Genomic DNA, 114,521 nt, shown 5'->3' on the forward strand with positions numbered 1-114,521 from the left:
TAATATTATTGCTTAATATAGCGAGATAAATACATATACGAAAAGAGGAATAACGTATGCGATATATTACAGCTGGTGAATCTCATGGTCCACAACTTACAACGATTATAGAAGGTGTTCCGGCCGGACTACCATTAGTAGCGGATGATATAAATGAAGAGTTAGCTAGAAGGCAAAAGGGATATGGGCGCGGTAGACGCATGCAAATTGAAACAGATCAAGTGCAAATTGTAAGTGGTGTTAGACATGGAGAGACATTAGGTTCTCCAATTGCGCTTGTTGTCGAAAACCGTGATTTTGCACATTGGACAAAAATTATGGGTGCAGAGCCGTTAACGGAACAAGAAGAAAAAGAAATGAAAAGGAAAGTAACAAAACCAAGACCTGGACATGCTGATTTAAATGGTGCGATTAAATATGGTCATAGAGATATGAGAAATGTACTGGAACGTTCTTCGGCTCGCGAAACGACAGTACGTGTTGCTGCTGGTGCGGTTGCTAAAAAAGTGTTGGCGGAACTTGGTATTGCAGTAGCAGGCCATGTAATTGAAATTGGTGGTGTACAGGCTAAAGAGACTACGTATCGTTCAATTGAAGAATTAAAAAGTATTACAGAAGCATCACCTGTACGCTGTTTAGATGAAGAAGCTGGTAATCAAATGATAAAAGCAATTGATGATGCGAAATCAAATGGTGATTCAATCGGTGGCATCGTGGAAGTAATTGTGGAAGGAATGCCAATTGGAGTAGGCAGCTATGTGCATTATGATCGAAAACTAGATGCAAAATTAGCAGCCGCAATAATGAGCATTAATGCCTTTAAAGGGGTCGAGATTGGAATTGGTTTTGAAGCAGCACATAGACCGGGTAGCGAAGTTCATGATGAAATTTTGTGGGATGAAGAGCATGGATATACAAGAAGAACAAATAACGCGGGTGGCTTAGAAGGCGGTATGACGACTGGAATGCCAATTGTTGTGCGCGGAGTGATGAAACCGATACCTACACTATATAAACCTCTTCAAAGTGTCGATATTGATACGAAAGAGCCTTTTACAGCAAGTATTGAACGTTCAGATAGTTGTGCTGTTCCAGCAGCTAGTGTCGTTGCGGAAGCGGTTGTAGCTTGGGAATTAGCGACAGCTTTAATAGAACAATTCGGATTAGATCGTATGGACCTTATTCGTGAAAATATTGAGAAACATAATGAATATGCGAGGGGATTTTAATGGAAAACATACATATTCAAACGAAATCAAAAGAATATGATGTACATGTAGGAAAAGAATCGTTGTCACATTTGACAACAATCGTTCAAAACATGCAGCCATCTGTATCAAACATTATGATTATTTCAGATGAAGCTGTTGCACCTTTACATTTACAGACAGTTGTAGATGCGTTGCAAATAGATCAAAAAGTATTTTCATTCGTTGTACCGAGTGGTGAAAAAGAGAAGTCCTTTGAAAATTTCTATGCGGCTCATACGTCAGCTCTTGAAAATAAATTAGATAGAAATTCTTTAATTGTTGCACTTGGAGGCGGGATGATTGGAGATTTAGCTGGTTTTGTTGCTGCGTCATTTATGCGTGGAATTCGCTTTGTTCAAGTTCCGACGACTTTATTAGCTCACGATAGCGCAGTAGGTGGGAAAGTAGCAATCAATCATCCGTTAGGTAAAAATATGATAGGTGCATTCCATCAACCAGAAGCAGTTGTATATCATACGCCGTTTTTACAGTCTCTTCCTGAAAAAGAGTGGCGCTCAGGTTATGCAGAAGTAATAAAACATGCTCTAATTGGTGATGTAAAGCTATATCATTGGCTAAAAGAAGAAGTGCAAACATTAGCAGATCTTCGTGATGAGAAATTAATCCACATATTAACGAAGGCAATTCCTGTAAAGGCAAACATTGTAGCACAAGATGAAACAGAAAAAGGTGTACGTGCTCATTTGAACTTTGGACATACGTTAGGCCATGCTCTAGAAAAAGAACTAGGATATGGAAATATTACTCACGGTGACGGAGTAGCGGTTGGAATGTTATTTGCTATATTCTTAAGTGAACAAGTGTATAAGGTGAATCTTGCTTATGAAGAGATGAAGCAGTGGTTTTTAAAGTACGGCTATCCCAAAATGCCAAGTGATTTAAGTGTAGAACGCCTCGTCGGGTTGATGAAACAAGATAAGAAAGCGAATGCAGGAACAATTCATATGGTACTTATGCAGGAATATGGGGTAGTGAATGTCGTATCTATTCCAGATGAGACTGTTCATATTGCGTTAGAGGCATTTCAAAAGGATATGGGTATAAGAAGTAGATAACAGCTATGGAGAGCCTATTTAGAAGCATTTTCGTAATAGTGACAGTTATGATAAACGATTATAGTAAGGGAGTATAACCGTATTGTAATCGAATTGAATAAAATGACTGGGGGAAGAAAAATGAGAGTGAAAGAGCAATTGTTAACTTTGAGAGCATATGTACCTGGGAAAAATATTGAAGAAGTAAAAAGGGAATATGGATTATCAAAAATTGTGAAATTAGCATCGAACGAAAATCCATTCGGTTGCTCAGCGCGTGTAACAGAAGCATTAACTTCTTTAGCGAGCCAATATGCCCTTTATCCAGATGGATATGCCTTTGAACTTCGGAAAAAAGTAGCGGAACATTTAGGTGTAAAAGCAGAACAACTACTATTTGGTAGTGGATTAGATGAAGTCATTCAAATGATTAGCCGTGCATTACTACACGAAGGAACAAATGTTGTAATGGCGAATCCGACATTCTCGCAATACCATCACCATGCTGTTATTGAAGGAGCAGAAGTTCGTGAAGTACCACTTAAAGATGGCATTCATGATTTAGATGCGATGCTAGAGCAAGTAGATGATAAAACGAAGATCGTATGGATTTGTAATCCGAATAATCCGACAGGTACATATGTAGAGAAACAAAAATTACTTTCATTTTTAGAATCAGTTCCTAAGTCAGCGCTCGTTATTATGGACGAGGCATATTATGAATATGCGGGGGCAGAAGACTATCCGCAAACGTTGCCACTTCTTGAAAAGTATGGAAATCTTATGATTTTACGCACGTTTTCAAAAGCATACGGTTTAGCCGCTTTCCGTATTGGGTATGGGGTTGGTAATGAGCAGTTAATTGGGCAATTAGAAGTAGCAAGGTTACCATTTAATACATCGACTGTAGCGCAATCTGTAGCACTCGCTGCTTTAGAAGATCAAGCATTTTTACAAGAATGTGTGAAAAAGAATGAAGAAGGTTTACATCAGTATTATGCATTTTGTAAGGAATATAACGTATTCTATTATCCATCTCAAACAAATTTCATTTTCTTAAAGCTCGGTATTCCTGGTAATGAGGCTTTCGAACGATTAATGAAGAAAGGCTATATCGTTCGTTCTGGTGCTGCATTTGGTATACATGATGGCATTCGTATTACTGTCGGTTTGAAAGAAGAAAATGATGAAATTATAGAACTGTTGAAAGAGCTTGTAAACGAGCAAGTAAAGAAAGAAGAAACATACTCTTAAGAGTTTGTAAAGGCTCCTAATATAGGAGTCTTTTTTATTTAAATAAAGAAGAACTGTAAAGAGTTCGTGCGGGCTAATAATTCATAAGGGGAGTTATTTGCACGGTCATAAAAGAAAACGGTACAATAGAAAGTAGTAATGCGGTATCGGTGTCATATTTGAATCGTTATCAGTGAAAGTACAAGAAGAAGTATGCTCATTCTAAAGGTTGCGTTCTTACACCTAGTTGCTTATGATAAAGTGAAACTTTAATTAGTAGGGGGATGTTTATCCCCCGCTGATTATTAGTTGAACCAATCGGGCTTTTACGGGCAGTTGACCCAAAAACTAACTTCTTTGCCTTAGCTGAATTTTGAGGTGGGGTCTTACTGCCCGTTAATAGCGGGGTAAATGAACAGAAAAGAATATTTTTTAGAATTAAAGGAGACGTTTATGCAAAAGTTTGAACAAGCTGTTTCATATATTGAAAATGGTGAAGCGGAAAAAGGATTACAATTATTAAAAGAACAATTAAAAATTGCGAATGATGAAGAGAAGTATGATATCGCTCGCTATTATCATACACTTGGATTTACGGATGAAGCGTTAGCTATTACAGAAGACTTACGTTTATTGTATCCAGAGGAAAGTGAATTCACTGTATTTTTAGCAGAATTATATATTGATCTAGACAAAGAAGATGAAGCGATTGAGGTGCTTCATGATATTCCAGAAAATGATGATTTATATGTTCAATCGTTATTACTTGTTGCGGATTTATTCCAAATGCAAGGTTTCGATGATGTAGCAGAACAAAAACTATTAAAGGCGAAAGAAATGATGCCTGACGAGCCTGTCATTACGTTTGGATTAGCAGAGTTATATAGTAGTAAAGGTGAAGAACAAAAGGCAATCACTTATTATGAGTCGCTATTAGCGGAACATAAAGTAATGGGTGGTGTTGTCATTGCGCTACGCCTTGGAGAAACGTTAAGCGCGATTGGAAATTGGGAAGAGGCGATTTCTTACTACGAAGCAGGTTTAGAGGAACAAAAAGATATTCACTCATTATTTGGATATGCCTTCACGTTATACCAAGGTGAAGAATACCAACGAGCAATTGGTGCTTGGCAAGAACTGAAAGAATTAGATCCTGAGTATGCATCGCTTTACATGTATTTAGCGAAAAGCTATGAAAAAGAAGGGATGCTTCAAGAAAGCTATGAAACACTTCATGAAGGAATTAAAGTAGATGAGCTTTCTGTACCATTTTATGTAGAATTAGCAAACATTGCAGCGAAATTAGGGAAAATTGCGGAAGCAGAGGAAGTACTTCAAAAAGCGCTTGAGTTAGATCCAGGACATTTAGGTGCAACATTAAAATATGCGTACATCTTAAAGGAACAAGAAAAATATGAAGAGTTAATCGCTGTTGTAGAGCGTGCAATTGATAGCGGAGAACCAGATACACAACTACTTTGGGATCTTGCATTTGCAAAAAAACAATTAGAAATGTATTCGGATGCATTAAAACACTATGAAAGTGCATATACTTCTTTTAAGAATCATCCAGACTTCTTGGAAGAGTACGGTTATTTCTTATTGGAAGAAGGTATGCGAAAAGAGGCGAAAGAAGTATTTACTCAGTTAATACAACTAGACCCGACACAAATTCATATTGAAGAATTGTTATATAATTTAGAGGATTTTTCATAAGTTGGAAGGAAACTGAATGCCGCTTCTTGAATCTAAAAAGAAAAGAGAAAGACAGAGGAGGGACTTAATTGCTATGAATACCCCTGTTTCTGTAAACGAGAAGAAGGATTTTGTAAAATGGTTTTTGAATAATTACCAACTGAAACAGCGTGAATGTGTATGGATTTTGAATTATTTAATGAGTCACGACCAATTGATGCATAAAGTCCACTTCGTAGAGCATGCAAAATATTGTCCGCGTGGCTTAGTAATGTCCGCGAATTGTGTAAAAGATACACCGTTTCACTTTTTTAAACAAAATGTTATGACAACAGATGCTGAAAAATCGTTTCATGATATTCGTTTAAATCGAGATGAGGATATTTATATTCAACTCAATTTTAAATCATCGTTTCAAAATGCCAATTACGTAGCTGTATTAGAAGAAAACCCGTATTTACCAAAGCACATTGAAGTAAATGAAAAAGATCGTTTACTTGCAGAAAGATTTTTAGAAGAAAGTGTATTTTCTTTTAGAAGAGAACGTCTTTTGAAACAAATTGATGAAGCGCTGGATAAGCAAGATAAGGAAGCGTTTCATAGGTTAACAGCGGAGTTAAAGATGTTATAGAATTCATTTGGATTCATAAAATTTTACAAATTTCAGACTTTTTCAAGAAAAACTACCTTAATATAGGTAGTTTTTCTTTTTTTACCTCTTTTAGTATGGTTTAATATATATAAAGTGAAAGTTCTGTCATTTATAGGTGGGGGAGGGAAGACATTTGAAATGGATTGTAAAAGATGTGGAACAGTTTGAGCAAGCAAGAGAATATGTAGATACAGGTATTATACCACTTTTATCAATTTCGGCAGCGAAAGAAATGAAAACGGTAGTAGAACAAGGTGAATTTATTGAACTGTTGAGTATGGAGCTAGAAAGAGAATATAAAGGAAGAGTGCTTTTATTACCTGCATTTACGTATCTTGTAGAAAGTCAAAAAAATGAAAAAGGTCGTTTGCAAGAATGGACAAATCATTTACAAAAGCAAGGTTTTAAGCATATTGCTTATGTTACAAGTGATTTTTCATGGAAAGAAGATATGCAAGAATTGCAGGGAGATTTATTTTGGTTTCCTTCATTAGCGTTAGAACAATTTAGTGATCAAGCGAAAAGAGAAGTGATTCATGCACATATAAAAAATATAATGGTAATGTTAGAAGAAAAATGGGGAAAACAATAATAAACAGAAAGTTCTTATTATTATGAGTAGTATGATATTGACCTGTGCATGAGCGTATTATATCATGATAGTGTCCTAGTTTTTATTTTTTATATAATTTATCACGAGGGGACAATTTCTGATAGAGGGGGGAAATTTTCGTGAGCGAGAAAGAACATCGTGTGTCAAGAAGACAGTTTTTAAATTACACTCTTACAGGGGTAGGAGGCTTTATGGCAGCGGGTATTTTAATGCCGATGACGCGATTTGCGCTTGATCCGGTGTTAAGAAAAGAAGCGGGAACGGATATGGTTGCTGTTGCACAAGTAAAGGATATTACAACAGAGCCGAAACGTTTCGACTTTAAGGTGAAGCAGGTTGATGGTTGGTACAAGTCCGAAGAGCCAAAATCAGCTTGGGTTCATAAAGATGAAAGCGGAGACATTGTTGCGTTCTCTCCAGTATGTAAACATTTAGGATGTACGGTTAACTGGAATTCGGACAAAGCACATCCGAATCAATTCTTTTGTCCATGTCACGGGGGCCGTTACACAAAAGACGGAATTAACATTAAAGGCACGCCGCCCCTTGCTCCACTTGATGTATACGAATCTAAAGTGAAAGATGGAACGTTGTATCTAGGAAAAGCGAAGCCAAGAGGGGGTGCAAAGTAGATGCTAAATAAAATTTATGATTGGGTAGATGAAAGGTTAGATATTACACCAATATGGCGTGATATCGCTGATCATGAAGTACCTGAACATGTAAACCCGGCACATCACTTTTCTGCATTCGTTTATTGCTTTGGCGGACTTACCTTTTTCGTTACTGTAATTCAAATTTTATCTGGAATGTTTTTGACGATGTATTATGTGCCTGATATTAAAAATGCTTGGGAATCGGTTTATTATTTGCAAAATGAAGTTGCATATGGGCAAATTGTTCGTGGTATGCACCACTGGGGTGCTAGTCTCGTAATTGTAATGATGTTTTTACATACACTTAGAGTTTTCTTCCAGGGTGCGTATAAAAAGCCTCGTGAGCTAAACTGGATTGTTGGTGTTCTTATTTTCTTTGTTATGCTAGGTCTTGGTTTTACCGGATATTTATTACCGTGGGATATGAAAGCGTTATTTGCTACGAAAGTAGGGATTCAAATTGCAGAGCAAACGCCGCTCATTGGTCCTTACATTAAAACATTACTCGCTGGTCATTCCGAAATTGTTGGCGCTCAAACATTAACTCGCTTCTTTGCTATTCACGTCTTCTTCTTACCAGCAGCACTTCTAGGTTTAATGGCCTTCCACTTCATCATGATTCGCAAACAAGGTATTTCCGGTCCACTATAAGAGATTGCTAAATTAAAGGGGAAAGAACTAAAGGAGGGAGATTATGCATCGCGGCAAAGGGATGAAGTTTGTAGGAGATTCTCGGGTACCAGTAGCTCGGAAACCAAACATTCCAAAAGACTATTCGGAATACCCAGGGAAAACAGAAGCATTTTGGCCGAACTTCTTGTTAAAAGAATGGATGGTTGGTGCAGTTTTTTTAATCGGTTATTTATGTTTAACAGTGGCGCATCCGTCACCGCTTGAAAGAATGGCGGATCCAACTGATGCTGGGTATATACCACTTCCAGATTGGTATTTCTTATTCTTGTATCAGTTATTAAAGTATTCTTATGCTTCTGGATCATTTACTGTAATTGGAGCGTTCATTATGCCAGGGATTGCGTTTGGCGCATTACTGTTAGCTCCATTTCTTGATCGAGGCCCAGAAAGACGCCCATTGAAGCGTCCTGTAGCAACGGGATTTATGCTTTTAGCAATTGCATCGATTATCTTTTTAACTTGGGAATCTGTAGCACACCACGACTGGGAAGCTGCAAAAAAACAAGGAGCAATTGTAAAAACAGCACCAGTTGATAAAAATGATGACGGTTATAAATTAATGCAAAAAAATACTTGTTTAACATGTCACGGTGACAATTTACAGGGCGGAGCAGCAGCACCGGCACTGCAAAATTTAACTTTGAAGCCAGAAGAAATTGCTAAAATTGCGAAAGAGGGAAAAGGTTCCATGCCTAAAGGTGTATTTAAAGGTACAGATGAGGAGCTGAAGAAGCTTTCGGAATTCGTTGCAAAGTATAATAAAAAATAATAAAAAGCTGACTACAAAATTTGTAGTCAGCTTTTTATTTTGATGATAGAAAGTTTACTATATAATAGAGTAGAGTTTGATGAAAGAATGAAAGGTGTTGGACATACAACTTGGTTTATTTGTATGCAATGTTAAGACAACGCTCCGTATTATTATTTTTATTAGTTGTTAACATATTAGGTACAATATACGGATTTATATGGTATGGAAATCAATTAAAAGAAACTTCACCTATATTTTGGCCGTTTGTACCCGATAGTCCTATGGCAAGTCTCTTTTTTGTCTTTGTTTTAATTGCTTTTTTAATAAAAAGAAATTGGGGATTAATAGAGGCGCTAGCGATTGTTACTTTAATAAAATATGGAATATGGGCTGTTGTTGTAAATGGGATTATGATCTATGTAAAAGGTCCTATTGGCTTTATCGGGTATATGTTAATGCTTTCACATTTTGCGATGGCAGTACAAGCAGTGCTATATGCACCGTTTTACCGTATAAAAAAATGGCATTTTGCAGTAGCAGCTATATGGACATTACATAACGATGCAATTGATTATTTGTTTTGGCAAATGCCGAGATACGGAATTATGCATTTGTTTGTAGGGGAAATTGGTTATTTTACGTTCTGGTTAAGCATTGCTGTGCTTTGTATGACATATTATTATTGCTTACGTGAGAATCGAAAACAGTTTTCTTTATAATCGTTAGAACATTAGGGGGAGAAAATGAAGAAAAATACGAGTGGTACAAAAATATTGGATCGATTGATTACGATAATTGTTTCATATAGCATAGCATTTTCTATATTTGCACTCGCAACAACGGCGGTTGTATACGGAAAATGGCTATATTATTTTGAAATTGATTTTTTAAACATTCCAGATTTAGCAGATATGACGAAGGATGATATTAAAAGAAATTATGATGTGCTTATCACATATTTATCTCCGTTTTATGACGGTGCATTACAGTTGCCCACATTAGATATGTCTACAAATGGTCGTATTCATTTTGTAGATGTTAAAAATATTTTAGTAAAGATACAATATGTAATGTATGCGACAATTATGATTGCAATAGTAGGCGGCATGTATTTATTAAAAAAGAAAAATGAAAAGTTTTTACTGCATGGATCGATTGTAACAATTATCTTTCCGATTGCGCTTGTGTTACCAATCGCTATTAATTTTGAAAAGAGTTTTGTATTATTCCATAAGCTTTTATTCAGTAATGATTATTGGATGTTTGATATTGAAACGGATCCGATTATATTAATGTTACCAGAAGAGTTCTTTATGCATGCAGCGTGTGCTATTTTATTATTTATTTTATGTGGTAGCATAATTTGTTATAGCTTGTATAAATATTTTGTAAAAAAGAAAAGGATTTCAAAAGAAAAATTCTCTGTTTAAAGAGAATTTTTTTGTTTGTAAAACGATAATATATTTTTCCGTCCAGTTCTGTTCTATTCTTGTCCAAATTAACATATTTTGTACTAGTAGTTATAGGGGGGACCGTGATGAAGAGAACATTAGTTGGATTGATAGCATTTCTAATTATAATGTTTCCGTTACGTATATATGCTGAAGAGTGGAGTGAACTAACAGGCTTGTTGGATGACTCATTACAATTAGTGAAGCGTAATGAAGATGAAAAAGCAGTACAAGTATTACAACATTTCTCGGAGCAGTTTGTCATAAAGGGGAATGAAAAGAAGCAAGAAGTAACGCCAGATCAAGTTAGAGTTATTTCTTTAGCTTACGACAAAGCGAAACAATCTCTCGCGGAAGAAGAGGTAAGTAAACAAGTTAAAATTGATAATGTACTAGCACTGCAGCTCGCTGTTGATGCACAAGTATCAAAGTACCAACCACTTTGGATGGAAAGAGAAGGAAAAGTAATGGATGCCTTTTCTCAAATGGAAAAAGCGATGACAAAAGAAGATACGGGACAGTTTCAACAAACGTTAAACACATTTTTACATGAATTTAATATTATTTATCCAAGCTTAATGATAGCTCTGCCAGAAAACGAAGTGCAGCGTGTAAATGCCCATTTATCTTATTTGGATGAATTCCGTAACGTTATGTTAAAAACGAAAGGTGGGCAAATGCAAGTAGGAATCATTAAAGGGGATTTACAAAAGATATTTCATACAGTAAAAAAAGACGAAATTGCACCCTCTCTCATTTGGTTTATGACAATTACTGGAGGTCTTATTTTATTCACATTAACTTATGTTGGATGGAGAAAGTATAAAGGGGAGAGAGAAAAAAGAAAAAGTAATGTACATTCTAAGAATAGATAATGTAATAAATAAAGATACGGATTGTAAGGTTTATTCATTGACAATGGTGGCAGAAGAAAATAGAATGAGAAGTACTATAATTAAAACTTCAATGGAGGTTCATGATGTTTTATTTAATTTACTTCGCGATCATTTTGATCATACCGTTGTACGCACAGTCAAAAGTACGTAGTGCCTATAGCAAGTATTCACAAGTTTACTCAACATCAGGTATGACAGGAGCAGAAGTGGCTCGGAAAATTTTAGATGAGAATGGATTATACAACGTAGCCGTTGAAGAAACACCAGGTCATTTATCAGACCATTATGATCCAACTGCAAAAACAGTTCGATTATCAACAGATAACTATTACGGTCATTCAGTTGCTGGTACAGCAGTTGCAGCACACGAAGTAGGACACGCAATTCAAGATGCAAAAGATTATAACTTTATGCGCGTTCGTCATTCGTTAGTGCCAGTTGCAAACTTTGGTTCGAATATGTCTTGGATTTTCGTCCTAATCGGTATATTTGCACAAATGTCTGGTTTGTTGTTATTAGGTATCATTTTAATGGCAGCAGGTGTTGTGTTCCAACTTGTTACATTACCAGTTGAATTTGATGCATCCAAGCGTGCAATGCAACAAATTGAAGCGTTAGGTATCGTATCAACTGATGAATATGGGCAAGCTCGTAAAGTATTAAATGCGGCAGCATTAACATATGTAGCAGCTGCAGCTGTAGCGGTATTTGAATTATTACGTCTTGTATTGATTTATACTGGTATGCAGCGTAGCGACGACTAAAGACTATCAATTTTGATAGTCTTTTTTGTTTTATGAATTGAATTATATAATATATGGCAAGTAGCAATAATAGAAGTAATGCGGAAAGGTGGTGGGGCAAATGAAATATCCAAGTCATTTAGTAAAACAAGTGAAAGAACGTAGTGCTCCTTATCAGCTAGAAGGCTTTTTAAGTGGACAAGGTCCTGAAAATCCTAAATTTATGTTGTTAGGAGAAGCGCCTGGTGAAACAGAAATTCATAATGGGATTCCGTTTAGCGGGAGGGCAGGAAAACAATTAATGGGTTTTTTAGAACGTGTTCACGTTACAAGGGATGAAGTATATATTACGAGCGCTGTTCGGAGTAGACCTTATAAATGGCGAGAGAAAAAAGAACGAAATGGTGAAATCATACAAAAAAAGTATAATAGAACGCCAAATCAAGGAGAAATAGTTGCCCATGCGCCTTTGTTAGATTATGAATTAGAGAAAATAAATCCGAAACTTATCGTCACGCTTGGCAATATCGGTCTTCAACGTTTAACAGGAAAAGATAAAAAAATCACAGACGTACACGGACAATTATTCAAACAGCCCATTCAAAAATTAAAGGATATGCAAAGTGCAGAGTTTACATGGTCAGAGAAAGAATATTATATTTTTCCGACATTTCACCCTGCTTCCATTTTTTATAATCGGAGTTTATTGGAGCTTATTTATGAGGATTTAGAGAAACTTAAGCGATATGTAATAAAAAACTAGAAAAGCTAAAAAGCTTTTCTAGTTGTGTTTACGTATGTAATGGATTTTTATTTTCATCCAATGTAAAACCTTCACCAACTACATCATGTACGTCAGTTACAGCAACAAAGGCGTGAGGATCTACAGAAGTAATAATGTTTTTTAGTTTCACGATTTCATTTTTAGCAACAACGCAATACAATACGTTCCGTTCCACTTTTGTATACGACCCAACAGCTTTTAAAAAGGTTGCTCCGCGCTCCATCTCAGATAAAATTTTGGCAGCAATTTCATCGTTTTTATCTGAGATAATCGTTGCTCCTTTTGCTGCATAGGCTCCTTCTTGCATAAAATCAATCACTTTCGCTCCGATAAAAACAGCAACTAACGTATACATACCCTCGCGATATGATAAATAGGTAAGGATAGAGACGATAATGACGATAGCATCAAACATAAACATCGTTTTCCCCATACTCCAGCCAACATATTTATGAGCGAGTCTTGCGATAATATCTACACCGCCAGTAGTTCCGCCGTATTTAAATATAATCCCAAGACCGATACCAATAAATGCTCCGGCGAATAAAGCAGCAAGTGTCATATCGTTTTGTAAGTTTACATGTAAGTTGAGAACTTCGTAACGCTGAAAAATCCATAGAAATAAAGATACGCTAAAGGTGCCGATTAGTGTATATATAAATGTCGTTCTTCCAAGTAATTTCCAACCAATAAAAAATATAGGGATATTTAAAAGTAAGTTTGAATAAGAAGGGTCAAACTTAAATAGAAAATACAATAATAGTGTAATACCGGTAAATCCACCTTCTGCAAGGTGATTTTCAATATTGATATTCACAATACCGAAAGAAAAAATAGCGGAACCGATTAAAATGAAAATGATATTTCGAATCTTCAAATTTGATGTCATATAGAAATCCCCCTAATTATGTAAATGGCATTGCTCCGCTGAAACGGTAAAACATAATGATAAGTAATTTCTAGTTGCTAGTGAAAATAGTGAAGGCTGTAAAAACGCAAAAGAAGTTTCACTTTACCCCGTTCCAACGGCTGGTAGGGAATAAAGCAAGGAAGCAGGGAAAACCAGTCGTTGGAACCCGATTGGTTTAGGTTGATCTTTTGCCAAAAATGCAAAAGAAAGTTTCACTTTATTATAATCTTTCCCAAAAAGGGTCGCAAATAGGTGTTTGGCGGGGAATAATATTTGTCAAATCGCGATGAATTGGCTAACATGAAAGAGGAAGGATTAGAGGTGAATTGTATGGAAGCGAAAACGATGAAGGATATGCAGAAAGAAGTAGATGCATATATTGGTCAGTTTAAAGAAGGTTATTTCAGTCCACTTGCAATGATGGCTCGTTTAACGGAAGAAATGGGGGAGCTTGCAAGAGAGGTTAATCATTATTATGGTGAGAAACCGAAGAAAACAACTGAAACAGAACGTAGTATTGAAGAAGAGCTTGGAGATGTATTATTTGTTATGATTTGTATGGCAAATAGTTTAAATATTGATTTAGAAACAGCACATAACATTGTAATGAATAAATTTAATACTCGCGATAAAGATCGCTGGACACGTATTGATGAGGGAGAGAAAGAATAATGAAAGAAATTAAAGTAATTATCGCTGGACCAAGAGGACGTATGGGACATGAAGCAGTTCTTCTTATGGAAAGAACGGAACATTTTAATTTAGTAGCAGCAGTGGATTATAAGCATGGTGGAGAGAAAATCTCTGATTTACCTGGAATGCCAGCGTTAGATACACCTATTTACGCGGATTTACATACTTGTTTAGAGGAAGTAGAAGCAGATGTGTTGTTAGATTTAACAACGCCAGAAGTTGGAAAACAACACGTTACACTAGCAGTTGAGCGTGGACTTCGTTCTGTTATTGGTACAACTGGATTTACAGAAGAAGAGCTAAAACAATTAACCGAGACTGCAAAAGAAAAAGCAGTAGGAACAATTATCGCTCCAAACTTTGCAATTGGTGCAGTTCTTATGATGAAATTCTCACAAATGGCAGCGAAGTACTTCCAAGATGTTGAAGTAATTGAATTGCATCATGATCAAAAGTTAGATGCACCATCTGGTACTGCGGTAAAAACAGTAGAATTGATTCGTCAAAATCGTGAATCTAAGCAGCAAGGTCATCCAAATGAAGTAGAGCAACTAAAAGGAGCTCGTGGTGCAAACGTAGACGGCATTCACATTCATAGTGTACGTTTACCAGGACTTATTGCACACCAAGAAGTAATGTTTGGTGGAGACGGACAAATGTTAACAGTTCGCCATGATTCATTCAATCGTGCATCATTTATGTCTGGTGTAAAACTATCAATTGAGACAGTAATGAATCTAGATCATCTTGTGTACGGTTTAGAAAATATTATCGACTAAAGGGGAGACAACGGATGAAAATTGCCTTAATCGCACATGACAAAAAGAAAAATGACATGGTTTCGTTTGCATACGCATATAAACCAATTTTTGAACAACATGAATTATTTGCAACAGGAACGACAGGGCTTCGTATTATGGAAGCGACCGGTTTAGTTGTAACAAGATATCAATCTGGTCCTCTTGGTGGCGATCAAGAAATTGGTGCAATGATTGCGAAAAATGATTTAGACATGGTAATTTTCTTCCGCGATCCATTAACAGCACAGCCGCATGAACCGGATGTGAATGCATTGCTTCGTTTATGTGATGTATATGCAATTCCACTTGCAACGAATATGGCGAGTGCTGAAATGTTAATGCACGCATTAGAACGAGGAGATTTAGATTACCGCAAGTTAAGAAAATGAGGGGAACAATTATGAGTGGATTACATATATTAGCGTTTGGTGCTCATGCCGATGATGTTGAAATCGGCATGGCTGGTACCATTGCTAAATATACGAAGCAAGGGTATGAAGTAGGTATTTGTGATTTAACAGAAGCTGATCTTTCTTCTAATGGAACGATAGAGTTAAGAAAAGAAGAAGCAAAGGCGGCAGCTCGTATAATGGGAGTAAAAACGAGACTAAATTTAGCGATACCAGACCGTGGTTTGTATATGAAAGAAGAGTATATACGTGAAATTGTAAAGGTAATTCGTACATATAAACCAAAACTAGTTTTTGCACCGTATTATGAAGATCGTCATCCAGATCATGCAAATTGTGCAAAACTTGTGGAAGAAGCTATTTTTTCAGCGGGAATTCGCAAATATATGCCAGAGGTTCCACCACATCGTGTGGAGTCTTTTTATCATTATATGATTAATGGTTTTCATAAACCGAATTTTTGTATAGATATTAGTGAATACGTATCGCAAAAAGTGGAAGCACTAGAAGCGTATGAAAGTCAGTTTTCAACAGGGAGTGATGGTGTGAAAACGCCGTTAACAGAAGGTTACGTTGAAACTGTAGTCGCTCGTGAGAAAATGTTTGGAAAAGAAGTTGGAGTCTTATATGCCGAAGGGTTTATGAGTAAGAAACCGGTTTTATTACATGCTGATTTAATAGGGGGATGTAAATGAAATTAAAAATAGGTATTACATGTTATCCTTCTGTAGGTGGTTCTGGAGTTGTTGGAACAGAATTAGGAAAGCAATTAGCGGAACGCGGGCATGAAATTCATTTTATTACATCGGGTTTACCATTCCGGTTAAATAAAGTGTATCCAAACATTTACTTTCATGAAGTGACAGTAAATCAATACTCTGTATTTCAATATCCACCGTACGATTTAGCGTTAGCGAGTAAAATGGCAGAGGTTGCACAAAGAGAAAACCTAGACATTTTACATGTGCATTACGCAATACCACATGCCATTTGTGCTTATTTAGCAAAACAAATGATTGGCGAGCGTATTAAAATTGTTACAACCTTGCATGGAACAGATATTACTGTGTTAGGTTCCGACCCTTCGTTAAATAATTTAATTCGTTTTGGTATTGAGCAATCCGATGTTGTGACGGCTGTCTCGCATTCATTAATTAACGAAACGCATGAGCTTGTAAAACCAAATAAAGACATTCAAACGGTATATAACTTTATAGACGAACGTGTATATTTCAAGCGTGATATGACTCAATTAAAGAAAGAATACGGTATAAGTGAAAGTGAAAAGATACTCATTCATATTTCAAATTTCCGTAAAGTGAAACGTGTGCAAGATGTTGTGCAGGCATTTGCTAAAATTGTTACAGAAGTAGATGCGAAGTTGCTTCTTGTTGGAGATGGACCGGAATTTTGCACGATTTTACAGTTGGTGAAAAATTTACATATTGAAGATCGCGTCTTATTTTTAGGGAAGCAAGATAATGTTGCAGAGTTACTTGCGATGAGTGATTTAATGTTACTTCTATCAGAGAAAGAGAGTTTTGGTCTTGTTTTATTAGAAGCGATGGCGTGTGGTGTACCTTGTATCGGAACAAGGGTTGGAGGTATTCCAGAAGTCATTCAACATGGTGATACAGGATATTTATGTGAAGTTGGCGATACAACAGGAGTGGCCAATCAAGCTATTCAGCTATTAAAGGATGAAGAACTTCACCGTATTATGGGAGAGCGAGCAAGAGAAAGTGTTTACGAGCAGTTCCGCTCTGAAAAAATCGTCTCACAATATGAAACGATTTACTATGATGTACTAAGGGATGACAAAAATGAAAAGATTTAAAAAAGCTAGTTCTATTATTGAGACTTTAAAGCAACAAGGGCATGAAGCCTACTTTGTCGGCGGAAGCGTACGCGATCTTATTATCGATAGGCCGATTGGAGATATTGATATTGCGACATCTGCTTTACCAGAAGAAGTGATGGCTATATTTCCAAGACATGTTCCTGTTGGTCTTGAGCATGGAACTGTAATTGTAGTAGAAAATGGTGAACCTTATGAGGTAACCACGTTTCGAACAGAGAGCGAATATGAAGATTTTCGAAGACCTAGTAGTGTTCAATTTGTTCGTTCATTAGAAGAGGATTTAAAACGTCGTGATTTCACAATGAATGCAATTGCTATGACAGAAGAAGGCGAAATGGTTGATTTATTTGCTGGGCAGGAAGCGATTCAAAAGAGAGAAATTGTGACAGTGGGAAATGCTGCGGATCGTTTTCAAGAAGATGCCCTGCGAATGATGCGTGGTATTCGGTTCGTAAGTACGTTAGGTTTTTCTTTAGAGACGAAAACGAAACAAGCAATTGAAACATATGGACATTTGCTGGAACATATAGCAATTGAGAGAATTACAGTGGAGTTTGAAAAACTGTTAACTGGCACATATTGTGTGAAGGCTCTCAAAGAATTAGTAGAAACGAAACTATTTTCTCATCTACCATATTTACAGATGTCAGAAGAGAGATTGTTAAAAGCTACGCAGTATAACTGGGATTCTTTTGAAACAGACATTGAGGCATGGGCCTTTTTCTTATATTGTATCGGGGAAGAACATCCAGCTGTCTTTTTACGTCAATGGAAGTTTTCAAATAAAAAAATAAAAGATATCGTCGCAGTTTTATTAACAGTCCGTAAGAGAAAGGAGAAGGATTGGGATACAGTTCTTCTTTATAAAACGGGAATTCATATAGCTGAAATGGCAGAAAGAGTATATGAAGCGATGATTGAAAGCTATGATCATACATCTGTGAAACGAGTACAAACGTTGTTTCAAGCATTGCCAATCAAGAATCGACAAGAGATGAATGTGACTGGGAATGATTTGTTAAACTGGGCAAGTAAAAAGCCAGGTCCGTGGGTTGCTGAAATGATTCAAAAAATTGAAGAAGCAATCGTACAAGGAAATGTAGTGAATGAGAAAGAGTGTATAAGGGAGTGGCTGCAAGAATGCAATCTACTATAAGAAAGCAGTTATTGCAAGTTTTTTCGGAAGCGGATGGCGAGTTTGTATCTGGTCAAACAATTAGTGATAAACTTGGTTGCTCAAGAACTGCTGTGTGGAAACATATGGAGGACCTTCGGAATGAGGGGTATGAACTTGAAGCTGTGCGTCGATTAGGCTATCGAATTGCAAGTAAGCCAGACAAAGTGACTGCGAATGAAATTCAGTTAGGATTACAAACGAAACATATTGGTAGAACAGTGTATTTTGAAGAGTCTGTTGAATCGACGCAGTATATTGCAGCAAAACTTGCTTATGAAGGTGCAGAAGAAGGAACGATTGTTGTGGCAGAAGAACAAACAGTGGGTAAAGGTCGTTTAAGCAGAAAATGGCATTCACCAAAAGGAACAGGAATTTGGATGAGTATTATTTTACGTCCATCAATCCCGGTTCATCATGCACCACAACTTACTTTGTTAGCCGCTGTTAGCGTTGCGCAAGCAATTGAAAAGTGCACAGGTGTAAACGTAGGAATAAAATGGCCGAATGATATTTTAATTCAGGGGAAAAAAGCTGTAGGTATATTAACAGAAATGCAAGCTGATCCTGATAAAATTAATGCTGTCATTATGGGTATTGGTATTAATGCGAATCAAAAGCAAGAACATTTTGATGAGGAAATTCAGCATATTGCTACTTCTTTAGCGATTGAATCTGGTAAGCCAATTGTTCGTGCGGAGCTTATGCAACAAATCTTTTTACAACTAGAAAAATTATATGAAGAGTATTTACAAAATGGTTTCTCTGTCATTAAAATTCTTTGGGAAAGTTACGCTGTGAGCATCGGGAAAGAAATTAACGCTCGAACGATGAGAGAGACAATTACAGGGATAGCAAAAGGAATTACAGAGGATGGTGTATTGCTTCTAGAAGATCATGAAGGAAAAGTACATCACATTCATTCTGCGGATATCGAAATTAAGTAAAAGAAGTTCCTCTTTTGGAACTTCTTTTTTATTTCAATATTTTTGAAATGAGTTTGCGGTGCGATAATGAATTTTTTAGTATTTACTTGTCATTTGACGATTACTTTTCCCTCCATTCCTTTAAGAAGGTGATACCGGCATATTAATTCATATGTACCAGTATTTTTAGGTTTCACGGTAATATTTTTTTCTTTTCCTGACTCGACTACGACGTCAATGCCGAGTTTTTTTACTGTAAAGGTGTGCTCGCTCTTGCCTTTATTTTTCAATAGCAATGTTGTTGATTCTTCAATTGGAATCGTGATGACGTTCGGTTTAAAGTAATCATCGTTTAGCTCGACTTCAATCACTTTGGCAGACTCAACAGGTTGTGTTACGACGTTAATTGATGCAAATACATTGAGGGAATTTAAAGTTGTTACTCCCACAAGCATCACAAGAAAACCGATGAATCGAAATAACCATGTGCTTATAGACATTAGCAATTCTCCTTTTGTAAGTATGTTTCCTCAATTAACCTGCATCATTATTTTAAGAGTTATACTATGCATGTAAACAAATTTGTTTATCTTTCTATGCATACGTTATTTAAAAATTTCACATACCGTAATAAGGATAAAAATTATTTTTTCAAAAAAATGTAGTAATTCCTTTTTAGAGTTTGCTATAATTAGTTCGAATGTGGGCAGTATCAGAGCGAACTGCACCATGATTCGATGCAATACGAAAAATAATAACTTGGATTCTGCCTTGATCCAATAACGGACTGGGACAGAGGGATGAATAATGCCGACTAACACACAACCCTTCTGCCCTTTTATGGCCAGAGGGGTTTTTTATATGATTTCGGCCATCTCCTCTCTCCTGTATAAAGGAGGAGTAGTTTTTGAAAACAAAAACAGATTTTTTGAAAATGAAAGAGCAAGGTGAGCCGATTACAATGCTAACGGCGTATGATTATCCATCTGCTAAGTTAGCAGAAGAAGCGGAAGTTGATATGATTCTAGTTGGAGATTCCCTTGGGATGGTTGTGCTCGGCTATGATTCAACAGTACCTGTAACAGTAGAGGATATGATTCATCATACGAAAGCTGTACGCCGAGGAGCGAAAGAGACGTTTATTGTAACTGATATGCCATTTATGTCGTATCATGTGTCGCCTCAAGATACGATGGTGAATGCACGCCGCATCGTTCAAGAGAGTGGTGCTCATGCACTGAAGGTAGAAGGTGCAGGAGAAGTGATATCAACTATTCATTACTTGACGAGTGCGGGAATTCCTGTCGTGGCACACTTAGGCTTAACTCCTCAATCTGTAGGAGTATTAGGTGGCTATAAAGTACAAGGAAAAGATGCTGAAAGTGCAAAAAAATTAATAGAAGATGCGAAGAGATGTGAGGAAGCTGGTGCGATAGCACTTGTATTAGAATGTGTGCCAATGCAGCTAGCAGAATTCATTTCGAAGCAACTAACAATTCCAACGATTGGAATTGGAGCAGGACAAAAAGTGGATGGGCAAGTACTCGTTTATCATGATCTTATCTCATATGGAGTAAATCGTGTTCCGAAATTTGTGAAGCAATATACGTCTGTTCAAGAGGAGATTGTGCGAGGGATTTCACAATACGTAACTGAAGTAAAGACAGGTCAATTTCCGGAAGAAAAACATTCATTCACAATGAAAGAGGAAGAATGTTTAGCGTTATACGGAGGAAAACAATAATGAAAATCATAACTACAGTGCAAGAGATGCAGCAAATTACAAACGAACTACGTGCAAGTGGAAAAAGTATTGGTTTTGTCCCAACGATGGGTTATTTACATGAAGGTCATGCGACTTTATTACGTAAGGCAAGAGAAGAAAATGAAATTGTAGTGTTAAGCGTGTTTGTTAATCCGCTACAGTTTGGACCAAATGAAGATTTAGATCGATACCCTCGTGATATTGATAGAGATGAAAATGTAGCAAAAGAAAACGGTGTAGATTATTTATTTTATCCGAGCGTAGAAGAAATGTATCCAGCAGAACAAACGACAACAGTAGAAGTTGTGAAGCGTACCGATGTGTTATGCGGAAAACAAAGACCTGGTCATTTCGCTGGTGTTGCGACTGTACTAATGAAACTATTTAATATTACATTGCCAACACGTGCTTATTTCGGTATGAAAGATGCACAGCAAGTTGCTGTCATTGAAGGATTTGTCGCTGATTTTAATATTCCGGTTACAATCGTACCGGTGGATATTGTAAGGGAAGAAGATGGATTAGCCAAAAGTTCTCGTAACGTGTATTTATCACAAGAAGAGCGTGAAGAGGCTCCTCATTTATACCGCAGTCTATGTATAGCGAAAGAAAGAATTGAGGCAGGAGAACGTAATGCAGAAATCATTACAACTCTTGTGAAAGAGTATATTGAGACGTATACGAAAGGCACTGTAGATTATGCTGATTTATATACGTATCCTTCACTACAAGTAGTGGATAAAATTGAAGGGCGAATCATTTTAGCAATTGCAGTTAAATTTGACAATGTACGATTAATTGACAATATAACATTAACGGTTAAATAAGGGGGAGCATCTATGTTTCGCACAATGATGAGAGCGAAGTTACATCGCGCAACAGTAACAGAAGCAAATTTAAATTATGTAGGTAGTATTACAATTGATGAAGATTTAATGGATGCAGTAAATATTGTAGAAAACGAAAAAGTCCAAATTGTAAATAATAATAATGGTGCTCGCTTAGAGACATATGTTATTAAAGGAGAACGTGGTAGCGGTGTTGTTTGTTTGAATGGTGCAGCTGCAAGGCTTGTACAACCAGGAGATAAAGTTATTATTATTTGCTACGGTCTAGTGGCAGAAGAAAATATTCATAAACAAGAGCCGAAAATTGCAGTATTAGACGATAATAATCAAATTATTGAAATGTTAGGTGCTGAAAAAGCAGGAACGATACTATAAGTAAGAAGGCTATCTCTATTACGGAGATAGCTTTTTTGTGCATCTTTTCATTAAGATGAGATAAAACGTGGTATAGTAACATTATATAATTTTCTGTTTGATAGGTAAGAAATTGAGGTGTTACATATATGAGTAAGCGTTATGTCGTTGTGGATTTAGAGACGACAGGGAACTCCTGGAAGGATGGGAAAGATAGAATTACCCAAATTGCAGCTGTTGTAGTGGAAGATGGAGAGATATTAGAGATTTTTTCATCTTTTATTAATCCGAAGAGAGAGATTCCGCCATTTATTACAGAGTTAACAGGGATTGATGAGAGTATGGTTAAGCAAGCCCCGTTATTTCAAGATGTAGCCCCGATGGTTGTTGAGCTATTACAAGGTGCAGCTTTCGTTGCACATAATGTTCATTTTGATTGGAATTTTTTAACGGAAGAATTAAGGCAGGCTGGATATACAGAAATACATTGTCCAAAAGTTGATACAGTTGAGTTGGCGCAAATTCTTTTGCCAACGGCTGATAGTTATAAATTACGTGATTTAGCTAAACAACACGAATTAGAGCATGATCAACCGCATCGTGCGGATAGTGATGCTCTTGCAACAGCGGAATTGTTTTTACAATTTTTAAATGAAATTGAGAAGTTACCCCTTGTCACCTTGCAATCGCTTTATGAATTGAGTGATGTGTTTCAAAGTGATATAGCGGATGTGCTTTCTGAAAATATTTTAAAGAAAATGATGCATGGTAAAAAAGGAGCAGAGGGATATGAAGTGTATCGAAATATTGCACTTCGAAAACGGAATTATTCTTTAAACTTAAGTGAAACATGTGCATTTAAATTTGATGCTTTCTTGCATAAGACAATTGATAAACTTGAGTCGAATATGCCAAAGTTTGAAAAAAGAGAAAGCCAACAGAGTATGATGAAGGAAATATATACAGCGCTAAGAGATTCTAGGTTTTCACTAATTGAAGCAGGGACAGGAACAGGGAAGACTCTTGCATATTTGCTTCCAAGTATTTATTTTGCAAAGAAAAAAGAAGAACCTGTCATCATAAGTACCCAAACTGTACAACTGCAACAACAAATACTAGAAAAAGAAATTCCATTATTACAGAAAATCATGCCATTTTCATTTGAAGTAGCTCTTTTGAAAGGAAGAAAGCATTATCTTTGTCTACATAAATTTGAATATGCTTTGCAAGAGGAAGAGAAAAATTATGATATGGCGCTCACAAAGGCAAAAATTTTAGTGTGGTTATTGCAAACGGAAACGGGCGATCGTGATGAATTAAATATTCCTGAGGGCGGAAAGTTACTTTGGAACCGGATTTGTAGTGATGTACATAGTCCGGGTGGGATGCAAAGTAACTGGTATAGTCGTTGTTTTTATCAACGAGCAAAGAATAAAGCATTATTTGCAGATATCGTTATTACAAATCATGCGTTATTATTTCAAGATTTTTCAAGTGAAGAACCACTGTTTGCCTCATGTGAACATATTATTTTTGATGAGGCTCATCATATTGAGGAGGCAGCGAGTAGAACATTAGGTGAACAGTTCTCCTGTATGTATTTCCAGCTAGTTTTATCTCGTCTTGGTACGCTAGAAACAGATGATGTACTTTCTAAAGTATATAAAATGATGAAAAAATCAGAGCAAGCCTCCCGTTCTACTTTCCGCATGGTAAGTCATAGTTTGAAGGAATTGAAATTTGATGCGGATGAGCTATTCCAAATGTTACGTGCATTCATCTTTAAACAAACAAAGCAGGAACAAGGGATCAGCAATATGCCACTCATTTATCGATATAACACGGAAGTAGAGAAAGGTAAGTTATGGGATAGTATTACCGAGTTAACAAATCGCTTTGTATATGATGTAAGAAAATTACTCTCTACACTTGAGAAGCAAGTTGATATATTGCAAAGTAAATTAGAATGGGAAATGCATGTTGTCACAGGTGAATTTATGCATTTAATTGAGTTGTTGAGAAAGATGGCGCAATCTTTACAAGTACTCATTTTAGAAAAAAATTCATATGTGACATGGATGGAAACTGAAACGAAGGGAACCATTCATTCAACTGTTTTATATGGACAACCTGTTCGTATTGGTGAAAGATTTGCTGATGAATTTTTAACAGAGAAAAAGAGTGTTATTTTCACATCAGCAACGCTAACAGTAAACGATTCATTTGACTATATAAAAGAAGAGCTAGGCTTACATGATTTTGCTCCAAATACATTACAGGTCCCATCACCATTCCATTTTGAAGAACAGATGAAATTAATGGTTTCAACGGATGTGCCTTTTATTAAGCAAGCAAGTAATGAAGAATATATTGAATCTGTGTCGGCTCATATTGCAAAAATAGCGAAAACTACAGAAGGTAGAATGCTTGTTTTGTTCACTTCGTATGAAATGTTGAAAGAAGCGTATACGAATTTGAAAAATGATGAGGAATTAGAAGGCTATTTATTATTAACGCAAAGTGTGAATAATAAGAGCAGAAGTCGCCTCATTCGTAAGTTTCAAGAGTTCGATAAATCAATTTTATTAGGAACAAGTAGTTTTTGGGAAGGGATAGATATACCTGGAGATGCCCTTAGTTGTCTTGTTATTGTCCGCCTTCCCTTTACGCCTCCTCATCAACCGATGATGGAAGCAAAAGGAGAGTGGTTAAAAAATCAAGGAGAGGACGTATTCGCTAAGTTAGCACTCCCGCAAGCAATACTGCGTTTCAAACAAGGATTTGGTCGTCTTATTAGAACAAGTACAGATACCGGGACGGTGTTTGTATTAGATCGTCGTTTGACAAGCGCTTCCTATGGAAAACGTTTTTTACAATCAATTCCAACTGTTCCGCTTTATGAAGGCCCTCTAGAAGAATTGTTAGAACAATTAAAGGAACGGCCAATTGAATAAAATTGGAAGAAAAAATACGCCTGAAGTGCATGTAAACTTCAGGCGTAAAAAATGTGGGTAGGAGGAATTTTATTTTTCTTACTTCTTGTATACAAAATGTATTGGTTTTCGACTTGAAACCTTTTTTTGCTGTACATGTCCTGCTATAATAGATGGGTGATGAAGCAGGGGTTGTAAAGAATGTACTCTTATTGTAACCGCATTGCGTTCTTCTATAATTAGAAATTTTTGTGTAACGGAGGAGTTTTTTCATGGATAAGAAAATCGAAGTCCTATCAACGACGCGTATTAAATATTCATCTGACTTGTATAAAATCGTTGATAGTTTGAATCGTACGTTAAAAGAGCAGGACCTCATGTTCGGATTAGCATTAGACGAAAAAGATAAAGAAACAGCTGTATTTACGATTTACAGAACGTAGTGATACAATGAAAAAGTGGATCTTTGCAATCGTTATCGTAATCGTTGCTAGCGGAATATATGGGGCGTATGTTTATAATAAAGCAATGGAAAAGAAAATCCCTAAAGAGGCAAAATCTGTAGAAATTGCAAAAGAAAAAGCAAAGCTTGTAAAAGTAAAATCTGTGGATTATTATAACGGAGAATCTTCATATACAGTCGTACAAGGTACAGATGAAAAAGGAGAACAACTTATCGTTTGGGTGCCTGAGAAAAAAGGGGAAACTATAGTAAGGAAAAAGAGTGAAGGTATTTCTGAAAAAGAGGCTTTACAAAGAACGATTGAACAAGTCGGAGATGACAGTAAAGAGCACAAAAGTAAGCCTAAAGAAATTTTAAAAGTAAAATTAGGCTTTGAAAACAATATACCATTATGGGAAGTTACATATATTGATGATGAAAATCGTTATAGTTATTACTATCTTGCATTTAAAGATGGTCAGTTTTTACGACGATACAGCATTGAAAAATAGATGTAGGGGGAACTACAAATGAAATTAGCAAAGCGAGTAGCTGCTTTAACACCATCTGCAACTTTAGAAATTACAGCAAAGGCACAAGCATTAAAAGCAGAAGGTCATGATGTAATTGGATTAGGGGCAGGAGAACCTGACTTTAATACACCAGAGCATATTATGGATGCTGCACATAAAGCGATGTTAGAAGGACATACGAAGTATACACCAACGGGTGGATTACAAGCGTTAAAACAAGAAATTGTGAAGAAGTTTACTCGCGATCAAGGAATTGCGTATGATCCGTCTGAAATTATTGTATGTAACGGCGCAAAGCATGCATTATATACATTATTCCAAGTGTTACTTGATGAAGGAGATGAAGTTATCATCCCAACTCCTTATTGGGTAAGCTATCCTGAGCAAGTAAAGCTTGCTGGTGGTAAGCCAGTTTATGTAGAAGGCCTTGAAGATAATGAATACAAAATTACAGCGAAGCAGCTGCGTGAGGCAATTACAGAGAAAACGAGAGCAGTTATTATTAATTCACCGAGCAATCCAACAGGAATGATTTACAGCAAAGAAGAATTACAACAGCTTGGAGAAGTATGTTTAGAACACGATATTTTAATCGTTTCAGATGAAATTTATGAGAAATTAATTTATGGTGGAGCAGAATATACTTCGGTTGCCCAGCTTTCTAATGCATTAAAAGAACAAACACTTATTATTAATGGTGTATCTAAATCTCATTCTATGACAGGATGGCGTATTGGATATGCAGCAGGAAATAAGCAGCTTATTAAAGCGATGACGAACTTAGCGAGTCATAGTACGTCAAACCCTACTTCAATCGCTCAATACGGCGCAATCGCGGCATATGCAGGCTCACAAGAACCTGTAGAAACAATGCGTCAAGCATTTGAAGAGAGATTAAACATTATTTATGATAAATTAATTCAAATCCCTGGCTTTACTTGCATTAAACCACAAGGTGCATTTTACTTATTCCCTAATGTAAAAGAAGCAGTAGCTTTATCAGGATACGAAACTGTTGATGATTGGGCAAAAGCTCTATTAGAAGAGGAAAAAGTAGCTCTTGTACCAGGTACAGGATTTGGTGCTCCAAATAACGTTCGTTTATCATATGCGACATCTCTTGAACAAGTGGAGAAAGCGTTAGAACGTATTCATACGTTTATGAAAAGTAAAGTGCAAGCTTAATTGTATATTTTATTAACGTAATACAAAAAAACCTCCCTACATAATAGGGAGGTTTTTTTGACGAATTGTGGCAAAAAGAAATAGCGAAAGGTGTGTTATACTAGAGAGCGAGGTGTTTGGTGATGAAAAAGAAAATGATGTTACAGTGGTTTGAGCAGGGAAGCATTGCAATTCCAAAATTACTTATGATGCATTATAAAAAATTAGGGTTAAATGAAACGGAATTTATGGTTGTACTTCATGTACATACATTTTTAGAATCGGGCAATTCGTTTCCGACTCCGTCAGAGATTTCAGAACGGATGACGATTACCGAAATGAAATGTATGGAAGTCATTCAGGCATTGATTCAAAAAGGTTTTTTATCACTAGAAGGTGGACAAAAATCAGAAGCGATGATGTGTGAAAGTTATTCTTTACAACCGCTATGGGAAAAAATATTGCATTTCTTAATGAATGAATCAATAGAGGAAGAACAAAAAGAAATAAAGCAACTGCAAGTAAATTTATATACAGTATTTGAAAAAGAATTTGGAAGACCGCTTTCTCCATTTGAATGTGAAACGTTGGGAATGTGGGAAGATCAAGATCAACATCATCCGAATTTAATTCAAGCGGCCCTCAGGGAAGCTGTAATGAGTGGTAAGCTTAATTTCCGATATATTGATCGTATTTTATTTGAATGGAAAAAGAATGGTATTAAAACAGTAGATCAAGCCCAAAACCAAGGACGAAAATTTAGAGCAAATCAACAACGAACGCAGCAAACGACAAAACAAGAGACGAAATTTACTGGAAAAGTACCTTTTTATAATTGGTTGGAGCAGTAATGTAGGAGGAAGTATATGTTAAATAAAACGCAAATTCGCTATTGTTTAGACACAATGGCGGATATGTATCCAGAAGCACATTGTGAATTAATTCATGATAATCCGTTTGAACTAGTAATCGCGGTAGCGTTATCTGCACAATGTACAGATGCACTTGTAAATAAAGTGACGAAAAATTTATTTCAAAAATATAAAACACCAGAAGATTATTTAAGTGTTTCGCTAGAAGAATTACAACAAGATATACGTTCTATTGGTTTGTATAGAAATAAAGCAAAAAACATTCAAAAATTGTGCCGGATGTTACTGGATGATTATAACGGAAAAGTTCCAGAAGACCGTGACGAGTTGACGAACTTGCCAGGAGTAGGGAGAAAAACAGCAAATGTAGTTGTTTCGGTAGCGTTTGGTATTCCGGCAATTGCTGTTGATACGCATGTAGAAAGAGTGAGTAAACGGTTAGCGATTTGTAGATGGAAAGATTCGGTGTTAGAAGTAGAAAAGACATTAATGAAGAAAATTCCGATGGATGAATGGAGCGTCACACATCACCGTATGATTTTCTTTGGACGTTATCACTGTAAAGCGCAGCGACCACAATGTGAGGAGTGCCCTTTACTAGAAGTATGTCGTGAAGGAAAGAAGCGAATGAAGGGGAAATAAAGGATGGAGCGAGTGATAGAAATACCGAAAGAATTTCGATGCTTACCATTTTTTAAAGAAAGTAAAAATTCGATTGTGTATTATACAGAACAGTCTTTTGAAGAAACAATACAAAATACTTATTTTATATATGATATGGAAAGACAATATGAGCCGTGGAATGAAATTGAAAATAGTATTCCAGTATTATTGAATGTATGGAAAAGTAAGCATGAAGACATTGCGACACTTTTTCGAAACAGAAATAAGCAAGAAGCTGAAGGCCCAATGATTCTTTTTGCAGCACATTTGTTATCAATTGTATATTGGCTAAATGAACAACCTGTTTATAGTTTGAACGAAATGGAAGATTACACGAGTATGTTGGAAGTACAACCAGTGAATTTTATAGAGCGCTATTCGTTCATTATAAAGAAACCGAATAATTATCATTCTTATATTCAGTTAGCGCAGTTGTATATTGAAATAGAAAAGTTATATGTAAAGAAAATGATAACAAAAAAGAAGTCCTTTTCTCGTTAAGAGAAAAGGACTTCTTTTTTGTATTAAGACTCTGTTGTAACAACATTTCCGTCTGCGTGTGGTGTATCTTCGCCGGTATTGTGTTGTTGTTCTTGTTGTTTCTTAGCTTCTTCTTCAGCTTTTTTTCTAGCTTCCTCTTCAGCTTTCTTTTGAGCCTCTTCTTGCTGTTTACGTTGTTGTTCTTGTTGTTTTTTAGCTTCTTCTTCAGCTTTTTTTCTAGCTTCCTCATCAGCTTTCTTTTGAGCTTCTTCTTGTTGTTTACGTTGTTGTTCTTGCTGCTGTTGCTCTTGTTGTTTACGCTGCTCTTCTTCAGCTTTTTTCTTAGCATCTTCTTGTTTTAATTTATCTTCATTAGCCTTTTTCTGAGCTTCCTCATCAGCTTTTTTCTTAGCTTCTTCTTCAGCCTTCTTCTTAGCAGCCTCATCTTCAGCTTTCTTCGCGTCTGGAGTTCCTCCAGGCGCAGTGAAGGATGCTCCAACTGCTGGGCTTGTTCCAGTACCTTTTTTCGCTACTACAGAGAAGCTGTAAGTAACGCCTGGTTTAATACCACCAAGAGTAGCTGTCGTACCATTTATTGATAAACTACCACTTGAACCGTCAGTCGCTTTATAGCTTGCTGCATACGCATCAACTTCTGCTGGTCCAGACCAGTTTAGTGTAACTGTGCTAGCGCCATCGAAAGTGACATTAAGACCACTAGGTGCATCTACTTTAATTTGTTTCACTGCATCTTTTTTAGCGCCTTTTACGTATAATTCACCATTTAATTCTTGTACAGAAGAAGGACGTTCGAAACGTGATTTATCTGTAGCGAATTTGCTCATCATTACTTGGAACATTTGTTGTGCAATTTTAGTAGAGCGATCGCCAATGTAATTTTCTGGACCATCTTTTTCGTAACCAGTCCAAACAGCCATTGTATATTGCGGTGAATATCCAGCGAACCAGCTATCTCTGTTTGCATCAGCTGGAATACCATATTTTTTAATCACGTCTGCATCAAAGTTTTGAGTTCCTGTTTTACCAGCTACGTCTATACCTGGAACGTATGCTGTTGGACCTGTACCACCAGCACCAGGTTTTACGACGTCACGAAGAACGTCAGTCACCATGTAAGCTGTGTAGTCTTGCATCGCACGTTGTTCTTTCGGTTTAAAACTTTTCTTTTTCCCATCTGGGAAGATAACTTCTTTTACGAAGTGCGGTTTATTGTAGTTCCCACCGTTACCAAAGGCTGCATATGCCCCCGCTAATTGTAATGGAGAACTATCGTTACTACCAATTGCTGTTGATTCATATGTTTTGCCGTCTTTAAATGTCATACCTAAACCTTCAGCAAACGCTTGTGACTTAGGAAGACCAACCGCTTGAGCTGTCTTTAAAGCCGGAATGTTTAATGATTTTTTCAAAGCTTCACGTAGTGAAACGTCACCTTTGTAACTATTTGTTGCATTTCGTATTTTTTTACCATCGGAATACGTATATTCTGAGTCATTTAATTGATGGTATGTAGACCATTGTAAATTCTCAATTGCTGGACCGTAGTCGAAAATTGGTTTCATTGTTGAACCAACTTGGCGTTTTAAATCAGTGGCCATATTATGACCTTTGAAAGTAGACTTACTTTCTTTACGTCCAGCCCCAATTGCTCGAACTTCTCCAGATTGTGTATCCATAAATACGAATGATCCTTGGAATTGATCGTTCGGATACTTAATAAGATTGCCATCCATAATTTTTTCAGCATAATCTTGAGCATCTTGATCAAGTGTTGTATGAATCGTCAAACCATCTGAACCAATATTTACATCAGGATATTCTTTTTCAACTTCTTTTACAACCGCATCTAAAAATGCTTGATACTTCATCTCAGTTATTTCTGAAGACGGTTGAAGACCCTCTGTTACTGGGATCTTAACTGCGTTATTCATTTCTTCTTTTGTTATATAACCATGTCGATTCATTAATGACAATACGACATTACGACGATTTGTTGCTCGTTCAACATTTTCCTTTTTGGTTGGATCATAAATGTTTGGACCTTGGGGTAAACCAGCGAGCATAGCAGCTTCATGTAATTGCAAGTCTTTTAAATCTTTACCATAATATTTTTGCGCTGCTGTCGCAATACCATATGAACGGTTACCTAAATTAATCTTATTTAAGTACATTTCTAAAATCTCATGTTTAGAGTATTGTTGCTCTAATTTGTAAGATAGGTACCATTCTTGTACTTTTCTCTTTGCAGTTTTGTCCATCGTTAGAAAATAGTTTTTGACTACTTGTTGTGTAATCGTACTACCACCTTGAGATCCGAAACCTCCAGTGACATTTTCCATAACTGCTTTTGTAGTTCGTTTCAAATCAATTCCATTATGATCATAGAAACGTGAGTCCTCAGTTGCAAGGAATGCATTTTCAACTACTTTTGGAATTTGATCATACGTAACGTGGGTTCGTTTTTCAGCACCGTATTCATAGAAAAAGTTCCCATCTTTATCAAGAAACTTTGTTGATAAAGGATTGACAAGTTTTGATTTGTCTAATTTTGGAGCATCCTTCACCATAACAAAGAAAGCGGAAACGCCAGCTACAAGACCAACGATACCAAGAAGTAGACAACCTATAAGGAATTTTTTTAAAAAGGAGCCTTTTTTCTTTGGTTTTTTCTCTGTATTTGTTTCTTGCTTTTGATTTTTTACATGATTTCGTTCTGTACGAGAACGATAATTATCTGACATTATACTTTCTCCTACCTTTCATTCTCTCCCCAAAAGTCGAAAAAAGAGCCTTAGTGATGACTCTATCACGAAAAATAAACCGTGTCTAGTACACGGATATAATCAATCCGAGGGTGATAACCGCATGATAATAAAGATCCATGCTCTACTATTTCTTCTTTCGTAATCGATTTTCGTCCACCAGTATTTTGACGATTCCAAAATGCAATAATATGTTTTGCATCTAATAAATAAAGTTCATCAAAAAGTGTAAATTTAATAATAACAAATGCAATTCCATTATGAGCGATTACTTGCTTCATATGCTCAATTTGATGAAGGTGGAAGTTTTGAAGTGGAAAACTCGTTTTATTTTTTGTTTCTTTCGCTTCAAAATCGATGTATTTCCCTTTATATACACCGTTGTAATCTGTTGTAGAAGGTTGTTTAAAATACGCTTCTTTTACCACTGCAGCACTTCGAGCGGGGTAATCTACTTTTACAATTTGAAGAGGTGTAGGTTTTTTATGTACACATGCAATATTATGGGTTAAGTAATATTCATTTGTTTCATTCAATTCCTCTTCAAGGGACATACCTCTATTACTATAAGTATGTTTTTTTATTGGTGTTTTATGAGGTTGTGAAGCTTGATTGTACCGTTTTCCATTTGGGTAACGAATGGTCATAGTGTGTCCACTCCCAACTTGCTAAGAATTACTTACAAAGGTGATTATAACAAAAAATGAAAAAAGATGTGACCTTTTTGAAGAAAGGTATGATGACTTATTCATGTTTACATGGAATGATTATGAAAAAATTAAACAATATCGTAAAAATACGGTCTGTACAGAGGAAGAAAAAACAATGGTTTACAATATGAAGAGGGAAATAGAAATAGCTAATATGGACAACATTTCTCGAACGCAGTGTTATCAAGAATATTATGTAAGAAATAGTGAAATTAGGTGGGCTTTTTTAGCGAGTATGGTCTCGAGAAATGCGGGATGGAATATGACTGATTTACAAGGGAGGTATTATGCTACTGTTTTACCTCAAACAGTAAAAAAACATTTATTTTTGACTTATGAAGAAGCGAATTGGATTATTTTTTTAGATGCATTTCCTCAGCTGTTGTTATATGAAGAAAGTAAGAGGAGGCAGGTGCCACTATTCCATTTGTTACAATATTTTAACGTATCCATTTTTATGGAAAAGGAATGGATATATTTTTGGGAGAAAAAAGATATAAATAGACTTATGATAGCGCTTATTATAAATGAACAAAATAAAATTCAAAAACCAGTTATTGAGAATGCATATTTTAAAAAACATGTATTCCATACAGCCCTTTTTAAATTACAAGAAATGCTTCATATTAGTGCCGTTATATTCCCAACCGTTGAAGGGAAGGTGTATGGTTTTTCAGTTTATCAATTTGAAACGTTACAGAAGCGTATAGAACTAGGAAAGAAATTAGCAGCGTTACTGTTCCATCCGAATTACAAAAGTTTATTCCATAGGTTTGCATCGCAAACGATACACACAGGATCAAGAGCAGATTATGAATGTTATGTAAGAGAAGCTAGAAAATCTTGTACACCAGCTCTTAGAGAAGTTTATCCTGCTGTTGCACATGATGAAATAAGTATGAGAGATTGGTTTTGTAGAGATACGGAAATAAATGAACTATTTTTACCAGAAGAGTATAAGGGTGAAGTTGATATAACAGAATGGTATAAAAGAAAGAGGGAGCAAATCTATATTGCTTCCACCGTAAATCGTTTTGTTAAAAGGATAGATGAGTTCGTGATATAATAAAAAAGAAGTCCCGTCTTCATTTATGAAGACGGGACTTCTTAATGTGAAGTAATCCTGCTATGCGTGCTAAACATTTAATCTCAAAACGTAATGAATATAAGAGATTAAAGAAGTTTCACTTTATGTAGCAGGGAAGTTTGGACCATCTAATTTTGGGTTGCCAGTTTCGGGTTTATTTTGTTTATTTTGTTTTTTCTTTTTTTCGTTTTTGTTCTTTGCCATTTTCATGCACCTCCTTTTTGTATTGTTACCATTTCTATAAATGACATACAAAATGATTTCTTTGACGAATAACAACTAGTTTTGTCATGTGGGCAGGACTGAAGAATCATTCGGCGAAATTACATGACAAAGGAAAAGCAAAGAAGGAGGCGTTTTGTATATGGCGATGGTTCAGAAGGAAGATGTAATGAAAACAATGGATCAAATGTTAAGTTCTCTCGATTTGCTGGAAATGAATATAGGGATTAGAATGAATCATGCATTAAAGGATAAGAGTGAAAAAATATGCAACAAGATAGAAATAACAGAAATGCATATTGAGCATATGGAAAATAAATTAGTGCATCACGAAGAAAAAGGGAATTGGGTGAAGGCATTTCAAAACGTCGTAGTGAGTGCATAATAAGGTGGGAATAAAATGAAGTATGAAGCATTAATACAGTCTTCGGAAAAACTTATGCAACATAATAATGAAGCAAATGTGAAAAAAAGAGAAATGATTGAATACGATTTTTATAAGGATATGAAACCGTTTGTAGATATGGTAGATGAGGAATTAAAAGTGTGGAAAGAATTAGCTTATGAATGGATTAAGGAAGAAAAGCCGAAGTATATACATGTACAGCAAATTGATCAAGTGTACGATAATTTACAAACAAATGTGTTGCAATGTTTTGTAAATAAAGGAAAAGGTAAGCGATTCTTTGAAACGCATCAAGCCATTTCGTATACTTTGCAAAATATAATTGAGCAATGTAAGTAACAAGAGGGGAAACCCTCTTGTTTTTTTTATGCTTCTGTCATTGTTGTAGGTTTTGTTGCACCGTTTATTTCTAATTCTTTTATTAATGTTCGGTAATCTGAAATACATATTTTTCCTTCGAGATACCAATGTCTCGCAAAGTCTAACAATTCATTTACATTCTCTGTGTAATACCCCTTTTTTTGAGAAAACGCTTGTTTTAAATCCCCTAATACCATGTTGATTCCTCCCCCATGAGAATCTTCTTCTTTTTTATCATAGCATGGAAGGGTTTTCTTTTATAATTTTTTAAAAATTTAAACTTCCGACAAAAATAGACAGATAATCCGTCACACAAATTATTTTACAAGTACATATTATATATGTAGAAACTTATGTGAAGGAGGAGAGAATGCATGTTTCAACAATCTAACGTATATCAGCAATCTAATCCATATGCACAGCAAAATATGTACCAATATAATACGGATACATATTTACGTTATAATATGTATCCTTTCGAGCCTCATTATGGAAATCAAAATTATTACCAGCCATTTGAAGTGTCGTTTATGAATCAACCGCAGCAACCTTATATGAACCAACAACCGCAACCTTATATGAATTCACAATACTATATGCCACCGCCATCTCCCTATAATCAACAAGCGATGTTTTATCCACCAAAACAACCGTACCCGACGCAAAATAAACAAAAGCAACAGCAACAACCAAGTCAATTTTCTAGTTTCGTTTCCCAATTTAAAAATTCAGATGGTAACTATGATGTAAATAAAATGATGAATACAGCTGGACAAATGATGAATGCAATGAATCAAGTAACAGGCATTGTAAAGCAAGTGGGAGGTTTTTTTGGTAAGTAATTTTGGAGGGTTGGCTATAAAAACATTGTATACGAAATAAAGGTCTAGACAAATTTCCTTAGAATAAATGGGTATATATAACAAGCGGCTTAACCTCTTTTCTCATATTGTAAAGTGTAATCAGATTTTTTTTATGAGAGAGGAGAGAAAAAACTATGCATCATTGTCATCCTTGCTTTGGAGGGCATAAGCCTACAGGACCTATTTGTACGACTGCTCCTGTCATTCATCCGACGAAACAATGCGTAACACATTCTTTTTCAACAACGGTGGTGCCACACATTTTCCCAACGCATACAACACATGTACACCATCAACAAATTAAAAACCAAAACTTCTTCCCACAAACAAACTCAAATGTAAATGTTGTAGACCCAATCGATCCAGGGTTCGGCGGATGTGGACCGTGTGGTCATGGACATCATCACCACGGTCATCAAATATCTCCATTTGGACCAGGGCCGAATGTATCACCGTTTGGACCAGGACCTAATGTATCACCATTTTTACCAAACAATGTATCACCAGTTGGACCAAATATTGGACCAAACGTTGGTGGAATATTTAAAAAGTAAATGATATGTTAGAACTAGCGAAATGCTAGTTCTTTTTTTGTAATTGGAGTGTTGATATGAAAGTTATTGCAGTAACAGGATATAAGCCATTTGAACTTGGAATATTTAAAAATGATCATCCAGGAGTAGAATGTATAAAAAAGGCGTTGCGTCGTAAATTAACTGCTTTTGTAGAAGATGGTTTAGAGTGGGTTATAATAAGTGGCCAGTTAGGTGTAGAATTATGGGCTGCTGAAGTTGTTTTTGAAATACAAGTAGAATATCCAGATTTAAAATTAGCGGTATTTACTCCATTTTTAGAACAAGAAGAGGGTTGGAAGGAAGATAACCGTGAATATTACGAGTTTATTCTCTCTCAAGCAGACCATGTTGATAGTATCACGAAACGTAAGTACGAAAGCCCAGAGCAATTTAAATTAAAAAATCAATTTTTTATTGAAAAAAGTGATGCGCTTTTAGCTGTATATGATGAAGAAAAACCAGGGAGTCCTAAATATATTGTAGAAGCAGCAAAGAAAAAAGGAGAAATAGAAAATTATCACAGTTATTTCATTCTTTTTTCCGATTTACAAGATATAATAGAAGAGGAACAGTGGAATAATGCTGAGTAATATGTAATATAGTACTCGTATATATGATTGACAAAAAGCATTGTTTCTGAAAAAATTTAGTTAATGAAAGTTTTGGCAAAAATTTGAGGTGAAGAAAATGATTTCGGATAAAATTAAATTAACGGCGAAAGATATTTTAGAAAAAGAATTTAAAACAGGTATGAGAGGTTATCAACAAGAAGAAGTAGACAAGTTTCTTGATATGATCATTAAAGATTATGAAGCTTTCCACAAGGAATTTGAGCAATTAAAGCAACAAAATGCTCGTTTAAAGCGTGAACTAGAAGAACAAAAGCTAGCAGCAACGCAAGTTCCGCAACAACCTGTACAAACACCAGTTGCGCAACCAGTATATAACAACACGAATACGGACATTTTAAAACGTCTATCGAATTTAGAAAAAGCTGTATTTGGAAGCAAGTTATACGAATAATTTCTGGTGATAAAAAGGTTAAAGCATTTTACATAGAAAAAAACATTGCAAAATCTTTTTGTTTCCACTATACTAATGGATGTCATAACGTTTGGGTAATCGCTGCAACGCCAACGTTGTAGAGGAAAGTCCATGCTCGCACGGCCTGAGATGGCTGTAGTGTTCGTGCCTAGCCAATTCATAAGCTAGGGTATTCTGGCTGTAAGGCTGGTTTAACGGCAGGGAAAAAACCTAAGTCCTTTCGGATATGGTTTGACTACCTTTAAAGTGCCACAGTGACGAAGTCCTTGAAGAAATGATAGGAGTGGAACGAGGTAAACCCCACGAGCGAGAAACCCAAATAATGGTAGGGGAATCTTTTCCAAGGAAATGAACGATGGGAAAGGACAGGTTGTATAACCTGTAGATAGATGATTGCCACCGGAGTACGAGGCGTGGGCCGTTTGCAGTACAAAGGAACAGAACATGGCTTACAGAACGTTATGAACCAACTATGAAATAACTCAGCTCTCCTTTGTTAGAGGAGGGCTTTTTATTTGTATGAAGTTATAAATGATGAGTTAAAATGGTTAATGAGAAAATTCTTCGTAAAATGTAATAATTAATAGGAGAAATAGCTATTAATTATTGTTTGAATATACATAAGAGGTGAATGCAAATGGGAAAAGTTACTTTAATCGCAACAGCGGCAATGGGTATTGAAGCTTTAGTTGCCCGAGAAGTTCGTGATCTAGGTTATGAATGCCAAGTAGAAAACAGCAAAGTAACATTTGAAGCAGATGAAAAGGCGATTTGTCGCACGAATTTATGGTTACGTACTGCGGACCGTGTGAAAATTAAAGTTGGCGAATTTAAAGCGACAACATTTGATGAGCTGTTTGAGAAAACGAAAGCATTAAACTGGGGAGATTATATTCCAGAGAACGGTGAGTTCCCTGTTATCGGTAAATCTTTAAAATCTGAGTTATTCAGTGTTTCGGATTGCCAACGTATCGTTAAAAAGGCTGTCGTTGAAAAATTAAAAACAACATATAAACGTACAACTTGGTTTGAAGAAGATGGCCCGTTATTCCGTATTGAGATTGCAATGTTAAAAGATATCGCAACATTAACAATCGATGCGAGCGGTGTTGGACTTCATAAACGTGGATATCGTGTGGATCAAGGGGAAGCTCCTTTAAAAGAAACATTAGCTGCGTCTTTAATTAAATTAACAAACTGGAAGCCAGATCGTCCTTTCGTGGATCCTTTCTGCGGATCAGGTACAATTCCGATTGAAGCAGCATTAATTGGACAAAATATCGCACCAGGTTTTAACCGTGGTTTTGCATCGGATGAGTGGGGCTGGGTTGGTAAACAAAACTGGCGTGAAGCTCGTCAAGAAGTAGAAGATTTAGCGAACTATGATCAACCATTGCAAATCATTGGATCAGATATTGATCATCGTATGATACGTGTTGCTCAAGATAATGCAGAAGAAGTAGGTTTAGGTGATTTAATTACATTTAAACAAATGCAAGTAAAAGATTTCACAACAAAAGAGGATTATGGCTATGTTGTAACGAATCCTCCATACGGAGAACGTTTAAGTGAAAAAGCACTTGTTGAACAACTGTATAAAGAAATGGGACAAGTATTCCGTCCATTAGACACATGGTCGACGTATGTATTAACAAGTTACGAAGCATTTGAGAAGTGCTACGGAAAAGATGCATCGAAGAAACGTAAACTGTTTAATGGATTTATCCGTACAGATTACTACCAATACTTCGGAAAACGTCCACCTCGTAATTCATAGTATAAAACTCCTTTAGCGCGCATATACTGGCTATTATGTAATGCGTAAAGGAGGAACTGATATGGATAGTTTCCAATTATCAATGATTCAAAAAGCTATTCACCGTACGTATGATGAGCTCGGAAAAGAAGTGGATAACCAAGGTGCGATTGTAGATGAAATACAAAAAGCACAAGAAGAATATTTGTTAGCTCTTTCGCATGAAACAGCGATAGATAAACGGTATTTAAAGTCATTAATATAGAAGAAAATTTTCCTTTTTCGAAAGGAAAATTTTTTTTCGTGTATTTCCATGTATTGCAACAGGGGAAAGTGGCTGCGCACATATGAGTAGCAGTTGCTATATCTTTTATAGAAAAACTTTTTGGTTGGAGGCTAAGGATGTTTACTGAGAAGAGATTACCATTTGAAGTAGGGAAACAAGACAATTTTTATGATAAGTTGAATGAGTGGATTGGAGATGTGTTTTACGACATCCTTCCGGAAAAAGGCTTTGAAGAGCGTGATGAACAAATTTTTATGGCGTTTCAATTAGAGCGTGCTTTCCAAGAAAAGAAAGTAATGTTCGCAGAAGCGGGTGTAGGAACCGGGAAAACAATTGTATATCTTCTATATGCAATTTGTTATGCACGTTATACTGGAAAGCCAGCGATTATCGCTTGTGCAGATGAAACATTAATTGAGCAGCTTGTGAAAGAAGAAGGGGACATTGCTAAATTATCTGAGGCATTAGGCTTATCGGTAGATGTAAGACTTGCGAAATCGATGGATAATTATTTATGTTTACGTAAACTTGAAGATGTTATGAGTGGACGAGCTCCAGAAGTAATTGAAGATGTATACTACGAATTACCGCAGTTTGTATTTGACCACGGTACGATGCAAAACTTTACTCACTATGGTGACCGAAAAGAATTTCCGCTTTTAAATGACGAGGAATGGTCAAAAGTAAATTGGGATTACTTCCAAGATTGCTTCACTTGTGATTCTCGACATCGTTGCGGGCAAACTCTATCACGTGAACATTATCGTAAAGCAGCAGATTTAATTATTTGCTCTCAAGATTTCTATATGGATCATATTTGGACGTATGATGCTCGTAAGCGTGAAGGACAAATTCCATTATTACCAGAAAGTAGTTGCGTTGTATTCGATGAAGGACATCTTGTAGAGTATGCAGCTCAAAAAGCTTTAACATATCGTTTAAAGCAAACGATGATGGAGCAACTTTTAACGAGATTATTACAAAATGATATTCGCGAGGAGTTTGCGCATTTAGTAGAAGAAACAATTTGGCAAACAGAGCGATTCTTTGATGTGTTACAAGAAAATAAAAAGGAAATTGCCGGTTCTGATCGTTTAGAGATTACTGTGACAGAAAAAGTAACTGCCGAAGCGAAGCGACTTTATGCGAAAATTGGTGAAGTTGGTGATGCATTAGTATTTGAAAGTGAAATGCATACAGTAAACACGTATGATTTAAATATCGTTGATGAACATTTAGATGTATTAGAGCACTCGCTGCGTCTATTTATGCACGAGAAAAATGTAATTACATGGGGTGAAGAAGGTGATGGAGCCTTCACGTTAGTAATTATGCCGCGTGCAGTTGAAGAAGTATTACAAGAGAAAGTATTCTCGAAGAAAATCCCGTATATTTTCTCTTCTGCTACATTATCTAACAACGATTCATTTGCATTTACAGCAAATAGCCTAGGGGTAAAAGATTACTTATCATTCTCAGTTGCCTCACCGTTTGATTACGAAGAGCAAATGGCAGTAAACTTACTATCGCATACGAAAGAAAATGAATGGGAAAGAAAGTGTCAATATACACTTGAAAATATACAAAAAACAAATGGACGTACACTTGTATTATTTCGTACAACACAAGAGCTTGCAGCGTTTAAAGAATATGTAAGTAAAGAACAAATGTCAGTTCCGTTCTTATATGAAGGGGACCAAGAAATTAGTCAGCTCGTTTCTCGTTTCCAAAATGAAGAAGAGACTGTACTTTGTGCCGTTCATTTATGGGAAGGTTTAGATATTCCTGGTTCATCATTATCACATGTTATTATTTGGTCATTACCATTCCCTCCAAACGATCCTGTGTTTGAAGCGAAGCGTAAACACGTAAATGACCCATTCTGGGATGTAGATGTACCATATATGATTTTACGTCTTCGTCAAGGGATTGGCCGTTTAATTCGTACGAGCGACGATAAAGGTGCTATATCAATCTTCTTATCTGATACAGAAGATGAGAAAGTGGTAGAAGCGGTGAAAAACGTACTACCAGTAGAAGGTAAAGAATTATAAGGAGAAAGCTTGGCGCTTGCCAAGCTTTTTTTCTATTATAAAAGGAATTTGGATTTTCGTGTCGAATTAAGTTTGAGGTAGAAAAAGGAGGTTTTTATAGGATGACAGTAGCTACATATGAAGTGGAAAAACAATTTTTAACATATGTGAAGAAGATACAGAATTATGGAGAAGCATTAAGCTTAATGTTTTGGGACTTGAGAACAGGTGCGCCTAAAAAAGGTGTAGACCAGCGTTCAGAAGTAATTGGCATGCTTTCATCAGAAGTATTTGCTATGTCGACTTCAGATGAGATGGGGAACTATTTAACAGAGCTTGAAGCTTTAATAAGTGAAGACAAACTTTCTGAAACGACGAAGAAAATGGTGGAAGAGTGTCGTAAAGAATATGATAGAAATAAGAAAATTCCACAAGCGGAATATGAAGCGTATGTGAAATTAGAAGCGAAAGCAGAAAGTGTGTGGGAAGAAGCTCGCGAAAAATCTGATTTCGAAATGTTCCGTCCGTATTTAGAACAAATCGTTGAATTTAAAAAGAAATTTATTACATATTGGGGTTACGAAACATATAAATATAATACATTATTAGATATGTATGAGCCGGGTATTACGGTAGAAGTGTTAGATCACGTATTTGGTCAACTTCGTGAGCGTATCGTACCGCTCGTAAAAGAAATATCGGAGTCGCAAAAGAGATTAAAGACAAGTGCTTTATCGGAACATTTTTCAAAAGAAAAACAAAAAAACTTTACATTAGAGCTATTAAAGCAATTAAATTATGACTTTGAAGCAGGTCGTCTTGATGAAACGGTACATCCATTCGAGATCACATTAAATAGAGGGGATGTTCGTATTACGACACGCTATGACGAAAAAGATTTCCGTATGGCTGTGTTTGGCACAATTCATGAATGTGGTCATGCTGTATATGAACAAAATATTGCAGAGAAATTTGAAGGTACACCGCTATGTAGTGGAACATCTATGGGTATTCATGAGTCACAATCATTATTCTTTGAGAACTTTATCGGTCGTAATAAATCATTCTGGAAGAAAAATTATGATTTATTAAAAGAGTATAGCGATGGTCAATTCAATGATTTATCAGTAGATGAGTTTTACGATGCGATTAATGAATCGAAGCCGTCGTTTATTCGTATAGAAGCAGATGAGCTTACATATCCGCTTCACGTCATGGTTCGTTATGAACTTGAGAAAGAATTATTTGATGGTACATTACAAGTGAAGGATTTACCAGCCGCTTGGAATGATAAGATGGAAGCATATTTAGGAATTCGCCCGGCTAACGATGCACAAGGCGTATTACAAGATGTTCACTGGGCTGGTGGTTCATTTGGATACTTCCCATCTTATGCGCTTGGCTATATGTATGCAGCGCAATTTAAGCAAAGAATGTTAAAAGACATTCCGAACTTTGATGCATTATTAGAAGAAGGAAACGTAACACCAATTCGTGAATGGTTAACAGAAAATATTCACCAATACGGTAAAACGAAAAAGCCACTTGAAATTTTAGAAGATGTAACAGGTGAAGGATTAAATGCAAATTACTTAGCAGATTATTTAGAAGCGAAGTATAAAGAAATTTACGAGTTATAAAAAGAGCTGCTTACTTGCAGCTCTTTTTTTAAAGGGGGGAGAAAAATGGATTATACATATACAGTAATGACGCAAGAAGAAGCAGAAGAAATTGCATACAACTGGCATTATGAAGGGGAATATTCCTTTTATGATATAGAGGCAGATGAAGAAGATTTAACTGAATTTTTACATGATGAGAGTAGGGGGGATCATACCTTTTCTGTGAAGGAAAATGGCACTCTCATTGGTTATTTTACTGTTTGTAAAATAAATGATGGGACGGTTGATATAGGTCTTGGAATGAAACCTAATATAACTGGAAATGGGTTTGGATTACAGTTCATAAACGCTATACTAGCTTTTAGTAAAGAAAAATATGGATGCAAGTATATAACACTATCAGTAGCTACATTTAATAAGAGAGCAATTAAAGTGTATAAAAGGGCAGGATTTGAAGCAGTTGGAACGTTTATACAGAAGACAAATGGTAGTTGTTTTGAGTTTTTGAAAATGAATTATATATGTAAAAATGATTAAAAACAGAAGAATCTCCTCTGTTTTTTATTTTGATGCAGAAATAAATAATATTTTTTGTAATTGGGTGCTTTGAATTTTTGATAGAGGATGTGTATGATTGAATTTCAGTAGTAAATGTGAAGTTTAGTCAGGAGAGGTAGAATGGTTACAATTAAAACGAAAAATGAAATAGATGTAATGCATGAATCTGGAAAGTTACTTGCTTCATGTCATAGAGAAATTGCGAAAATAATGAAACCAGGTATTACAACAAAAGAAATTAATACATTTGTGGAAGCATATTTAGAACGGCATGGTGCAACGTCTGAGCAGAAAGGGTACAACGGATATCCATATGCGATATGTGCATCTGTAAATGATGAAATGTGTCATGCGTTTCCGGCCGATGTTCCTTTAACTGAGGGTGATATTGTAACAATTGACATGGTAGTAAACTTAAATAGTGGTCTTTCAGATTCTGCTTGGACGTATAGAGTTGGAAAAGTTTCTGATGAAGCAGAAAAGTTGTTACTAGTAGCTGAGAATGCTTTGTATAAAGGCATTGATCAGGCGATAATTGGTAATCATGTAGGAGATATTGGTTATGCGATTGAAAGTTATGTAGCAAGTGAAGGTTTTTCTGTCGCAAGAGACTTTACGGGACATGGAATTGGTAAAGAGATTCATGAAGAACCAGCAATTTTTCATTTTGGTAAGCCGGGACAAGGGCCTGAGTTACAAGAGGGAATGGTAATTACGATTGAGCCAATTGTCAATGTAGGTATGCGATATTCGAAAGTAGATTTAAATGGATGGACTGCGAAAACGATGGATGGGAAATTATCAGCTCAATATGAGCATACAATTGCGATTACAGAAGATGGACCGATCATTTTAACGAAGTTGTAATTTGGAATGAAAGAGTTTACAAAACTCGAACAAAAATGATGATTTTATAAAATTTGTCCGTGTTTTATTAATAAAAGCTTTTCAAAGTATAAAAAGTACGTTATAATCCTTCTATAAAATAAATAGTTAGCTACACTCATATAATCGCGGGGATATGGCCTGCAAGTTTCTACCGAAGTACCGTAAATACTTTGACTATGAGTGAGGACGAATATATTTGCTTGTTTAGCATTCTTTTTTTGCGAAACTCCAAAAGCGCGTCTCTCACTTGTAACGAGTGGTGGCGGCTTTTGGAGTTTTTTTATTGCATAAGAGGGGGAACAAACATGAAAGTATTACAAGAAAAGATTTTGAACGAAGGAAAGGTTTTATCTGGTGACGTATTAAAGGTAGATGCTTTTTTAAATCATCAAATTGATCCAGTACTTATGCAAGAAATCGGAAAAGAATTTGCTAAACGTTTTAAAGAAGAGAACATTACAAAAATCGTGACGATTGAATCTTCAGGTATTGCACCAGCGGTTATGGCTGCATTAGAACTTGGTGTAAAAGTAATTTTTGCTAGAAAGCGTAAATCGTTAACGTTACAAGATAATATGTATGTGGCAAACGTATATTCATTTACGAAACAAGAAACGAATGAAATTTCATTATCTCGAAATCATATCGATGAAAGTGATCGCGTTTTAATTATTGATGACTTTTTAGCAAACGGTCAGGCTGCTTTAGGTTTAATGAGTTTAGTAGAGCAAGCCGGAGCAAGTATTGCAGGTATTGGTATTGTTATTGAAAAAGCATTTCAAGATGGAGGAAAGAAGCTTCGTGAACAAGGAGTTCGTGTTGAATCACTAGCAGAAATTGCATCACTTGATAACGGCACAGTTACATTTGTACAACATGAAACTGCGGAGGTGAAATAAACGATGAAGCAACATCCATTTAAAATTGCATCACTTGGTATGCAGCATATGCTTGCAATGTATGCTGGTGCAATTATCGTTCCGCTTATTGTGGGCGGCGGACTTGGTTTAAATCAAAAAGAGTTAACGTATTTAGTCTCAATTGATTTATTAATGTGCGGCGTTGCGACAATTTTACAAGCATTATCAAATCGCTTTTTCGGTATTGGACTTCCAGTTGTACTTGGTTGTACATTTACAGCGGTTGGCCCGATGATTGCAATCGGGAAACAATACGGCGTATCCTCTATTTATGGAGCGATTATTGCTGCGGGGTTATTCGTTGTTATTTTTGCGAAATTATTTGGAAAGCTTGTAAAGCTGTTTCCCCCTGTTGTAACAGGATCTGTCGTTACCGTAATTGGAGTTACACTTGTTCCTGCCGCTATTAATGATATGGCTGGTGGAGTAGGAAGTAAAGATTTTGGTAGTCTTGAAAATTTAGCATTAGCATTTGGTGTGTTACTATTTATTATCATTATGTATCGTTTCTTTGACGGATTTATTCGTTCAATCTCTATTTTACTAGGTCTATTGTTCGGTACAATCGTTGCAGCATTTATGGGGAAAGTAAGCTTGCAAGCGGTTGGAGAAGCGGATTGGTTCCATGGTATCCAGCCATTTTATTTCGGTACACCAACATTTGAATTAACGCCAATTATTACGATGATTCTCGTTGCTTGCGTAGGGATTGTAGAAGCGACAGGCGTTTACTTTGCATTATCTGATATTTGCAATAAAAAGATTGGTGAAAAAGAATTAACAAAAGGTTATCGTGCAGAAGGATTAGCGATGGTGTTAGGTGGTATTTTCAACGCTTTTCCGTATACAACATACTCTCAAAACGTAGGGCTTGTTCAATTAACTGGAGTAAGAAATCGCGTGATTATTTACACGTGTGGTGGTATGTTAATCGTTCTTGGGTTCATTCCAAAAATCGCCGCTATTACAACAATCATTCCGAAATCAGTACTTGGCGGTGCGATGTTAGCGATGTTCGGTATGGTAATGGCATATGGTATTAAAATGTTAAGTAGCGTTGATTTTGGAAGACAAGAAAACTTATTAATCGTTGCATGTTCTGTCGGAATTGGACTAGGAGTTACTGTCGTTCCTACATTATTCTCACAACTTCCAGAAAGCATTCGTATTTTAACAGATAACGGAATCGTACTTGGAAGTGCGTCAGCAGTCCTTTTAAATATCGTATTTAATATGGTGCCGCAGCGTAAAGTGAAAGTAAAGGATGAACCAGTTCCGATACAAAGTGCGGTAAGAGAAGCGTAAAATTGATAAAAGGTTCAAATCGCATGCGATTTGAACCTTTTATTTTTGTGTTGCTTACGAGACCTTGCTTTTCTTTTTAAGTGGCATCATCTTTCCGTACGTACCAAGGCGCCATATATACTCAAGTGGCCCGTATTGGTAACGTGACAGCCACCAGCGGCTAATAAAGATTTGCAGCGTGTAGAAACCGATGCAAAATAGTGGTCCTACCCATAATGGAGCAAGATAATCATTTTTGAACAATATTCCGAATACAAGCAACGTAACAATTGTATGCGAGATATAATTTGTTAATGCCATTCGACCAACGTACTGGAACGGACGTAATATCTTTTGCCATTTTTCTTTTTGTAATAAACGCATGAGCGTGAAAATGTAGAATATGAATAATGTCTTTCCGCTTATCATCGTAATACCCATAAGTGAAAATGGTGTGTATGGTTGATTGTTCATAAAGAAGTAAACCATAATAAACCACATCGGTAATGTTAAAATGAACATAATGATTTGCCATTAATTCCTTAGCACGGCGGAAAATGTCTTTTTTACCGGCATATAATCCGAGTAAAAACAATCCTAGTGTTTCAGGAAGCATAATAAGACTGTTACTAATTGCTTCAGAATAGAAAGAATGGAATCGGTCTGTGATTTGTAAGCCCCAGTTTTCTAACGGCATAATTGCTGTGGAAAGGCCTAATTCCTCTACTGGCACGATTAACATGAGAAGAGAACCTAATAATGAGAACAGTTGCATGAAACTTAATAGTACAATTGACCAAATTAAAATAGTTCGTGGCTCTCTCTTATAAAATAAAAATAAGAAAAAACCAGTAATTGCATAAGTATGTAAAATGTCTCCGTCCCATAAAAGAACGTAATGTAAGAAACCAAATAATAATAAAATAAGTAAGCGACGAACAAATAAAGTTTTTGGTCGATCTGTTTTCGCTTCAGCACGAGTCATAAAAATGTAAAATCCTAGGCCGAATAAAAACGAAAAGATAGTATAAAACTTTGTTTGAATAAACATATCGTAAAATAGGCGAATGTAGCTGTCTATCCCTTCGTAAATTCCTGTAATATCACGTGAGTCAATCCCGGCGATAACAGGCCAGTTAACAAGAAAAATACCAAGTACAGCTATTCCTCTAATAATATCGATGGAGTGTATCCTCTCGCCTTGTGAAATATTTTGTGTCATTATTTTCCTCCTTGTTAAGTAATTCCCTTTTATTATACAAAATGTAAGATGGAGGGTATAGGGTGGATTTCCATTTTTTTTAACTATTAAGTTATGTAAGATGAGATATAATAAGAGTGCACAACAAGTTTTACCTTTTTTCAAAACAGGCAGTGAAGCTCCTTCTTATAAGGGGCTTTCTTTATGAAAAAGTGTTGATAATGATTCTCTTTAATGATAAAATGTATTCAAAAGTGATAATCATTATCAAAAAAGGTTGGTGCATGAGTATGGTATATGCATTAGTAGCAGGTACAGTCGCTGTATATGCAGTTATTGCAAAGTATGTTTTAAATGGAGTAGGAACAGCAAAATGAGTGATATTACATAAAATCCCTTTCATTTGTAAAAAGAATGAAAGGGATTTTTTATTTTTAATGAGAATATGCTGAAAATTTAGTATGATAGTAAAGTGAAAAGATAATCAATGAGTAGGTGCATTTCTCATTGGTTATTGGCTTGCAAATAGCATATACATCTTGGATAAAGGGGAACAAGGGGATGACAAACATAGTACAGACAAACGGTATGAAAAAACTTGTTTGTTTTTATGAAGAGTGGCAAAAACACGGCGATGCAGAGAATAGCTTAAAGTTGTTTGAAGTAATTCAAAAATATAAACGAGAGCAGCTTATGATAGCATTCTGCGGTCACTTCTCAGCAGGGAAATCAACGATGATGAATCATCTATATAAAGCGCAGTTGTTACCGACAAGTCCAATTCCGACAAGCGCTAACGTCGTTAAAATTGAAAAGGGATTTGATCGTGTTGTTGTAACGATTAAATCTGGAGAGCAGTACGAATATGACGGTGCATATTCAGCAGAAGAATTAAAACAAATTTGTAAAGATGGCGATGAGGTAATTGGTGTTCATATTTATCGGAATGATGCGCCAATTCCTGAAGGTGTTATGTTAGTTGATACACCAGGGATTGATTCAACAGATGATGCCCATCAACTAGCGACAGAATCAACGCTGCATCTAGCAGACGTGATTTTTTATATGATGGATTATAATCACGTCCAATCGGAAGTGAATTTACAATTTGTTAAAGAATTGAAACAACGTAATAAAACGGTTTATCTCGTTGTAAATCAAATAGATAAACATAAAGAAAATGAATTATCGTTTGCGGATTATAGAGATAGTGTAAAACAATCATTCTCTAACTGGGATATTGAAGTAGATGGAGTTTATTATACATCATTACGAATGATGAACCATCCACATAATGAAATTGAAAACCTAGAAACGTTAATTACTTCTATTATGAAAGAAAAAGAGCAGTATGTAAGAGATGGAATGGAGCGAGAAACAGAATATTTAATGGGGGAACATTTCTCGTTTATTCTTTCTGAAAATGAAAAAGCTCTTTTGAAATATGAGGAAGAGTTAGCATCACCGCTTTCCATTTCAGAAATAGTTGAAAAGAAAGAAGAGCTAACGGAAATGAAACATCGCGAGGCTAATAAAGAGTCTCAAATGAGAAATGAATTTATAAAAGGCTTACAAGCTATATTAGATAACGCGTATTTAATGCCATTTGAAATGAGAGAATTGGCAAATGCGTACTTAGAAACGAAATTAACAAAATTTAAAGTTGGTTTGCTATTTGCGAAAGGAAAGACTGAGCAAGAAAAACAGAGACGTTTAGATGCTTTTTATTCTGCTTTGCAAAAGACTGTCGAAACGCAACTTGATTTTCATGTGAAAGAATTTATTGTTGCCTTCTTAAAAGAAGAAGGATTGTTTACAGAAGAGATTGGGAAAGACATATATGCTTTAGAAATTGCTTTTGGACCAGAAATGTTAGCTGAAGTAATTAAACAAGGTGCAGGTTTCACAGGTGATTACTTACTTCTTTATACAGCGGATGTAGCGAATGAATTAAAGAAACGTTATTTTACAAAAGCACAGCAAATTTTTGATAAAAGTGCAGTCGTTTTAAAGCAAAAGGTAAAAGAAGCAGTTGATCGTGTTGAAGAAGAGATTGAAACATATACGATGTTGCAAACTGCGAAAGAAACACAATTGCAATACAGTAACAATTTGGAGGCATATGAAGGCTATTTACAAAATATTTGGCATGATCGTGTTGCTACACCAGAAGGATTGCAAGTAGAGGAAATATTGCAAAGTAAAAAACAAATTGTTAGTGAGAAATTCACACTACAAGAGCAGGAAATTGTAAATGATAACGTAGCGGCTCGTGAGGAAGAGATAAAAGGAACGGCAGCTTTAAATATTCAGCGTATATTAGAGAAAGTGAAGAAAGCTGAAACGATATTAGAGCCATTGCCAGCGCTAAAACATGTACAGCAAGAGGTAATAGAAAAAAGGCGCCGTGTGGAAACGAAACAATTTACAGTGGCATTATTTGGAGCTTTTAGTGCTGGGAAATCATCATTTGCCAATGCATTGCTTGGTGAAAAAGTACTTCCTGTGTCACCAAATCCGACGACGGCAACGATTAATCAAATTTTGCCAGTTACAGAGGAAAAACCACACGGAACAGTAATGGTTCAATTTAAATCAAAGCAAGCCTTATTAGAAGATATGAAAGCTGTTTATAAGCTGTTTCATTATGAGATTACTACGTTAGATGAAGCGTTAGCACAGATTGATAAAGTTATGAAATACCCTTCACCAACTGGAAAGCAAAAAACAACATTTAGCTTTTTACGAGCGGTACAAAAAGGGTATGATACGGTTTCTGCGCATTTAGGTGAGCAAGTACAAGTTACATTAGATGAGTTTTCTGATTATGTAGCGAATGAAGAAAAATCTTGTTTTGTTGAGTACATGGAGCTTTATTATGATTGTGCATTAACAAGGCAAGGAGTAGCGCTTGTAGACACACCTGGAGCGGATTCTATTAACGCCCGCCATACAGACGTTGCGTTCCAGTATATTAAAAACGCAGATGCTATTTTATTTGTCACGTATTATAATCACGTGTTCTCTCGTGCTGACCGTGAATTTTTAATTCAGCTTGGTCGTGTAAAGGATACTTTTGCTCTTGATAAAATGTTCTTCTTAATTAATGCGGCCGATTTAGCAGAGTCTGAAGAAGAGCTTGAAATGGTAAAAGGTTATATCGCAGATCAGCTACTGCAATACGGTATTAGGAATCCGCGTTTATTTGCAATTTCAAGTTTATGTGCGCTTGAAGAGAAACAAGGGAAAAATATTGAAAAAGAGAAGTACGGTATTTTACAAAACTCTGGGATTGCTAAGTTCGAGGAATCATTTACATCCTTTATGATGAGAGATTTAATGCTCGTATCTGTTCATGCTTTATATGGTGCATTGCAAGGGGCAGATCAGCTGTTAGTAAATATGATAAATGGTGCAAAGCAGGGGAATGAAGAGAAAGAGAAGCAAACGAAAAAATATGAAGCAGAGCGTGATCAACTACTTCATATTATTTCATCATATAGTGTGCTTGCTGAAGAACAGGCGATGCAAAATGAAGTGAAAGAATTGCTTTATTACGTGCAACAACGTCTATTCCTACGCTATAACGATGTGTTTACTGAATTTATTAATCCAGCATCGCTTCGAACGGATGGAAATGTGAAAGTGCAGTTGCAGCAGTGTGTTATGGAATTAGTAGCATTTATTCAGCATGATTTATTACAAGAAATGCGTGCGACATCATTACGCCTTGAAAAATGGATAGATGAAGCGATGAAGCGTGCAAAGAATGAAATTGTGGTGAACTGTAAAGTAGAAAATGAATCAATTTCTATGAATGGAACAGTGGAATATGAATATAAAGATATTACACATAAAGAACCGTTCCCTTCAGTTGAAATAAAAGATTTCAAAAAAGCATTGGCACACTTTAAAAACGAGAAAAGCTTTTTTGAAAAGAATGACAAAGCCTTTATGCAAGAAGACGCTAAATCTGTATTAGAACCTCTCGTATCAAACTATGTAGCTGATGAAAAAGATTTATTTGTTCATCATTATAAGCAAGAGTGGGATTTGAAATGGAACTTATTCCAAAAAGTGATGCAGCAAGATGTGATGAATTATTATGAAAGTGTATTATTTGCATTGGCTGAAACAATTGATGTATCACTATATGAACAAAGTAAAGAACAATTGCAAAAGCAATTAGTAGAGATTGAAAAAGAAATGTATGTGATGTAGTCGTTATGAGAAAAAGATTCGTTCGATTTTCTTTTGTAGTACAGTATCTAAAGATTTGACAAACCCAGCAAATTCATCGGTAGAAATCATATGAGTAAGAACGAGTCGTCTGCCGTCTGGTGTTTCACCGCATAAGACGAACGAAGAAAATTCATATGTTTTGTTTTCTACTACTAATTTTGGATAGGAATACGTGTCGCTCTTCTTCTTCTTTCCATCAATAGAGATGACGTTGCATTTTTTCTCATTGTTGTCCATGGTGAATCCCTCCTTTCTATTACTTATGGTAGACAAGGAGGGTTTAGAACAATAGAGAAGGGGGAATTTTTTATGACTGTTGTAATAGAACGTATTTCAAAAGAAGCTATACCGAAGTCTTTATTACTACTTGCTGATCCGAGTGAACAGCAAGTAGCTACATATGTACAAAGAGGGGTAACATACGTAGCTAAGCAAGAAGATAATGTAATCGGTGTATATGTGATTTTGGAAACAAGGCCGAAGACGATGGAAATTATGAATATTGCGGTTGTAGAGCATTTGCAAGGAAAAGGGATTGGAAAGAAGCTAGTAAGTCATGCTATAGAAACTGCTAAAGGATATGGTATGTCAAAACTTGAAGTTGGTACAGGCAATTCTAGTGTTTCACAACTTGCTTTATATCAAAAATGTGGATTTCGTATTTTTTCTATTGATTTTGATTACTTTTCGAAGCATTATGAAGAAGAGATTATTGAAAATGGGATTGTATGTCGTGATATGATTCGGCTTGCAATGGAATTGAATCAAAACGTATAACTATTTAGGGGGAAGAGAAGATGGAAGTACATAAAGCAATTACAGCACATTCTCGTAAACAAAATGAAAGTGTAAAAGCATGTTTACAATTAGATGCGCAGCGTGAAGCAGCTATTGAAGCTGCTGTATCTCTTGCGTCAAATGGGAAAGAATTTTCGGTTGATGTCATTAATGCTGTAACGAAGCAAATTAACGCTCTTGCAAAAAATGGTGTTACACTAGAGCGTAAATATGTTACAAAAGAGATGGTTATGGAGTATGTAAGTCGTTTGCAAGAGAAAGAAGGTCGTTAAAGATGTTAGTTACAGTCGAATGGTTACGTGAGCATATAGAAGATGAGAACGTCCGTATAATCGATTGTCGTTTTGATTTAGCGAATCCTAATTGGGGTAGAGAAAAGTATGGGGAAGAACATATTCCTCATGCATTATATTTTGATTTGAATGTAGATTTATCAAGTCCTATAACAGAACATGGTGGTCGCCACCCGTTACCAAATATTGAGGAGTTTGCAGACAAGCTGTCACGAGCTGGTATTGATGAACATACGACAGTGATTGCATATGACAGTGAAGCGGGTGCAAATGCTTCTCGTCTTTGGTGGTTATTAAATTATGTAGGACATGAGAAGATATATATATTAGATGGCGGGTTTCCAGCTTGGAAAGAGAATGGACTACCGATAACAACGGAAATTCCTGTTGCTAAACGAAAAGCATTCAAAGCAAATGTACAAAATCATATGCTTGTAACGATGGAAACGGTGAGAGAGAATATTTATGCAGGTGCAGATGTTACGTTAATTGATTCTAGAGAGCCAAAACGTTATGCTGGTGTAGAGGAACTTGTTGATCCGAAAGCAGGACACATTCCAACAGCAGTAAATTATTTTTGGAAGGATGGAATGCTGCAATCAGGACAATTTAAGAATGAAGCTCAGCAACAAGAACGATTCCAAAATCTTTCGAAAGATAAGGAAACAATTGTATATTGTGGTTCTGGTGTTACAGCATGTCCAAATATCGTTGCATTGAAATTAGCTGGATTCCAAAATGTTAAATTGTATGCAGGTAGCTGGAGTGATTGGATTTCTTATCCAGAAAATCAAATTGCAAAAGAAGAAGATTAATCACTTGCATGCAAAAATAATTTGTATTAAAATAAGGTCACAAGCAAGAGATTGCTCGAAAAACTTTGTATTTTACACATTGGAAACAATGTGATAATATAACGACAAGTAAATAATACATCCTGCGGTGTACGTAACTTATTTATGTCTAAAACCGATGTTAGTTATACGGAAGCTCAATATTTAGCGACCATCATCAAGCCTTCCTTGTGGAGGAAGATGTACGGTAACTGTGAGGGCATCCACCTGCGAGTAGCGGGTTTTTGGACATTTACGAGGAGCGGCACGTGCGGGGGTCTTATTTCAACTAACATTATATAAAATTCCTACGGTGTACGTAGCTTATGCATGTCTTAAACCAATAAGTTTAATATGGAAGTTCAATATTTAAATGTAGCTAACATGCCATCTTTTTAAGAAGGAAGTTACAAACATTTGTGAGAGCATCCACCTGTGAGAGCAGGTTTATGGACATCTAGAGAGAACGGCATATGTGGGGCTAAATAAAAACCTTACGTTTTATACGTAAGGTTTTTTTGTTGCATACATATATCCATGTTATCTCGATTCACCTGTGAAGTTTCCGTAATAAATATAGCACTTTCTGTCTTTATTATATCTAGGTTAGTTTGTTATACCTTTCGAAAAAAATGTAGGCTACTGTTGACATCTATTTTAAATAAGAGTAACATTTTCTATGTAATAAAAATAAGTCTCTGTTAGGTGAGGCTCCTGTATAGAGAAATGCTACTGCCCAAAAATGTCGAGAGACGCCAATGGGTCAACAGGAATGATCGAATTAAGGTTTTTCTTAACGTAGCTGGTAATGTACCTATGCTATACAGTGCTAAAACTCGGCGAGGGAGAGGTCCGTAGATTTCTAATTGTATTAGGAATCGTTTATTTGTGTATGTCATGGCCTTTACTCTTTTCGGAGTAAAGGTCTTTTTGTTGCAAAGCTATGAGTAATTTCATAGTATAAACTATAAAATAAAACGAGGAGGTGAGGAGCATGTCAAATTCTGACTCGGTTCCGTTACCCATATACTTCAAATCAAAAATATATGATGTAGGCAGGAAACGACTTGTTCCTCCCTTTATATTTATCATCATGTAGCGTTTATATGTATGTTTAAGCGCTAAATACTTTCACAGTAAAGTAGATAAATTGAGAAACAAAGCGTTTCTTCCTACGTTGTAAAGGAGGAGACGATAATATGTTATATGCAAACAAAACTGTGGGTAACACGTCATATAAATTAAGTAAAAAATCAATGAAAGAACAAACATTGCTTCAAAAAAATAAAGATTTATTAATTGAAATCGCAACGAGAGATGTAAAATCGGTATTTGCGTATTTTAAAACAACAAGAGATGGATTATCTATGAAAGAGGCACAAAAACGTATTCAAGTATACGGCCGAAATGAATTAACTTCAAAAAGAGCTCGTATTGCGGAAGTAATGATGAAGCTAAGTGGAATGATCCCAGGTTTTTCAAAACAACATGTGAGAGATGGATTACAATGTGAAAAGATTACTGTGTCTCGAGTAGAATGTTCTAGTGTAACAGGTTTAAATGGTGAATTAAAAATGATGGATTTGCCAGTACAAGAGCTTGTTCCTGGGGATATAATTTTCCTTTCAGAAGGTGACACAGTACCAGCAGATGTACGTATCATTTATGCAAATGATTTATTAGTAAATGAATCTGTACTAACAGGAAATGATGCGAGTATTGAGAAGTTTGAAAGCTGCTATCATCTTGAGCGCAAACGATTTATTCCTTTAAAAAAAATGAAAGACTATAATCCACTTGAACTTGAAAATGTATGTTTCAAAGGAACGTATATTGTTGGTGGAAATGCGAAAGCTGTAGTAGTTTCAACTGGGAAAAATACGTATACAGGGATTCTTCATACTTGTTGTAGTAGAACGTCTTAATGTGTAAATGATGCTAAATATACAAAAACAATGTATAATAGACAAAGTTGAAAAACGTAGAATGGTAATCTATTTATATAACCTTACGTGATGACGTGAGGTTATTATTTTTTTGGTAGGAGAGGAATTATGAAAAAAGTATTATTAGTTGATGGTATGGCACTATTATTTCGTGCTTTTTATGCAACAAGTGTCTATGGACAGTTTATGAAACGACAAGATGGTACCCCTACAAATGGGATTCATGGTTATATGAAACATTTATTAACGGCAATGCAAGCAATTGAACCGACACATATCGTAACATGCTGGGATATGGGAAGTACAACATTTAGAACAGAATCGTTCTCAAATTATAAAGCGAATCGTGCAGCGCCGCCTGAAGAATTAATTCCGCAATTTGATCTAGTGCAAGAAATGACTGCAAAATTATCTGTTCCAGTTATCGGTCTGAAAGGGTATGAAGCGGATGATTGTATCGGTACACTAGCAAAACAATATTGCAATGAAGCGGAAGTTTATATTTTAACAGGTGATACGGATTTACTTCAGCTTGTTGATAAGAACGTTACAGTTATGCTTCTGCGCAAAGGAATTGGAAATTACGAGTATTACACACCGGAGAAAATTATGGAAGAAAAAGGTGTAGAACCGTGGCAAATTGTTCATGCGAAAGCTTTTATGGGAGATACAAGTGATAATTATCCAGGTGTAAAAGGTATTGGTGAAAAAACAGCGTATAAGCTTATTCAAGAACACGGAACAGTATCAGCTGTACTAGAAAACATAACATCATTAACGAAAGCGCAACGTACGAAGATTGAAAGTGATTTAGAGAATTTAAATATTTCATTACAATTGGCACAAATTCATTGTGAAGTTCCTATTTCATGTTCACTAGAAGAAGGATTACACACAATAGATGAAGAAAAACTACGATTCGTTTGTGAAGAAATGAATTGGGGAAGACCTGAAATATTAATCAATATGCTGTAAATAGTTGAAAAGAAGGATGTTGCATAAGTCGAACTTAGACTAGGTGACACCTTCTTTTTTAATTTGGAAAACAGTATGTTAATAAGTGAAAATATATGAAATTTAGATTGTGATATATAAACGTTTAGATAATATAAACCGATATAAGATGATGCAAATGGCGATTGATGTAATTGAATGAAACAACTATAGACTTTTTTAGGGGAATCTCTTTTTTTGAGTGTTCACAAAGTTGTCAGAAAATAAACGGAATTTTCATATGAAGTTCAAATAGAATTCACAACAATCAATTATTATAAGAACAACCAGATAATTCATTATCTTTTATATAAATCATCCCCCAAGGAGGACAATGAAAATGAGAAAAAAAGTGAGAAAATCTTTTAAACAATTATTAATTGAAAATAAACAATCACTATTAAATAATAAAGAAAATATGAAAGAAATTGAGGAACGAATTGAGAAACGACATGTAGCATATCAAGTTGCTAGTAATTGAGTATAATAATTTTCCCTATGAAAAAAGCTTGTGGTTTAGAGACTATCCAAACTACAAGCTTTTTCTTTTTTATTACTTACACCATATCCAAGTCCACAAGTAGTCTAGTATATTCCGAGGAGTAATGTGTATAAAACGTTCACTGTCAAAGAAGCAATTAAAATTTGGGAGTGTTTCATCTGGATTTTCTAGAACAAAGGTGACGATGTTTTCGTTACTTCTAATGGGTACTGTAATGGGTAGGTAGTGAAATTTGAAGCTGTACTATTTTAATCACAAGATAGATAGTTGCCATCCTAAAAAAGATTAGCACTATTAGCAGGGATGTTTAAAATAGCGATAGAACTATTTTGTGTATGGTTAATAATGTTGCATTAGCATGATTTTAATTATTATTGTACTTAATTCTTATAGGTATGTTGTCACCTCATATAGTCTTGGTCAAAATAGGATATGTGTGTGACAAATAAAGGGTAACATGTACAAGTTGAATTGGGAAGATGGATTTAAATGTCTAGATAAGGGGATGGAGTATGATTGAATTGGAATTTAGCGTGGAGCGTCTTAGGGAAGAACAAATAGGCGATATTGTAGCATTATCATCTTATATTGGTTGGGATTATAACAGGGAAGAAGTTGAAACAATTTTTAACTCAGGTATTGTATACGGCGTATGGAATGAGAGAAAGGAACTTATTGCTAGCGCAGCAATAATATTATATGGGGAGGCGTTGGCATCTATCGGAATGGTAATTGTACATCCAGATTATAAGGGAAGAGGAATTGGAAAGATGATTACAAATTCATGCATGAATAGCGTATCAGCTCAAACTCCATTTATGCTGATTGCTACGGATGAAGGGAAACCTTTATATGAAAAATTAGGATTTAGGGCAGTAAGTTATGTTTCTAAATACATATGTAACTCATACAATGCGAATGATTATTGTGTAAGAAATGAAGATTATGTGATGAATTATGAAGAGGGTGAGTTAGAAAAAATAATAAAAATAGATGAATATGCGTTTGGAACAAATAGAAAAGAGTTTTTAAAGAAAAGAATTATGCAAAGTGAACAGTGTATCGTTGTAAAGGACAAGGAACAAAATGTATTAGGTTACGGTTTAAGCATACAAACACCAGAAAATAAAATAATAGGACCGGTTGTTGCTAAAAATGATGCGATGGCAATGAGAATTGTACATGATTTAGCAAAAGGGCATAATGGTAAATTAAGAATTGATGTACTAGAAGGAAAGAAAGATTTCATGAAAGTATTAGAGATTACTGGTTTTAAAAAGGTGAATACACCACCAATTATGATGAAAAATAGCGGTCAATTATTAAAAAGGAATAATGAGTTATATAGCATTGCAGCACAAATTTTTGGGTGAAAAAGAATCCTTCTGAACGAAGGATTCTTTTTCGCTAATCACGATATTGATCATGAGTCGGCTGAAAGAGATCTTCCTCGACATCTCTCACCATAGAAAAATGATCAACGTTATAATGCCCATGTAAAGTTTTATTGTGATGACCAATAATTTGCTCTGCAGATAATACAGTAGAATCAGTTGTGGAATGACCGTTTTTAATTAATGTAACATCAAATCCTTGTACAGTTGCTGTTCTCACAGCAGTATCAATACAATGCTCTGTTTTACATCCACCGATAACAATATGGTTAATCTTTTCTTCTTTTAAAAGTTCAAGTAATGAAGTGCCATAGAATGCGTTTGTGGCTGCTTTATTAATAAGGATTGCAGACTGAGGTACTTGAATTTCATTATGTACTTCAAAGCCTACGCCGCTACCAGAAGCAACATCGATATCTCTTACGAAAACAATAAGGGCATTTGAATCGATTGCTTTCTGCACGGCTGTATTGAGTGTAGATAATAATTCGGTTTTACGAAAAACTTCACTTTCTTGTTCATTTCCATCCATTAATTCTTGCTGCGCATCGATAATTAATAGTGCTTGTTTCATCATGTCTCCCCTTTAATATGGAATAAGTTCCACTGTACATATTCCTTCATATTGTAAAGAAATCCTCCATTTATAAGCGAAGTAGACGATTGATTTACAAAGTTGTCAAAGAAATTTCATTCTCATAGTGTATAAAAACATGTATGATAGGAAGTGGAGAATTTTTGAGTAGGTGGGAATAACATGCAAACAGTAGAAGATTATCTTTCATTCTTACATACGAAAGGATTTAAATTATCAGAGGAAGCACAAGGATTTATTATGTTCGGACAAGGATATACTGGTGCGTCTGATGGGATTGTGAACGCAGCAATAGAAGCGACAATTAAGCATCAATTGCAGTTTGATGGCAGTTATTTTGTAGCGTTATTAGAACGATTGAAAGAAGAAGAGATTACAGATAAAAAAAGCGCTAAGGCTTTTATGCGGAAGTTACAAGCGTAACTTCACGCAGCCTGCGCTTCTTTTTTTGTTCTGGAAGGTAATTCAACAAACACCATGCCTAGGAAAATACAGAGGCATCCGATAATAGCTGAAATAGAAAGTTGTTCGTTTGCAACGAGAACGCCTGTTAAGGCAGCGAAAACGGGCTCCATTGCGAAAATAATAGCTACTCTCGTTGGAGACGTATGTTTTTGTGCGGATGTTTGAATAAAAAAAGCAATAGATGTCGCGAATAAGGAAGTTAGAAATAGAGCAAATAAAAAGGAAGAATTCGTCCATAGTGCTACTGAAAATAATTTTTCCCAATCTTCAAACAAAAAGGCGCAAATTGAAGAAAACATACCGACAGCTAATACTTGCGATGTGCTTAGCAATAAAGGTGATATTTTCTTAGAGAAGAAGCCGTTAACAAGAATATGGGCAGCGAAAGCAACTGCACAACCGAGAACGAGTATATCTCCAATGTTTAATTGAAAAGAATCACCGGCTGTTAACAAGTATAAACCTGCTGTTGCTACAGCAATGCCGATTACGATAAAAATGGTAGCTTTTTGTTTTAAAAAGATAAAAGACAAAATTGGTACCATAACGATACTAAGCCCTGTTAAGAAACCTGCTTTTGAAGAAGTTGTATAAAGTAAGCCGAATGTTTGTAATACATAGCCAACGCATAAAAAGAATCCGACGGTTAATCCAGCGAGACTACTCTGTTTTATATCTTGTTTTGAAGTTTTTTTTGAGAAAATGATTTGAACGAATAATAAAATAATTCCAGCGAATAAAAAGCGAATACCATTAAAAGTAAATGGCCCAACGAAAGACATAGCATTTTGAACGACGACAAATGTAGCTCCCCAAATAAAAGAGACAAATAATAAAGCAAGAGGAGCAATCCAATCTTTTTTCACACTCATACCCCCGTTAGTTTTGTAAGATAGCTTTTCTAGCTAATTCATCAGCAACTTTATTTTGACTACTTGGAATCCACTTAATAAAAAAGAGATCAAAACTTTTTATGTAATGCAGTGCTTCCTCTAATAGAGGTGCAAACATTTTATTTTTTGCGTATTCTTTTTCGACAGCTCGCTCGACAAGTTGCGAATCTGTACGAAAAGAGACAATGTTATAATTATGCTCCATGCAATATTTTAATGCCGCAAGTAAAGCGTGGTATTCTGCTTCATGATTGGACATTGTCCCAAGGGGCAATGATAATTGTACAGCGGGTTGAACCCCTTTAATAAACACACCTGCACCAGAAGGACCAGGATTTCCTTTTGATGCACCATCAATATATACTTCAATCAAAATGAGAAACCTCCAAATGATAAGATGATCCCCTACTTATATGTTTCTTTGAAGTAGGGGATAGAGTAACTTAGCCGATTGTAATACTATAACGACATGTAAATGTTTCATTCGCTTGTAAAGATTGAATTCCTTTTTTTTCCTTGAAATCTTTTGCTGGATTTATTTCATCATCAATTCCATACCAAGGTTCAATACATAAGAAAGGTGCATTCTCGCCTGGTGTCCATACGCCGACAAATGGGAATCCATCAAATTCTACTTTTACAAATTTATTATGTTTATGAGAACGAATAGAGATTTCGTCCGTATTCATATTTTCAAAAATAAGTGCATCATTTTTAAATAGGTCGTATGTAAGTGGCAATTCATTCGTACTTTCAGCGATTAGTTGCTTCTTATTTGAAAGATAAGGTCCTTCTAATACGCTCGTTTCTAAACGTTCTGAACCATTAAAAGATAGATGGTAATCTGTAAATGATTCGCCCTCTAATAATGGGAAATTGAAACCAGGATGCGCTCCGATTGAGAAGAACATCTCTTTTGAAGTAGGGTTATTCACTTCGTATGTTACATGAACGATTTGTCCGTCTAGTTCATAAGAAACGAGTAATTCGAATTCGTATGGGTATTTTTTTAATGTTTCTTCATTACTAGTTACAATGTAGGTGATTTTCGTTTCACTTTGTTCTTCTACAGAGAATGTAAGATCACGAGCAAAGCCGTGTTGTGTTAAAGAATAAGGTTTACCATCTACGTAGTATGTATTATCTACTAATCGGCCGACGATTGGGAATAAAATTGGTGCACGGCGTCCCCAATAAGTAGCATCACCTTGCCATAAGTATTCTGTATTGTCTTCTTTTAAGCGAACGCTTTGTAATTCTGCACCTTTGTCAGAGATGGTAACGATCACTTTTTCATTTTGAATTGTTGCAGTCATGAAGTAAAACCTCCTAAATCTTTCATATATTTCATTATACGTTGTCTAAAAGAAAAAGGGTAGTTCATGGTAGGAATCTATTGACGAAAGGGGGGCTACCGCGTAAAATATAATCTTGTTGCTTAAAAAACGAATAACGTGGTTCGAAACCATCCCACGTAAAAAAACTAAGGAGATTTTGTCATGAATATTAGAACTTTAGTCGGTAATGGTATTTTAGCGGCATTATATATTGCTGTTTCTATGCTTATTCAGCCATTTGGCTTTACGAATGTACAGTTTCGTATTTCAGAGATGTTTAATCATCTCGTTGTATTTAATAAGAAAGCAATTTACGGAATTGTATTAGGTGTATTTTTAACGAATCTCTTTTTCTCACCTATGATCGCTTACGATTTAGTATTTGGAGTAGGGCAATCTATTCTTGCATTAGTTGCAACGATTATTTCTATGCGATTTATTAAAGGTGTTTGGGCTCGTATGATTTTTAATACAGTTATTTTTACAATTACAATGTTTATGATTGCAATTGAACTTCATCTTGCATTTGATTTACCATTCATGTTGACTTGGTTAACATGTGCAATCGGTGAATTTGTTGTTATGGCGATTGGTATGCCTGTAATGTACTGGATTAATAAACGAGTACAATTTGAAAGATTTATGTAATAGATGAAAGAGCTATTCCTATAGGGATAGCTCTTTTTGCATGTGATAATATTGAATATAATTCTTTGACTCTTGATAAAATATAATAAAATAAAGTGAGGCTTTCATTAGCTGGATACATATAAGAAGTCTTATATAAGGGGAATTTAGTATGAAATATAAAATTCATTGGTTGTATAAAACAAAACGCGGTTTTCAGACGGAATTAACGACAGATTATATGAACATAGAAGAAGCACTTCAATTTGCGGAGGATTTCGAGAAAACAGGAAGAGTGAAAGAATTATTATTTTACGATGAAATGGATGCAGAATGGTCATTAAAGGAAATGAAGAAGCTGAGCAAACAAGTGGAGGAAGAACCCCAAGAAATACTCGTTTATTTTGATGGCGGCTATGATGTACAGACGAAAGAAGCTGGTATAGGCATATGTGTATACTATAAAAAAGGAAATAAAAACTACCGAATTCGCCGTAATGCATATATAGAAGGCATATATGATAATAATGAAGCGGAATATGCATCATTACTATATAGCATGAATATACTCGAGGAATTAGGAATTAAGTATGAAGCGGTCACGCTTCGCGGAGATTCTCAAGTTGTACTGCAGCAATTGGCTGGAGAATGGCCTTGCTATGATGAACATTTAAATCATTATTTAGACCAAATTGAGCAAAAGGCGAAGCAAATGAAATTAAAACTTGTATGTGAGCCTATATCAAGAAAACAAAATAAAGAAGCACATCAATTAGCTACGCAAGCATTAGAAGGAACAGTGATTGATAGTCATAAAGAAATAACCGAATAGAGAGGTGCAAGAGTGGATAAAAAGCAACTCATTACAGAGGTAAATGACTTATTAGAAACGTATTGTGAAGGATGTTTTTTGCGAGAACATAATCGAAAGACAAATAGTAAGTATTATGCTCATTCCTTTTGTATAAGACAATGTACAGTTGGAGAAACATTGAAAAAATATGGGGAACAGTTGTCATGAAAAAACATCCAGAGAAAACTCTCTGGATGTTTTTTAGTGCTTCGCTTCATTTAATTGATGCTCGCACTCGCTTAATTTCTTTTCCTCATTTATTAAAAATGGCTCGTCTAAATCTGTTGCAACAGATTTCATAATTTCAAGCTGAGAGCGAGCTGCTTCTACAGCAGTAGTCGCATGCTCTAATGTATCTGGATCCATTGAAATTGTCGCTGATCCTACCATTTTTTGTGCTGTTTCTACACGGAATTTCACTTCTTCAAAATCATTTACTTCTGATCCCATTAATAATTCCTCCTTTGTATAGTGCGCATTTCACATAGTTTTTGCTCTGGAAAACGGAAATATACAAAGGAATAACAAAGGAGGTTACCAAGTAAGGTAACCTCCTGTCATATGTTGGATTAAAGTTTTACTACGTTAGCAGCTTGAGGTCCACGGTTTCCTTCAGTGATATCGAAAGATACTTCTTGACCTTCTTCTAAAGCTTTGTAGCCTTCGCCTTGAATAGCAGAGAAATGTACGAATACATCGTCAGCGCCTTCAATTTCGATAAATCCAAAACCTTTTTCGTTGTTAAACCATTTTACTTTTCCTTGCATGTTACAATTCCTCCTAGAAAACATTTACGTTTTTTCATTTAGTGAAATTCATTTGAAAAGATAATATAAACTAAAAATGCTATAATCTTGAATATTCTGCTAAATGATTAATTTAAATATACACGAATTGGGAGAATTTAGTCAAGTAAGCGATTTTATTTTTTTGTATTTTTAAATAATTTTTTAGCCAAATTTTTTAATAGGTATAGGACAGGCCGAGTATGTAATAGTCTTAATTGAACGCTATACATAATGAGGTGAAAGAATGAATGAGTCTTATTTATTAGATAATGAAGGAATGAGAACGAGAAACGACATACCGAATTGGGTTGCAAAGGAATTTCAAAATTTTTCGAGTGTTGTGCTAGAACCAACTTTTCCGTGCTATTTCGGCTTAACAGCTTTAAAAAAGAATGAACTTCGTTATTCATTTCTCTCTCATAATGATTGGAGTCATTTGCCACATACAATGTTATCTTTTTTAGAGTTAATGAAAGAGCGTCCAATTGTAAGAAGAGGATTTTTTCTTTTTGTAGAACCGGAATGTGAGGAGCAATCACTGGAATATTACCGTGATTACTTTTGGAAAGTAATACAATATTTACATGAAAACGATAAGGAAACATGGCCAAAGCAAATTCCTGAAGACCCAGATCATTACTTATGGGAATTTTCATTTGGCGGGGAACCGATATTCGCATTTGGAAACGCACCAGCCTATAAACAACGAAAAACTAGGCATTTAGGAAATTCTCTCGTTATTGGATTTCAGCCACGTACTATATTTGATGGATTAGAAGGGGATCGTCCTAAAGGAGCATATTCTAGGCAAACGGTCCGTGAGCGAGTTGAAAAGTGGGATCAGCTGCCGAAACATCCTAACATTAGTCATTATGGTGATCCGGATCATCGTGAATGGAAACAATACTTTATAGGAGACGATGTAGAACCGTTAAAAGGAAAATGTCCTTTTCTTCATAAGATAGAAAAGTAAGAGTCATCATCTAGATGGCTCTTTTGCATATTTTGGATAAAAAAGGGTATTTTAGTAGTAAATATTTTGAGGAAAGCTAGTCTATTTTTAATTATTACATCATTACTTAATAGTAAAGGAAGTAGAAAGGATAGAGTGATGTTTGGAGCAATTATACAACAAATTGTATTAGGTATTTCATTAGCTGCGCCAGTAGGTCCGATTAATATTGAAATGTTAAAACGAGGAATTGAACGAGGTTTTTGGCATGCGTGGGTTGTTGGAATTGGTGGAATGACAGCAGATATTTTGTTTATGCTTCTCATCTATTTCGGTTTATCTTCTCTGTTTATGTATACATATGTACAAGCTTTTATGTATTGCACAGGGTTTTTCTTATTATTTTATTTAGGATTTCAAAGTGTAAAACAAGGAATTTCTCAATCGAATATGGAATATAAAAAAGAAGAGGTAGGCGGCCTTAAACAATCGTTTATGGCAGGTTTTTTAATTGCGATATCCAATCCATTAAATCTTGTTTTTTGGTTTGGTATATATGGAAGTACACTTAGCTCATTGCTTACGAAGGTAACGAAACAAGAAGCCTTTTTGTACAGTCTTTGTATTATCGTTGGTATTATTTTATGGAATGTAAATATTGCTTTTTCTGTCCATTTTGGCAGAACATTATTAAAGCAAAAAGCACTTGGCTATATAACAGCCGGAGCAGGTATTATTTTAGTAGGATATTCTATCCATTTTGCATACAAAGCTTTACAGTTGTTCACATAAGATTGAAGGGGAGATTTTTATGTATCGAACCACTATTGACGGAAAAGAAATCATTATTACGTTAGCACCAAAAATCAGAAAAGAAATTACTGATAGAAATCCACTATATGAAGCGGTATTTCATAATGCAGCAAGATTACTACAAACAAAGCAACCAACGTTTGCTGTAAATCATGAAATATTTGGACTTATCATTGGAGAGGTACAAAGAGGAGAAGTAACAGTGTTTGCGGTAGAACATATTATTCCAAAGCAAAATATATTTGGACCGAACAATTTTTTCTCGACAATAGAGCAACAGGCAAATTTGTAAAGCGTATAGAATAAGATATAGAAAAGAAATAGTCGTAACGATATGTTGCGACTGTTTTTTTTGAAAAGGGGGAAGGAAGATGAAGAGGGTGGGGAAAGAGTTCTTTTTACAACATGATATCGTTATTATGTATAGTATTTTATTTGTTTTTATCATTATTTTAAAAATGCAATTTTTCACATGGATCGGTTTGTTAGCATGTTTGTTTGGGATTATTTTTTATACGCTAAACGAATATATGACACACCGTTTTTTATTTCATTTAAAACCACCTAAAAACGTATTTTTATTAAAAATGCTAAGAAGATTACATTATGACCATCACGTATATCCAGATGATTTAAAACTTTTATTTTTGCCTGTATGGTTTAGTATACCGAGCTTTACTATATATTTACTTATATCATACGTGATAACAAAAAGTGTTACCATTACACTTTCATTCGGAATCGGAATGATTATTATGCTTCTCGTTTATGAATGGAAACATTATATTGCACATAAGCCAATTCGTCCCGTCACCAAGTTTGGTAGGTGGCTAAAAAAACAGCACATATTACACCATTATAAAAATGAAAAGTTTTGGTTTGGTGTTTCCAATCCAGTATTTGATTTCATATTTGGAACACTTAAAGATGGAAAAGACGTTGAATTAAGCGAAACAGCTCGTAATTTAGAAAAAGAGAAAAAAACAGAAGTGGTGCGATAAGCACTACTTTTTTATTTTGTTTTAATGAGTATGAAAGCTTCACTGGCACGTAAATTTTATGTTGAAAAAGTATATTAAAAACTTAGGGGAAAATGCCGAAAAATGTCTATCGAAAAATCTTTGCAGGAATGTATGGATTGTCTAAAATGAAAATAAGTTTCTGAATATTTATAAAATTTAGTTTTTGGGTATACAAGGGGGAATTGTACTTTCAGTAAGAGAGGGGATTAGAGAATGAAACGAGATGATACGTCAGCACGTAAGTTACAAAATGAGGTGAATTATACAGAGGTTGTTCAGTCAGAAGAATTTCAATTGTTATTAAATACGAAAAAGAAGTTCATCGTTCCAATGAGTATTTTCTTTTTAAGTTTTTTTATTGCGTTACCTATTTTAACATCGTATTCAAAGGTACTCAATACACCGGCATTTGGTGATGTTACGTGGGCGTGGATATTTGCTTTTGCACAATTTATTATGACGTGGTCATTATGTATGATTTACAGCAAAAAAGCTGAATCCTTTGATAAAATCTCACAAAACATTCTGCAAGAGATGCAAAAAGGGAGGGGCTGACTTTGAATACAACCGCTTTTGCACTATTTTTAATCATCGTACTTGGTACACTCGTCATAACTTATTTTGCATCGAAGAAAACGAAAAATGCGAGTGAATTTTATACAGCTGGAGGGGGATTAACTGGTTGGCAAAATGGTCTGGCCATTGCGGGAGATTATATGTCTGCTGCGTCTTTTCTTGGTATAGCGGGAGCGATCGCGTTAACTGGGTTTGATGGTTTCTTCTATAGTATCGGTTTCTTAGTTGCTTATTTAGTTGTACTATACTTAGTTGCAGAGCCGCTTAGAAACTTGGGGAAATACACATTAGCAGATATGATTGCGGCGCGTTTTGATGCGAAAAAAGTTCGCGGAGTTGCAGCGCTTAATACGATGACGATATCCATTTTTTATATGATTGCACAATTAGTTGGTGCGGGTGCACTTATTAAATTATTATTAGGAATCGAATATACAACATCTGTATTAATCGTTGGTACACTTATGACTGTGTATGTTATTTTTGGTGGCATGACTGCGACGAGCTGGGTACAAATCGTTAAGGCTGTATTACTTATGGCTGGTACATTTATTATTTCTGTAATCGTTTTCGCCAAATTTAATTTCAGTGTGACGGAAATGTTCGCGCAAATGAAAACAGCTACTCCGTTAAAAGATTCGTTTTTAAATCCCGGTGTAAAGTATAAAGATGGTCTTGATACGCTATCTTTAAATTTAGGACTAGTTCTTGGTACAGCAGGGTTACCACATATTCTTGTCCGCTTTTTTACAGTACGTGATGCAAAAACGGCACGTCAATCTGTTGTATATGCGACATGGTTAATTGGCGCATTTTATATTATGACGATTTTCTTAGGATTTGGGGCAGCAGCGTTTGTAGGAAATGAGGCAATTATTAAAGCAAATCCAGCTGGTAATATGGCAGCACCTTTATTAGCTAAAGCATTGGGCGGAGATTTCTTATTTGCTTTCGTATCAGCAATTGCTTTTGCAACGATTTTAGCTGTAGTGGCAGGCCTTGTATTAACAGCAGCATCCGCATTCGCACATGATTTTTATAATGAAATTATCCGTAAGGGGAAATCAACGGAAAAAGAGCAAGTATCCATGGCTCGTTATGCGTCTATTGGAGTAGCTGTATTATCTATTATACTAGCGTTATTTGCTCAAACATTGAACGTAGCATTTTTAGTTTCGTTAGCATTTGCAGTTGCAGCGAGTGCAAACTTGCCAGTTATATTATTCACAATATATTGGAAGCGCTTCAATACAACAGGTGCCATCTCTGGTATGATTGCTGGTCTTGTATCAGCTATTGTTCTTGTAGCGTTAAGCCCAAATGTATGGAACCCTGTAGCTGGAAAAGCTATATTTGTTGGGGAAGCGATATTCCCATATACGACACCTGGAATTATTTCGATTCCGCTCGGATTTCTTGCAGCGTATTTAGGAACTGTTTTATCTAGTAAGAAAGAAGATGCAGCGAAATTTGATGAAATTCTCGTGAAATCTAATACTGGGCATGGTATTAGTGACGCGTCTTCGCATTAAAAAAGAGGAGCTTTTCGATAGATAAGAAAAGCTCCTTTTTCTTTTGTCATTTTCTTGTAAATAATACTGCTTTGTAAGTAGGATTTGTCTTAATTTTGTGGAATGAAAATAAGCAGGGAGAAATTTAAATCATCATGGTACCAGCGCAGCTTTTGTGAAAAATAAGTTGTTATGGAAGGTGGAAGAAATGATGAAAACGAAACAGACTGATGAATTATTAGCAAAAGATGAGCAATATGTTTGGCACGGAATGCGTCCCTTTAGTCCAAATAGTACAATGGTAGGGGCAAAAGCAGAAGGGTGCTGGGTTGAAGATATACAAGGAAAAAGATATTTAGATGGTATGAGTGGTCTTTGGTGTGTGAATAGTGGATATGGCAGAAAAGAGCTTGCAGAGGCGGCCTATAAGCAATTACAAACATTATCATACTTTCCGATGTCACAATCACATGAACCGGCTATAAAGCTTGCAGAAAAATTAAATGAATGGCTTGGAGGAGAGTATGTTATTTTCTTCTCTAATAGTGGTTCGGAAGCGAACGAAACAGCTTTTAAAATAGCGAGACAATACTATGCGCAAAAAGGTGAACCACATCGTTATAAATTTATGTCACGTTACCGCGGCTATCATGGGAATACAATGGCAACGATGGCAGCGACGGGACAAGCACAGCGTAGATATCAATATGAGCCATTTGCTTCAGGATTTTTACATGTAACGCCGCCAGATTGTTATCGTATGCCTGGAATAGAAAGAGAGAACATTTATGATGTAGAATGTGTAAAAGAAGTAGATCGGGTCATGACATGGGAACTAAGTGAAACGATTGCAGCTTTTATTATGGAACCAATTATTACAGGCGGAGGCATTTTAATGCCGCCACAAGACTATATGAAAGCTGTTCATGAAACGTGTCAAAAACACGGTGCCCTGCTTATTAGCGATGAAGTGATTTGCGGTTTTGGACGTACAGGAAAGGCATTTGGATTTATGAATTATGATGTGAAGCCTGATATTATTACAATGGCAAAAGGCATTACGAGTGCATATTTACCATTATCAGCAACAGCTGTGAAAAAAGAAATATATGAAGCATTTAAAGGAAAGGGAGAATATGAATTCTTCCGTCATATTAATACATTTGGTGGAAATCCTGCAGCTTGTGCACTAGCACTTAAAAATTTAGAAATTATGGAAAATGAAAATTTAATTGAGCGATCTGCGCAAATGGGTTCTCTTTTATTAGAGCAATTAAAAGAAGAAATTGGGGAGCATCCACTTGTTGGAGATATTAGAGGAAAAGGTCTACTAGTGGGAATTGAACTAGTAAACGATAAAGAGACGAAAGAGCCAATTGATAACGACAAAATTGCAAGTGTTGTAAATGCTTGCAAAGAAAAAGGGTTAATTATAGGTAGAAACGGTATGACAACAGCAGGATATAATAACGTCTTAACATTAGCGCCACCACTTGTTATTTCAAGTGAAGAAATTGCCTTTGTTGTTGGAACGTTGAAGACAGCGATGGAACGCATTTAATGAATCGAGCGAGCTGTGATTACAGCTCGCTTTTGTTTATCCCACTTAATGGGCAGTAAGACCCCCACCTCAAAATGCAGCGAAAGCAAAGGAGTTAGGTGGGGGTCGGGCTGCCCATTAAAGTCCGATTGGTGAGGGCTGATTAAAGTTTCACTTTATTAGGTGAAATATGATACGTTTTCAAAGGGAGGGAAATTATTATGAAGAAATATGATCCTAGTCAACATTATCACATCGGATATTATGAAGATGGATATGATTTAGAAGTGACAGCGTACAAAAGAATACATGAACCAGTTTGGGATGCTTATATTCCACACTATGAGGTAGACGATTTTTATAAGAAAGTGGAGGAAATGAAGCTAGGTGAATATGTAGATGATTATGGCATTATGGTGTATTCATTTCGTAATGATATTGATGATGATGAAGCGCGAATTATTTTTGAAAAATGGTTAAAAACGAACGGGATTGTTTAAAGATAAAACGAAAAAGAAGCTTACTATCTTATAAGATAGTAAGCTTCTTTTTTATTAAACTTATTTACTTGCTTTCATTGCTTTATCTTTTGCACCAAAAGTGTATTTTAACATTGGTGGTGTAATCATTGTAGTTAAAATAACGACAATAACGATAGCTGTAAAGTAATCTTGTGCTAGTAGACCTGAAGAAAGTCCTGTTCCTGCGATGATAAGTGCAACTTCACCACGAGAAACCATTCCAGAACCGATAATTGCAGAAGACTTAGCGTCAAATCCAGTCATTCGTGCACCTAAGCCACAACCGATTAGTTTCGTTAATACAGCGATTACTGTTAATGCTAGGATGAACCAAATTTGATCGCCAATACCGTCAAATGTAATATTCATACCGATACTTACGAAGAATACTGGAACGAACATAGCGTAAGCAATTGGTTCTACTTTCTTTTCTACCTCATGTTTGTAGTTCGTTTGAGAAATTGCGATACCAGCTGCGAAAGCACCGATAATACCAGCAATTCCTAATAGTTCGCCGAAATATGCGAATGAGAAACAGATGATAAGAGCCGCGCTCACGATAGACTCAGATACGCGTAGCGGTGATAACCAGCGCATAATCGCAGGAACACCTTTCCATCCGATTAAAATAATAGAAGCGAAGAATACAACTTTCTTCAAGATAATCATTGTTAAGTTAACATCGTCTGTACCTAGGAAACTCATTGCAAATGCTAATAAAATAACGACAAGAATGTCATCAAATACAGCTGCACCCAGCATAGTTGTACTTTCACGTGTTTTCATCTTTCCTAAATCGCGAAGTGTTTGTACGGAAATACTAACACTTGTCGCACATAGAAGTAATCCTAAAAATACAGCATTTCCTTGTTCCATTCCCATAATAAGACCAGAAACGTAACCACCTACGAATGGAAGAATGATACCTCCGAGTGCAACAGCTAAAGAAGAATTACGATTTGCGTTTAATTCCTCTAAGTCTGTTTCAAGTCCTGCCATAAACATTAAAAGAATAACACCAACATTACTTAATTGTGTTAGAAGTTCTGAGTTTTCAATCCAACCTAATACAGCTGGACCGATAACGATACCGACAATTAATTTACCTAGTACAGAAGGTTGACCTAATCTAACACTAAGATCACCAGCAAGCTTTGTACTTAATAAAATAAGTGCAATTTGAAAGAAAAATTCGAATTCCATCGGATCCTCTCCTTATCATTTTTATTTTTATCATACGATTTCTCGGAATTTGCCTAATGAAAATATGTAAAACCCATTAAACAAAGGGTCTGATTACGAGTTCTTTTGAACTTGTAATTTGAACCTGTAATTAATATATAATAGATTTTACAAAAAATCAATGAAAAAATAGGGGCTTTTTTAGAGAGAGACTGTGTAATTGGGGATATACATATAAGAGTAGCGTGTGAATTTATATATGTATGAAATAGTATGAAGTCCTTTTTCATTACAAATAATAAAGCCTAAATGCTATTTCACGAATTATAAATGTGAAAGGGAGGACTTATCATTTGAAGTCATTAAAAAACAACTTGTCTATCGTTGCTTTAGGTGGAGTAAATGAAATAGGGAAAAATATGTATGTTATTCAATTTGAAAATGATATTGTCATTATTGACTGTGGATCAAAATTTCCAGATGAAAGTTTATTAGGAATTGATTTAATCATTCCAGATGTCACCTACTTACAAGAAAATAAAGAAAAAATTCGCGGATTAGTCGTGACGCATGGACATGAAGACCATATTGGGGGAATACCATATTTTTTAAAACAACTAAACGTACCAATCTATGCGACGAAGTTAACGTTAGGTTTAATTGAAATTAAATTAAAGGAACATAACCTTCAAGATGATACAGAATTAATCGTGATTCATTCAGAATCAGAAATTGATTTCGGTGCTATTAAGACAACTTTCTTTAAAACGAATCATAGTATTCCAGATTGCCTCGGTATTGTTTTTCATACACCAGAAGGTACTATAGTACATACAGGTGATTTTAAATTTGATTTAACACCAGTTAATAATCAACATCCTGATATTCATAAAATGGCTAAAATAGGTAGTGAAGGTGTATTAGCTTTACTATCTGAAAGTACAAATGCAGAACGACCTGGATTTACCCCATCAGAAAGGTCGGTGGGGGAACGGATAGAGGAAATATTTATGAAAGCAAATAGGAAAGTGATTATTTCTACTTTTGCTTCTAATGTGAATCGTGTTCAGCAAATAGTTGAAGCTTGTATAAAAACAAATCGAAAACTGGCTTTGCTCGGCAGAAGTATGGTAAATGTAGTAGAAGTTGCTCTAGAGAAAGGGTATCTAAATATTCCAGATGGTATGCTAATTGAAGCAAATGAGGTAAATAATTTAGATCCAAAGCAGGTCGCAATACTTTGTACAGGAAGTCAAGGAGAACCAATGGCAGCTTTAGCGCGTTTAGCTAGTGGAAACTATAGGCAAGTAGATGTTTTACCAGAAGATACAGTTATTATAGCTGCGACTCCTATTCCAGGAAATGAACGTAATGTTTCGCGAATTATCGATAACTTATTTGCATTAGGGGCAAGAGTGATTTACGGATCAGGCAGTTCTACTGGAGTCCATGTATCTGGCCATGCATATCAAGAAGAATTAAAGTTAATGCTCACATTAATGAAGCCAAAATATTTTATCCCCATTCATGGAGAGTTTAGAATGCTACATCACCATAGCTTGCTAGCGGAATCAATTGGTGTTGAAAAAGAAAATATCTTTATCGTTCGTAATGGAGATGTTGTAGATATAAGTAATCAAGTGGCAATTCAATCGAGAAAAATACAAGCAGGAAATATATATGTAGATGGATTAGGAATTGGTGATGTTGGAAATGCATTATTACGTGATCGAAAACAACTTTCAGAAGATGGAATGCTCGTTATAGTTATTACTTTTAATAAAGTGGATGGAGAAATAATTTCAGGTCCTGATATTATTTCTCGTGGATTCGTCTATGTTCGTGATTCAGAAGAATTTTTGAAGGAATTAAATAAATTAGCTGTTATTACGATTAATAATGTAAAGAAAGAGAAAGTGAATAGCTGGGGTATTTTGAAAAGAGAAGTAAGAGAAGCTTTAGGGAAGTATATATATACGAGTACGAAAAGAAAACCGATGATTCTTCCTATAATTATAGAGGTGTAATAATGAATAAAAAGAATTCTCTTAAGGGAATTCTTTTTTGTTTTGAAGATAGAATGAACGTATAATGAAATAAATAGAAATGGAAGGGAATAAAAGATGTTATTAAACAAACGCTTTACAATTGGAGAAATGGCAAAAATGCATAATATAGCGGAATCTACTTTACGTTATTATGATGAAAAAGGAATTTTTCATCCGTCCATTGTGGACCCACAAACAAATTACCGCTATTACACAATCGATCAATTTTCACTATTAGATACGATTAAGTTTTTACGCCAATTAAATATTCCATTAAAGGAAATTAAGAAATATATTGATGAAAGAAATCCAGCATACGCACTCAATTTGTTGGAAAAACAACAAGAAATGATGTTGAAAAAACAAAGAGAAATTGAGTATGCTTTGGCGAAAATGGAGCATAGAATTCATTTGATTAAGGAAGCAACAAAAGCAAAAGCTAAACAAATGGTAATAAAAGAGATCCCGCGGCGAAAAATAACAGCCATTGCGGTTGCTCCGAATACGACGGATGATATGTTTGAGTACTACATTCATTCGTTGCAAAAAAATATGAGGCAAATGGATGATAGTTTATTTTCTGGAGATATTGGTGTAACAGTTGCGAAAAAAGGATTCATGCAAAATGAGTTTCAAGCGTATAGTAGCGTGTTTATTCTTTTGGATTATATGCCGTATGAAGTGCATAATTCAGATGAGATTAAGGAAGGTTTATATGCTTGTTCTTATCATCATGGACCGTATGAAGAAACAGATGCAACGTATAAGGAATTACTTGCATACATTGATCAAGAAGGATATGAAGTAAGTGGAGATGCGATTGAGATTGGATTAATCGATTGGTCTGTAACAGAAAATCCAGAGGAGCAAGTAACAGAAATTCAAATTCCTATCATGAAAAAATAAAACAATAAGCTGTAGCACTCGTATCATTACAAATGGGTATTAAATACGATAATTCAGTTACCTATTTTTTAAATTCTCTATTGACCTTCAAGTTACTTGAAGGTTTAAACTAAGAAAAGAGAGTTGAAAAAAGGAGCATAATAGTATGGAAGCAACAGAAAAATTAAGAGAAAAACCGATAAAAAGTTTATTTATTTCTTATTTAATACCAGCTGTTCTAGGAATGGTATTAATGTCGGTTAATATTGTAATTGATGCGGTAATGATTAGTCGGGGAGTTGGAGCAAATGGATTGGCAGGAGTAAACGTGGCTATTCCAGCGTTTTCAATTTTCTTCTCTATTTCATTATGGATTGGAATGGGCGGGGCAACGTTATATTCCATTGCATTAGGTGAAAATAAAATTGAAAGAGCAAGGTCTATTTTTACTCAATCCATGACGGTAGCAGTCATTATTGTAGGCGTTTTAGCGGCAATTTGCTTATGGAGAATAGAAGATTTAGCATACGTATTCGGTGCGAATGAAGTAATTTTACCGTATGCGTTAGACTATTTACACGTATTATTAACATTTGGAATGATATACGTTTTAGAAAATATTTTAAGTACATTTATACGAAATGATGGAAATCCTAATTTAGCAATGGCAGGTTTAGTTGTAACAGCTGTATTAAATATAGTGTTTGACTATATCTTTATTTTCATCTTTAAATGGGGCGTAACAGGAGCTGCTTCAGCAACTATTCTTTCAGCAGCGATTGGTTTCCTTGTATTATTAACGCATTTCTTTAGAAAAAGTAGTATTTTAAAATGGACGAAATTCCATTTTGAATGGGATACAGTAAAACAAATTATGATAATCGGTTTCCCGAGCTTTACAGCAGAAAGTACAGTAGCGATTGTAACGATTGGTTTTAATATTGCATTCGTTCAATATGCAGGAGAAGTAGGAGTCGCTTCTTATGCGATGGTGAATAGTATTCATGCAATGACATTACTATTATTCTTTGGTGTAGGTGCAGCATTACAACCGATTGCTAGTTTCCATTATGGTGCAAATTTAGCAGAGAGACTTCGTGAAGGATTGCAGTTTGCAGTGAAAATTGCAGTTGTACTTGGAGGCGTTGCAATAATTGTCGGATTATTCTTCGGGAAATATATTATTGGTCTATTTGATGTCCAATCTCCAGAGTTATTGGAGTTAACATTAACAGGTATGAGCTTGTTCTTTATCCAATATGTATTTTTAGGCTATAACATTGTGTATGGAGAGTACTTCCAATCAGTGCGACAAACGACAAAATCAGTACTTATTATAATGAGCCGAGGGTTGCTATTTATTATTCCATTATTATGGATTATGCCGAAATTATTTGGGATAAACGGAATTTGGCTCGTTATGCCAGTAGCGGAAGTATTGACAGCGATTATCGTATTTACGATGAATCGTATGAAACATCCTGTGCCATTAAACATGGCAGGCGAGAAAGAAGCAATATGATGAAGAAAATCCCCTTGAGCAAGTAAGGGGATTTTTTATTCTTTTAAACTAATAGCAAAAGATCCATCCGTTTCTTGAACAGACGCAAAGGCAACGTTTTTAATATTTGTGATGCCTTTTTCTTTTAATTCTTTATATAACCACTTTTCGTCCTTATGAATTAACTTTAAGTTATCGTATTGAATTTGTGAATCAACGATAAGGGCAATTGGTAATCCAGCATACTTAACATCTATGTTCAAATCTTTCGGAGTTAATGGGACAAGTTCACGCTTTGGTAAAATGCTAATGGCTCCATTCGCTTCTAAAATAGCGTATTCAATTTCATGAACACTTGGATATCCTGCGACACGAAGGTTAGAAAGTAATTCAGCAATGGGATACCTACTTTTTTGTAAGTTCTCAAAAATAATATCACCATGTTTAATTAAAATAATCGGGTGTCCGAGAATGAAACGATTTAGTTTGTTGAATAGGCTTAATTTTGTAAGGATTAAATGCAAACATGTAATAACGACCATACCGAGAAAAGCTTGCAAAGCACCAGAGACTGGTATGGCCTGAAAAGCTAAATAAGATAAAAAGATAATAGCACCAAAATCATGAGGAGTTAGTTGTGCTAAAGCTGATTTACCGAGCATCTTAAGTGATAGTAAAAATAAGATAAAAAAGAACGATACGTTACATAAAAAGAGAAGCAATAGAGACACTCCTTCGTGCAAAGTTGTACTTACTGTTCCCGAAAGAAATATAAATATTACTTTCTAGAGGATAAATTAGGTTGAATTGGAATTTGTCTGTATACAAACAAATAAATGGATATTATCATGAAAGAAGCAAAGAACATAGGAGTATATAGATATGAGAAAGAAAAAAATAATGAAGTATATGATAGGAATGATAATGGTTTGCGCCGTTTATGTGGGATTTTTACAATATAACATTTATAAGCATGGGCAAATGAATGCGACCTATGAAGCTGATTATATCATTGTATTAGGCTCGAAAGTAAACGGAACGAAACCATCGTACTCATTGCAATATCGTATTGATAAAGCAGCTGAGTATTTGAAAGCACATGAGAAAGCAATTGCTATTGTGTCTGGAGGAAAAGGAAAAGGGGAAGATATTTCAGAAGCATTAGCAATGAAAAATGAATTAATAAAACTAAAAATTGCAGAAGACCGCATTATAATGGAAGATAAGTCAACGAGTACAGATGAAAATATTAAATTCTCAAAACCTTTAATTCCGGACAATATGAAAAAAGGACTGATCGTAACAAATGACTTCCATATGTTTAGAGCGAAAAAAATAGCAGCTAAGCAAGGTTTACAATTAGAAGGTCTTCCGGCCGAAACACCAAAGCGAATTGTCATTCCATCGAATATACGTGAATATTTAGCCATTACGCAATATTGGTTTATGAATCGAATATAGTGGACGTGGTCCCGCCTAGCATTCTAGGCGGGATTTTTTGAGGGTAATCTTACAAATATGTCATCTTAATGAAAGGTAAAGCGATAGTTTCTAGAATGGATTCCTGACATAATGAAGATAACAAAAACTATTTAGAGGTGAATCGGATGAAAGGAAATAATATATTATCTTCACTATGTTACTTTAGTATCTTTTTTGCACCATTTTTACTACCAATTATAGTGTACTTCGTTGCAGAGGATGAAGTGAAATATCACGCGAAAAAAGCATTTTGGTCACATATTTTCCCGTATGCAATTTTATTCGGAGGGGTAGCGATATCAGGAATATACGGTTTAGGATTCAATCAATCTGACGGTGCTGGAATTGGGATCATGATCACATATGCAGTGTTCATTCTTGTAGGGATTTATTACTTCATTTGGAATATCGTAAAAGGTGTTAAAGTGTTGAAAACAGCGCAATAAGATAAGGGATAATTTGGAATGAATTTGTCGTTATTTGTCGGTAAGTCGATATATTGAAAAAATCGTCGATATAATTTCATTTACCGTATTAATAGATCTTTTAAAAGGAGCAATTCAAAAAGAATTGCTCTTTTTGTGCTTATAAGTTGTGAATATTGGAAAAGATATGTTAATTTTTCATTAGGAAGAGAAAAAAGGAGTGATTTTCATGAATGAGATGATACATAAAATGGAGCAACACGTTTCAGTTCGTAAATATAAAGAAGAATCCATTCCGAAAGATGTAGTAGAAAGAATGGTGCAAGCTGCGCAGCATGCTGCTTCCTCGCATTTTGTACAAGCTTACTCTGTTATATATGTAACCGATCAAGACTTAAAGGCGAAACTAGCAGAGTTATCCGGAAATCGTCATGTGAAGGACTGCGCAGCATTCTTTGTTTGTTGTGCAGATTTAAAACGACTTGAAATGGCATGTGAAAAACATGGTACAGAGATAAAGCATGAAGGAGTAGAAGACTTTATCGTAGCAACGGTAGATGCTTCACTCTTTGCGCAAAACTTGGCGTTAGCAGCAGAATCGTTAGGATACGGTATTTGTTATATTGGTGGTATTCGTAATAATCCGGGAGAAGTGAGCGAATTGCTTCATTTACCAGATAAAGTATATCCTGTATTCGGAATGACAGTCGGTGTATCAGATGAAGATCATGGAGTAAAACCACGCTTACCAGTAGCAGCAATCCTTCATGAAAATGGATATGATGAAAAGAAATATGATGAATTACTAAACGAATACGATGAAACGATGAGCGCGTATTATAAAGAAAGATCATCAAATAAGAAAAACGCAACATGGACGGAATCGATGAGTTCGTTTATGTCTAAAGAAAAAAGAATGCATATGAAAGAGTTTTTAAGTGAAAAAGGATTTAATAAGAAATGAGTAAAAAGGCAGATCTGAAGCGAAGGAGAACTTGCAATATTTTAAAAATGTAACAGAGATTTGTGATGAAATGTTAGTTTAAGTGAATAGTTTGATTGCTAATACCTAAGTTCAGAATGTAGATACCATTTTCTGAACTTAGGTATTTTATTTGTTATCATATACATAAAAATTAAAAAAATTTTACAAAAGTGATAGAAAATGAGAATAAAATGCCAATAGTAAGTAAAGGCAGCTGCTAAAGGGGAATTGAGGAAGGAAGATGTTTATGATTTTCGATTCTGAAGTGGATTTAATTACAGCTATGAAAAAACGTGATCAAGATGCTTTGAAAGAAGTAATTGATCAATATGGAAAATTAATTTTATACATTATTCATAAATCATTAAGTAGCCCTATGGAGAAACAATATGTGGATGATTGTTATAACGATGTATTTACTGTCATTTGGTTTCATATCGAACAATTTGATATGGAAAAGGGAAACTTCAAATCTTGGATGATTGGTATTACTAAATTAAAGACATTGGAATATAAAAAGAAAGTATATAAAGAGAATAAAGTCGATAAAGACGTAGAGATAGATACAGGTGTCCATGATAGGTATGAAATAGAACAAGAAGAAGAGATTATGGAAATAGTCCAAGATTTAAACAAGAAGGATCGATATATCTTTTTAAAGAGGTACATTGATGGATATTCCATTGACGATATTGCAAAAGAATTAAAAGTAACGGCGGATTATATATACAATCGAATTTCTCGTGGGAAGAAAAAAATTCAAAAACTATGGAAAGGGAGTGTGTAATATGGATAAAAGATTATTATCTATGTTAAATGAGCTCCAATATTCAGATGAAGAAATTGCACGTTTAGAGAAAGAAGCGGATGAGACTATCAATATAGATAAGTATTATGTGAAAAACGGAGAATTATTGAAGAAATTAACGGTGCAAATGTTGGAAGAATCAGTTCGGAAAGATTTACAAGAAGGAGAAGAAATCGAATGCGAAATATTAGTAGAAGAGGGGAGTCTTGTAAATTCTAAAGTTATACCGAATATATTAACGGCAGGTGCTGCTTTTTATTATTACATTGTTTTAACAAATACAAGATTACGAATTAAATCGTTAGATTGTTATTTCAAAGAAATAAATGAGTACAATGTTCTAATTAGTTCAATTCAAGCAGTTTCGAGACATAAAAAAATGAAGAATGTATATGGAATTACTATAGATAATAACTATATACAATTAGGAAGTACCGAGCATGAGCAAGAATTGAAAACGGTAATTGAGAAGCTAAAACAACGAGGGGTGAAAGAAGAGAGATATAAAGAGTTTGAAAAAAGTTGGCTGATTTTTTTCAATGTGTTTGTAATAGCGATAGGTGGGCTTCTAGTTTTAAAATATTTAATTTGAAAATAAAAAGCGGCATAATAGCCGCTTTTTATTGTTATCACGTTCAAAAATATTGAAAACTTATCCGTTATGACACAAACTAAAGCACCTTCTATAACGAATGCAAACTTTCAATAAGAAGGTACATGCCCGTGCAACTTAAAAGGATGTACGTAAATATTTTAAAAATCCGTTGATTAAGCCATTTGAAAATAATTTGACCTATATACAAACCTAGAAATACGATTGGAATAGCGTAAAAACTTGATTCCCAAATTGTTTTGTTTGTGCCAGTAAAGAGTATTTGCGTTAGTAGACTAATGAAATATATAAATAGATAAAAAGCTAAAGTAGTTGCTCTCAGCTTCTCTTTTTTTGTATCAGTTCCTGTAAAGTACAGTAACAGAGGTGGTCCCGGCATACCGATACTTGTCGTTAAAAGACCGGATAATCCTCCCGCTAAGAAATCTCTAGATTTTGTTGATTGAATCTTAAAGTTACAGATTAGCATCAACGTTAATAGTAAGAGCAAGATGCTAATTGCTAATTTAAACGTATTGATGTTAATGGAAACGAAAATGAAAATACCAAAAGGAACACCAACTATACTGCCGACAATTAATCTTTTCAGTAGAATACAATCAATGTTCATTCTTATTTTCCAAATGAGTGATATAGAAATAATGAATGATAAAATGATATTTATTTGTATAGCTTCTTGTGGTAGAAATAACATGAGTAAGAAAGGTGTTGCCATAATAGAAAAGCCAAAACCGGTACTCGTTTGTAAAATAGAAGCTACTAATATAATACAAATGAACATGAATATAGTATTCAAAAAAGCCCCCCTACATAATCAAATTTCATTAATATTTTAACATAAAGTAAAACTTTAATCAGTGAGGGCTTACTACCTAGCAAATCGCCGCTTGTTATGTTGCGGTTAATATTTCAATGATGATCCTGTAGCCTTAAAATATTTTTCTCGTGAAGGAGTCATTACTCGGATTGCTAATAAACAGGAAAGGAAAAGGATGAGTAACGAGCTACTTATTACAGTCATTTGAACGGAAAGAAATTGTGCGGATGCTCCAATTGCTAAAATGAAAAAGATTTGGATAAAACTTTTTATGGAATCAAATACGCTATCGATACGTCCTATCATATGAACCGGAATGTTATTTTGATAAAATGTAAAAAAGCCAGTACCAGCAAATGATGAAGAAATGCCAAGTAAAATAAAACCGCCTGCCGCGACGATAAATGAATTTGAAAAGGCGAAAATTACATAGCCTATTGCTGTGAAAATTGTCCCTAATCCGATACAATATTGAATTGGTAAACGTTTGGCAAAAAGAGAGACAAGAAATGAACCGAAAACGTAAGCAGCGCCAGTTATACTAACAAGCATACTGTATTCTATATCGGTTAAAAACAGTACTTGTCTTGTAAAAACAACTTCTTGTGAATCAAGTGCCATAGCGACAAGCATAGTCGCTTGAAATAAAACGAATATGAGAATAATGTACGTTTCAGTTCGAGCGAATGAAAAAACTTGTTTCCAATCACTTCGTAATGTTTGTACGAAAGTATTTGCAACTTCTTCGCTTTGCTTTGTTTGTAACGTAATATTAGGTAAGAAATAAATGAGAATAGTAGAAAGTAGAAAGGAAAGTGAGTTGCAGTAAATTACAAAGGATGCTGAGTGCGTGGTGAGAAGTATTCCAGCAAGAGCTGGACCGATAATAAAAGCCCCGCTTGTACAAAAGCTACTCCAAGCGTTGAATTGAGCGCGTTCTTCAGCAGGTATAAGCATTGTTTTATAAGAAAATGAAGCTGGATCGAAAAATGATGTAGCGATACGAGTTAAAAAGATAAAAATATAAATGGCCCAAATAGAATCAAATAGTGGAACGCAGCCAATGAGAATTGCTCGAATTATATCTGTGATGAGCATAATGGACCGTTTGTTTAATCGATCTACTATGCTACCAGACCAAATTTTTGTAACAACGGTCGCAATTGGACCGACAATCCATAATCCTGCTACAGCAGCAGGGGAGTTTGTGCTATGTAACACCATTACGTTTAGGGCGATGAGATACATAGAATCACCTAAACGAGAAATTCCTGTTCCCGACAATAATAATAATTTATTTTTCATGAACAAATGGCCCTTTCTTTCATTGTTTTTTTAGCCTGCAGGAAATAGCGTATTCCTCTTCAGAGTGTGATTGACGAGCGGTTTTGTTTTCCCATCGTAATAAAACTTGTGTAACTTCCCAAGTAAGCTGTTGTAATTCCTCTGGAGTTAAAAATAAATGAGATACAATATGACTATCTGTATTCGTTCCTTCTGTGCCGCTTTCTTCAATATAGAAATGAGCGGATTTTGCCTTGTAATATTTTTCAATAATTCCTCGTTTTTCTTTCGTGTCTACTAATTCAAGTAACCCTCCATCGTACAAAATTTGAACGTGATAATGTACGCTACCAGCAGATTTATTTAGTTTAGTAGCTACTTGCTTTGCAGTGAGTGCTTCGTCTTTTAAAAGGTGAAGAATTTGAATACGTGTTGCATTGGAAATAAGTTTCTGCTGCTCAGCTGAAATAGTAAGCCTATCTTCAAACATTATAATATCCCCTTTCTTATAATCTAAATTTATTGTACATTCTAAAAAATTAGAACGTAAGAAAAATAAATCGCCTTTTTCCTCTGTTTTTCGACATAAATAAAAATAGCATGTACATAAACATGCTATTAAGTAATAGTAGATTCTTCATTAAGTTTCCCGCGATAAAACAGGTAAAGCCATATAAAACTTACAAATATACAGCATGTAGCTAGAAAACTACCAATTATTTGAGGAGAAAGGATTTCTAATAGCCATCCTGTAATGAACATAGAGAACTGTATAAGTGAACCGTAAATTGAGTAATGAAAGGAAAAAACTTTACCAATCATACTTTCGTGCGTGTAAGTTTGAAGTAATGTCGTATCAAGTGGAACGATGATTCCTCCTGCTATGCGCATACAGAGCAATGTAATGATACCGAAAATAAGTTGATCGGATAGAATGAATCCAAGAAAGAAAATGCCTTGTAGGAAATAGGCCCAACCAAATGCTTTTTTCATTTTTTCTTTATTGCTGGATATGTAAAGAGTAACGAGAAGGCTTCCTATCATAAGCCCAGCCCCTTGAACCGTATATAAAATCCCAATGTTCGTGTGGAAAATTTTTTCGGCATAGATTGTTAGAAGTAGCTGATAAGCGCCGCCAATTATGCCCCATGAAATGCCGACAAGAATTAATGTTAAAATGATTTTTGTTTGTAATATGTATGTATAACCATCTTTTATATCAGTAAAAAATGCTTTTTTCTTATTAAAATTAATATGAGCAGGGATACTCATACTATAAATAAAATAGGCTGAAACAAAGTAGGAAAGGCTATTTACTAAAAAAGCGAACTCAATATGTAAAGATTGTGCGATAATCCCGCCTAAAGAAGCTCCCATAATAGACATAAAACCATTCATTGTACTAGAAAGAGAATTAGCAGTTACGAAATGATTTTGATGTACGATGTTTTTTAAGGTTGCTTGTTTAGCCGGCTCAAATAAACAAGAAAGTACGGATAAACATATATTAGAAATGAAAATAATCTCAATTTTATATAGTGCGAATAAGTAAGTGAGGACGATTATGCCTCGTAAAATATCGGTAAAAATCATAATATTCTTTTTAGAAAAACGATCTACAACTCCGCCTATGAAAGGACTAAGCAGAAGCTGAGGTAAACCTTTACTTATAAAGGTGAGTGCGATCATAAATGGAGATTCCGTTATGCTATAGACGAACGTTAATAAAGCTACAGTATGAAACCAATCTCCAAGCACACTTAATGTTTGCCCATAAAATAGTTTTTTGAAGTTATTATTTGTTTTAAGAAGCGCGGAATAAGAAACTGACATAAAAAGATTAATCCTTATGTAATGATGATGCTTGAACTTGTTTTTTCCACTCACTTAAATACACTTTCTCCTCTGTAGGGAGTCCAACAGGTAATTGTGCAATCAATTCTAAACTATTTCCGTCAGGATCGTTAAAGTATACGGCGGCATGCGCTAACTCTGGAAAAACAATTGGTTCAATTGGCTCCATTCCAAAATCTTTTCGTGCTGAAATGCCTTTTTGGTTTAGCCAATGTATTGCATGTTCTAAATCATGTAAGCTTACTTGAAAGGCGATGTGTCGTAAAGAGGGATGATAATTTACTTTGTATTCTGTACCTTCCCAAAGACCGAGCCAACTTTCATTTTCCTTAATCCAAAAGAAAGCAATATCGTCTCCTCTTTTATATAATTTTAGTCCTAGCGATTCGTAAAAAGGTATAGACACTTCTAAGTTACGGACAGGTAAATGTGCTTCGTAAAGACCTTTAATCATTGTAATCCTCCTAAGTAAAAATATTTCTTATTTCATAGTAAACGTTTTTTTATTAGTTGAAATCACAAAAAAGAGGGACATAACTTCATACGAAAGTATGAAAAAAACAGCTCAAATATGAGCTGTTTTCTTATAGTTTTTCGTTCATTTGTTAAGGATAAGATATATTAGTATCCGTATCCGCCGCCACCCCAACAGCTACATCCGATGATGATTAGAAGGATGAATAGTACGATAAGCAAAGCAAATCCACCGCCGAAACCAGCGCAACTTCCACCATAACTCATATGTTTTCCTCCTTTTGAGTAAGTTAATCTATATAATTCATGGACTACTGTATACAGTATGTTTTTCGTATGGAAAAGGAGCCAGTCTCTTGAGTAATTAGACAAACGCCTGTATGGTCATTTTGATTGTATATGGAGCTAGGAGTATGTGAAGAAATCATTATATATTTCGCGATTTGTTCATAAAAAATATAAAAATTGTAAAAAAAACCATTTTTATATTTTTTTATGAGAGGATTTGTACTATAATTTTACAAGTAATATTATGGGAAAAGGGAGTTTTAGTGAAGAGATGGAGATGGGACAACTACAAAATAAAATAGAAACTAAAAAGAAAGAGCTAATTCAACTTGTTGCTAGACATGGATTGGATCATGATAAAGTTTTGTTATTTAGCCGAGATTTAGATATACTTATTAATAAGTTTATGAATGTGAAAGATAAAGTACATAAATAATTTGCAGTTTTTTATATTAAGATATTCAACGAAGAGGAGAGAGATATATTTGGAACATTTACAAGAAGAGCTATATAAACAAATAAAAGAAGAAAAAGGTATTGTTACAATTTTTTTAAAGAGTGGCGTTAGAATAGTAGGAGAAGTTGTTGCAATAGACAAATTTACCGTTTTAATGTTAGTTGATGGAAAACAACAACTTATTTACAAGCAGGCTGTATCAACAATAATGAAATAAGACACTCGTACTGAGTGTCTTATTTCATTATTGTTTGCAAGCTTCAACGTCAATGCCGGCAGCTAATAATTTTTTTTCACCATCTTGCTCAATGATTTTTTGTAATTTAGATAGGAAAGAATCAAAGTTTGTATGCTTTGCTACTTGGAATGTCATTTTATGCTCAATTGGCAACCACGTATCAATATCAGCTTCGTTATGCTGAATTTTTACCTCAAGCTTATCAAGTGCGTTAGCAACTTTTGCTTCGTATGTTTCTTTCGCTTCAAACTCCATCCATAAATCATATAATTCCTCGCCGAGAGAACCTTTTAATGTTCGTTTAATATTTAAAATTGCTTCTTGTTCATTTATTTGTTTTTGTAATTGTAATTCATGACTATTCATTGTATCAAAAGCAGGAATATCACCAGCTTCTGCTTCGACTAGATCGTGAATAATAACCATTTTAAGTAATTTTTCAATATTTACTTTCTGATCTAAATAAGGTTCAACTAAAATGGCCATTAGAGACATGCGCCACGTATGTTCAGCAACGCTTTCTTGACGTCCGTTAGAAAGCCAGCTATGTCGCATTTCATATTTTAGTTTTTCTGCTAGTGTAATGACTTGTAAAATGTTATGTTCCATCGTGATCCTCCTCATATTTCTATACTATAATTCTAATATGGAAATGAAATGTGTCAATTTTATGAGTATATTGCGATAAATAGATGATGAGCGTATAATAAGCATTATATGTGAAAACGCATTATTAAAATAAAAAAATGTTTTATAAAAATGAAAAGGAAAGGGCAGGAATATGGGAGACAAAAATCAAGGATTTGCTAGACCAGAAAGAAGAAAAAGGAAGTTTGACATTTCTAGCCCATTTGGCATTTTAGTAGGTTTTGCTATAGTGATAGCGGCAATTATGCTTGGTGGAGGCGGAATAAAAGCTTTTAAAAACTTTTTAGATGTTTCATCTATTTTAATTGTCATAGGGGGAACAACTGCGACAATTGTTGTGGCATATCGATTTGGAGAAATAAAAAAATATACGAAAAGTATTTTTACTGTTTTACATAGAAAAGAAGAAGATTTAGAACAGTTAACGGATTTGTTTGTTGATTTTTCGAAAAAATCTAAAAAACACGGTTTACTTTCTTTAGAGGTTGATGGAGAGCAGGTGGACAATCCTTTTATTCAAAAAGGAATTCGATTAATGTTAAGTGGTTACGATGAAGAGGAATTAAAAGAAGTGTTAATGAAAGATGTTGAAACGGAAGTGTATGAATTAAGAAAAGGGGCAGTATTATTAGATAAAATTGGCGATTTCGCTCCGGCTTGGGGTATGATAGGGACTTTAATTGGTCTTATCATTATGCTTCAAAACTTGCAAGACACATCGCAAATTGGTACAGGGATGGCAGTTGCGATGTTAACGACATTGTATGGATCAGTACTTGCAAATATGATTGCAATCCCTCTTGCTGAAAAAGTGTATCGTGGTATTGAAGATTTATATATAGAGAAGAAGTTTGTTATTGAAGCAATTTCAGAATTGTATCGTGGACAAATTCCGTCTAAATTAAAGTTAAAACTCGATACGTATGTATACGAAACAAAGATAAAAAAAGTAAAACGAGCAGCCTAATATTGCAAGGAGTGGTATGGTGATGATAAAACGACCGCAAAAGGGATCGCCTCGTTGGATGACGACTTTTACAGATTTAACGATGTTATTATTAACTTTCTTTGTATTACTAGTTGCTACTTCAAAGCAGGATGCAGTAAAATTGTCAAAGATGCTTGAAAAGTTTAGTGATACGGAGCAAGTTGATGCAAAAGTAATGGAAAATACTATACCAGATATTTCACATGAAAAAAATGATGAAAAAATGGTCTCAAAAAAGCGAATGGACGACTTGTACAAAAAGTTAAAAGCATATGTAGATAATAACGGTATTAGTCAAGTGAATGTATATCGAGAAGACACAGGGGTAAGCGTTGTTATAGTAGATAATTTAATATTTGATACAGGTGATGCGAACGTTAAGCCTGAAGCAAAAGAAATTATTAGCAAATTAGTCGGATTTTTTCAATCCGTACCAAACTCAATTGTTGTGGAGGGGCATACAGATAGTAGACCGATCCATAATGAAAAGTTCCCTTCTAATTGGGAATTATCTTCAGCACGAGCAGCTAATATGATCCACCATTTAATTGAAGTGTATAATGTGGAGGATAAAAGGTTAGCTGCGGTAGGATATGCAGACACAAAGCCAGTTGTACCGAATGATTCACCGCAAAATTGGGAGAAAAACCGTCGCGTTGTCATTTATATTAAAGAATAGTATTTTAGTATTTTAGTAATAAAATACTAAAATGCAGAAATTCTTTTAAAAAAATATTAAATTTTATCGTTTTATTTTGTATAATGAGTGAGAATGATAAGGTGAAATATTAAGATATATTTATACATAGAAGGAGAGAATCAAAAAGAATGGCACATAAAATTTTAGTTGTAGATGATGCGATGTTCATGCGAACAATGATTAAAAACTTATTAAAAAGTAATTCTGAATTTGAAGTAATCGGAGAAGCGGAAAATGGAGTGGAGGCAATTCAAAAATATAAAGAACTTCAACCTGATATTGTAACATTAGATATTACTATGCCAGAAATGGACGGACTTGAAGCATTAAAAGAAATTATGAAAATTGATTCAAGTGCAAAGGTTGTTATTTGTTCAGCAATGGGACAACAAGGTATGGTATTAGATGCAATTAAGGGCGGGGCAAAAGACTTTATTGTAAAGCCATTCCAAGCAGATCGCGTAATCGAAGCTTTAACAAAAGTAGCAAATAGCTAATATAAAAGGGGTGCCACAAGGAATCAAAACAGTGATAACGGATAGATGTGTGGCCCCTTTTTTCTCATTTTAAAACACTAAATTGTTATACATAAATGAAATGTTTGTTAGACAGGTAGGGGATGAAAATGCAAACAGATCTATTAAATATATTTTTTGAAGAATCGGAAGAACATTTACAGTCGCTAAATGAAAATGTGCTAACTTTAGAACAAAATCCCACTGATATGGATGTTGTGGGAGAAATATTCCGCTCAGCCCATACATTTAAAGGTATGTCTGCGAGTATGGAATTTACGGAAATGGCGGATTTAACGCATAAAATGGAAAACGTTTTAGATGAAATTCGTCATGGGAATATAGTAGTACATGCGGATATTATTGATGTGATTTTTGAATGCATTGATAATTTAGAGAAAATGGTTGCAGATGTGCAGCAAGGCGGAATGGGTAATATTGATGTAGTCGCAACGAAGCAAAAATTAGAAGCGTTATTGAACGGAAATGTAGAAACTTCTATGGAACATGTAGAGCAAGAGTCTATAAACAATGATGATGCAGTTTCGCATGAAGTGCATATAACCGTTGAACAGCAAGCTATTTTAAAAGCAGTACGTGCCATTATGTGTATTGAAGCACTGCAAAATATAGGTGATATACAAAAAACGGTTCCTAGTATTGAAGAAATCGAAGCGGATGCTTTCGGGTTTGAGTTTACAGTATTTATGAATACGGATCGTAGTGAAGAAGAATTGAAACAGGTAGTGCTTCACGTTTCTGAAATTGAGAAAGTAGTAGTGAAACAAGGAGAATCATTACAGGAAGTAGATTCGATGGTTGCTACGCAAGAAACTACGCGAGTAGAAGAAATGATACAGCCGTCTGTAGTTGCGCAGGTGGAAGCATCTATTGAGACAGCGAAGCAACCTGCAAGTACTACGCCAACTAAAAGCACTGCAAAAACGAAAAATGCTAAAGGTGAGAATCGTTCCATTCGTGTGCAGCTAGAGAAAATTGAACGATTAATGAATATGTTTGAAGAGAGTGTAATTGAGCGTGGTCGCATAGATGAATTGGCACAAGCAATTCAAAACAAAGAATTAATTGAGCATTTAAATCGATTAGGCGATATTTCAAAAGATATTCAAAATGTACTTCTAAACATGCGTATGGTGCCGATTGAAACAGTCTTTAATCGTTTCCCGCGTATGGTGCGTATGTTAGCGAAAGATTTAGGGAAGAAAATCGATTTACAAATTACGGGTGAAGATACAGAAGTTGATAAAATTGTTATTGATGAAATCGGTGATCCACTCGTTCATTTAATTCGTAATGCAATTGATCATGGTATTGAGACTGTTGAAAAACGTCGTGATGCAGGGAAAAATGAGACGGGTACAATTAAATTAGAAGCGTTCCATAGTGGAAATCATGTCGTAATTCAAATTACGGATGATGGAAATGGAATTCATAAAGGGAAAGTATTAGAAAAAGCGATTAAAAATGGTGTTGTAACAGAATCTGAGGCAAATAAATTAACGGATCGTGAAGTGTTTGATCTCATTTTCCAACCAGGATTTAGTACAGCAGAAGTAGTATCGGATCTTTCGGGGCGCGGGGTTGGATTAGATGTTGTAAAACATACAATCCATAGTTTAGGTGGACATTTAATTATTGATTCAGAAGAAGGAAAGGGAAGTACATTTAGAATTGAACTTCCATTAACGTTGTCCATTATTCAATCTATGCTTGTTCAAACGAATGATAAACGTTATGCTTTACCTCTTGGTAATATTGTTGAAGCAATTCGAATTAAGAGAGAAGACATCCAATCCATACAAGGAAAAGATGTGTTAAACTATCGTGATCAAATTATTGAAGTGAAGCATTTAAGTACTGTATTTGGTGAAAAAACAGTAGATGAGGCATTTGAATCATATGAAAGTCAAATGGTTCCTGTGTTAATTGTTCGTAATACACATCGTAGCTATGGACTTATTGTAAACACAATTATCGGCCAAAGAGAAATAGTCTTAAAGTCATTAGGTGATTTCTTTGCAGAGAGTTCGAACTATTTCTCTGGCGCGACGATTCTCGGCGATGGACGAGTGGTCCTCATTTTAAACCCAGAAGGTTTATAATAGGAATGAAGGAAAGCTCCCCACTTGTATACAATTGGGGAGCTTTTTGGTTAACTACATACTAATATAAAAAATTAATATATATAGCAGGAAATAAATACATGTTCACGATTTACGTAATAAGTTTGTTAAAATGTAATGAGTGTATTCATTGAATAGAAAAACAAAAATGAGGAGGCAGGGAAAATGCCTGAGCAACACACAAAAGGGGATACGAGCACAATTGTGCTAGAAAAAGAAAAGGAGCTTTTAACGCCTCAAGAATGTGATATTCTTGGCGAAATTGCAAATATATCATTTGGCTCTGCTTCGACAGTATTATCAACGATTTTAAATAGGCAAGTAAGTATAACTGCTCCTCATGTAGAGTTAGTGGATTTATACGATACAAGTGATGTTGAGGTTCCTCATGTTGTATTAAATATTTATTTTACAAAAGGATTAGATATGGAAAATCTACTTGTCCTTCAGCAAGATGTTGCTTTATCTATTGCTGATTTAATGATGATGGGGACAGGTGAAGTGGAAGAGGGAAAAGAACTTGGCGAATTAGAGCTCAGTGCTGTACAAGAAGCGATGAACCAGATGATGGGATTCGCAGCGACGTCTATGTCGGAATTCTTCCAAGATACAGTAGACATGTCACCGCCGACAATTAAAGTCGTAAAGTTATTAGAAGAGATGGAGAAAATCTCTGGAATAACTGGAAATAACACGATTGTGAAAGTGTCGTTTGACCTTAAAATAGATAATCTTGTAAACTCTAAACTCGTACAAATTGTTTCAGTTGAACATGCGAAACAAATGATAAATAAATTACTACAATTATCTGGTGGCGTAGAAGAGCAAGACGAGCCAGCAGAAGTAGCGGAAGCTGAAATTGTAGAAGAACATGTTAAAAAAGAACAGTTAACGCAAGAAGAGAAAGATGTACTTGGGGAAATTGCCAACATTTCCATCGGTTCAGCTTCAACGGTATTATCAACGCTTTTAAATCAGCCGGTTACGATTAGTACACCCAATGTAGAAGCGATTAATGTGCGTCATTATGACGGTGTACCGGTTCCCTTTGTGATTTTAAATGTCGATTTTGTTGAAGGTTTAAAGAATGAGAACGTATTCGTATTTACGAAAGATGTTGCTTTGACAATGGTAGATTTAATGATGATGGGAACAGGGGAGATTGATCCAGAGAAAGAGCTTAGTGAATTAGAGCTGAGCGGTATTAAAGAAATCATGAACCAAATGATGGGGCATGCGGCAACAGCGATGTCAGAAATGTTTAAAGAGAAGATGGACATGACGCCGCCAGACGTTAAATTTGTCACGTTAAAAGAAGAAATGGAATATTTGGGAGAGTCAATGGAAGTGGATGAACTCGTTCAAATTACGTTCAACCTTGAAATTGGCGACTTGCTTCAATCGAAAATGTATCAAATTTTACCGATTTCAGAAGCGAAAGAAATGGTAAGACGACTGCTATATCCAATGGTGGAAGCAGAAGAAGAGATTGCAGAGGAAGAAATGGAAGAAGAGGTTGTAGAACCTGTTGTACAACCTATTGAATTTAAAGAAGTGAAACAAATTGAGCCAGTGTATATGGATACATCTATTCTACAAAATGTAGAAATGAATGTGAAATTTGTATTTGGAAGTACAGTGAAAACGATTCAAGATATATTAAGTTTACAAGAAAATGAAGCCGTTGTATTAGATGAAGATATTGATGAACCAATTCGAATTTATGTAAATGATGTATTGGTGGCGTATGGTGAACTTGTAAATGTAGATGGATTTTTCGGAGTAAAAGTGACGAAATCACTATAAGGCGTTGAAATAGTAGATGAAAAGCGTAAAGTTTTTTCTAATTTGCTGGCTATGCATACATGTGTGCTTGCTCTTCCCGCTGCAAAGTCAGGCGGAAGAGCAAAATGTGCCAGAACAAAATATAAATGAAGTGAATGTACAAGAAGAGAATAAGGAAGTTCAAGAACAGCCAGAACAGGTGGAAATGAAGCAAGATAAAGAGGAACAACAAGAAGTAAAGAATGAGCAAGAAACCGAAAAAAAGATAGAGACGGATCAAGGGATTATTACAATAAATAAGCGAGAATTAAAGATTGGCGAAGAAGTACGGATTATTATAGAGCCAAAAGAGAAAAATATTCAAAGTATAAAAGGTATGTTGCGTTTGCAAAAAAACAGTAATCTGTATGAGCAAGAAAGAATGATACCTTTTGACTATGAAGAAGAGACGAAGCGATGGATTGCTAACTATAAGGTCGGGATTTTTGATTTGCAAGGTGATTGGAACCTTCAGCTTATTCAAAGTTTTAAAGAAAATGAGAAAGAAGAGCTTATAGAAAATGAAGTGAAAGTTCCTCTTATTCGTATAAATAATGAAACACCAACAATAGATAAAGAGATGCCGAAGTTGCATAAAGTCACTATTGACGAGGCGACGGAGAATGTAATCGAACGAAAACGAGGCGATTCTATACGTGTAAGAGTGAAGGCGGCAGACGTGGAATCGGTTGTGAAAGAAGTTCGTGTTACATTAAAAGGAAAAGAAAATAAAGAGATTACATTTTTATTAGATTACAATAAGCGCGACATGGAATGGCAAAAAGTATTTGAAATAACGGATGCATTGCCAAATGGGACATACGAGCTACTTGTAGAGGTAGTAGATGCGGCTGGAAATAAACTCGTTGAAGAAAGTGAGTATGTCGTTTCTGTTTTGGAACAAAAAACAGAAGATGATAAAAAGACAGAAGAACGAGAGAAAGAAGATAAATTAGAAAATAAAATAGAAGATAAGAAAGAAACTGAGAAGCAGGAAGACACGAAAGTAGAAATCCCGCTGCAGGAAGAAAAACAGCCAGTTGTTCAAATTCCGAAAAAAGAAGCGAAAGTAAACGACCTTATAAAAGAACCATTGAAAGAGAAAGAAAAAATTACTTATGTTATAAAAGAGCCTCTCACAGACAACAAGGAAGTAAATAATACGAAGGCTCAAAAAGATAAAGATAATAACAATCAAGTCATTTCGAAAAAGAAAGAAAAAAAAGAAGAGCCAGAAGATAAGAAAGAAACTAAAAGTGACCATGGAATACAAGCTTCTAATGTATTTGCTATTATGTCAGGTTTATTCGTACTATTTTTAGTGTTAAAGAGTAATAAAGAATGGGGCTAATTATTTCATCATAGTGGAGGCGCTTAAATGGAAATTAAACGTACGACAATTGAAAATAAGACGCTACAACCATTAAAACAGCCTGCAGCTATTTCGGAACATGAAATCCAGAAAGAACGAAAGTATAGTAATCTAGTGTTTACTGGACAGTCTAAGATTATTTCGAAAAATAATGAAATCGGGATTTTACTTGCGAGTTTAGGTGATGGAAAGGTTATGAAGGAAATGCTTTCTAAAGAGATGGATACAGTATTACAACTCTTTAAAAAGTTACATACATTATCTGGAGAAGGAAAGCAAACAGATAAAATATTTGAACAAGTCATGAGAAGCCTGCAGGGACTTGTTAAGCAGGCGCATATAAAAGAACTTCCTTTGTTAGATGGAACGTATGATTTCGCTGAAGTACAACTATCATTTGGTAGAAAGGTACACATTCCGTTATTAGATGTAAGTGCACTCCTCTCTAGCGTGGAGAGTGATTCATCAGAAGGAAATATAAATTTAATGGTAACGGTTATTACTGCGTATATCACGAAATTGTCTAACGAAACCATTTTAATTAGCGTCACGGATCGCACAGCTAAAGAGCGGGATGCAAGTGTATGGAGAGCACTTGCAGAAATGAATATGACACAATTATCACAGGCGTTGAAACAAACGGTGCAAGAACATAAATGGTCAATGACGTTTCTTTTTCTCGTTATATGGGTTGCTTGTATTATTTTAATTCGAGTTATATAAGAAACGAACGGAATCACGCAATTCTTCGTTATGATTTTAGTAAATAAATACAAAAAAAGCAGGGTGCAATAATCCTGCTTTTTTCTATATTTTTTCATAAAAGAATGTATCAAAACGCTGAAGATTGAATCGTTCAGGTGTTAAAATTTGTTCTGTGCTACCGACAAATAGCACACCGCCTTTTCGTAAAGAACGGCTAAACTTTTCATACAGCTTGACTCTTGCTTCTTCAGTGAAATAAATCATTACATTACGACAAACAATTAAATCGTAATTTGTATCGAACGATTGCATTAATAGGTCATGCTGTTTGAACGTGACGTGTTGCTTAATATTTTGATGTAATGAATATACATCATCTTCTTTTGTGAAATGACGTTCTTTCAAATCGCTAGGTAATTCTTTTAAAGAACGGTCCGTATATTGACCACGTTTTGCACTCTCTAAAATATGAAAATCAAGATCCGTTGCTAGTATTTCATAGCGAAATGGAGAGAGATGTTTCGATAAAATTAAAGAGAGTGTATATGGTTCTTCGCCAGCAGCGCAAGCGGCACTCCATACTTTTAATTTTCCGTTATTTTGTTCGAGTAATTTTGGCAGTGCTTTCGATTCTAACGTTTGCCAACGTTCTTTATTTCTAAAAAACTCTGAAACGTTAATTGTAATATAGTCAATAAAACTTAAAAATAAGTTTTGATCAACACGTAAAGTACTTAAAAACGTAGTGTAGTTTTCAAAGCCTTTTCTTGAAATAAAAGCATCGATCCTACGGCGCATCCTATCTTGTTTATACGAAGCGATATCCATATTGAATTGTTGTTTAAAACTCGCGATAAAATGATCATAATCTTGTTCAATTATCATATTTACAATGGGCACAATAACGATATTGTGCCGCCCCCTTTACATCATACGAATTTTTTGTTCAAAGCTTTTTTTCATTTGTTTTTCATGTAAACCTGGTAAATCATAAATGACAGCATCAATCCCAGCTTCTTTTGCAATGTCAACGGGAATGACAGATGTATGTTTGTCTCCGTTATAAAAACAGAGAACTAAATCGGTATCTTCAATAATTTGTTTCACAAAAAACATATAATCAGATCGATAAATAGAGTCGGAAGGGTGATCAAAAGCAACATACTCGGCTCCGTGTGATTTTAAATAATCTACGATTTCTTGGAATTCATCTGTTACTGCTTGTAACGGTTGGAGCGTGTAAAGGCATAAATTTTGAGCGAGTCTTTCGTTTTCAACGAAAAAACGAAGTACCTCATTTTCAATAGATTTATAACATAATATGTAAATTTTATGTTTGTGAGCATAGTCAGTTAAAAATTTTTTGATTTCTTCTTGATCTAATGCTGTTAATTGATTTGAACCACAAAGAAAAATATTCATAGAATTGTGCCACCTCATGCTAAATTGTAACATATCTTCTATAAAAAATAACTGCAAAATATTAGTGTTCAGAGTATAATTATAAATAACTAGATTTTACGATTAACTTTTGGAAGAAATAAAAAAATAAATAGGTGATATATATGCTGCGTTCAATCTCGCATAATCCAATCTTATCGCATATACCGCCTGCTACTCAAATGCCGAAAGAAGCAAATGTCAGGACTGGACTTGCATTTTCGGATAATTTGCATGCAGATCCGAAAAAAGATAAGTTGTTAGAACAAATGGAAGCGTTTGTTGATAATATTGGAGAAATTAAAGAAAAAATCGAAATGGAATTAACACTTGATAACGTAATGGAATACAAAAATACGGTAAAATCATTTTTGAATTTTTACGTTGATAATGTATTGCAATATAAAGATGTCATGTCTCGTCATCCGCGTTATGGCTATTCACAGAAAATGACGATTGTAAAACAGGCGGAAATGGGATTGAATGAGTTAGAAGATGTTATGAACTTAATTAATACAAAAACAGGACATTTAGAAATGTTAAATCAAATTGGAGAAATCCACGGTTTAATTGTAAATTTAGTCTTGTAAAAGGGAAGGAAGCTATATGTATATACAATTATATGAAAAGCTCGTTATTATTCAAAAAGCATATGAAAACATTCAAACGCTTGGAGAACAAATATATGAGAATTTAAAAAATAAAAATGTAAATGCAGTTCAAAAGTTACAAGTAGAGCAATTGCAGTACATTGAAGGTTTAAAACAATTATCGAGATCATTTGAAGAAATGGTTGTTCAGTTTTGTAAAGAACAGGGAGTGGAATCATTTCGCGTAAGTGCGTTATTTTCGTATTTTTCTCAAGAAGAAATTGAGAAAATGGAAAAATTACAAAAAAACTTAATTAGATTAGAAGAAAATGTAAAAATGCTTCTTTTGAAAAATCAATATTACTTAAACGTACTATTAAAAACTACAGAAAGTATTGTGGATTCAGTTTCTGAATATAACTTAGAACGAAACAATAATTCGCAAATCTTTATGAATGAACTATTGTAAAGGGGAAGTGAAGCATTATGAGATTATCTGATTACAATACCCCGTTATCGGGTATGTTAGCGGCCCAAATGGGATTACAAACGACGAGACAAAACTTATCAAATATTCATACACCTGGCTATGTGCGCCAAATGGTGAATTACGGATCTGTTGGAGCGAGCAATGGCCATACGCCAGAACAGAGAATTGGTTATGGTGTACAAACGTTAGGTGTTGATCGTATTACAGATGAAGTGAAGACGAAACAGTTTAACGACCAATTATCTCAGCTCTCTTACTATAATTATAAGAACTCGGTTTTATCACGAGTAGAGTCTATGGTAGGAACGACAGGCAAAAACTCACTATCTAGTTTAATGGATGGATTCTTTAATGCTTTTCGAGAAGTTGCAAAAAATCCAGATCAATCAAACTATTATGATACGCTAATTTCTGAAACTGGGAAGTTTACAAGTCAGGTAAATAAACTTGCGAAAAATTTAGATTCAGTAGAAGGGCAGACGACAGAAGATATTGAAGCGCATGTCAATGAATTTAATCGTCTTGCTGACAGTTTAGCAGAAGCGAATCAAAAAATTGGGCAAGCTGGTACACAAGTGCCAAATCAACTTTTAGACGAACGTGACCGTATCGTTACAGAAATGTCTAAGTATGCCAATATAGAAGTATCTTATGAATCTATGAATCCTAATATCGCAAGTGTTAGAATGAATGGCGTTTTAACAGTGAATGGACAAGATACATATCCATTGCAATTAAATAAAACGAAAGAACCTATGTCTGTTGAAATTTATGGTTCGGAAATTCCTTTAACTAGTGGGGCAATAAAATCTGCAATCGATACGGAAGGGCAGATTGCTAGTTATAAGAAAAATCTTGAAGAGTTAATGGGTTCAGTGAAAAATCAAGTAAATACAGTGATGGGAAAAGACTTCTTCGTTGGAGATTATGCGAAAGAGTTGAAATTAAATCCAGAATTTGCGAATGATTTTTCGAAAATGAAAATATCTGCTGAAACTGCAAATAAATTGGCAGGAATTACAGATGAAGATTATAAAGATGGGCTTTCATATAAAAAAGCATTAGACCAATTCATAGTGAAGGTAGCATCTGATAAAAGTGAAGTGAACGGTTATCAAAAAATTCATGGAGACTTATTAGAAGGTATTCAGCAAGAAAAGATGAGTATCGAAGGCGTGAATATGGAAGAAGAAATGGTTAATCTAATGGCCTTCCAAAAATACTTCGTTGCGAATTCTAAAGCTATTACTACAATGAATGAAGTGTTTGATAGTCTGTTTTCAATCATTAGATAATGAGAGGTAAAAACAAAACCCTTTTCTTTTATGTTTGAAGAGAGGGCCAGCAGAGTGTAGAAGCGGTCAGTGCCTAATAGAGAACCTATCGGTGTAAGACCAGAGATACAGGGCGGTTGCCGGATAAATAAGAATGGAGGAAAGCCGGAAATAGTTCCGGTTTCACCTTCCAATCAATTTTCAATAGATAAAGGAGGAGATAGAAATGAGAGTATCTACATTTCAAAATGCAAACTGGGCAAAGAACCAGTTAATGGATTTGAATGCCCAACAGCAATATCATCGAAATCAAGTAACTTCAGGGAAGAAAAATCTTCTTATGAGTGAAGATCCACTTGCAGCAAGTAAATCATTTGCAATTCAACATTCGTTGGCGAATATTGAACAAATGCAAAAGGATATAGCGGATTCAAAAAATGTGTTAAGTCAGACGGAAAATACATTGTCAGGTATTGTGAAATCTTTAACGAGAGCGGATCAATTAACAATACAAGCGTTAAATGGACCAAATGGTGAAAAAGAATTAAAGGCAATCGGTGCCGAAATCGATCAAATTTTAAAACAAGTTGTATATTTAGCGAATACGAAAGAGCAAGGTCGTTATCTTTTTGGTGGAGATAGTGCAGAGAAACCTCCATTTGCGGATGATGGGACATACCAAGGTGGCGAAAAAGATGTAATGTGGAAGCTAAATGACGGTTATGAAATTAAAGCTTTTCGTAATGGTGAGAACTTACTAACTCCTGTTATTCAAACGTTAGTAAAGATGAAAGATGCGATGCAAAGTGGTGATCAAAAGGCGTTGCAACCGATTTTAACGGAAAATAAGAAAAACTTGGATAGTGTTATTAATCGTACAACAGAAGTGGGAGCAACGATGAACACTGTAGATACGTTTAAGACAATTTTAAGCGAGCAAAATTTAGCGCTTCAAGAAAATCGTAAAGAAATTGAAGATGTTGATTTAGCGGTAGCGATTTCTGACTTGGCGTATATTAATGCGACATATGAAGCGACGCTTAAAGCGGTTAGTACGATGAGTAAAACGAGTATTTTAGACTATATGTAATGAATAAGGAGTGAGAAATATGGCAGGAACAATAACAGGTATTGGCGGTAGACAACAGATTTGGAACCTCGGAAATAATATGATCGATACTTCTAACTTCGTTGAATTAGAAATGAATGCGTTAGATATGAGAAAAACGCCGTATACAAATGAAAAGAATAGCCTTTCACAAGATAAACTTTTATATACAAGTTTAAAATCAGAATTCAGTTCTTTCACGCAAACATTTAAAAATTTAGCGGCTTTTAAAGGAAATGAGAAAAAGGTAACAACATCACAAGATGGTTATATTAATGTCAAAGCTGATGGTGGAGCTATTCCGGGAACTTTTAATATGACGATTACACAGCTTGCGCAGCGTCATCAAATAGCTTCTGATAAAATTGACGATATAGATGCAAAGTTGAATAGAGATGAAACATTAAAACTAGGTGGTAAAGAACTAAAAATAACATCTGATATGACATATAAAGATTTAATTAATAAAATTAATGATGGAGATTACGGCGTATCAGCTTATACACTTGGAAATAAAATTTTCATGACCTCAAAAAAAGAGGGAGAAGATGGAGTAATTAATTTTAAGGACAACACATCTAAATTGTTTCAAGATATAGGGTTAGCTAATGAGGATGGTACAGCACGCAATATAATAAATGAAGCGCAAAATGCTGAATATACGATTAATGGTATTAAAGGTAATAGTTCTACCAATACGATTGAAGCCCTGCCTGGTGTGAAAATTGAATTATTAAAAGTAACTGAGCAAAAAGTAGAGGAAAAGCCAGTAGAAAATCCTGATGGAGAAAAAACAGAGGTTGATCCAAAGACAACAGAGGCGAAAGCAAAAGGGATAGAACTGAAGTTTACAGTAAGTGACTCAAACGTAACTGATGCAGCAAATGTTATTAAAAAAATGGTTGCAGATTATAATAAAGCTGTTTCTACAGTAGATATCTTTGCTGGTAAAGGCGGGGCTTTCCAAGGTCAAGCTATTATGCAAAGTGTACGCCAAGCGATGAATAGTGTCGTAACATTTTCTCAAGATGGTAATTACTTATTTTCATTTGGTATTCAATTAAAGCAAGATGGAACGATGGAAGTTAATGATGAAGCATTAACAAAAGCGTTAAAAGAGAAGCCGGATGCAGCGAAGCAATTTTTCTTTAGTTCTAACGGTTTAGGGAAAATGATGGAAGAACCACTTGATAAATTATTCGGTGATAAAGGTATCGTTGGAGAACGTGTGAAAAACATCGACTCACGTGTAAGTGATTTAGACAAAAAGATTAAAGATATTGAAGCACAAAACTTACAAAAACAAGATGAAATTGTGAAGAAGTATCAAAAACTAGAAAGTACATTAGCGGCGCTAGATAGCCAATTGAAAACAATTAAAGCAATGACAAAACAAAAAAGTGATGATTAATGAAAGTTGAGGAAGTGATCGTATGCAAGCATGGCAACGTTATATGCAAAATGATATTATGACGAGTAATCCGATTAAAAATACAATTTTTATTTATGAAAGATGCATTGTAGAGTTTCGTAATTTAGAAGAGCTTTTACATACTTTTAAACTACAAGAGGGAGATGCGCTTCTTGAGAAGTTAGAACGTATTTTTGAAGAATTAAAGCTTCAATTAAACCCTGAGATTACGAAAGATTTATATGATAGTCTTTATGGTTTATATGATTGGATTAGTGTTCAAATTCAAACGATGAAAGTAACACGTGAAGCGAAAGATATTGATGCGATTGTGAAAGTGTTACAAGATTTAATAGATGGTTATCGCGGAGCGCTTGAAAATGAACAATGATATTTATCGAGCATTTGTCGGTTGTTTTAATGAAATCGGTGAATTGCAAGTGTCAGATGAAGAGTTTGCTGAGAAGAGCGCGATGTTAAATCGCTGGATGATGACATTGGATGAAGAAACGCGCGCACAAGTTGCGGCAGAAGTAAGTCCATTTATTATTAAGGCAGCACAGCATATTCGAGATAAGCAAAAGATTTTGGAAGAAATGATTATGACAAATGATGGGCGAATGAAAGCAAATTCATTTTACGGTAAATATTAATTATAAAGTGTGGAAACGGATCCCCCTTATTAAAAGGGGATCCATTCCTTCATGTAAATAAAGAATTCCGCTGATTGAGGTTTCATTTTATGACTGTAAAAAATAGAAGTAATCTAAATAATGCGAAAATAATCTGCGGCTAGTCGTAAATATGTTGAAATATTATATAGATTACTACGCGTATACAGTTTTTTTGTATTCTTTTTTTATATTTTTGTATTTTTCTAAAGACAACAATGTAAAAATGGAATAAAATATGTAAGGGTACATAATAGTTAATATTTTAATAAATACATATAAGAAATTAAATAATGAAGTGAAACTTCCATCAGTGGATTATTATGCCAAAATGATAAGTTAAAAAGGAAGGGTGTGGAGTATGCCAGATTTAGTGACTGATGTAAGCCATTATATGAATTATTTAGTGACGAAACGAAATACTGTTTCTAGTAATATTGCAAATGCGAATACACCTGGCTATAAAGCACAAGACATTACATTTGCTGAGCAACTGAATAAAAGTAGTGCATTATATAAGAGTAATACTGCGGATTTAAAGACTAATGCAGATTTATATCAAACGAATGAAATGCACTTACCGACAGTAAATACGAAAAATACATATGCGAAGATTCAAACGAAGTCAATGCAAACGAATAAAGATGGAAATAGTGTGGATGTAACGACAGAAATGCTAGATTTAATGAAAACAAACCAATTGTATGGGATTTCAATTAACGCAATTAATACACAATATGCAATTAACCAAGCAGCTCGCGGACGTTAATAGTAGAAGGAGAGACAACGATGTTTCAGGCAATTAATGCAAGTGGATCAGGGCTAACAACAGCGAGAAAATGGATGGAAGTTACTTCAAATAATATTGTAAATGCAAATACAACGGCGGCTCCGGGGGCAGATTTGTATGAGCGCCGTAGTGTAGTGCTTGAATCAAATAATAGTTTTGCGAATATGTTAGACAGTGCACCGACTAACGGGGTGAAAATAAAAAGTATTGAGGCAGACAAAACTGAAAACTTAGTGTATGATCCGACGCATCCGCATGCAAATGAAGAAGGATATGTACGTTATCCAAATGTTGATGTAACTGCTGAAATGACGAATGTAATGGTTGCTCAAAAAATGTACGAAGCAAATACAAGTGTATTAAATGCGAATAAAAAAATGCTGGATAAAGATTTAGAAATCGGCCGAGGATAGAGGAGGAATACGGGAAGATGAAAATCCAACCAATGTTACATACACAGCCATTTGGCACGATTCAGTCAATTGGTGCACCGAAAAACACGCAAACATCTGTAGTCGAGGGGAAGAAGTTTATCGATTTATTGGAAGATATGAATCAAACACAAAACAATGCGCAAACAGCGGTATATGATTTACTAACAAAAGGAGTAGGAGAAACACATGACGTTTTAATTCAGCAAAAGAAGGCTGAGTCTCAAATGAAAACGGCTGCTCTTGTACGTGATAATCTTATTGAAAATTATAAATCACTAATTAATATGCAAATTTAGGAAAATGGACGGGTGTGTTTAAATGGAAAAGTTAAAAAATGTTTTCCAATCGTTAAAAACGTGGCATAAGTTAGTCATTGGTGCTGCGCTTTTAGCAATTGTAACAGGAGCACTTTTATACTTCACCTTGCCAGATAAATATGTTGTTGTATATCAAAATTTAAATGATGCAGACAAGCAAGAGATTACAGCAGAATTATCGAAGCTAGGTGTCGATTACCAATTAGCAGCCGATGGTTCGATTCGTGTGCAAAAGAATGATGCTCCATGGGTTCGAAAAGAAATGAATGGAATGGGATTACCGTTTAATTCAAAAAGCGGTGAGGAAATTTTATTAGAAAGCTCGCTCGGTTCAAGTGAGCAAGATAAAAAAATGAAGCAAATTGTCGGTACGAAAAAGCAATTAGAGCAAGACATTGTAAGAAATTTTGCGACAGTTGAAACGGCAAATGTTCAAATTACATTACCTGAAAAAGAGACAATTTTTGATGAAGAAAAAGCAAAAGGAACAGCTGCAATTACGGTTGGTGTAAAGCGTGGTCAACTATTAACGGCTGATCAAGTTGCGGGTATACAGCAAATGATCAGTGCAGCAGTTCCTGGTGTAAAAGCAGAAGAAGTAAGTGTGATTGATAGTAAAAAAGGTGTTATCTCAAAAGGGGCAGATGAAGCACATGCTACTAGTTCCTCTTCTTATGAGAAAGAAGTAGAGATGCAGCACCAAATTGAAGGTAAATTAAAGCAAGATATCGATGCAACATTAATGACGATGTTTAAGCCGAATGAATATAAAGTGAATACGAAAGTATCTGTAAACTACGATGAAGTTACACGTCAGTCTGAAAAATATGGTGATAAAGGTGTACTTCGTAGTAAACAAGAGCAAGAGGAAAGCTCTACTGCGCAAGAAGGTGCAGATACGAAGCAAGGCGCTGGTATTACAGCGAACGGCGAAGTACCAAATTACGGTACGAACAATAATCAAAATGGCAAAATTGTCTACGATAATAAAAATGGTAACAAAATCGAAAACTATGAAATAGATAAAACAGTTGAAACGATTAAGAAACACCCAGAGTTAACGAAAACAAATGTTGTTGTATGGGTAGATAATGATACGTTAGTAAAACGAAGAATTGATATGACAACTTTCAAAGAAGCAATCGGCACAGCTGCTGGGCTTCAAGCTGACCCGAATGGAAACTTTACAAATGGTCAAGTTAACGTTGTAACTGTTCAGTTTGATCAGCCGAAAGAAGAGAAGAAGAAAGAGCCAGAAGAAAGTGGTATAAACTGGTGGTTATTCGGTGGAATTCCAGCTGGTCTATTAGCGATTGGTGGTCTAGTATGGTTCTTATTAGCAAGACGTAAGAGAAAGAAAGAAGAAGAGGAATATGAAGAATACTTAGCAGAAGATGAAGTTGCTGCAAGTAGTGAAAGTATTATGGAAATTCCTGAAGAGAAAATAGTACCAGAGCCAAAACCTGAGCCAGAACAACCGAAAGAACCGACGTTAGATGAACAAGTGCAGGATGCTACGAAAGAACATGTAGAAGGTACTGCAAAAGTAATTAAAAAATGGTTAAACGGACAGTAAGGGAGGAACAACGATGTTAGATGAAATCTCCTCCAAAGAAAAAGCTGCCATCCTCATTCGTACATTAGATGAAGAGGTGGCAGCGAAAGTCATTGAATATATGACGGCTGAGGAAAAAGAAGTGTTGCTTCGTGAAATCGCGAAGTTTCGTGTATATAAACCAGAAACGTTAGAAAATGTACTAGGGGAGTTCTTATATGAACTAAATGTAAAAGAATTGAATTTAGTCACTCCAGATAAAGAGTACATTCGTCGCATATTTAAAAATATGCCAGAAGACGAGCTTGAAAAATTATTGGAAGACCTTTGGTACAACAAAGATAATCCATTTGAATTCTTAAATTCACTTACAGATTTAGAGCCACTTCTTACAGTGCTGAATGATGAATCACCACAAACAATTGCAATTATCGCTTCTTACATTAAACCGCAACTTGCTTCTCAATTAATTGAGAGATTGCCAGATCATAAGCGAGTAGAAACGGTAATGGGTATTGCGAAACTAGAACAAGTTGACGGTGAACTCATTAATCAAATTGGTGAGCTATTAAAAGCAAAATTAAATAATATGGCATTTAGTGCAATCAATAAAACAGACGGCTTAAAAACAATTGTGAACATTTTAAATAACGTTTCACGAGGCGTTGAAAAAACAGTCTTTCAAAAGCTGGATGAAGTTGATTATGAGTTATCTGAGAGAATTAAAGAAAATATGTTTGTCTTTGAAGACTTACTTGGTCTTGAAGATCTTGCGCTTCGCCGTGTGTTAGAGGAAATTACAGATAACGGTGTTATTGCAAAAGCGCTTAAAATTGCAAAAGAAGAAATTAAAGAGAAATTATTTACATGTATGTCTTCAAACCGTAAAGAGATGATTCTGGAAGAATTAGATGGCTTAGGACCACTTAAGATGACAGATGCTGAGAAAGCGCAGCAAATGATTACAGGTACGGTGAAAAAGCTAGAGAAAGAAGGAAGAATTATCGTTCAAAGAGGTGAAGAGGATGTCCTTATTTAAAAACAGAATTCCGAAGAATTCTGTTTCTTTTTCTGAAGAAAAGTATGAATTACAATTTCCAAAACCAATACCAGTTCACGTAGAAGAAATTCAAGTAGATCATGAAGAACTTCTTGCGCAGCAACAATCGTTACATGTTGAACTAAATCAGCTAAGGCAAGAGCAGCAAATATTAGAACGAGAGCGTCAGCAGCTATTACATGATCAAGAACAATTTCAAATGCACGTTCAGCAGCAGATGAAAGAAATAGAATCGGCACGTCAGCAGTTTCAAAAAGAGCAACAAGAAACTGCATACGAATGGACAGAATTATTATGGGATCAATCTTTCCAACTAGCAGAAAAAATTGTGAATCAAGCAGTAGATACTAGATTGCTTGATGTGTTACCTATTTTAACTGGCATCGTTCAAACGTTACCTACTTCGTTTGAAAAACTAGTTATTACCGTACATCCAGAAACGTTTGAACGTATTCAAGAAGAGAAGGAAAATACGAAAGAATATTGGTTGCTACAATTAGTAGAATGGAAATATGATTTCTCCTTACAGTTCGGTGAATTTGTTCTAGAAGAGGAGAAAGAGTTCTTTGAATTTAAGTTTGCACCTATATTTGCGAAACTTCGCCAGAAATGGGAAGAAGAGAAGTTATTTGAGGAGCAAAATGTATGAATCGACTATTAATGAATGAAAACCAAAAATGGAATACATTTATTGAAACACCGTTTTATACGAAAGTCGGTAAAGTTCATAGTGTGCAAGAGCAGTTTTTCGTAGCGAAGGGACCGAAGGCGAAAATCGGTGATGTTTGTCTCGTTGGAGAACATAGCGTCTTATGTGAAGTAATTGCAATTGAAAAAGAGAACAATATGTTACTCCCGTTTGAACAGACAGAAAAAGTATGTTACGGAGATTCCGTTACATTAATTGCAGAAGATGTTGTTATACCTCGTGGTAATCATTTACTCGGAAAAGTGTTAAGTGCAAATGGCGAAGTGTTAAATGAGAACGCTGAAAACATTCCGCTGCAAAAAATAAAACTAGATGCTCCGCCTATTCATGCGTTTGAACGTGAAGAGATTACTGACGTATTTGAAACGGGAATTAAATCCATTGATTCTATGCTAACAATTGGTATCGGTCAAAAGATTGGTATTTTCGCTGGGTCTGGTGTTGGGAAATCTACTTTACTCGGCATGATTGCGAAAAATGCAAAAGCGGATATAAACGTTATTAGTTTAGTAGGAGAACGTGGCCGAGAAGTAAAAGATTTTATTCGAAAAGAATTAGGCGAGGAAGGTATGAGGAAAAGCGTCGTTGTCGTAGCGACGTCAGATGAAAGTCACCTTATGCAGCTTCGTGCAGCTAAGCTTGCAACATCTATTGCTGAATACTTCCGAGACGAAGGCAATAACGTATTACTTATGATGGACTCTGTCACTCGTTTTGCAGATGCGCGTAGAAGTGTTGATATTGCTGTTAAAGAGTTACCGATTGGTGGTAAAACACTTTTAATGGAAAGTTATATGAAGAAGCTGTTAGAGCGCTCTGGGAAAACGAAGAAGGGATCTATAACAGGTATTTATACTGTACTCGTTGATGGAGACGATTTAAACGGTCCTGTACCGGACTTAGCACGTGGTATTTTAGATGGACATATTGTATTAAAACGTGAACTTGCAACGCTCAGTCATTATCCTGCTATTTCAGTGCTAGACTCAGTAAGTCGGATTATGGAAGAAATCGTGTCGCCAACTCATTGGCAACTGGCAAATGAAATGCGAAAAATTTTATCTATTTATAAAGAAAATGAATTGTATTTCAAATTAGGAACGATTCAAGAAAATACAGAAAATGCTTATATTTTTGAATGTAAAAATAAAGTAGAAGGTATAAATACGTTTTTAAAACAAGGTCGATCTGATAGTTTCCAATTTAACGATATTGTTGAAGCAATGCACCATATAGTATAAGACCTTGCGCTTCGGAGGTCTTATTTTTTTGTTTTTTAATATTTCACAGATTTTTTTGGAAAAAAACTATATAATAGAAAAAGAGAACGTTATAATAGGAAGGGGCTATGAAAACAGGTGGATAAGCAGCAGTACGACACGATAAAATTGCAAATAAATCAAGAAAAAGAACAGATTTTGAAAGAAGTGTATGAATTAACAGCTGAAAAAAGAAAAATAGAACAAAAAAAAGAATATGATTTATATGTTGTAAAATCGCGTAGTAAAGTTGTACAAGCTGGGCAACGTATAATGGCTGGCATGCTTTCGTCACATACGTTTTCACCTGAAAGAATAGAAGAATGGAATCGGAAAATTAAAAAAACAGAAGATTTTATTCGAAAAAATGAAAGCCTTTTAGAACAAGTAAAAGAAAAAGAACGTGTCATTGATGAGATGTATCAAGAAGATTGTAGAAAGCTTGCGAAAATACGAGAAAAGCAGGAAGAAAAAATGCTTCTTGATTTGAAAATGTGTATGAATGGATGAGGTGAATGTAGTGATACAGTCTGTATTACCGGTGCAACAAAGTTTACCTCCGCAAAAAGAAAAAGGGCTAGAAGTACAATCTAAAAGTGAAGATTCTTCATTCGATCGTGCGATGAGAATGGAAAACAAAAAGCAGCCGAAAACGGAGAAAACAAAGCAAGAAAATGCACCAGGGGATAGAAAAGAAAACATTCTTTCTAAAAAATCGGCAACGAAAGAAGAGCCTAATGTAAAGAAAGAAGAAAAAAAAGAGACAGAACAGTTATTGTTAGCTGTATCTGAGCAAATGGTTGCAATTGAGCAATTACGTGTGCAGCCAGAATTGTTATATCAATACATACAAAAAATACAAGAGCTATATAAAGAATATGGAAATATAAAACTTAACGAATTACCCGCTAATGAATTACAACAATTACAAGAACTCCTTTCTAATATGAATATCAAAAATGCTATATGTTTAGAAGATACAATGCAAATGGCATTAGACAAAGTGAAGATGCCAGAGCAAATGATGGAAGTATTGAAAGTAGTGGAAACAGAAACTTGTAATATTGCAAAGAAACAAGAAGAGTCCAAAGACTTAGATGGAGATCTTCCGAAAGCTGAGAGCGAAGATGTCAAGGTAGAGTTGCCAGAAGGTGATGTATTCAACGATTCGAATTCTGCCGGTGCAGAGTTATTAAATAAAGCGACAAGTACCGATCACATAGGGAAATCCAATAGTGGCGCTGAGAAAGTTTCATTGCCTGACTTAGGAAAGAAAATGGAAGCACAAGTAGAGGCATTACAAAAGTTTGTAGTGAAACAAGAGCGTGTTTTATTCCAGTTAAATCCAGAAAAACTTGGTACATTAACAGTGTTTATGAAAAAACATGGAGATCAAATTGATGTTCATGTGGAAATGGAAAAACACGATGCGAAGAAACGTGTTGAAATCATTTTTGATGAATTGAGACTGAAGTTAAAAGAAAAAGAAATTAATATTCAAATTAGCTATTCAGATAAAGATGAAAATCGTAAAGAACAGCGAGAACAAGAGCAAAGGCAAAAGCAGCAATTAGCAAGTACGAAACATGAGAAACAAGAATCAAAAGAATTTGCGGGATTATTGGAGGAATAAAGCGTGCCAACAGTTGGATTAAATACAACGAGTACAAATCATATTCCGTTGCAAGCAGGAGCGCAGAATAGGAACGCATCTGTTAACGGTGCACAACCGGCAGTAGGGCAAATGAATGGAGTATCAGCAGGAGAACAAAAAACTCCTGGAGTAATGGGAAAAGATGATTTTCTGAAATTGTTTTTATCGAGTTTCCAGCACCAAGATCCATTTAATGCGATGGATATGAATCAAATGATGAACCAAACAGCGCAGTTATCTCTTATGGAACAAGTGCAGAATATGACAAAGGCAGTTGACTCTTTAAGAACGACAATGTATTCGACAGCGCTTGATGGTGGAATGAAGTTTTTAGGGAAGTACGTAAGAGGTATTGACGGTGACGGTAAAAAAGTAACTGGTCAAGTAGAGACAGTTCGCCTTGCAGAAAATAACGATGTACAGCTCGTTATTGATAATAAAATTGTATCCCTTCGTTTCGTTGAGAGAGTGTCTGATAAACCAATTGGAGAAACGAATCCAGAAGATGCGAAGAAAGACGATCAAAAAGTAGCGGAAGAAGAAAAAACTACAAATTCATAAGGAGTGTCCATATATTATGATTAAAGCGTTATATACAAGTATTACAGGAATGAATGCAACACAAAATGCATTAAGTGTAACTTCAAATAATATCGCCAATGCACAAACGGTTGGTTATAAAAAACAAAAAGCTATGTTCGATGATTTACTGTACAACAATTCAATTGGTGCGAAAGGCGACGATAGATACGCAGGGACGAACCCGAAAAGTATTGGTAACGGTGTGAAAATGAGCGGAACGGTGACGGATTATACCGATGGTACAATTACGTTAACTGGTGGTAAAACACAAGCGGCAATGGAAGGTAATGGTTTCTTCGTTGTAGGTGATTCAAAAGCTGGAAATATGGAATTTACACGTAAAGGAACATTTACAATATCTTCAGATTACTATATTACGAATACGGAAGGGCAATATGTATTCGCTTATCCAGCAGATCCATCAACTGGTAATGTTGATTTATCTGGTATCCCAGGACCATTGCAAGTTCCAATGGGATCAGCAATCGGTGGTATTCGAACGTCAAAAGGAGTCGTTGGAGGGAACATTCCAGCAGATGCAAAACAGATTACGCAAGAATTGCCTGTATACGATAATGCCGGTAATACATGGACAATGCGCGTGGAGTTTAAACAAGATGGTGAACATAATTATAAATATAAAGTATATATGCGTAACGAATCGAAAAAAGAAACAGCGTTTAACGAGGTTAATGGCGCAGGTGGTGAGGTGAAATTCGATGCGGTAGGGAAGCCGGATCCGGTAAACCCTGAAGCGAATATTCCCTTTAATGGTGGAACAGTAAAAATAGATTTTAGTAAATTAACAAACCACCCGACAGAGAAAACATTAGCAGTAACAGATGTAGATGGTAGAGCAGCAGCGACTGTAAAAGATTGCTTTATTGCTGACGGTGGATATGTGATGGTAAAATACTCGGATGGAAGTATGAAAGCTGCGGGTCAATTAGCTGTTGCAATGTTCCCGAACGAAGGCGGCTTAATGAAAACTGGTAATGGTAACTATACAGCGACGAATACAACTGGTATTTTAGCAATGGGTGTATCTGGTCAAAATGGTGCAGGAAAAGTACGTGGTAGTGCACAAGAAGGTGCAAACGTAGATTTATCTGTAGAATTCGTTGACTTAATGTTATACCAACGTGGATTCCAAGGAAATGCGAAAGTAATTAAAATTTCAGATGAAGTATTAAACGAAGTTGTAAACTTAATTCGATAATATATAATAAAGAAAAATTGTAATGTAGTAGAAAGGGTTTTTTATTCGTATGACAAGACAAGAACGAATTTTACAATTGCCTTTTTTCGAAAATAAACGTGACCTTGCTGAGCAAGTGTTAAAAATGGAACGAGAAGAGCATGTATATTTACCAGATCAATTTGAAATTAAGCAAGTGCCTCCCTATTCATTTGGTGAAAAACAAGCAATCATTGGCCGGATTCACGAATTTTATTTCGTAAGTGTTGGTAGTGAGGGCGAGTGGAAGTATCAACTGTTTAAAGATGAGATGAAGTGCCGTGAGTTTTTTGTTACGTTATCAGGGATAACGGATCAGCAAATTGCGTTTTGGTTTAATAACATCGAGTTACTGAAAAGATCTTAAAAGATTTTAAAAGCTCTTTTTTAGGTTTTGAGAGAGGACCTGGCGATGTGTGGTGGCGGTCAGTGCCTAATAGTGTCTCGACCGGTGTGTAAGACCAGAGATATGGAGAGTTACTAGGGTAGCCGAAGAAGAGATAAACGAAGTGTAGATAACAGCTATAATCTGTACGTAGTTGTAAGACCAGAGATATGAGAGGTACTGGGTGGTTTTGGGAAAAGATAATCATTTCATGGTAGACCAGTACCTTTTGGATCGTTAATGATGATAGATTTTTATAAAAGGAGAGGTGAGGAGGATGGCGCAAAATAAGTATCGCGTTACATTCATTTCGCCGAGTGAGGTTGAGCAGCGGACTGTAATGACGGCGAGTAGTTTGCCAGATTTAATTCGTAAAGTAGAGGGTATTATTGCTGATCCGAACGGTTATTTTGTAAATGATAAAAAAAATAATTGCTATTTTAAAGTGATGAAAGAAAATGTTACGTTTATTCAATATGAGTTACTATTTTCGGATAAAGAGATTCATATTGAAAAATTAAAACATATAGCGCCGGCAGTATTAAAACGATTATTTGAAAAAATAAATGATCCGGAACTATATGCACTCGCGCTACTGGATGTTGATATAGCAACGAAAGAATATGTGCTAGAAGTAATGAATACAGAGTTAAGAATAAGAGTTGAAACAGAGCTTTCGAAAAAATGGGAAGCGATGCCGACAGAAATTGTAGGAGCGCAAGAAGTGTTATTAGAAGCACTTGCTTCGTTTATACAAGAGTAATCGTCTTTTTAAATAAAGAAATGAATTGTTCGACTATCTATATTTTTTATATAGGTAGTTGACTTTTTCGTTTTAATAAAGCTTAATAATTAGATATACGGAAATAATGAAAGGGGAGCGACACTTTTATGTCACAAGCACAAAGTATTTTATTAGAAAGCGGAACAAATGAATTAGAGATTGTTACATATACTGTTGGTGAAAACCTATTTAGTATTAACGTAATGAAAGTACGTGAAATCATTAATCCATTCCCTGTTACAACTGTGCCAGAATCTCATCATGCAGTTGAAGGTGTTGTTCAAGTACGCGGTGAAATTTTACCAGTTATTAACTTAGCGACAGCTCTTAATTTAAAATCGACAAAGCCACTTGATCAAACGAAATTTATCATTTCAGAATTAAACCAAATGAAAGTTATTTTCCGCGTGGATGAAGTGCATCGTATTCAACGTATTTCTTGGGAGCAAATTGATGAACCAGCTTCATTATCTATGGGATTAGAAGAAACGACATCTGGTATTGTAAAACTAGATGGAAAAATCATCTTACTATTAGATTACGAGAAAATTGTATGTGAAATTAGCGGTACTGGTTATGATAATAAATCACTTTCAAAATTAGAACAAAAAACAGATCGCGGTGAAAAAATTATTTATATTGCGGAAGATTCAGCAATGCTTCGTCAAATATTAGAAGAAACATTATCATCAGCTGGATATACGAAAATGAACTTCTTTAGCAATGGTGCAGAAGCGTTAGCGCAAATTGAAAAGCTAGCGAAAGAGCAAGGAGAAAAAATGTTTGAACATATTCACCTGTTAATTACGGATATTGAAATGCCGAAAATGGATGGACACCATTTAACGAAAGTAATTAAAGATAGTGAAATCATGAATCGTTTACCAGTCGTTATTTTCTCTTCCTTAATTACAAATGAATTATTCCATAAAGGCGAAGCGGTAGGAGCAAATGCGCAAGTAAGTAAGCCAGATATTCAAGAGTTAATCGGCTTAGTAGATAAGTTAGTGTTGTAAAAGATTTTTAAAAGCACTTTTTTGCTTGAATAGAAGCTTTAGCCATGTGTGGCAGCGGTTAGTGCCTAATAGAGCCCTATGCCATGTTAAGACCAGAGATATGTAGCGAGTTTTTTAGGTAAGTGG

General features: G+C 35.2%; 128 protein-coding genes, 3 other RNA genes, 1 pseudogene and 3 riboswitches. Of the genes and pseudogenes, 107 read left to right on the forward strand and 25 right to left on the reverse strand.

Going from position 1 to position 114,521, the window contains the following annotated elements:
• Positions 1-56: 56 nt before the first annotated feature.
• From aroC to ACTFRN_RS05455, 14 genes are all read left to right on the forward strand, one after another.
• The gene (gene aroC, locus ACTFRN_RS05390; protein WP_001269362.1) at positions 57-1,229 is read left to right on the forward strand and encodes a chorismate synthase; all 1,173 of its coding nucleotides are present in this window, start codon (positions 57-59) and stop codon (positions 1,227-1,229) included.
• Positions 1,229-2,326, forward strand: a complete 1,098-nt coding sequence (gene aroB / locus ACTFRN_RS05395) for a 3-dehydroquinate synthase (RefSeq protein ID WP_000427696.1) — start codon at positions 1,229-1,231, stop codon at positions 2,324-2,326. Before aroC ends, aroB begins: the two co-directional genes overlap by 1 nt.
• A gap of 120 nt (positions 2,327-2,446) precedes the next feature.
• A complete protein-coding gene (gene hisC / locus ACTFRN_RS05400) occupies positions 2,447-3,559 on the forward strand; it encodes a histidinol-phosphate transaminase (protein ID WP_074567393.1) in 1,113 nt (370 codons plus the stop codon).
• A 432-nt stretch (positions 3,560-3,991) separates the two neighbouring features.
• On the forward strand, positions 3,992-5,254 hold the full coding sequence (locus ACTFRN_RS05405) for a tetratricopeptide repeat protein (protein WP_001168676.1): 1,263 nt from the start codon (positions 3,992-3,994) through the stop codon (positions 5,252-5,254).
• 73 nt (positions 5,255-5,327) lie between these two features.
• Complete coding sequence (locus ACTFRN_RS05410) at positions 5,328-5,864, forward strand: ReoY family proteolytic degradation factor (RefSeq protein ID WP_001095923.1); 537 nt, start codon at positions 5,328-5,330, stop codon at positions 5,862-5,864.
• 154 nt (positions 5,865-6,018) lie between these two features.
• On the forward strand, positions 6,019-6,477 hold the full coding sequence (locus ACTFRN_RS05415; RefSeq protein WP_000871301.1) for a YpiF family protein: 459 nt from the start codon (positions 6,019-6,021) through the stop codon (positions 6,475-6,477).
• A gap of 140 nt (positions 6,478-6,617) precedes the next feature.
• Entirely contained in the window at positions 6,618-7,130 is a 513-nt protein-coding gene (gene qcrA / locus ACTFRN_RS05420) for a menaquinol-cytochrome c reductase iron-sulfur subunit (RefSeq protein ID WP_001290418.1), read from the forward strand.
• Positions 7,131-7,805 (forward strand): menaquinol-cytochrome c reductase cytochrome b subunit, encoded by a 675-nt coding sequence (qcrB, locus tag ACTFRN_RS05425; RefSeq protein WP_000932700.1) that lies wholly within the window; start codon positions 7,131-7,133, stop codon positions 7,803-7,805.
• Between the two features lie 43 nt (positions 7,806-7,848).
• The gene (gene qcrC, locus ACTFRN_RS05430; protein ID WP_000554603.1) at positions 7,849-8,616 is read left to right on the forward strand and encodes a menaquinol-cytochrome c reductase cytochrome b/c subunit; all 768 of its coding nucleotides are present in this window, start codon (positions 7,849-7,851) and stop codon (positions 8,614-8,616) included.
• Between the two features lie 110 nt (positions 8,617-8,726).
• Positions 8,727-9,317, forward strand: a complete 591-nt coding sequence (locus ACTFRN_RS05435; RefSeq protein ID WP_000262825.1) for a DUF1405 domain-containing protein — start codon at positions 8,727-8,729, stop codon at positions 9,315-9,317.
• Positions 9,318-9,341: 24 nt separating this feature from the next.
• Positions 9,342-10,028, forward strand: a complete 687-nt coding sequence (gene lit, locus ACTFRN_RS05440; RefSeq protein WP_000742535.1) for a lipoprotein intramolecular transacylase Lit — start codon at positions 9,342-9,344, stop codon at positions 10,026-10,028.
• Positions 10,029-10,135: 107 nt separating this feature from the next.
• Positions 10,136-10,924 (forward strand): sporulation protein YpjB, encoded by a 789-nt coding sequence (gene ypjB / locus ACTFRN_RS05445; RefSeq protein WP_000831687.1) that lies wholly within the window; start codon positions 10,136-10,138, stop codon positions 10,922-10,924.
• 104 nt (positions 10,925-11,028) lie between these two features.
• The gene (locus ACTFRN_RS05450) at positions 11,029-11,709 is read left to right on the forward strand and encodes a zinc metallopeptidase (RefSeq protein WP_000499537.1); all 681 of its coding nucleotides are present in this window, start codon (positions 11,029-11,031) and stop codon (positions 11,707-11,709) included.
• A gap of 100 nt (positions 11,710-11,809) precedes the next feature.
• Positions 11,810-12,451: a uracil-DNA glycosylase gene (locus ACTFRN_RS05455; protein ID WP_074567392.1), complete on the forward strand. Its 642-nt coding sequence runs from the start codon at positions 11,810-11,812 to the stop codon at positions 12,449-12,451.
• Between the two features lie 28 nt (positions 12,452-12,479).
• Here the strand turns inward: ACTFRN_RS05455 and ACTFRN_RS05460 are convergent, their stop codons facing one another.
• On the reverse strand, positions 12,480-13,361 hold the full coding sequence (locus ACTFRN_RS05460) for a YitT family protein (protein WP_000203310.1): 882 nt from the start codon (positions 13,359-13,361) through the stop codon (positions 12,480-12,482).
• 351 nt (positions 13,362-13,712) lie between these two features.
• On the opposite strand from ACTFRN_RS05460, the gene ACTFRN_RS05465 reads away from it, so the two are divergent.
• The 7 genes from ACTFRN_RS05465 to ACTFRN_RS05495 are packed head-to-tail and all read left to right on the forward strand — an operon-like array spanning position 13,713 to position 19,267.
• Complete coding sequence (locus tag ACTFRN_RS05465; RefSeq protein ID WP_001992677.1) at positions 13,713-14,054, forward strand: nucleotide pyrophosphohydrolase; 342 nt, start codon at positions 13,713-13,715, stop codon at positions 14,052-14,054.
• Entirely contained in the window at positions 14,054-14,854 is an 801-nt protein-coding gene (gene dapB / locus ACTFRN_RS05470) for a dihydrodipicolinate reductase (protein WP_000658804.1), read from the forward strand. The genes ACTFRN_RS05465 and dapB overlap by 1 nt, the downstream gene beginning before the upstream one ends.
• A gap of 14 nt (positions 14,855-14,868) precedes the next feature.
• On the forward strand, positions 14,869-15,264 hold the full coding sequence (gene mgsA, locus ACTFRN_RS05475) for a methylglyoxal synthase (RefSeq protein ID WP_000684765.1): 396 nt from the start codon (positions 14,869-14,871) through the stop codon (positions 15,262-15,264).
• An 11-nt stretch (positions 15,265-15,275) separates the two neighbouring features.
• On the forward strand, positions 15,276-15,980 hold the full coding sequence (bshB1, locus tag ACTFRN_RS05480) for a bacillithiol biosynthesis deacetylase BshB1 (RefSeq protein WP_074567391.1): 705 nt from the start codon (positions 15,276-15,278) through the stop codon (positions 15,978-15,980).
• Complete coding sequence (gene bshA, locus ACTFRN_RS05485; protein ID WP_000768300.1) at positions 15,977-17,122, forward strand: N-acetyl-alpha-D-glucosaminyl L-malate synthase BshA; 1,146 nt, start codon at positions 15,977-15,979, stop codon at positions 17,120-17,122. Before bshB1 ends, bshA begins: the two co-directional genes overlap by 4 nt.
• Positions 17,109-18,302 carry a CCA tRNA nucleotidyltransferase gene (locus ACTFRN_RS05490; RefSeq protein ID WP_000819498.1) on the forward strand — a complete coding sequence of 398 codons (1,194 nt, stop codon included), beginning with the start codon at positions 17,109-17,111 and terminating at the stop codon, positions 18,300-18,302. Before bshA ends, ACTFRN_RS05490 begins: the two co-directional genes overlap by 14 nt.
• Entirely contained in the window at positions 18,287-19,267 is a 981-nt protein-coding gene (locus ACTFRN_RS05495; RefSeq protein WP_001192053.1) for a biotin--[acetyl-CoA-carboxylase] ligase, read from the forward strand. Before ACTFRN_RS05490 ends, ACTFRN_RS05495 begins: the two co-directional genes overlap by 16 nt.
• An 89-nt stretch (positions 19,268-19,356) precedes the next feature.
• Here ACTFRN_RS05495 and ACTFRN_RS05500 read toward each other — a convergent pair whose 3' ends face one another.
• On the reverse strand, positions 19,357-19,746 hold the full coding sequence (locus tag ACTFRN_RS05500) for a cupredoxin domain-containing protein (RefSeq protein ID WP_000028418.1): 390 nt from the start codon (positions 19,744-19,746) through the stop codon (positions 19,357-19,359).
• Positions 19,747-20,153: 407 nt separating this feature from the next.
• Here ACTFRN_RS05500 and panB point away from each other — a divergent pair, with 407 nt between their 5' ends.
• From panB to ACTFRN_RS05550, 10 genes are all read left to right on the forward strand, one after another.
• On the forward strand, positions 20,154-20,990 hold the full coding sequence (gene panB / locus ACTFRN_RS05505) for a 3-methyl-2-oxobutanoate hydroxymethyltransferase (RefSeq protein ID WP_000853114.1): 837 nt from the start codon (positions 20,154-20,156) through the stop codon (positions 20,988-20,990).
• Positions 20,990-21,838, forward strand: coding sequence for a pantoate--beta-alanine ligase (gene panC / locus ACTFRN_RS05510; RefSeq protein ID WP_000692368.1), 849 nt, complete (start codon positions 20,990-20,992; stop codon positions 21,836-21,838). The genes panB and panC overlap by 1 nt, the downstream gene beginning before the upstream one ends.
• 12 nt (positions 21,839-21,850) lie before the next feature.
• On the forward strand, positions 21,851-22,234 hold the full coding sequence (gene panD, locus ACTFRN_RS05515; RefSeq protein ID WP_000490177.1) for an aspartate 1-decarboxylase: 384 nt from the start codon (positions 21,851-21,853) through the stop codon (positions 22,232-22,234).
• A 128-nt stretch (positions 22,235-22,362) separates the two neighbouring features.
• Positions 22,363-25,167 (forward strand): ATP-dependent DNA helicase DinG, encoded by a 2,805-nt coding sequence (dinG, locus tag ACTFRN_RS05520; protein ID WP_000044982.1) that lies wholly within the window; start codon positions 22,363-22,365, stop codon positions 25,165-25,167.
• 251 nt (positions 25,168-25,418) lie between these two features.
• Positions 25,419-25,589, forward strand: coding sequence for a YpmA family protein (locus ACTFRN_RS05525; RefSeq protein ID WP_000358352.1), 171 nt, complete (start codon positions 25,419-25,421; stop codon positions 25,587-25,589).
• Positions 25,590-25,596: 7 nt separating this feature from the next.
• Positions 25,597-26,100: a cell wall elongation regulator TseB-like domain-containing protein gene (locus ACTFRN_RS05530; protein WP_014893172.1), complete on the forward strand. Its 504-nt coding sequence runs from the start codon at positions 25,597-25,599 to the stop codon at positions 26,098-26,100.
• 18 nt (positions 26,101-26,118) lie between these two features.
• Positions 26,119-27,306: an aspartate transaminase AspB gene (gene aspB / locus ACTFRN_RS05535; RefSeq protein WP_000761549.1), complete on the forward strand. Its 1,188-nt coding sequence runs from the start codon at positions 26,119-26,121 to the stop codon at positions 27,304-27,306.
• Between the two features lie 122 nt (positions 27,307-27,428).
• Positions 27,429-28,136, forward strand: a complete 708-nt coding sequence (gene dnaD, locus ACTFRN_RS05540) for a DNA replication protein DnaD (protein WP_000728540.1) — start codon at positions 27,429-27,431, stop codon at positions 28,134-28,136.
• A gap of 15 nt (positions 28,137-28,151) precedes the next feature.
• A complete protein-coding gene (nth, locus tag ACTFRN_RS05545) occupies positions 28,152-28,799 on the forward strand; it encodes an endonuclease III (protein WP_000933028.1) in 648 nt (215 codons plus the stop codon).
• Between the two features lie 3 nt (positions 28,800-28,802).
• Complete coding sequence (locus tag ACTFRN_RS05550; protein WP_014893171.1) at positions 28,803-29,321, forward strand: YpoC family protein; 519 nt, start codon at positions 28,803-28,805, stop codon at positions 29,319-29,321.
• 23 nt (positions 29,322-29,344) lie between these two features.
• Here ACTFRN_RS05550 and ACTFRN_RS05555 read toward each other — a convergent pair whose 3' ends face one another.
• Positions 29,345-32,062 carry a PBP1A family penicillin-binding protein gene (locus ACTFRN_RS05555; RefSeq protein ID WP_088106570.1) on the reverse strand — a complete coding sequence of 906 codons (2,718 nt, stop codon included), beginning with the start codon at positions 32,060-32,062 and terminating at the stop codon, positions 29,345-29,347.
• A gap of 65 nt (positions 32,063-32,127) precedes the next feature.
• Positions 32,128-32,730 carry a Holliday junction resolvase RecU gene (gene recU / locus ACTFRN_RS05560; RefSeq protein ID WP_000155593.1) on the reverse strand — a complete coding sequence of 201 codons (603 nt, stop codon included), beginning with the start codon at positions 32,728-32,730 and terminating at the stop codon, positions 32,128-32,130.
• A gap of 103 nt (positions 32,731-32,833) precedes the next feature.
• On the opposite strand from recU, the gene ACTFRN_RS05565 reads away from it, so the two are divergent.
• Complete coding sequence (locus tag ACTFRN_RS05565) at positions 32,834-33,859, forward strand: DUF2515 domain-containing protein (RefSeq protein ID WP_014893169.1); 1,026 nt, start codon at positions 32,834-32,836, stop codon at positions 33,857-33,859.
• 123 nt (positions 33,860-33,982) lie between these two features.
• Here ACTFRN_RS05565 and ACTFRN_RS05570 read toward each other — a convergent pair whose 3' ends face one another.
• Complete coding sequence (locus ACTFRN_RS05570) at positions 33,983-34,159, reverse strand: hypothetical protein (protein WP_001982922.1); 177 nt, start codon at positions 34,157-34,159, stop codon at positions 33,983-33,985.
• 85 nt (positions 34,160-34,244) lie between these two features.
• Between ACTFRN_RS05570 and ACTFRN_RS05575 the strand changes: the two genes are divergently transcribed.
• Both ACTFRN_RS05575 and ACTFRN_RS05580 read left to right on the forward strand, forming a co-directional pair.
• Complete coding sequence (locus tag ACTFRN_RS05575) at positions 34,245-34,487, forward strand: hypothetical protein (RefSeq protein ID WP_001252039.1); 243 nt, start codon at positions 34,245-34,247, stop codon at positions 34,485-34,487.
• Positions 34,488-34,502: 15 nt separating this feature from the next.
• Positions 34,503-34,847 carry a YppE family protein gene (locus tag ACTFRN_RS05580; protein ID WP_000872959.1) on the forward strand — a complete coding sequence of 115 codons (345 nt, stop codon included), beginning with the start codon at positions 34,503-34,505 and terminating at the stop codon, positions 34,845-34,847.
• A gap of 26 nt (positions 34,848-34,873) precedes the next feature.
• Here the strand turns inward: ACTFRN_RS05580 and ACTFRN_RS05585 are convergent, their stop codons facing one another.
• On the reverse strand, positions 34,874-35,065 hold the full coding sequence (locus ACTFRN_RS05585) for a YppF family protein (RefSeq protein WP_000242661.1): 192 nt from the start codon (positions 35,063-35,065) through the stop codon (positions 34,874-34,876).
• A gap of 177 nt (positions 35,066-35,242) precedes the next feature.
• Between ACTFRN_RS05585 and ACTFRN_RS05590 the strand changes: the two genes are divergently transcribed.
• The 13 genes from ACTFRN_RS05590 (at position 35,243) to pbuX (ending at position 46,718) form a co-directional block, all read left to right on the forward strand.
• Entirely contained in the window at positions 35,243-35,710 is a 468-nt protein-coding gene (locus ACTFRN_RS05590) for a YppG family protein (protein ID WP_014893168.1), read from the forward strand.
• Between the two features lie 155 nt (positions 35,711-35,865).
• Complete coding sequence (locus ACTFRN_RS05595) at positions 35,866-36,285, forward strand: CotD family spore coat protein (RefSeq protein ID WP_000546263.1); 420 nt, start codon at positions 35,866-35,868, stop codon at positions 36,283-36,285.
• A gap of 56 nt (positions 36,286-36,341) precedes the next feature.
• Positions 36,342-36,896 carry a DUF1273 domain-containing protein gene (locus ACTFRN_RS05600; protein ID WP_000862921.1) on the forward strand — a complete coding sequence of 185 codons (555 nt, stop codon included), beginning with the start codon at positions 36,342-36,344 and terminating at the stop codon, positions 36,894-36,896.
• A gap of 97 nt (positions 36,897-36,993) precedes the next feature.
• The gene (gpsB, locus tag ACTFRN_RS05605; RefSeq protein WP_000622429.1) at positions 36,994-37,329 is read left to right on the forward strand and encodes a cell division regulator GpsB; all 336 of its coding nucleotides are present in this window, start codon (positions 36,994-36,996) and stop codon (positions 37,327-37,329) included.
• Positions 37,330-37,416: 87 nt separating this feature from the next.
• An RNA gene (gene rnpB / locus ACTFRN_RS05610) (RNase P RNA component class B) lies at positions 37,417-37,807 on the forward strand.
• Between the two features lie 180 nt (positions 37,808-37,987).
• Positions 37,988-39,127, forward strand: coding sequence for a THUMP domain-containing class I SAM-dependent RNA methyltransferase (locus ACTFRN_RS05615; protein WP_000521235.1), 1,140 nt, complete (start codon positions 37,988-37,990; stop codon positions 39,125-39,127).
• A gap of 61 nt (positions 39,128-39,188) precedes the next feature.
• Positions 39,189-39,371 carry a DUF3921 family protein gene (locus tag ACTFRN_RS05620; protein ID WP_000376892.1) on the forward strand — a complete coding sequence of 61 codons (183 nt, stop codon included), beginning with the start codon at positions 39,189-39,191 and terminating at the stop codon, positions 39,369-39,371.
• Positions 39,372-39,508: 137 nt separating this feature from the next.
• Positions 39,509-41,446: an ATP-dependent DNA helicase gene (locus ACTFRN_RS05625; protein WP_000493699.1), complete on the forward strand. Its 1,938-nt coding sequence runs from the start codon at positions 39,509-39,511 to the stop codon at positions 41,444-41,446.
• A 101-nt stretch (positions 41,447-41,547) separates the two neighbouring features.
• Positions 41,548-43,065, forward strand: coding sequence for a carboxypeptidase (ypwA, locus tag ACTFRN_RS05630; RefSeq protein ID WP_000215092.1), 1,518 nt, complete (start codon positions 41,548-41,550; stop codon positions 43,063-43,065).
• Between the two features lie 45 nt (positions 43,066-43,110).
• The gene (locus ACTFRN_RS05635; protein ID WP_000386774.1) at positions 43,111-43,584 is read left to right on the forward strand and encodes a GNAT family N-acetyltransferase; all 474 of its coding nucleotides are present in this window, start codon (positions 43,111-43,113) and stop codon (positions 43,582-43,584) included.
• Positions 43,585-43,725: 141 nt separating this feature from the next.
• Positions 43,726-44,472 (forward strand): type I methionyl aminopeptidase, encoded by a 747-nt coding sequence (locus tag ACTFRN_RS05640; protein ID WP_088106571.1) that lies wholly within the window; start codon positions 43,726-43,728, stop codon positions 44,470-44,472.
• A 116-nt stretch (positions 44,473-44,588) separates the two neighbouring features.
• A riboswitch (purine riboswitch) is annotated at positions 44,589-44,690 on the forward strand.
• A 108-nt stretch (positions 44,691-44,798) separates the two neighbouring features.
• On the forward strand, positions 44,799-45,392 hold the full coding sequence (locus ACTFRN_RS05645) for a xanthine phosphoribosyltransferase (RefSeq protein ID WP_000866487.1): 594 nt from the start codon (positions 44,799-44,801) through the stop codon (positions 45,390-45,392).
• A gap of 3 nt (positions 45,393-45,395) precedes the next feature.
• A complete protein-coding gene (pbuX, locus tag ACTFRN_RS05650) occupies positions 45,396-46,718 on the forward strand; it encodes a xanthine permease PbuX (protein ID WP_000809226.1) in 1,323 nt (440 codons plus the stop codon).
• 54 nt (positions 46,719-46,772) lie between these two features.
• On the opposite strand, the pseudogene ACTFRN_RS05655 reads toward pbuX, so the two are convergent.
• Positions 46,773-47,919 (reverse strand): annotated as a pseudogene (locus tag ACTFRN_RS05655) (DUF418 domain-containing protein).
• A gap of 540 nt (positions 47,920-48,459) precedes the next feature.
• Between ACTFRN_RS05655 and ACTFRN_RS05660 the strand changes: the two are divergent.
• A complete protein-coding gene (locus ACTFRN_RS05660) occupies positions 48,460-52,119 on the forward strand; it encodes a dynamin family protein (protein WP_000182150.1) in 3,660 nt (1,219 codons plus the stop codon).
• A 3-nt stretch (positions 52,120-52,122) separates the two neighbouring features.
• Here ACTFRN_RS05660 and ACTFRN_RS05665 read toward each other — a convergent pair whose 3' ends face one another.
• Complete coding sequence (locus ACTFRN_RS05665; protein WP_000369740.1) at positions 52,123-52,377, reverse strand: DUF3931 domain-containing protein; 255 nt, start codon at positions 52,375-52,377, stop codon at positions 52,123-52,125.
• 72 nt (positions 52,378-52,449) lie between these two features.
• On the opposite strand from ACTFRN_RS05665, the gene ACTFRN_RS05670 reads away from it, so the two are divergent.
• From ACTFRN_RS05670 to ACTFRN_RS05710, 9 genes are all read left to right on the forward strand, one after another.
• Positions 52,450-52,917 (forward strand): GNAT family N-acetyltransferase, encoded by a 468-nt coding sequence (locus ACTFRN_RS05670; RefSeq protein ID WP_000219277.1) that lies wholly within the window; start codon positions 52,450-52,452, stop codon positions 52,915-52,917.
• A gap of 20 nt (positions 52,918-52,937) precedes the next feature.
• Positions 52,938-53,210 carry a YpbS family protein gene (locus ACTFRN_RS05675; RefSeq protein ID WP_014893167.1) on the forward strand — a complete coding sequence of 91 codons (273 nt, stop codon included), beginning with the start codon at positions 52,938-52,940 and terminating at the stop codon, positions 53,208-53,210.
• Positions 53,211-53,212: 2 nt separating this feature from the next.
• Positions 53,213-54,046: a sulfurtransferase gene (locus tag ACTFRN_RS05680; protein ID WP_000961786.1), complete on the forward strand. Its 834-nt coding sequence runs from the start codon at positions 53,213-53,215 to the stop codon at positions 54,044-54,046.
• 116 nt (positions 54,047-54,162) lie between these two features.
• Positions 54,163-54,345: non-coding RNA, 6S RNA (ssrS, locus tag ACTFRN_RS05685), on the forward strand.
• 21 nt (positions 54,346-54,366) lie between these two features.
• Positions 54,367-54,550: non-coding RNA, 6S RNA (ssrS, locus tag ACTFRN_RS05690), on the forward strand.
• A 204-nt stretch (positions 54,551-54,754) separates the two neighbouring features.
• A riboswitch (M-box (ykoK) riboswitch) is annotated at positions 54,755-54,920 on the forward strand.
• 343 nt (positions 54,921-55,263) lie between these two features.
• Positions 55,264-55,989, forward strand: a complete 726-nt coding sequence (locus ACTFRN_RS05695; protein WP_088106572.1) for a P-type ATPase — start codon at positions 55,264-55,266, stop codon at positions 55,987-55,989.
• Positions 55,990-56,118: 129 nt separating this feature from the next.
• Positions 56,119-56,985 carry a 5'-3' exonuclease gene (locus ACTFRN_RS05700; protein WP_000757048.1) on the forward strand — a complete coding sequence of 289 codons (867 nt, stop codon included), beginning with the start codon at positions 56,119-56,121 and terminating at the stop codon, positions 56,983-56,985.
• A gap of 358 nt (positions 56,986-57,343) precedes the next feature.
• Positions 57,344-57,484, forward strand: coding sequence for an FbpB family small basic protein (locus ACTFRN_RS05705; RefSeq protein WP_001228043.1), 141 nt, complete (start codon positions 57,344-57,346; stop codon positions 57,482-57,484).
• Between the two features lie 533 nt (positions 57,485-58,017).
• Positions 58,018-58,878 (forward strand): GNAT family N-acetyltransferase, encoded by an 861-nt coding sequence (locus ACTFRN_RS05710; protein ID WP_088106573.1) that lies wholly within the window; start codon positions 58,018-58,020, stop codon positions 58,876-58,878.
• A 34-nt stretch (positions 58,879-58,912) separates the two neighbouring features.
• Here the strand turns inward: ACTFRN_RS05710 and ACTFRN_RS05715 are convergent, their stop codons facing one another.
• On the reverse strand, positions 58,913-59,473 hold the full coding sequence (locus ACTFRN_RS05715) for a cysteine hydrolase family protein (protein ID WP_000806355.1): 561 nt from the start codon (positions 59,471-59,473) through the stop codon (positions 58,913-58,915).
• 183 nt (positions 59,474-59,656) lie between these two features.
• On the opposite strand from ACTFRN_RS05715, the gene ACTFRN_RS05720 reads away from it, so the two are divergent.
• Positions 59,657-59,917 (forward strand): DUF6123 family protein, encoded by a 261-nt coding sequence (locus ACTFRN_RS05720; protein WP_001195212.1) that lies wholly within the window; start codon positions 59,657-59,659, stop codon positions 59,915-59,917.
• A 2-nt stretch (positions 59,918-59,919) separates the two neighbouring features.
• Here the strand turns inward: ACTFRN_RS05720 and ACTFRN_RS05725 are convergent, their stop codons facing one another.
• The 3 genes from ACTFRN_RS05725 to ACTFRN_RS05735 form a co-directional block, all read right to left on the reverse strand.
• Entirely contained in the window at positions 59,920-60,825 is a 906-nt protein-coding gene (locus tag ACTFRN_RS05725) for a DMT family transporter (protein ID WP_000711136.1), read from the reverse strand.
• 13 nt (positions 60,826-60,838) lie between these two features.
• Positions 60,839-61,225: a reverse transcriptase-like protein gene (locus ACTFRN_RS05730; RefSeq protein WP_000573870.1), complete on the reverse strand. Its 387-nt coding sequence runs from the start codon at positions 61,223-61,225 to the stop codon at positions 60,839-60,841.
• Positions 61,226-61,295: 70 nt separating this feature from the next.
• On the reverse strand, positions 61,296-62,168 hold the full coding sequence (locus ACTFRN_RS05735) for an aldose 1-epimerase family protein (protein ID WP_088106574.1): 873 nt from the start codon (positions 62,166-62,168) through the stop codon (positions 61,296-61,298).
• 132 nt (positions 62,169-62,300) lie between these two features.
• A riboswitch (PreQ1 riboswitch) is annotated at positions 62,301-62,345 on the forward strand.
• Positions 62,346-62,351: 6 nt separating this feature from the next.
• On the opposite strand from ACTFRN_RS05735, the gene ACTFRN_RS05740 reads away from it, so the two are divergent.
• From ACTFRN_RS05740 to ACTFRN_RS05750, 3 genes are all read left to right on the forward strand, one after another.
• The gene (locus ACTFRN_RS05740) at positions 62,352-62,837 is read left to right on the forward strand and encodes a QueT transporter family protein (RefSeq protein ID WP_001026467.1); all 486 of its coding nucleotides are present in this window, start codon (positions 62,352-62,354) and stop codon (positions 62,835-62,837) included.
• A gap of 151 nt (positions 62,838-62,988) precedes the next feature.
• Positions 62,989-63,648: a ribonuclease H family protein gene (locus ACTFRN_RS05745; protein ID WP_000875517.1), complete on the forward strand. Its 660-nt coding sequence runs from the start codon at positions 62,989-62,991 to the stop codon at positions 63,646-63,648.
• 12 nt (positions 63,649-63,660) lie between these two features.
• Positions 63,661-63,837: a zinc-finger domain-containing protein gene (locus tag ACTFRN_RS05750; RefSeq protein ID WP_000358801.1), complete on the forward strand. Its 177-nt coding sequence runs from the start codon at positions 63,661-63,663 to the stop codon at positions 63,835-63,837.
• 33 nt (positions 63,838-63,870) lie between these two features.
• Here ACTFRN_RS05750 and ACTFRN_RS05755 read toward each other — a convergent pair whose 3' ends face one another.
• Positions 63,871-64,119: a DUF2564 family protein gene (locus ACTFRN_RS05755; protein WP_000534391.1), complete on the reverse strand. Its 249-nt coding sequence runs from the start codon at positions 64,117-64,119 to the stop codon at positions 63,871-63,873.
• Between the two features lie 119 nt (positions 64,120-64,238).
• The gene (gene cspB, locus ACTFRN_RS05760; RefSeq protein WP_001161727.1) at positions 64,239-64,436 is read right to left on the reverse strand and encodes a cold shock-like protein CspB; all 198 of its coding nucleotides are present in this window, start codon (positions 64,434-64,436) and stop codon (positions 64,239-64,241) included.
• A gap of 265 nt (positions 64,437-64,701) precedes the next feature.
• Here cspB and ACTFRN_RS05765 point away from each other — a divergent pair, with 265 nt between their 5' ends.
• The 8 genes from ACTFRN_RS05765 to ACTFRN_RS05800 all read left to right on the forward strand — a co-directional run bounded on the left by ACTFRN_RS05765 (position 64,702) and on the right by ACTFRN_RS05800 (position 71,371).
• Positions 64,702-65,430 (forward strand): YqcI/YcgG family protein, encoded by a 729-nt coding sequence (locus ACTFRN_RS05765; protein WP_088106575.1) that lies wholly within the window; start codon positions 64,702-64,704, stop codon positions 65,428-65,430.
• 138 nt (positions 65,431-65,568) lie between these two features.
• Positions 65,569-66,201, forward strand: a complete 633-nt coding sequence (locus tag ACTFRN_RS05770) for a LysE family transporter (RefSeq protein ID WP_000466557.1) — start codon at positions 65,569-65,571, stop codon at positions 66,199-66,201.
• A 19-nt stretch (positions 66,202-66,220) separates the two neighbouring features.
• Positions 66,221-66,514 (forward strand): hypothetical protein, encoded by a 294-nt coding sequence (locus tag ACTFRN_RS05775; RefSeq protein ID WP_000286361.1) that lies wholly within the window; start codon positions 66,221-66,223, stop codon positions 66,512-66,514.
• Positions 66,515-66,593: 79 nt separating this feature from the next.
• A complete protein-coding gene (locus tag ACTFRN_RS05780; RefSeq protein WP_000832152.1) occupies positions 66,594-67,223 on the forward strand; it encodes a sterol desaturase family protein in 630 nt (209 codons plus the stop codon).
• Between the two features lie 234 nt (positions 67,224-67,457).
• Positions 67,458-67,799, forward strand: a complete 342-nt coding sequence (locus ACTFRN_RS05785) for a DUF485 domain-containing protein (RefSeq protein ID WP_000817374.1) — start codon at positions 67,458-67,460, stop codon at positions 67,797-67,799.
• A 2-nt stretch (positions 67,800-67,801) separates the two neighbouring features.
• Entirely contained in the window at positions 67,802-69,352 is a 1,551-nt protein-coding gene (locus ACTFRN_RS05790) for a solute symporter family protein (protein WP_220388397.1), read from the forward strand.
• 190 nt (positions 69,353-69,542) lie between these two features.
• Positions 69,543-70,892 carry an aspartate aminotransferase family protein gene (locus ACTFRN_RS05795; RefSeq protein ID WP_000850971.1) on the forward strand — a complete coding sequence of 450 codons (1,350 nt, stop codon included), beginning with the start codon at positions 69,543-69,545 and terminating at the stop codon, positions 70,890-70,892.
• Between the two features lie 200 nt (positions 70,893-71,092).
• Positions 71,093-71,371, forward strand: coding sequence for a DUF3986 family protein (locus ACTFRN_RS05800; RefSeq protein WP_016717048.1), 279 nt, complete (start codon positions 71,093-71,095; stop codon positions 71,369-71,371).
• Between the two features lie 60 nt (positions 71,372-71,431).
• On the opposite strand, the gene ACTFRN_RS05805 is transcribed toward ACTFRN_RS05800, so the two are convergent.
• Positions 71,432-72,595 (reverse strand): cation:proton antiporter, encoded by a 1,164-nt coding sequence (locus tag ACTFRN_RS05805; protein ID WP_000393887.1) that lies wholly within the window; start codon positions 72,593-72,595, stop codon positions 71,432-71,434.
• A gap of 332 nt (positions 72,596-72,927) precedes the next feature.
• Between ACTFRN_RS05805 and ACTFRN_RS05810 the strand changes: the two genes are divergently transcribed.
• The 3 genes from ACTFRN_RS05810 to ACTFRN_RS05820 all read left to right on the forward strand — a co-directional run bounded on the left by ACTFRN_RS05810 (position 72,928) and on the right by ACTFRN_RS05820 (position 77,029).
• Positions 72,928-74,601, forward strand: coding sequence for a ribonuclease J (locus tag ACTFRN_RS05810; RefSeq protein WP_088106577.1), 1,674 nt, complete (start codon positions 72,928-72,930; stop codon positions 74,599-74,601).
• A 96-nt stretch (positions 74,602-74,697) separates the two neighbouring features.
• A complete protein-coding gene (locus ACTFRN_RS05815; protein WP_000925926.1) occupies positions 74,698-75,528 on the forward strand; it encodes a MerR family transcriptional regulator in 831 nt (276 codons plus the stop codon).
• 145 nt (positions 75,529-75,673) lie between these two features.
• Positions 75,674-77,029 (forward strand): MATE family efflux transporter, encoded by a 1,356-nt coding sequence (locus tag ACTFRN_RS05820; RefSeq protein ID WP_000388382.1) that lies wholly within the window; start codon positions 75,674-75,676, stop codon positions 77,027-77,029.
• Between the two features lie 35 nt (positions 77,030-77,064).
• Here the strand turns inward: ACTFRN_RS05820 and ACTFRN_RS05825 are convergent, their stop codons facing one another.
• Positions 77,065-77,730: a DUF421 domain-containing protein gene (locus tag ACTFRN_RS05825; protein ID WP_000923931.1), complete on the reverse strand. Its 666-nt coding sequence runs from the start codon at positions 77,728-77,730 to the stop codon at positions 77,065-77,067.
• A 187-nt stretch (positions 77,731-77,917) separates the two neighbouring features.
• On the opposite strand from ACTFRN_RS05825, the gene ACTFRN_RS05830 reads away from it, so the two are divergent.
• The 5 genes from ACTFRN_RS05830 to ACTFRN_RS05850 all read left to right on the forward strand — a co-directional run bounded on the left by ACTFRN_RS05830 (position 77,918) and on the right by ACTFRN_RS05850 (position 81,300).
• Positions 77,918-78,469: a YdcF family protein gene (locus ACTFRN_RS05830; protein WP_308196943.1), complete on the forward strand. Its 552-nt coding sequence runs from the start codon at positions 77,918-77,920 to the stop codon at positions 78,467-78,469.
• A 146-nt stretch (positions 78,470-78,615) separates the two neighbouring features.
• Positions 78,616-78,936 (forward strand): DUF4870 domain-containing protein, encoded by a 321-nt coding sequence (locus ACTFRN_RS05835; RefSeq protein ID WP_000678047.1) that lies wholly within the window; start codon positions 78,616-78,618, stop codon positions 78,934-78,936.
• A gap of 208 nt (positions 78,937-79,144) precedes the next feature.
• Entirely contained in the window at positions 79,145-79,879 is a 735-nt protein-coding gene (gene nfsA, locus ACTFRN_RS05840; RefSeq protein ID WP_001004533.1) for an oxygen-insensitive NADPH nitroreductase, read from the forward strand.
• Positions 79,880-80,141: 262 nt separating this feature from the next.
• Positions 80,142-80,687 (forward strand): sigma-70 family RNA polymerase sigma factor, encoded by a 546-nt coding sequence (locus ACTFRN_RS05845; RefSeq protein WP_029141091.1) that lies wholly within the window; start codon positions 80,142-80,144, stop codon positions 80,685-80,687.
• A gap of 1 nt (position 80,688) precedes the next feature.
• Entirely contained in the window at positions 80,689-81,300 is a 612-nt protein-coding gene (locus tag ACTFRN_RS05850) for a flagellar motor switch protein FliG (RefSeq protein ID WP_014893162.1), read from the forward strand.
• A 91-nt stretch (positions 81,301-81,391) separates the two neighbouring features.
• Here ACTFRN_RS05850 and ACTFRN_RS05855 read toward each other — a convergent pair whose 3' ends face one another.
• The 6 genes from ACTFRN_RS05855 to ACTFRN_RS05880 form a co-directional block, all read right to left on the reverse strand.
• The gene (locus tag ACTFRN_RS05855) at positions 81,392-82,117 is read right to left on the reverse strand and encodes a sulfite exporter TauE/SafE family protein (protein ID WP_088106578.1); all 726 of its coding nucleotides are present in this window, start codon (positions 82,115-82,117) and stop codon (positions 81,392-81,394) included.
• Positions 82,118-82,222: 105 nt separating this feature from the next.
• Positions 82,223-83,443 carry an MFS transporter gene (locus ACTFRN_RS05860; RefSeq protein ID WP_088106579.1) on the reverse strand — a complete coding sequence of 407 codons (1,221 nt, stop codon included), beginning with the start codon at positions 83,441-83,443 and terminating at the stop codon, positions 82,223-82,225.
• Between the two features lie 19 nt (positions 83,444-83,462).
• Positions 83,463-83,912, reverse strand: coding sequence for an ArsR/SmtB family transcription factor (locus ACTFRN_RS05865; protein ID WP_000461273.1), 450 nt, complete (start codon positions 83,910-83,912; stop codon positions 83,463-83,465).
• A gap of 128 nt (positions 83,913-84,040) precedes the next feature.
• Positions 84,041-85,255: an MFS transporter gene (locus tag ACTFRN_RS05870; RefSeq protein WP_000117045.1), complete on the reverse strand. Its 1,215-nt coding sequence runs from the start codon at positions 85,253-85,255 to the stop codon at positions 84,041-84,043.
• A 7-nt stretch (positions 85,256-85,262) separates the two neighbouring features.
• Positions 85,263-85,730 carry a VOC family protein gene (locus ACTFRN_RS05875; protein ID WP_000589699.1) on the reverse strand — a complete coding sequence of 156 codons (468 nt, stop codon included), beginning with the start codon at positions 85,728-85,730 and terminating at the stop codon, positions 85,263-85,265.
• A 167-nt stretch (positions 85,731-85,897) separates the two neighbouring features.
• Positions 85,898-86,017, reverse strand: coding sequence for a YjcZ family sporulation protein (locus ACTFRN_RS05880; RefSeq protein ID WP_000120179.1), 120 nt, complete (start codon positions 86,015-86,017; stop codon positions 85,898-85,900).
• Positions 86,018-86,255: 238 nt separating this feature from the next.
• Here ACTFRN_RS05880 and ACTFRN_RS05885 point away from each other — a divergent pair, with 238 nt between their 5' ends.
• Positions 86,256-86,474, forward strand: coding sequence for an aspartyl-phosphate phosphatase Spo0E family protein (locus ACTFRN_RS05885; protein ID WP_002091864.1), 219 nt, complete (start codon positions 86,256-86,258; stop codon positions 86,472-86,474).
• Positions 86,475-86,523: 49 nt separating this feature from the next.
• Positions 86,524-86,712 (forward strand): RNA chaperone Hfq, encoded by a 189-nt coding sequence (hfq, locus tag ACTFRN_RS05890; RefSeq protein WP_000400661.1) that lies wholly within the window; start codon positions 86,524-86,526, stop codon positions 86,710-86,712.
• A 27-nt stretch (positions 86,713-86,739) separates the two neighbouring features.
• Here hfq and ACTFRN_RS05895 read toward each other — a convergent pair whose 3' ends face one another.
• Positions 86,740-87,342 carry an HD domain-containing protein gene (locus ACTFRN_RS05895; RefSeq protein ID WP_000400783.1) on the reverse strand — a complete coding sequence of 201 codons (603 nt, stop codon included), beginning with the start codon at positions 87,340-87,342 and terminating at the stop codon, positions 86,740-86,742.
• Positions 87,343-87,514: 172 nt separating this feature from the next.
• Between ACTFRN_RS05895 and ACTFRN_RS05900 the strand changes: the two genes are divergently transcribed.
• The 7 genes from ACTFRN_RS05900 (at position 87,515) to ACTFRN_RS05930 (ending at position 95,647) form a co-directional block, all read left to right on the forward strand.
• Positions 87,515-88,348 carry a flagellar motor protein MotP gene (locus tag ACTFRN_RS05900; protein WP_088106580.1) on the forward strand — a complete coding sequence of 278 codons (834 nt, stop codon included), beginning with the start codon at positions 87,515-87,517 and terminating at the stop codon, positions 88,346-88,348.
• Between the two features lie 22 nt (positions 88,349-88,370).
• On the forward strand, positions 88,371-89,048 hold the full coding sequence (locus ACTFRN_RS05905; protein ID WP_000596046.1) for an OmpA family protein: 678 nt from the start codon (positions 88,371-88,373) through the stop codon (positions 89,046-89,048).
• A gap of 149 nt (positions 89,049-89,197) precedes the next feature.
• On the forward strand, positions 89,198-89,566 hold the full coding sequence (locus ACTFRN_RS05910; protein WP_000940577.1) for a response regulator: 369 nt from the start codon (positions 89,198-89,200) through the stop codon (positions 89,564-89,566).
• A gap of 128 nt (positions 89,567-89,694) precedes the next feature.
• Positions 89,695-91,707, forward strand: a complete 2,013-nt coding sequence (locus tag ACTFRN_RS05915) for a chemotaxis protein CheA (protein WP_001192588.1) — start codon at positions 89,695-89,697, stop codon at positions 91,705-91,707.
• 186 nt (positions 91,708-91,893) lie between these two features.
• Positions 91,894-93,534, forward strand: coding sequence for a flagellar motor switch protein (locus tag ACTFRN_RS05920; RefSeq protein WP_001114998.1), 1,641 nt, complete (start codon positions 91,894-91,896; stop codon positions 93,532-93,534).
• 16 nt (positions 93,535-93,550) lie between these two features.
• Positions 93,551-94,903, forward strand: coding sequence for a transglycosylase (locus ACTFRN_RS05925; protein WP_088106581.1), 1,353 nt, complete (start codon positions 93,551-93,553; stop codon positions 94,901-94,903).
• A gap of 27 nt (positions 94,904-94,930) precedes the next feature.
• The gene (locus ACTFRN_RS05930; protein ID WP_000403991.1) at positions 94,931-95,647 is read left to right on the forward strand and encodes a hypothetical protein; all 717 of its coding nucleotides are present in this window, start codon (positions 94,931-94,933) and stop codon (positions 95,645-95,647) included.
• Positions 95,648-95,731: 84 nt separating this feature from the next.
• Here ACTFRN_RS05930 and ACTFRN_RS05935 read toward each other — a convergent pair whose 3' ends face one another.
• Together ACTFRN_RS05935 and ACTFRN_RS05940 are read right to left on the reverse strand one after the other, a co-directional pair.
• Positions 95,732-96,514, reverse strand: a complete 783-nt coding sequence (locus tag ACTFRN_RS05935) for a CheR family methyltransferase (protein ID WP_000582894.1) — start codon at positions 96,512-96,514, stop codon at positions 95,732-95,734.
• Between the two features lie 39 nt (positions 96,515-96,553).
• Complete coding sequence (locus ACTFRN_RS05940) at positions 96,554-97,051, reverse strand: flagellar motor switch protein FliG (protein WP_001020115.1); 498 nt, start codon at positions 97,049-97,051, stop codon at positions 96,554-96,556.
• A 143-nt stretch (positions 97,052-97,194) separates the two neighbouring features.
• Here ACTFRN_RS05940 and ACTFRN_RS05945 point away from each other — a divergent pair, with 143 nt between their 5' ends.
• From ACTFRN_RS05945 to ACTFRN_RS06045, 21 genes are all read left to right on the forward strand, one after another.
• Positions 97,195-97,659, forward strand: coding sequence for a YaaR family protein (locus tag ACTFRN_RS05945; RefSeq protein ID WP_000946323.1), 465 nt, complete (start codon positions 97,195-97,197; stop codon positions 97,657-97,659).
• 16 nt (positions 97,660-97,675) lie between these two features.
• On the forward strand, positions 97,676-98,128 hold the full coding sequence (locus tag ACTFRN_RS05950) for a hypothetical protein (protein WP_000275908.1): 453 nt from the start codon (positions 97,676-97,678) through the stop codon (positions 98,126-98,128).
• Between the two features lie 17 nt (positions 98,129-98,145).
• A complete protein-coding gene (flgK, locus tag ACTFRN_RS05955) occupies positions 98,146-99,444 on the forward strand; it encodes a flagellar hook-associated protein FlgK (protein ID WP_088106582.1) in 1,299 nt (432 codons plus the stop codon).
• Between the two features lie 205 nt (positions 99,445-99,649).
• The gene (locus ACTFRN_RS05960) at positions 99,650-100,513 is read left to right on the forward strand and encodes a flagellar hook-associated protein 3 (RefSeq protein WP_001266390.1); all 864 of its coding nucleotides are present in this window, start codon (positions 99,650-99,652) and stop codon (positions 100,511-100,513) included.
• 19 nt (positions 100,514-100,532) lie between these two features.
• Entirely contained in the window at positions 100,533-101,942 is a 1,410-nt protein-coding gene (locus tag ACTFRN_RS05965) for a flagellar hook-associated protein 2 (RefSeq protein ID WP_074568197.1), read from the forward strand.
• A gap of 22 nt (positions 101,943-101,964) precedes the next feature.
• Complete coding sequence (locus tag ACTFRN_RS05970; RefSeq protein WP_001149522.1) at positions 101,965-102,333, forward strand: flagellar export chaperone FliS; 369 nt, start codon at positions 101,965-101,967, stop codon at positions 102,331-102,333.
• A complete protein-coding gene (locus tag ACTFRN_RS05975; protein WP_001058066.1) occupies positions 102,323-102,595 on the forward strand; it encodes a hypothetical protein in 273 nt (90 codons plus the stop codon). The genes ACTFRN_RS05970 and ACTFRN_RS05975 overlap by 11 nt, the downstream gene beginning before the upstream one ends.
• 379 nt (positions 102,596-102,974) lie before the next feature.
• On the forward strand, positions 102,975-103,382 hold the full coding sequence (flgB, locus tag ACTFRN_RS05980; protein WP_088106583.1) for a flagellar basal body rod protein FlgB: 408 nt from the start codon (positions 102,975-102,977) through the stop codon (positions 103,380-103,382).
• A gap of 20 nt (positions 103,383-103,402) precedes the next feature.
• The gene (flgC, locus tag ACTFRN_RS05985; protein ID WP_000484677.1) at positions 103,403-103,816 is read left to right on the forward strand and encodes a flagellar basal body rod protein FlgC; all 414 of its coding nucleotides are present in this window, start codon (positions 103,403-103,405) and stop codon (positions 103,814-103,816) included.
• 17 nt (positions 103,817-103,833) lie between these two features.
• Positions 103,834-104,133, forward strand: a complete 300-nt coding sequence (fliE, locus tag ACTFRN_RS05990; RefSeq protein WP_000701676.1) for a flagellar hook-basal body complex protein FliE — start codon at positions 103,834-103,836, stop codon at positions 104,131-104,133.
• 22 nt (positions 104,134-104,155) lie between these two features.
• A complete protein-coding gene (fliF, locus tag ACTFRN_RS05995; RefSeq protein ID WP_000413179.1) occupies positions 104,156-105,730 on the forward strand; it encodes a flagellar basal-body MS-ring/collar protein FliF in 1,575 nt (524 codons plus the stop codon).
• Positions 105,731-105,743: 13 nt separating this feature from the next.
• Positions 105,744-106,748 carry a flagellar motor switch protein FliG gene (fliG, locus tag ACTFRN_RS06000; protein WP_000883351.1) on the forward strand — a complete coding sequence of 335 codons (1,005 nt, stop codon included), beginning with the start codon at positions 105,744-105,746 and terminating at the stop codon, positions 106,746-106,748.
• Entirely contained in the window at positions 106,735-107,418 is a 684-nt protein-coding gene (locus tag ACTFRN_RS06005; protein ID WP_049112022.1) for a FliH/SctL family protein, read from the forward strand. Before fliG ends, ACTFRN_RS06005 begins: the two co-directional genes overlap by 14 nt.
• On the forward strand, positions 107,415-108,719 hold the full coding sequence (locus ACTFRN_RS06010) for a flagellar protein export ATPase FliI (RefSeq protein ID WP_049112020.1): 1,305 nt from the start codon (positions 107,415-107,417) through the stop codon (positions 108,717-108,719). Before ACTFRN_RS06005 ends, ACTFRN_RS06010 begins: the two co-directional genes overlap by 4 nt.
• 117 nt (positions 108,720-108,836) lie before the next feature.
• Positions 108,837-109,247 carry a hypothetical protein gene (locus ACTFRN_RS06015; protein ID WP_000360867.1) on the forward strand — a complete coding sequence of 137 codons (411 nt, stop codon included), beginning with the start codon at positions 108,837-108,839 and terminating at the stop codon, positions 109,245-109,247.
• Between the two features lie 10 nt (positions 109,248-109,257).
• Positions 109,258-110,370, forward strand: a complete 1,113-nt coding sequence (locus ACTFRN_RS06020; protein ID WP_140383355.1) for a flagellar hook-length control protein FliK — start codon at positions 109,258-109,260, stop codon at positions 110,368-110,370.
• A gap of 3 nt (positions 110,371-110,373) precedes the next feature.
• Entirely contained in the window at positions 110,374-110,952 is a 579-nt protein-coding gene (locus ACTFRN_RS06025; protein WP_001143470.1) for a flagellar hook assembly protein FlgD, read from the forward strand.
• A gap of 16 nt (positions 110,953-110,968) precedes the next feature.
• A complete protein-coding gene (locus ACTFRN_RS06030; RefSeq protein ID WP_000588316.1) occupies positions 110,969-112,192 on the forward strand; it encodes a flagellar hook protein FlgE in 1,224 nt (407 codons plus the stop codon).
• 49 nt (positions 112,193-112,241) lie between these two features.
• Entirely contained in the window at positions 112,242-112,577 is a 336-nt protein-coding gene (locus ACTFRN_RS06035; protein WP_074568193.1) for a DUF3964 family protein, read from the forward strand.
• A 295-nt stretch (positions 112,578-112,872) separates the two neighbouring features.
• Entirely contained in the window at positions 112,873-113,358 is a 486-nt protein-coding gene (locus ACTFRN_RS06040) for a hypothetical protein (RefSeq protein WP_014893157.1), read from the forward strand.
• Positions 113,359-113,486: 128 nt separating this feature from the next.
• Positions 113,487-114,395: a chemotaxis protein gene (locus ACTFRN_RS06045; RefSeq protein ID WP_000075951.1), complete on the forward strand. Its 909-nt coding sequence runs from the start codon at positions 113,487-113,489 to the stop codon at positions 114,393-114,395.
• Positions 114,396-114,521 lie beyond the last annotated feature (126 nt).

The organism is Bacillus cereus group sp. MYBK245-2 (assembly GCF_051916145.1).
GTDB lineage: Bacteria > Bacillota > Bacilli > Bacillales > Bacillaceae_G > Bacillus_A > Bacillus_A pacificus.

Bases quoted from the DNA above. Each gene is read 5' to 3' on its own strand.
- ACTFRN_RS05450 (WP_000499537.1), top strand. From the start codon at position 11,029: ATGTTTTATTTAATTTACTTCGCGATCATTTTGATCATACCGTTGTAC.
- ACTFRN_RS06005 (WP_049112022.1), top strand. From the start codon at position 106,735: ATGTCCTTATTTAAAAACAGAATTCCGAAGAATTCTGTTTCTTTTTCT.
- fliG (WP_000883351.1), top strand. From the start codon at position 105,744: ATGTTAGATGAAATCTCCTCCAAAGAAAAAGCTGCCATCCTCATTCGT.
- ACTFRN_RS05755 (WP_000534391.1), bottom strand. From the start codon at position 64,119: ATGGGATCAGAAGTAAATGATTTTGAAGAAGTGAAATTCCGTGTAGAA.
- flgK (WP_088106582.1), top strand. From the start codon at position 98,146: ATGAGATTATCTGATTACAATACCCCGTTATCGGGTATGTTAGCGGCC.
- ACTFRN_RS05555 (WP_088106570.1), bottom strand. From the start codon at position 32,062: ATGTCAGATAATTATCGTTCTCGTACAGAACGAAATCATGTAAAAAAT.
- ACTFRN_RS05945 (WP_000946323.1), top strand. From the start codon at position 97,195: ATGCTGCGTTCAATCTCGCATAATCCAATCTTATCGCATATACCGCCT.
- ACTFRN_RS06045 (WP_000075951.1), top strand. From the start codon at position 113,487: ATGTCACAAGCACAAAGTATTTTATTAGAAAGCGGAACAAATGAATTA.
- ACTFRN_RS05865 (WP_000461273.1), bottom strand. From the start codon at position 83,912: ATGTTTGAAGATAGGCTTACTATTTCAGCTGAGCAGCAGAAACTTATT.
- ACTFRN_RS05695 (WP_088106572.1), top strand. From the start codon at position 55,264: ATGTTATATGCAAACAAAACTGTGGGTAACACGTCATATAAATTAAGT.
- ACTFRN_RS05845 (WP_029141091.1), top strand. From the start codon at position 80,142: ATGTTTATGATTTTCGATTCTGAAGTGGATTTAATTACAGCTATGAAA.
- ACTFRN_RS05780 (WP_000832152.1), top strand. From the start codon at position 66,594: ATGAAGAGGGTGGGGAAAGAGTTCTTTTTACAACATGATATCGTTATT.
- ACTFRN_RS05530 (WP_014893172.1), top strand. From the start codon at position 25,597: ATGAAAAAGTGGATCTTTGCAATCGTTATCGTAATCGTTGCTAGCGGA.
- ACTFRN_RS05595 (WP_000546263.1), top strand. From the start codon at position 35,866: ATGCATCATTGTCATCCTTGCTTTGGAGGGCATAAGCCTACAGGACCT.
- ACTFRN_RS05965 (WP_074568197.1), top strand. From the start codon at position 100,533: ATGGCAGGAACAATAACAGGTATTGGCGGTAGACAACAGATTTGGAAC.
- ACTFRN_RS05705 (WP_001228043.1), top strand. From the start codon at position 57,344: ATGAGAAAAAAAGTGAGAAAATCTTTTAAACAATTATTAATTGAAAAT.
- dinG (WP_000044982.1), top strand. From the start codon at position 22,363: ATGAGTAAGCGTTATGTCGTTGTGGATTTAGAGACGACAGGGAACTCC.
- ACTFRN_RS05835 (WP_000678047.1), top strand. From the start codon at position 78,616: ATGAAAGGAAATAATATATTATCTTCACTATGTTACTTTAGTATCTTT.
- ACTFRN_RS05490 (WP_000819498.1), top strand. From the start codon at position 17,109: ATGAAAAGATTTAAAAAAGCTAGTTCTATTATTGAGACTTTAAAGCAA.
- ACTFRN_RS05735 (WP_088106574.1), bottom strand. From the start codon at position 62,168: ATGACTGCAACAATTCAAAATGAAAAAGTGATCGTTACCATCTCTGAC.
- ACTFRN_RS05970 (WP_001149522.1), top strand. From the start codon at position 101,965: ATGCAAGCATGGCAACGTTATATGCAAAATGATATTATGACGAGTAAT.
- ypjB (WP_000831687.1), top strand. From the start codon at position 10,136: ATGAAGAGAACATTAGTTGGATTGATAGCATTTCTAATTATAATGTTT.
- ACTFRN_RS05585 (WP_000242661.1), bottom strand. From the start codon at position 35,065: ATGGTATTAGGGGATTTAAAACAAGCGTTTTCTCAAAAAAAGGGGTAT.
- ACTFRN_RS05740 (WP_001026467.1), top strand. From the start codon at position 62,352: ATGAATATTAGAACTTTAGTCGGTAATGGTATTTTAGCGGCATTATAT.
- ACTFRN_RS05905 (WP_000596046.1), top strand. From the start codon at position 88,371: ATGATAAAACGACCGCAAAAGGGATCGCCTCGTTGGATGACGACTTTT.
- panD (WP_000490177.1), top strand. From the start codon at position 21,851: ATGTTTCGCACAATGATGAGAGCGAAGTTACATCGCGCAACAGTAACA.
- ACTFRN_RS06030 (WP_000588316.1), top strand. From the start codon at position 110,969: ATGATTAAAGCGTTATATACAAGTATTACAGGAATGAATGCAACACAA.
- nfsA (WP_001004533.1), top strand. From the start codon at position 79,145: ATGAATGAGATGATACATAAAATGGAGCAACACGTTTCAGTTCGTAAA.
- ACTFRN_RS05830 (WP_308196943.1), top strand. From the start codon at position 77,918: ATGATAGGAATGATAATGGTTTGCGCCGTTTATGTGGGATTTTTACAA.
- aspB (WP_000761549.1), top strand. From the start codon at position 26,119: ATGAAATTAGCAAAGCGAGTAGCTGCTTTAACACCATCTGCAACTTTA.
- ACTFRN_RS05660 (WP_000182150.1), top strand. From the start codon at position 48,460: ATGACAAACATAGTACAGACAAACGGTATGAAAAAACTTGTTTGTTTT.
- ACTFRN_RS05580 (WP_000872959.1), top strand. From the start codon at position 34,503: ATGAAGTATGAAGCATTAATACAGTCTTCGGAAAAACTTATGCAACAT.
- ACTFRN_RS05640 (WP_088106571.1), top strand. From the start codon at position 43,726: ATGGTTACAATTAAAACGAAAAATGAAATAGATGTAATGCATGAATCT.
- ACTFRN_RS05800 (WP_016717048.1), top strand. From the start codon at position 71,093: ATGAAGAAATATGATCCTAGTCAACATTATCACATCGGATATTATGAA.
- ACTFRN_RS05405 (WP_001168676.1), top strand. From the start codon at position 3,992: ATGCAAAAGTTTGAACAAGCTGTTTCATATATTGAAAATGGTGAAGCG.
- ACTFRN_RS05500 (WP_000028418.1), bottom strand. From the start codon at position 19,746: ATGTCTATAAGCACATGGTTATTTCGATTCATCGGTTTTCTTGTGATG.
- ACTFRN_RS05940 (WP_001020115.1), bottom strand. From the start codon at position 97,051: ATGAATATTTTTCTTTGTGGTTCAAATCAATTAACAGCATTAGATCAA.
- ACTFRN_RS05875 (WP_000589699.1), bottom strand. From the start codon at position 85,730: ATGATTAAAGGTCTTTACGAAGCACATTTACCTGTCCGTAACTTAGAA.
- nth (WP_000933028.1), top strand. From the start codon at position 28,152: ATGTTAAATAAAACGCAAATTCGCTATTGTTTAGACACAATGGCGGAT.
- ACTFRN_RS05925 (WP_088106581.1), top strand. From the start codon at position 93,551: ATGAAAAGCGTAAAGTTTTTTCTAATTTGCTGGCTATGCATACATGTG.
- ACTFRN_RS05765 (WP_088106575.1), top strand. From the start codon at position 64,702: ATGAATGAGTCTTATTTATTAGATAATGAAGGAATGAGAACGAGAAAC.
- recU (WP_000155593.1), bottom strand. From the start codon at position 32,730: ATGACCATTCGTTACCCAAATGGAAAACGGTACAATCAAGCTTCACAA.
- fliF (WP_000413179.1), top strand. From the start codon at position 104,156: ATGGAAAAGTTAAAAAATGTTTTCCAATCGTTAAAAACGTGGCATAAG.
- ACTFRN_RS05700 (WP_000757048.1), top strand. From the start codon at position 56,119: ATGAAAAAAGTATTATTAGTTGATGGTATGGCACTATTATTTCGTGCT.
- bshB1 (WP_074567391.1), top strand. From the start codon at position 15,276: ATGAGTGGATTACATATATTAGCGTTTGGTGCTCATGCCGATGATGTT.
- ACTFRN_RS05795 (WP_000850971.1), top strand. From the start codon at position 69,543: ATGAAAACGAAACAGACTGATGAATTATTAGCAAAAGATGAGCAATAT.
- ACTFRN_RS05625 (WP_000493699.1), top strand. From the start codon at position 39,509: ATGTTTACTGAGAAGAGATTACCATTTGAAGTAGGGAAACAAGACAAT.
- ACTFRN_RS06040 (WP_014893157.1), top strand. From the start codon at position 112,873: ATGGCGCAAAATAAGTATCGCGTTACATTCATTTCGCCGAGTGAGGTT.
- ACTFRN_RS05950 (WP_000275908.1), top strand. From the start codon at position 97,676: ATGTATATACAATTATATGAAAAGCTCGTTATTATTCAAAAAGCATAT.
- ACTFRN_RS05665 (WP_000369740.1), bottom strand. From the start codon at position 52,377: ATGGACAACAATGAGAAAAAATGCAACGTCATCTCTATTGATGGAAAG.
- ACTFRN_RS05920 (WP_001114998.1), top strand. From the start codon at position 91,894: ATGCCTGAGCAACACACAAAAGGGGATACGAGCACAATTGTGCTAGAA.
- ACTFRN_RS05680 (WP_000961786.1), top strand. From the start codon at position 53,213: ATGTTAGTTACAGTCGAATGGTTACGTGAGCATATAGAAGATGAGAAC.
- ACTFRN_RS05670 (WP_000219277.1), top strand. From the start codon at position 52,450: ATGACTGTTGTAATAGAACGTATTTCAAAAGAAGCTATACCGAAGTCT.
- ACTFRN_RS05785 (WP_000817374.1), top strand. From the start codon at position 67,458: ATGAAACGAGATGATACGTCAGCACGTAAGTTACAAAATGAGGTGAAT.
- aroB (WP_000427696.1), top strand. From the start codon at position 1,229: ATGGAAAACATACATATTCAAACGAAATCAAAAGAATATGATGTACAT.
- qcrC (WP_000554603.1), top strand. From the start codon at position 7,849: ATGCATCGCGGCAAAGGGATGAAGTTTGTAGGAGATTCTCGGGTACCA.
- ACTFRN_RS05600 (WP_000862921.1), top strand. From the start codon at position 36,342: ATGAAAGTTATTGCAGTAACAGGATATAAGCCATTTGAACTTGGAATA.
- ACTFRN_RS05930 (WP_000403991.1), top strand. From the start codon at position 94,931: ATGGAAATTAAACGTACGACAATTGAAAATAAGACGCTACAACCATTA.
- ACTFRN_RS06035 (WP_074568193.1), top strand. From the start codon at position 112,242: ATGACAAGACAAGAACGAATTTTACAATTGCCTTTTTTCGAAAATAAA.
- flgC (WP_000484677.1), top strand. From the start codon at position 103,403: ATGTTTCAGGCAATTAATGCAAGTGGATCAGGGCTAACAACAGCGAGA.
- mgsA (WP_000684765.1), top strand. From the start codon at position 14,869: ATGAAAATTGCCTTAATCGCACATGACAAAAAGAAAAATGACATGGTT.
- aroC (WP_001269362.1), top strand. From the start codon at position 57: ATGCGATATATTACAGCTGGTGAATCTCATGGTCCACAACTTACAACG.
- ACTFRN_RS05910 (WP_000940577.1), top strand. From the start codon at position 89,198: ATGGCACATAAAATTTTAGTTGTAGATGATGCGATGTTCATGCGAACA.
- ACTFRN_RS05895 (WP_000400783.1), bottom strand. From the start codon at position 87,342: ATGGAACATAACATTTTACAAGTCATTACACTAGCAGAAAAACTAAAA.
- ACTFRN_RS05870 (WP_000117045.1), bottom strand. From the start codon at position 85,255: ATGTCAGTTTCTTATTCCGCGCTTCTTAAAACAAATAATAACTTCAAA.
- ACTFRN_RS05675 (WP_014893167.1), top strand. From the start codon at position 52,938: ATGGAAGTACATAAAGCAATTACAGCACATTCTCGTAAACAAAATGAA.
- ACTFRN_RS05775 (WP_000286361.1), top strand. From the start codon at position 66,221: ATGTATCGAACCACTATTGACGGAAAAGAAATCATTATTACGTTAGCA.
- ACTFRN_RS05770 (WP_000466557.1), top strand. From the start codon at position 65,569: ATGTTTGGAGCAATTATACAACAAATTGTATTAGGTATTTCATTAGCT.
- ACTFRN_RS05805 (WP_000393887.1), bottom strand. From the start codon at position 72,595: ATGGAATTCGAATTTTTCTTTCAAATTGCACTTATTTTATTAAGTACA.
- ypwA (WP_000215092.1), top strand. From the start codon at position 41,548: ATGACAGTAGCTACATATGAAGTGGAAAAACAATTTTTAACATATGTG.
- bshA (WP_000768300.1), top strand. From the start codon at position 15,977: ATGAAATTAAAAATAGGTATTACATGTTATCCTTCTGTAGGTGGTTCT.
- fliE (WP_000701676.1), top strand. From the start codon at position 103,834: ATGAAAATCCAACCAATGTTACATACACAGCCATTTGGCACGATTCAG.
- ACTFRN_RS06010 (WP_049112020.1), top strand. From the start codon at position 107,415: ATGAATCGACTATTAATGAATGAAAACCAAAAATGGAATACATTTATT.
- ACTFRN_RS05715 (WP_000806355.1), bottom strand. From the start codon at position 59,473: ATGAAACAAGCACTATTAATTATCGATGCGCAGCAAGAATTAATGGAT.
- cspB (WP_001161727.1), bottom strand. From the start codon at position 64,436: ATGCAAGGAAAAGTAAAATGGTTTAACAACGAAAAAGGTTTTGGATTT.
- ACTFRN_RS05645 (WP_000866487.1), top strand. From the start codon at position 44,799: ATGAAAGTATTACAAGAAAAGATTTTGAACGAAGGAAAGGTTTTATCT.
- ACTFRN_RS05820 (WP_000388382.1), top strand. From the start codon at position 75,674: ATGGAAGCAACAGAAAAATTAAGAGAAAAACCGATAAAAAGTTTATTT.
- ACTFRN_RS05915 (WP_001192588.1), top strand. From the start codon at position 89,695: ATGCAAACAGATCTATTAAATATATTTTTTGAAGAATCGGAAGAACAT.
- flgB (WP_088106583.1), top strand. From the start codon at position 102,975: ATGCCAGATTTAGTGACTGATGTAAGCCATTATATGAATTATTTAGTG.
- ACTFRN_RS05900 (WP_088106580.1), top strand. From the start codon at position 87,515: ATGGGAGACAAAAATCAAGGATTTGCTAGACCAGAAAGAAGAAAAAGG.
- ACTFRN_RS05745 (WP_000875517.1), top strand. From the start codon at position 62,989: ATGAAATATAAAATTCATTGGTTGTATAAAACAAAACGCGGTTTTCAG.
- ACTFRN_RS05975 (WP_001058066.1), top strand. From the start codon at position 102,323: ATGAACAATGATATTTATCGAGCATTTGTCGGTTGTTTTAATGAAATC.
- lit (WP_000742535.1), top strand. From the start codon at position 9,342: ATGAAGAAAAATACGAGTGGTACAAAAATATTGGATCGATTGATTACG.
- ACTFRN_RS05590 (WP_014893168.1), top strand. From the start codon at position 35,243: ATGTTTCAACAATCTAACGTATATCAGCAATCTAATCCATATGCACAG.
- ACTFRN_RS05465 (WP_001992677.1), top strand. From the start codon at position 13,713: ATGGAAGCGAAAACGATGAAGGATATGCAGAAAGAAGTAGATGCATAT.
- ACTFRN_RS05880 (WP_000120179.1), bottom strand. From the start codon at position 86,017: ATGAGTTATGGTGGAAGTTGCGCTGGTTTCGGCGGTGGATTTGCTTTG.
- ACTFRN_RS05565 (WP_014893169.1), top strand. From the start codon at position 32,834: ATGTTTACATGGAATGATTATGAAAAAATTAAACAATATCGTAAAAAT.
- ACTFRN_RS05620 (WP_000376892.1), top strand. From the start codon at position 39,189: ATGGATAGTTTCCAATTATCAATGATTCAAAAAGCTATTCACCGTACG.
- ACTFRN_RS05710 (WP_088106573.1), top strand. From the start codon at position 58,018: ATGATTGAATTGGAATTTAGCGTGGAGCGTCTTAGGGAAGAACAAATA.
- ACTFRN_RS05860 (WP_088106579.1), bottom strand. From the start codon at position 83,443: ATGAAAAATAAATTATTATTATTGTCGGGAACAGGAATTTCTCGTTTA.
- ACTFRN_RS05720 (WP_001195212.1), top strand. From the start codon at position 59,657: ATGCAAACAGTAGAAGATTATCTTTCATTCTTACATACGAAAGGATTT.
- hisC (WP_074567393.1), top strand. From the start codon at position 2,447: ATGAGAGTGAAAGAGCAATTGTTAACTTTGAGAGCATATGTACCTGGG.
- ACTFRN_RS05410 (WP_001095923.1), top strand. From the start codon at position 5,328: ATGAATACCCCTGTTTCTGTAAACGAGAAGAAGGATTTTGTAAAATGG.
- pbuX (WP_000809226.1), top strand. From the start codon at position 45,396: ATGAAGCAACATCCATTTAAAATTGCATCACTTGGTATGCAGCATATG.
- ACTFRN_RS05525 (WP_000358352.1), top strand. From the start codon at position 25,419: ATGGATAAGAAAATCGAAGTCCTATCAACGACGCGTATTAAATATTCA.
- ACTFRN_RS05615 (WP_000521235.1), top strand. From the start codon at position 37,988: ATGGGAAAAGTTACTTTAATCGCAACAGCGGCAATGGGTATTGAAGCT.
- gpsB (WP_000622429.1), top strand. From the start codon at position 36,994: ATGATTTCGGATAAAATTAAATTAACGGCGAAAGATATTTTAGAAAAA.
- ACTFRN_RS05815 (WP_000925926.1), top strand. From the start codon at position 74,698: ATGTTATTAAACAAACGCTTTACAATTGGAGAAATGGCAAAAATGCAT.
- panC (WP_000692368.1), top strand. From the start codon at position 20,990: ATGAAAATCATAACTACAGTGCAAGAGATGCAGCAAATTACAAACGAA.
- ACTFRN_RS05575 (WP_001252039.1), top strand. From the start codon at position 34,245: ATGGCGATGGTTCAGAAGGAAGATGTAATGAAAACAATGGATCAAATG.
- dnaD (WP_000728540.1), top strand. From the start codon at position 27,429: ATGAAAAAGAAAATGATGTTACAGTGGTTTGAGCAGGGAAGCATTGCA.
- ACTFRN_RS05635 (WP_000386774.1), top strand. From the start codon at position 43,111: ATGGATTATACATATACAGTAATGACGCAAGAAGAAGCAGAAGAAATT.
- ACTFRN_RS05935 (WP_000582894.1), bottom strand. From the start codon at position 96,514: ATGATAATTGAACAAGATTATGATCATTTTATCGCGAGTTTTAAACAA.
- ACTFRN_RS05960 (WP_001266390.1), top strand. From the start codon at position 99,650: ATGAGAGTATCTACATTTCAAAATGCAAACTGGGCAAAGAACCAGTTA.
- qcrB (WP_000932700.1), top strand. From the start codon at position 7,131: ATGCTAAATAAAATTTATGATTGGGTAGATGAAAGGTTAGATATTACA.
- ACTFRN_RS05460 (WP_000203310.1), bottom strand. From the start codon at position 13,361: ATGACATCAAATTTGAAGATTCGAAATATCATTTTCATTTTAATCGGT.
- ACTFRN_RS05495 (WP_001192053.1), top strand. From the start codon at position 18,287: ATGCAATCTACTATAAGAAAGCAGTTATTGCAAGTTTTTTCGGAAGCG.
- ACTFRN_RS05850 (WP_014893162.1), top strand. From the start codon at position 80,689: ATGGATAAAAGATTATTATCTATGTTAAATGAGCTCCAATATTCAGAT.
- ACTFRN_RS05550 (WP_014893171.1), top strand. From the start codon at position 28,803: ATGGAGCGAGTGATAGAAATACCGAAAGAATTTCGATGCTTACCATTT.
- ACTFRN_RS05455 (WP_074567392.1), top strand. From the start codon at position 11,810: ATGAAATATCCAAGTCATTTAGTAAAACAAGTGAAAGAACGTAGTGCT.
- dapB (WP_000658804.1), top strand. From the start codon at position 14,054: ATGAAAGAAATTAAAGTAATTATCGCTGGACCAAGAGGACGTATGGGA.